The 115,343-nt window shown below is 62.0% G+C and carries 75 protein-coding genes and 3 pseudogenes (1 of these 78 only partly in view); 26 read left to right on the forward strand and 52 right to left on the reverse strand.

Features of this window, described 5'->3' with window-relative positions; translation table 11 throughout:
* Nucleotides 1–158: 158 nt before the first annotated feature.
* Complete coding sequence (locus LOY52_RS14930) at nucleotides 159–611, forward strand: thiol-disulfide oxidoreductase DCC family protein (protein WP_258674677.1); 453 nt, start codon at nucleotides 159–161, stop codon at nucleotides 609–611.
* 8 nt (nucleotides 612–619) lie between these two features.
* Here the strand turns inward: LOY52_RS14930 and LOY52_RS14935 are convergent, their stop codons facing one another.
* Nucleotides 620–1,111, reverse strand: a complete 492-nt coding sequence (locus LOY52_RS14935; RefSeq protein ID WP_258674679.1) for a DUF2269 domain-containing protein — start codon at nucleotides 1,109–1,111, stop codon at nucleotides 620–622.
* A 2-nt stretch (nucleotides 1,112–1,113) separates the two neighbouring features.
* Nucleotides 1,114–2,229 (reverse strand): saccharopine dehydrogenase family protein, encoded by a 1,116-nt coding sequence (locus LOY52_RS14940; RefSeq protein ID WP_258674681.1) that lies wholly within the window; start codon nucleotides 2,227–2,229, stop codon nucleotides 1,114–1,116.
* Between the two features lie 136 nt (nucleotides 2,230–2,365).
* Between LOY52_RS14940 and LOY52_RS14945 the strand changes: the two are divergent.
* A pseudogene (locus LOY52_RS14945) lies at nucleotides 2,366–3,396 on the forward strand (NAD(P)/FAD-dependent oxidoreductase).
* A gap of 115 nt (nucleotides 3,397–3,511) precedes the next feature.
* Nucleotides 3,512–4,633 carry an SMP-30/gluconolactonase/LRE family protein gene (locus LOY52_RS14950; RefSeq protein ID WP_258674683.1) on the forward strand — a complete coding sequence of 374 codons (1,122 nt, stop codon included), beginning with the start codon at nucleotides 3,512–3,514 and terminating at the stop codon, nucleotides 4,631–4,633.
* 145 nt (nucleotides 4,634–4,778) lie between these two features.
* Here the strand turns inward: LOY52_RS14950 and LOY52_RS14955 are convergent, their stop codons facing one another.
* Nucleotides 4,779–5,858, reverse strand: a complete 1,080-nt coding sequence (locus LOY52_RS14955) for an SDR family oxidoreductase (protein WP_258674685.1) — start codon at nucleotides 5,856–5,858, stop codon at nucleotides 4,779–4,781.
* Nucleotides 5,859–5,932: 74 nt separating this feature from the next.
* Between LOY52_RS14955 and LOY52_RS14960 the strand changes: the two genes are divergently transcribed.
* Nucleotides 5,933–6,325: a MerR family transcriptional regulator gene (locus LOY52_RS14960; protein ID WP_027614191.1), complete on the forward strand. Its 393-nt coding sequence runs from the start codon at nucleotides 5,933–5,935 to the stop codon at nucleotides 6,323–6,325.
* Between the two features lie 46 nt (nucleotides 6,326–6,371).
* Nucleotides 6,372–6,455: pseudogene (locus tag LOY52_RS27445) on the forward strand (DUF1993 family protein); the annotation flags it as partial.
* Between the two features lie 21 nt (nucleotides 6,456–6,476).
* On the opposite strand, the gene LOY52_RS14970 reads toward LOY52_RS27445, so the two are convergent.
* From LOY52_RS14970 to LOY52_RS14980, 3 genes are all read right to left on the reverse strand, one after another.
* Complete coding sequence (locus LOY52_RS14970; protein ID WP_258674687.1) at nucleotides 6,477–6,911, reverse strand: GFA family protein; 435 nt, start codon at nucleotides 6,909–6,911, stop codon at nucleotides 6,477–6,479.
* A gap of 181 nt (nucleotides 6,912–7,092) precedes the next feature.
* Nucleotides 7,093–8,325, reverse strand: coding sequence for an NADH:flavin oxidoreductase/NADH oxidase family protein (locus LOY52_RS14975; RefSeq protein ID WP_258674689.1), 1,233 nt, complete (start codon nucleotides 8,323–8,325; stop codon nucleotides 7,093–7,095).
* A gap of 74 nt (nucleotides 8,326–8,399) precedes the next feature.
* Entirely contained in the window at nucleotides 8,400–9,479 is a 1,080-nt protein-coding gene (locus tag LOY52_RS14980) for a trans-acting enoyl reductase family protein (protein ID WP_258674691.1), read from the reverse strand.
* 248 nt (nucleotides 9,480–9,727) lie between these two features.
* Between LOY52_RS14980 and LOY52_RS14985 the strand changes: the two genes are divergently transcribed.
* Together LOY52_RS14985 and LOY52_RS14990 are read left to right on the forward strand one after the other, a co-directional pair.
* Nucleotides 9,728–10,465 (forward strand): type 1 glutamine amidotransferase domain-containing protein, encoded by a 738-nt coding sequence (locus tag LOY52_RS14985; RefSeq protein WP_258674693.1) that lies wholly within the window; start codon nucleotides 9,728–9,730, stop codon nucleotides 10,463–10,465.
* Between the two features lie 37 nt (nucleotides 10,466–10,502).
* A complete protein-coding gene (locus LOY52_RS14990; protein WP_258674695.1) occupies nucleotides 10,503–11,507 on the forward strand; it encodes an acetoacetate decarboxylase (ADC) in 1,005 nt (334 codons plus the stop codon).
* Nucleotides 11,508–11,522: 15 nt separating this feature from the next.
* Here LOY52_RS14990 and LOY52_RS14995 read toward each other — a convergent pair whose 3' ends face one another.
* Nucleotides 11,523–12,002 (reverse strand): MerR family transcriptional regulator, encoded by a 480-nt coding sequence (locus LOY52_RS14995; protein ID WP_258674697.1) that lies wholly within the window; start codon nucleotides 12,000–12,002, stop codon nucleotides 11,523–11,525.
* Between the two features lie 73 nt (nucleotides 12,003–12,075).
* Nucleotides 12,076–12,771, reverse strand: coding sequence for a tRNA (adenine(22)-N(1))-methyltransferase TrmK (locus LOY52_RS15000; protein WP_258674699.1), 696 nt, complete (start codon nucleotides 12,769–12,771; stop codon nucleotides 12,076–12,078).
* Nucleotides 12,772–13,004: 233 nt separating this feature from the next.
* On the opposite strand from LOY52_RS15000, the gene LOY52_RS15005 reads away from it, so the two are divergent.
* The 4 genes from LOY52_RS15005 to LOY52_RS15020 all read left to right on the forward strand — a co-directional run bounded on the left by LOY52_RS15005 (nucleotide 13,005) and on the right by LOY52_RS15020 (nucleotide 14,358).
* On the forward strand, nucleotides 13,005–13,205 hold the full coding sequence (locus LOY52_RS15005) for a hypothetical protein (protein ID WP_258674701.1): 201 nt from the start codon (nucleotides 13,005–13,007) through the stop codon (nucleotides 13,203–13,205).
* Nucleotides 13,202–13,534 (forward strand): low molecular weight protein tyrosine phosphatase family protein, encoded by a 333-nt coding sequence (locus LOY52_RS15010; RefSeq protein ID WP_258674703.1) that lies wholly within the window; start codon nucleotides 13,202–13,204, stop codon nucleotides 13,532–13,534. Before LOY52_RS15005 ends, LOY52_RS15010 begins: the two co-directional genes overlap by 4 nt.
* A gap of 49 nt (nucleotides 13,535–13,583) precedes the next feature.
* Nucleotides 13,584–13,742 (forward strand): DUF2986 domain-containing protein, encoded by a 159-nt coding sequence (locus LOY52_RS15015; protein WP_065118213.1) that lies wholly within the window; start codon nucleotides 13,584–13,586, stop codon nucleotides 13,740–13,742.
* 166 nt (nucleotides 13,743–13,908) lie between these two features.
* Nucleotides 13,909–14,358, forward strand: a complete 450-nt coding sequence (locus LOY52_RS15020) for a GNAT family N-acetyltransferase (protein ID WP_258674704.1) — start codon at nucleotides 13,909–13,911, stop codon at nucleotides 14,356–14,358.
* Nucleotides 14,359–14,437: 79 nt separating this feature from the next.
* On the opposite strand, the gene LOY52_RS15025 is transcribed toward LOY52_RS15020, so the two are convergent.
* The 5 genes from LOY52_RS15025 to LOY52_RS15045 all read right to left on the reverse strand — a co-directional run bounded on the left by LOY52_RS15025 (nucleotide 14,438) and on the right by LOY52_RS15045 (nucleotide 19,188).
* On the reverse strand, nucleotides 14,438–15,823 hold the full coding sequence (locus LOY52_RS15025) for a hypothetical protein (protein ID WP_258674706.1): 1,386 nt from the start codon (nucleotides 15,821–15,823) through the stop codon (nucleotides 14,438–14,440).
* Between the two features lie 41 nt (nucleotides 15,824–15,864).
* A complete protein-coding gene (locus LOY52_RS15030; RefSeq protein WP_258674708.1) occupies nucleotides 15,865–17,217 on the reverse strand; it encodes an ATP-binding protein in 1,353 nt (450 codons plus the stop codon).
* Nucleotides 17,193–17,858 (reverse strand): response regulator, encoded by a 666-nt coding sequence (locus LOY52_RS15035; RefSeq protein ID WP_258674710.1) that lies wholly within the window; start codon nucleotides 17,856–17,858, stop codon nucleotides 17,193–17,195. The genes LOY52_RS15030 and LOY52_RS15035 overlap by 25 nt, the downstream gene beginning before the upstream one ends.
* A 98-nt stretch (nucleotides 17,859–17,956) precedes the next feature.
* Nucleotides 17,957–18,394, reverse strand: a complete 438-nt coding sequence (locus LOY52_RS15040; protein ID WP_258674713.1) for a hypothetical protein — start codon at nucleotides 18,392–18,394, stop codon at nucleotides 17,957–17,959.
* Between the two features lie 29 nt (nucleotides 18,395–18,423).
* Nucleotides 18,424–19,188, reverse strand: a complete 765-nt coding sequence (locus tag LOY52_RS15045; protein WP_258674715.1) for a hypothetical protein — start codon at nucleotides 19,186–19,188, stop codon at nucleotides 18,424–18,426.
* A gap of 194 nt (nucleotides 19,189–19,382) precedes the next feature.
* On the opposite strand from LOY52_RS15045, the gene LOY52_RS15050 reads away from it, so the two are divergent.
* The gene (locus tag LOY52_RS15050; protein WP_258674717.1) at nucleotides 19,383–21,764 is read left to right on the forward strand and encodes a DUF3772 domain-containing protein; all 2,382 of its coding nucleotides are present in this window, start codon (nucleotides 19,383–19,385) and stop codon (nucleotides 21,762–21,764) included.
* Between the two features lie 179 nt (nucleotides 21,765–21,943).
* Here LOY52_RS15050 and LOY52_RS15055 read toward each other — a convergent pair whose 3' ends face one another.
* From LOY52_RS15055 to LOY52_RS15075, 5 genes are all read right to left on the reverse strand, one after another.
* The gene (locus LOY52_RS15055) at nucleotides 21,944–22,708 is read right to left on the reverse strand and encodes an ABC transporter permease (RefSeq protein WP_258674722.1); all 765 of its coding nucleotides are present in this window, start codon (nucleotides 22,706–22,708) and stop codon (nucleotides 21,944–21,946) included.
* On the reverse strand, nucleotides 22,708–23,907 hold the full coding sequence (locus LOY52_RS15060) for an ABC transporter substrate-binding protein (protein WP_258674725.1): 1,200 nt from the start codon (nucleotides 23,905–23,907) through the stop codon (nucleotides 22,708–22,710). The genes LOY52_RS15055 and LOY52_RS15060 overlap by 1 nt, the downstream gene beginning before the upstream one ends.
* On the reverse strand, nucleotides 23,873–24,715 hold the full coding sequence (locus LOY52_RS15065; RefSeq protein WP_258674727.1) for an ABC transporter ATP-binding protein: 843 nt from the start codon (nucleotides 24,713–24,715) through the stop codon (nucleotides 23,873–23,875). The genes LOY52_RS15060 and LOY52_RS15065 overlap by 35 nt, the downstream gene beginning before the upstream one ends.
* Complete coding sequence (locus tag LOY52_RS15070; protein WP_258674729.1) at nucleotides 24,712–25,782, reverse strand: acyl-CoA dehydrogenase family protein; 1,071 nt, start codon at nucleotides 25,780–25,782, stop codon at nucleotides 24,712–24,714. The genes LOY52_RS15065 and LOY52_RS15070 overlap by 4 nt, the downstream gene beginning before the upstream one ends.
* Before the next feature lie 64 nt (nucleotides 25,783–25,846).
* Complete coding sequence (locus LOY52_RS15075; protein ID WP_258674731.1) at nucleotides 25,847–26,392, reverse strand: carboxymuconolactone decarboxylase family protein; 546 nt, start codon at nucleotides 26,390–26,392, stop codon at nucleotides 25,847–25,849.
* A gap of 103 nt (nucleotides 26,393–26,495) precedes the next feature.
* Between LOY52_RS15075 and LOY52_RS15080 the strand changes: the two genes are divergently transcribed.
* The 3 genes from LOY52_RS15080 (at nucleotide 26,496) to LOY52_RS15090 (ending at nucleotide 28,331) form a co-directional block, all read left to right on the forward strand.
* Complete coding sequence (locus LOY52_RS15080; RefSeq protein WP_258674734.1) at nucleotides 26,496–27,407, forward strand: AraC family transcriptional regulator; 912 nt, start codon at nucleotides 26,496–26,498, stop codon at nucleotides 27,405–27,407.
* A 118-nt stretch (nucleotides 27,408–27,525) separates the two neighbouring features.
* Nucleotides 27,526–27,687, forward strand: a complete 162-nt coding sequence (locus tag LOY52_RS15085) for a hypothetical protein (RefSeq protein WP_007966374.1) — start codon at nucleotides 27,526–27,528, stop codon at nucleotides 27,685–27,687.
* Between the two features lie 53 nt (nucleotides 27,688–27,740).
* Nucleotides 27,741–28,331, forward strand: coding sequence for a helix-turn-helix domain-containing protein (locus LOY52_RS15090; RefSeq protein WP_177325665.1), 591 nt, complete (start codon nucleotides 27,741–27,743; stop codon nucleotides 28,329–28,331).
* Nucleotides 28,332–28,525: 194 nt separating this feature from the next.
* On the opposite strand, the gene LOY52_RS15095 is transcribed toward LOY52_RS15090, so the two are convergent.
* Nucleotides 28,526–29,035, reverse strand: a complete 510-nt coding sequence (locus LOY52_RS15095) for a hypothetical protein (protein ID WP_258674736.1) — start codon at nucleotides 29,033–29,035, stop codon at nucleotides 28,526–28,528.
* 386 nt (nucleotides 29,036–29,421) lie between these two features.
* Here LOY52_RS15095 and LOY52_RS15100 point away from each other — a divergent pair, with 386 nt between their 5' ends.
* A complete protein-coding gene (locus tag LOY52_RS15100; protein ID WP_258674738.1) occupies nucleotides 29,422–29,883 on the forward strand; it encodes a DUF3574 domain-containing protein in 462 nt (153 codons plus the stop codon).
* On the opposite strand, the gene LOY52_RS15105 is transcribed toward LOY52_RS15100, so the two are convergent.
* From LOY52_RS15105 to ycaC, 12 genes are all read right to left on the reverse strand, one after another.
* Nucleotides 29,880–31,244 carry an APC family permease gene (locus LOY52_RS15105; protein WP_258674740.1) on the reverse strand — a complete coding sequence of 455 codons (1,365 nt, stop codon included), beginning with the start codon at nucleotides 31,242–31,244 and terminating at the stop codon, nucleotides 29,880–29,882. The two genes, LOY52_RS15100 and LOY52_RS15105, sit on opposite strands and share 4 nt — an antisense overlap.
* 41 nt (nucleotides 31,245–31,285) lie before the next feature.
* Complete coding sequence (locus LOY52_RS15110; protein WP_258674742.1) at nucleotides 31,286–33,673, reverse strand: TonB-dependent siderophore receptor; 2,388 nt, start codon at nucleotides 33,671–33,673, stop codon at nucleotides 31,286–31,288.
* Between the two features lie 541 nt (nucleotides 33,674–34,214).
* Nucleotides 34,215–34,880 carry a molybdopterin-dependent oxidoreductase gene (locus tag LOY52_RS15115; protein ID WP_258674744.1) on the reverse strand — a complete coding sequence of 222 codons (666 nt, stop codon included), beginning with the start codon at nucleotides 34,878–34,880 and terminating at the stop codon, nucleotides 34,215–34,217.
* 68 nt (nucleotides 34,881–34,948) lie between these two features.
* Complete coding sequence (locus tag LOY52_RS15120) at nucleotides 34,949–36,004, reverse strand: substrate-binding domain-containing protein (protein WP_258674746.1); 1,056 nt, start codon at nucleotides 36,002–36,004, stop codon at nucleotides 34,949–34,951.
* 31 nt (nucleotides 36,005–36,035) lie between these two features.
* Nucleotides 36,036–37,061 (reverse strand): ABC transporter permease, encoded by a 1,026-nt coding sequence (locus LOY52_RS15125; RefSeq protein WP_258674748.1) that lies wholly within the window; start codon nucleotides 37,059–37,061, stop codon nucleotides 36,036–36,038.
* The gene (locus LOY52_RS15130; RefSeq protein WP_258674750.1) at nucleotides 37,054–38,604 is read right to left on the reverse strand and encodes a sugar ABC transporter ATP-binding protein; all 1,551 of its coding nucleotides are present in this window, start codon (nucleotides 38,602–38,604) and stop codon (nucleotides 37,054–37,056) included. Before LOY52_RS15130 ends, LOY52_RS15125 begins: the two co-directional genes overlap by 8 nt.
* An 8-nt stretch (nucleotides 38,605–38,612) precedes the next feature.
* Nucleotides 38,613–39,284 carry a methionine ABC transporter permease gene (locus LOY52_RS15135; protein ID WP_408980401.1) on the reverse strand — a complete coding sequence of 224 codons (672 nt, stop codon included), beginning with the start codon at nucleotides 39,282–39,284 and terminating at the stop codon, nucleotides 38,613–38,615.
* On the reverse strand, nucleotides 39,281–40,081 hold the full coding sequence (locus tag LOY52_RS15140) for a methionine ABC transporter ATP-binding protein (RefSeq protein ID WP_258674751.1): 801 nt from the start codon (nucleotides 40,079–40,081) through the stop codon (nucleotides 39,281–39,283). Before LOY52_RS15140 ends, LOY52_RS15135 begins: the two co-directional genes overlap by 4 nt.
* A complete protein-coding gene (locus LOY52_RS15145; protein WP_258674753.1) occupies nucleotides 40,078–40,887 on the reverse strand; it encodes a MetQ/NlpA family ABC transporter substrate-binding protein in 810 nt (269 codons plus the stop codon). Before LOY52_RS15145 ends, LOY52_RS15140 begins: the two co-directional genes overlap by 4 nt.
* A gap of 27 nt (nucleotides 40,888–40,914) precedes the next feature.
* Nucleotides 40,915–41,967 (reverse strand): isopenicillin N synthase family oxygenase, encoded by a 1,053-nt coding sequence (locus LOY52_RS15150; RefSeq protein ID WP_258674755.1) that lies wholly within the window; start codon nucleotides 41,965–41,967, stop codon nucleotides 40,915–40,917.
* 215 nt (nucleotides 41,968–42,182) lie between these two features.
* Nucleotides 42,183–43,118 carry a Gfo/Idh/MocA family protein gene (locus tag LOY52_RS15155; RefSeq protein ID WP_258674757.1) on the reverse strand — a complete coding sequence of 312 codons (936 nt, stop codon included), beginning with the start codon at nucleotides 43,116–43,118 and terminating at the stop codon, nucleotides 42,183–42,185.
* Nucleotides 43,119–43,319: 201 nt separating this feature from the next.
* Nucleotides 43,320–43,952 (reverse strand): isochorismate family cysteine hydrolase YcaC, encoded by a 633-nt coding sequence (ycaC, locus tag LOY52_RS15160; protein WP_007966399.1) that lies wholly within the window; start codon nucleotides 43,950–43,952, stop codon nucleotides 43,320–43,322.
* 317 nt (nucleotides 43,953–44,269) lie between these two features.
* On the opposite strand from ycaC, the gene LOY52_RS15165 reads away from it, so the two are divergent.
* A complete protein-coding gene (locus tag LOY52_RS15165) occupies nucleotides 44,270–45,028 on the forward strand; it encodes a helix-turn-helix transcriptional regulator (RefSeq protein ID WP_258674759.1) in 759 nt (252 codons plus the stop codon).
* A 61-nt stretch (nucleotides 45,029–45,089) separates the two neighbouring features.
* Here LOY52_RS15165 and LOY52_RS15170 read toward each other — a convergent pair whose 3' ends face one another.
* The 7 genes from LOY52_RS15170 to LOY52_RS15200 form a co-directional block, all read right to left on the reverse strand.
* The gene (locus LOY52_RS15170) at nucleotides 45,090–45,449 is read right to left on the reverse strand and encodes a DUF6124 family protein (RefSeq protein WP_258674760.1); all 360 of its coding nucleotides are present in this window, start codon (nucleotides 45,447–45,449) and stop codon (nucleotides 45,090–45,092) included.
* 152 nt (nucleotides 45,450–45,601) lie between these two features.
* The gene (locus LOY52_RS15175) at nucleotides 45,602–45,973 is read right to left on the reverse strand and encodes a DUF6124 family protein (RefSeq protein WP_258674763.1); all 372 of its coding nucleotides are present in this window, start codon (nucleotides 45,971–45,973) and stop codon (nucleotides 45,602–45,604) included.
* A gap of 612 nt (nucleotides 45,974–46,585) precedes the next feature.
* On the reverse strand, nucleotides 46,586–48,544 hold the full coding sequence (locus LOY52_RS15180) for a MacB family efflux pump subunit (protein ID WP_135295543.1): 1,959 nt from the start codon (nucleotides 48,542–48,544) through the stop codon (nucleotides 46,586–46,588).
* Between the two features lie 2 nt (nucleotides 48,545–48,546).
* Complete coding sequence (gene macA / locus LOY52_RS15185) at nucleotides 48,547–49,695, reverse strand: macrolide transporter subunit MacA (RefSeq protein WP_098968301.1); 1,149 nt, start codon at nucleotides 49,693–49,695, stop codon at nucleotides 48,547–48,549.
* A gap of 66 nt (nucleotides 49,696–49,761) precedes the next feature.
* Entirely contained in the window at nucleotides 49,762–67,605 is a 17,844-nt protein-coding gene (locus tag LOY52_RS15190) for a non-ribosomal peptide synthase/polyketide synthase (RefSeq protein WP_258674767.1), read from the reverse strand.
* Nucleotides 67,602–80,615: a non-ribosomal peptide synthetase gene (locus LOY52_RS15195; protein WP_258674769.1), complete on the reverse strand. Its 13,014-nt coding sequence runs from the start codon at nucleotides 80,613–80,615 to the stop codon at nucleotides 67,602–67,604. Before LOY52_RS15195 ends, LOY52_RS15190 begins: the two co-directional genes overlap by 4 nt.
* 243 nt (nucleotides 80,616–80,858) lie before the next feature.
* A complete protein-coding gene (locus LOY52_RS15200) occupies nucleotides 80,859–87,272 on the reverse strand; it encodes a non-ribosomal peptide synthetase (RefSeq protein ID WP_258674771.1) in 6,414 nt (2,137 codons plus the stop codon).
* 488 nt (nucleotides 87,273–87,760) lie between these two features.
* Here LOY52_RS15200 and LOY52_RS15205 point away from each other — a divergent pair, with 488 nt between their 5' ends.
* The 4 genes from LOY52_RS15205 to LOY52_RS15220 all read left to right on the forward strand — a co-directional run bounded on the left by LOY52_RS15205 (nucleotide 87,761) and on the right by LOY52_RS15220 (nucleotide 91,287).
* Complete coding sequence (locus LOY52_RS15205) at nucleotides 87,761–88,555, forward strand: helix-turn-helix transcriptional regulator (RefSeq protein ID WP_258674772.1); 795 nt, start codon at nucleotides 87,761–87,763, stop codon at nucleotides 88,553–88,555.
* Between the two features lie 84 nt (nucleotides 88,556–88,639).
* Nucleotides 88,640–90,046: an AdeC/AdeK/OprM family multidrug efflux complex outer membrane factor gene (gene adeC / locus LOY52_RS15210; RefSeq protein ID WP_309474930.1), complete on the forward strand. Its 1,407-nt coding sequence runs from the start codon at nucleotides 88,640–88,642 to the stop codon at nucleotides 90,044–90,046.
* Between the two features lie 156 nt (nucleotides 90,047–90,202).
* The gene (locus LOY52_RS15215; protein WP_003224200.1) at nucleotides 90,203–90,808 is read left to right on the forward strand and encodes an SCO family protein; all 606 of its coding nucleotides are present in this window, start codon (nucleotides 90,203–90,205) and stop codon (nucleotides 90,806–90,808) included.
* A complete protein-coding gene (locus LOY52_RS15220; protein ID WP_096795975.1) occupies nucleotides 90,808–91,287 on the forward strand; it encodes a copper chaperone PCu(A)C in 480 nt (159 codons plus the stop codon). The genes LOY52_RS15215 and LOY52_RS15220 overlap by 1 nt, the downstream gene beginning before the upstream one ends.
* Nucleotides 91,288–91,356: 69 nt before the next feature.
* Here LOY52_RS15220 and LOY52_RS15225 read toward each other — a convergent pair whose 3' ends face one another.
* Entirely contained in the window at nucleotides 91,357–91,851 is a 495-nt protein-coding gene (locus LOY52_RS15225; protein WP_258674775.1) for a hypothetical protein, read from the reverse strand.
* A gap of 127 nt (nucleotides 91,852–91,978) precedes the next feature.
* Nucleotides 91,979–92,995 (reverse strand): ABC transporter substrate-binding protein, encoded by a 1,017-nt coding sequence (locus LOY52_RS15230; RefSeq protein ID WP_258674777.1) that lies wholly within the window; start codon nucleotides 92,993–92,995, stop codon nucleotides 91,979–91,981.
* A 329-nt stretch (nucleotides 92,996–93,324) separates the two neighbouring features.
* On the opposite strand from LOY52_RS15230, the gene LOY52_RS15235 reads away from it, so the two are divergent.
* The gene (locus tag LOY52_RS15235; protein WP_258674779.1) at nucleotides 93,325–95,535 is read left to right on the forward strand and encodes an LTA synthase family protein; all 2,211 of its coding nucleotides are present in this window, start codon (nucleotides 93,325–93,327) and stop codon (nucleotides 95,533–95,535) included.
* 110 nt (nucleotides 95,536–95,645) lie between these two features.
* On the opposite strand, the gene LOY52_RS15240 is transcribed toward LOY52_RS15235, so the two are convergent.
* Nucleotides 95,646–97,682, reverse strand: coding sequence for a TonB-dependent receptor (locus tag LOY52_RS15240; protein ID WP_258674781.1), 2,037 nt, complete (start codon nucleotides 97,680–97,682; stop codon nucleotides 95,646–95,648).
* Nucleotides 97,683–98,006: 324 nt separating this feature from the next.
* On the opposite strand from LOY52_RS15240, the pseudogene katG reads away from it, so the two are divergent.
* Nucleotides 98,007–100,278, forward strand: a pseudogene (gene katG, locus LOY52_RS15245) (catalase/peroxidase HPI).
* A 257-nt stretch (nucleotides 100,279–100,535) separates the two neighbouring features.
* Here katG and pepN read toward each other — a convergent pair.
* From pepN to LOY52_RS15275, 6 genes are read right to left on the reverse strand one after another with little or no spacing between them, the layout of a single operon-like run.
* Nucleotides 100,536–103,193, reverse strand: a complete 2,658-nt coding sequence (gene pepN, locus LOY52_RS15250; protein WP_258674783.1) for an aminopeptidase N — start codon at nucleotides 103,191–103,193, stop codon at nucleotides 100,536–100,538.
* A 10-nt stretch (nucleotides 103,194–103,203) separates the two neighbouring features.
* Complete coding sequence (locus LOY52_RS15255) at nucleotides 103,204–104,034, reverse strand: DUF2797 domain-containing protein (RefSeq protein ID WP_027613137.1); 831 nt, start codon at nucleotides 104,032–104,034, stop codon at nucleotides 103,204–103,206.
* A complete protein-coding gene (locus tag LOY52_RS15260) occupies nucleotides 104,031–104,291 on the reverse strand; it encodes a YeaC family protein (protein ID WP_003224178.1) in 261 nt (86 codons plus the stop codon). Before LOY52_RS15260 ends, LOY52_RS15255 begins: the two co-directional genes overlap by 4 nt.
* A 33-nt stretch (nucleotides 104,292–104,324) precedes the next feature.
* The gene (locus LOY52_RS15265; RefSeq protein ID WP_027613138.1) at nucleotides 104,325–105,194 is read right to left on the reverse strand and encodes a rhomboid family intramembrane serine protease; all 870 of its coding nucleotides are present in this window, start codon (nucleotides 105,192–105,194) and stop codon (nucleotides 104,325–104,327) included.
* Nucleotides 105,191–106,165, reverse strand: coding sequence for a metallophosphoesterase (locus LOY52_RS15270; protein WP_372241222.1), 975 nt, complete (start codon nucleotides 106,163–106,165; stop codon nucleotides 105,191–105,193). The genes LOY52_RS15265 and LOY52_RS15270 overlap by 4 nt, the downstream gene beginning before the upstream one ends.
* A complete protein-coding gene (locus LOY52_RS15275) occupies nucleotides 106,162–107,052 on the reverse strand; it encodes an NAD(+) kinase (RefSeq protein WP_003224174.1) in 891 nt (296 codons plus the stop codon). Before LOY52_RS15275 ends, LOY52_RS15270 begins: the two co-directional genes overlap by 4 nt.
* 115 nt (nucleotides 107,053–107,167) lie before the next feature.
* Here LOY52_RS15275 and LOY52_RS15280 point away from each other — a divergent pair, with 115 nt between their 5' ends.
* Nucleotides 107,168–108,118: a DUF1853 family protein gene (locus LOY52_RS15280; protein WP_258674787.1), complete on the forward strand. Its 951-nt coding sequence runs from the start codon at nucleotides 107,168–107,170 to the stop codon at nucleotides 108,116–108,118.
* 103 nt (nucleotides 108,119–108,221) lie between these two features.
* Here the strand turns inward: LOY52_RS15280 and LOY52_RS15285 are convergent, their stop codons facing one another.
* Entirely contained in the window at nucleotides 108,222–109,505 is a 1,284-nt protein-coding gene (locus LOY52_RS15285; RefSeq protein ID WP_258674789.1) for an arsenic transporter, read from the reverse strand.
* 160 nt (nucleotides 109,506–109,665) lie between these two features.
* Nucleotides 109,666–110,223 (reverse strand): NADPH-dependent FMN reductase, encoded by a 558-nt coding sequence (locus LOY52_RS15290; RefSeq protein WP_258674790.1) that lies wholly within the window; start codon nucleotides 110,221–110,223, stop codon nucleotides 109,666–109,668.
* Nucleotides 110,224–110,406: 183 nt separating this feature from the next.
* Here LOY52_RS15290 and LOY52_RS15295 point away from each other — a divergent pair, with 183 nt between their 5' ends.
* Nucleotides 110,407–110,637, forward strand: coding sequence for a hypothetical protein (locus LOY52_RS15295; RefSeq protein WP_007965845.1), 231 nt, complete (start codon nucleotides 110,407–110,409; stop codon nucleotides 110,635–110,637).
* A gap of 85 nt (nucleotides 110,638–110,722) precedes the next feature.
* Nucleotides 110,723–111,616, forward strand: a complete 894-nt coding sequence (locus LOY52_RS15300; protein WP_258674793.1) for a LysR substrate-binding domain-containing protein — start codon at nucleotides 110,723–110,725, stop codon at nucleotides 111,614–111,616.
* On the opposite strand, the gene LOY52_RS15305 is transcribed toward LOY52_RS15300, so the two are convergent.
* The 3 genes from LOY52_RS15305 to dnaQ form a co-directional block, all read right to left on the reverse strand.
* The gene (locus LOY52_RS15305; RefSeq protein ID WP_258674794.1) at nucleotides 111,582–112,196 is read right to left on the reverse strand and encodes a GNAT family N-acetyltransferase; all 615 of its coding nucleotides are present in this window, start codon (nucleotides 112,194–112,196) and stop codon (nucleotides 111,582–111,584) included. The genes LOY52_RS15300 and LOY52_RS15305 overlap by 35 nt on opposite strands.
* Nucleotides 112,197–112,210: 14 nt before the next feature.
* Nucleotides 112,211–114,466: an Orn/Lys/Arg decarboxylase N-terminal domain-containing protein gene (locus LOY52_RS15310; protein ID WP_258674796.1), complete on the reverse strand. Its 2,256-nt coding sequence runs from the start codon at nucleotides 114,464–114,466 to the stop codon at nucleotides 112,211–112,213.
* 198 nt (nucleotides 114,467–114,664) lie between these two features.
* Nucleotides 114,665–115,343, reverse strand: the 3' portion of a protein-coding gene (dnaQ, locus tag LOY52_RS15315) for a DNA polymerase III subunit epsilon (protein WP_027613146.1). The gene runs 80 nt beyond the window's last position; only the last 679 of its 759 coding nucleotides appear in the window; the start codon falls outside the window, past its right edge; its stop codon occupies nucleotides 114,665–114,667.

Below are 115,343 nucleotides of genomic sequence, written 5' to 3' on the forward strand. Positions count from 1 at the left end.
GCCGTCAACCGTTAATTTCAGTTTTCTATGAAGGCACCCAAAATGCCTTCTATATATAGACGCAACCGCTGCGGATGCGCAGCATATAGTCCATCGCCTAAGACACCGCCTTCGGATGATGCCTCACAATGACAGCCCAACTTCCTGGATCTTCCCCCATGCCCGGCTCCCGAATCCGCCCTACCCCCGCCCCCTTGCTCAATCCAGGCGAGACCGTGGTGCTGTTCGACGGAGTCTGCAAATTATGCAATGGCTGGGCGCGTTTTCTGATTCGTCATGACAACAAGCAGCGAGTGCGCCTGGCGGCAGTGCAATCGCCAGAAGGTCAGGCCTTGCTGGCATGGGCCGGTCTCCCGGTGGACGAGTTCGACACTATGGCGGTGATCCGCGACGAGCATTACTGGGTGCGCTCCGATGCGTTCTTCGAAGTCATTGCACAACTGCCCGCTCGTTGGTCACCGGTCAGGCTTCTGCGAGTTTTCCCACGAGCACTTAGAGATTGGGCCTACGACCGCGTGGCACTGAATCGCTATCGGATCTTCGGCAAGTACGACAGCTGCCTGTTACCCGACCCCGATCACGAACGACGCTTTCTCAAGTCGCCGGTGTGAATGCTCAGCTACAACATCAACTGCAGCCACTGCCCCGGCGTCATCTTCGTCACCATCATCAGCACGATCACGAACATCCCCAGAAACCCGCAAACACCCATCCAGAACCACTGCCGATAAACAGCCCGGTGATCAGCATCAATCCCCGCCCCACATTGCACCGCGTCCGCCGCCATCCCTTGCAAACGTTTCTGCAGCAACAGCACCGGCAGCCAAAGCGAGCCCACTATAAAGAACAGAATCAGCGACATCAGCACCCAGTCCGTGGTCAAGGGCAACCCGGAAAGCCTTGTCAGCCAATACCCCGTCGCGATCTGGATGAAGCCTGCCGGCGTGGTGATCCAGGCGTCATAGCGCACGACCATCTTCGCCACATGCGCAATCACTTGCGGATTGGCCGTGCGACTGGCGGCGATCAGGTACAGATAGGAACCCATGCCGAAGCCGAAGAGGAAAATCGCAGCGACGACATGCACGTACTTCACGCTCAGATAAAGCATGCTCAACGCATCCCGTCAGAGAAAATCACGGACAGGCCAAGATTCTGCGGATCGTTGATCGCTGCCATGTATTCGTCGACGCTGATCTCACCGACACAAGGACGGGCCCCCGGTTCGGGCAAGTAACCTTGAGCGATCTTCGCGGCCAGAGCGACGGCAGCACAACTAGGGATCTCCGGCCCCTTGTCATTCAGCGCAGTCAGTTGCGCCGTCATCGACAACGGCTGGTCGTTCAAACCGACACCCTGCACGTCTATATACATCGCACTTTTGCCGTCACCGAAACGTTCGAACCATGTCCCCCAGCGATGCAACCGGGCCGCCCACACCCTGTGGTCACGCACCAGCCCTTTCCTCATCGCCAGCGCAAACAGATAATTGGCCACGCCGCCGAGCTTTAGACCGGCGCCAGCCTTGAAACTCAACGTGTGCGCACCAAACCGACTGGCAAAGATGTCCATGTCCGGCACATCCACATTGGCCAGCGCACGAGTGCCCAGGTTCTGCAGCTTGCGCAGGGTCAGGTCTTCCCAGCCCATCACCTCATGCACTTGACCATTGCGCAGTTGGCGGATCGGTTTGCCCGCATACGCCAGCACACCCTCGATTGTCGACAACCCCGGCATTTTCGCCGACGAGGAAATGCCGTGCTCGATCGAGTCGATGCGTTTGAAGCGATAGCGCTGCTCATCGATGATCGCCGACGACAGTGTAGGCACCGAACTGCAACCACCCAGGATGGCGACACCGGCCTCCCTCGCCCGTGCATCGAGTATGCCGATGCCATTGACGAACGTCCGGCAGTCCGCCAGATCGCAATAGTTGACGCCCGCCTCGATGCAGCTTTCGGCCACCGCATAGGATTGCCCCTGAAACGGACCGCCCGTGTGGATCACCAGTTGAATATTCATTGCCCGCAGAGCAGCGGCGAACCCGGCGCCCATCGCATCACCACACCAGCTTTCGCAGCTCGCCCCCAACTCAGCGACCTTGCGCTCCAGCTTCTGCGGATCGCGCCCCGAGATCGCCAGTTCGATGCCCGGCATGTCGATCAGATGCCGACAAACGATACTGCCAAAGTTTCCATACCCGCCAACCACCAACACCCTGAGTGCCATCAACGCTTCCCTGAACAATTCAACAACTGACCCGTAACCGGGTTCGGCGCAGCTTCCCTGATATCACCGGGTCAGGCAAGCCTGCGCCAAAGGGCGGCGATGTAGTAACGTCAGCGCCTCGACAACGGAGGTTGATATGAGTAAACGAATCATCGTCATCGGCGCGGGAATCGTCGGCGCGTCACTGGCGTATCACCTCGCCGCGAAAGGTGCAAAAGTGGTCGTGATCGAGGCCGGTGAGATTGCGTCCGGTGTGACGGCCTGCTCATTTGCCTGGATCAACACTTCGCACGGCGGTCACGACTCCGTTGCGCCGCTGCGCGCAGCGGCCATCGCAGAATACCGCCGACTTGAATCCGAACTGCCGGGGCTGAAGGTGCGCTGGACCGGTGCGCTGTCTTACGGCGATGGCCGGTTTCAAGCGCCTTCTATATATAGCGCGCAGATTCTAGAGCTTGAACCCAACCTCAAACATCCTCCAGAACGGGCGTTCTTTGCTGACGAAGAAGGCGCGTTGGATGCCGTGCAGGCAACGCGGGCCTTGATTGCAGGTGCGCAGGCGCAAGGAGCGACTCTGCTCACCCATACGCCAGTGCTCGGTTTGCAGATTCTGGACGGTATCGTCAGCGGCGTGATCACTGCGACGGGCAAGCACGATGCCGACGTTGTCGTACTGGCAGCTGGAACCGCCACCCCGCTGTTGGTGGATCAACTGAACGTCACCCTGCCCATCGACGCCTCACCCGCAATATTCATCCGATACAAAACCCAACCGCATCGGGTGAACACCATCATTTCCAGCTCCGAGAAATCAGGCAAGACACCGACGGCAGGATGCTCGCTGCGGAAGACTATATAGATGAGGCACCGCAAAACAGCGCGCACGCTATCGCGCAGAGAACGGCCAAAGCCATCCAGCACGAATTGCATGGACTGACTTCCATAGAGCCCGCGCTGGCGTGCGTCGGCCTCAGGCCAATGCCTGTCGATGGCATTCCAGTCATTGGTTATCTGCCGAACATCAGTGGTGCGTATGTTTGCGTCATGCATCCGGGCGTGACACTGGCGGCAGTCGTAGGACGACTGGTGGCCGAGGAGATCGTCGGGGGAGGCTTTGCGAGCGAGTTAGCGCCGTGTCGGCCAGTTCGATTCCAATTACCGGTTTGAGCAATTCACCCGCGATAAAATGCAGCGCTGGCGATGGCATGCTTACTTGTACGATGTCTTATCACAAGGTATTACTACGTCTCCTAAACAAAAATAAAACCACGGAGATCGCTACATGGACTCATTCCTGTCCGCCAAGCCTCAAAGCCCTGGCCAAGCGAAAGGCAATACCCGCCGCAGTTTCCTGAAACAATCGCTCGCTGTTTCCGCCACGCTCGCCACCGTCGGCAGCGCCGCACTGCCCCGCTTCTCCGATGCCGCCGAACCCTTGAGTCAGCGCTACCCTGACCCATTGATTCACATCCTCGACGACAGCTTCCTTGAGCTACGCGTTTTCAACGCCAGTGTTGAAAAACTCGCCACCGGCATGCGCTGGGCCGAAGGACCGGTGTGGGTCGGTGATGGCCGGTATCTGTTGGTCAGCGACATCCCCAATAATCGCATCATGCGCTGGGACGAAATCACCGACACCTTCACGGTGTACCGCGAACACTCAAACTTCTCCAACGGCATGTGTCGGGATCGCCAAGGGCGTCTGATCGTTTGCGAAGGCTCCACCACCACTAGCGAAGGCCGCCGCATCACGCGCACCGAGTACAATGGCACGATCACCGTGCTGGCCGACAGTTTCGACGGCAAGCCCTTCAACTCGCCCAACGACATCGTCTGCAAAAGTGACGGCTCGATCTGGTTCACCGACCCGCCATTCCAGACCAGCAATAACTACGAAGGCCACAAAATCACCCCGACCCAACCCCACGCCGTTTACCGCATCGACGGCGAGAGCCAAAAAGTCACTCGGGTAATCGACGACCTCAACGGCCCCAACGGCCTGTGCTTTTCTCCCGATGAAAAGACCCTGTATGTCGTCGAAGGTCGCGCCAAGCCCAATCGCCTGATCTGGGCGATTGCGGTGAAAGACGACGGCACCCTGGGTGAACGCCGCAAGCACATCGAAGGCTTGGACTATGCCGCGATTGACGGCATCAAATGCGACGAAGCGGGCAACCTGTGGTGCGGCTGGGGCGGCAATGGTGATCCCAAGGCCGACCTGGAAAAACTCGACGGCGTGCGTGTTTTCAATTCGCAGGGCAAGGCCATCGGGCACATTTCCCTGCCAGAGCGCTGCCCGAACTTGTGCTTCGGGGGGCGCGAAGGCAATCGCCTGTTCATGGCCAGTAGTCACTCGATCTACTCATTGTTTGTGAATACTCGCGGGACTACGTTTGCGTTGTAAAACCGACGTTGGTCTAGCGATAGTTCCTTGAGTATCGAAACAAGATCCTGCCGCGCATCCGAGGCTGCGCGGTGACGATCCTTGTCGCTGAATTGCCGTTCGATAGAATGCCGCCCTGTATCGACGGCGCCGCCCAAGGGAGAAGTCAGAGTGCCTGGCCCTTGGCTATGCAATACGCGGCGACGAACGTTGCCGTGTGCTGCAAAGCCTGACGTATATCCGGTTTGGCTATTCCATGCCTGTTGGCAAATTGCTCGACCGCCGCGGTGTTGAAACGAGTGGTCTGGATAAAGCCCAGGGCTTCGGGTTTTGTATTCAAAAACCACGCGACCGGGGGAATACTCAGTAGCCACTTCAGCAGTCGGAGTGAAATGTGATGTTTGGGAGACTTCAAGCCCAAAGGTTTAGCCACCTGTGCCAGGAGTTCTCGCAAGTTTGGAGTCTGATCATCAAGCGCCAGCAGTTCCTCGCCCACCATGGCAGGATCAAAAGCACAAGCGACCACCAGTTCGACCAGATAATCCACGGTGACCAGTGGCAGCCAGTGCTCGGCGGTACCGGGCACCGCAGTCAGCTTGCCCTGCGCCAGGTTGCGTATCAGCGCCACCAAAGGCTGGCCGTCAACGATATGCCCCGTGCGGCTGTGGCCACAGACCGTCGCAGGGTGGACAACGGTCATCTCCCCGCCCTTGGCAGACATGACCTCCAGAGTCGCAAAATGCGCCTCCAGCTTGCTTGCCTCGTAACCACCGACACGCCGGTAGACGGCGGGCCAGTTCGTCAACTCCGGATGACGAGGATCAATGCCGATACGTTGCAGATGTTCATGATTGTTCAGCATGTAGCCGCCGATCATCACCAAACGGCTTTTTTGCTCAGCCGCCAACAGCGCCACACGCTTTGCCCCCTGCACATTCACCGCGCGAGACTGCTCCACCGAAAGCCCCCATGCGAAGTGGACGCCCAGGTGGAATATGACCCTGGCGCGCCTCAGCACTTCCTGATCAGCCAGACTCAGCCCGAGATTGTCCTGTTCCAGATCGCCAGCCACGGCAAATACCCGTGTCGCGCACCCGCCTAAACTATCAACTTGCTCGCGCAACGCAGCCAGCCGCTCCGGGCGACGCATCAACACCCGGAGGGTGTGACCTTTTGCACTCAGGTTCGCCAGCAAATGTTGACCGATGAAGCCGGTCCCCCCCGTGACAAAGCACTCCACGCTCATTTCCCTGCTCCTTGTTGAAGGTGAGAGATCAAGCGTAAAGTATCGACCCAACTCTACAGTCAAGCGGTGTTTTCATGAAAATCGGCGAACTCGAGGCTCGCAGCGGCGCCAGCCGTCATACGTTGCGTTACTACGAGCAGATCGGCCTGATCTCACCGCTGCGGCAAACCAACAATTATCGTGTCTATACCGAGCAAACCCTGCAGGATCTGGACTTTATCCAGCGCGCGCAAAGCATGGGATTTTCCTTGGGGGAAATAGGCGAGATTCTGGATGCGCAGCGCAACAAGCTGATCGACTGTGCTGACGGCGCGAAGCTGATTGAAAAGAAGATGGCCGAAATCAAACAGAAAATTGCCAACCTCCAAAGCATTCATCGGTATCTGGATGTAGAGCGTGCGGCCCTCGAAGCGAGTGCTGCCAGGCAACTTGAGCTTCAACAGTTGAGCGACGCTGCCAATCATTGAACCTACGGCAAATGCCGTGGGGAGGCTCCTGCGCAAAGTGTGCTGTGCTTACAACATCCTGCGCCACAACGGTGTGCCGCTGGGCAACGCGGATTATGTACAGCACATGTTTGCGTATCTGAGGAAGTAATTGCAGCCCCGAGCTTCAGGGTCAATCAGGGTTGACCCGGAGCTCTTGCAGAAGAAATTCCAGTGACTCCACCGCACCGTGATGACTCTGCGTTGAACGCTGCGTATCCCATGACATGGCATCGTCCACACAGAAATCGCCAACGCATTCCATGTTCAGATCCTCATCGAGCAGGCCGAGCGGAATCCACACGTAAGGTGATCCGCGAAGCGGGTTGGGCACAGTCGAGCCGCATTGTGCGCAGAAATCATTCCTGTAACCGCTGGGTTTGACCCAACTGCTGATCGAGTCCTGCCCTGCATCCCAGCGAAAGTCCCGAGCGTTGACCAGAGTGGCGAGGTTGAACCCGACACCTGTTTGCTTACGGCACAGAGAGCAGTGGCAGCGATAGAAAAAGCGCGGTTCCACTGCGAGGGAAAAGCGTACTGCGGCGCAAAGACACTGCCCTGTTATCACGGATATCTCCTTTGGACGAGCGCTTGCGCATCCATGCTGAAGTTTCAAAACCGCATTCTAGCGATCTGCGACCGTATGACCTTGGCCCGAATAAAAAACTGCGCCCACAGTTTGCCATCGGTTGACTTGGCGGGCTCTTCTCAGAGCGTCCGCCAACCTCACGATTGAAATGCCTTGCGACTCACGCCGAACGCTTTTCCACCCAGCGCCGATATTGCCGAGTGCGAAACGCCATGGCGATCTGCTGCAAAATCAGCGCGCGTAACGGTGACACACCCGGATCAGGCTTTTTCGCCTGACTGAGTTTACCCAGCTGAAACTTCACCACCGCCATGTTCGCCAAGGCGGCGATGCCCTTGTTTTTCCAGCTGATCGGCGGCAATTGCGGGGCGTTGTCCTTGCCCTGCAGCCAGTCACGCGGCAGGTACGGATCGATGGCCAACGCGGTACCGATGCCGACCATGTCCACACCACTGTGCACGACGCTTTCGGCAACTGGACGACGGCGGATGCCGCCGGTGACCATCACTGGCATTTTGGCAACGGTCTGAAGGTCCCGGGCAAACTCGACGAAATAGGCCTCGCGAGCCAGGGTTCGACCATCGCGCGCCTCACCCTGCATGGCCGGAACCTCGTAGCTGCCACCGGACAGTTCCACCAGATCCACGCCCAGATCGTTGAGCAGTTCAACGACCTTTTTCGCATCGTCAGCGGTGAATCCGCCGCGCTGGAAATCGGCGGAATTGAGTTTGACCGCTACGGCAAACTCTGCAGAAACCACGGCCCTGACTGCCTTGACGATCTCGACCAACAACCGCGCGCGGTTCTGCAGAGAGCCGCCCCACTCGTCCATTCTTTGATTGGTCAGAGGCGAGAGAAACTGGCTCAACAGATAGCCGTGAGCGGCGTGGATTTCCACCCCGCTGAACCCCGCCTGTTCACCCAGGCGTGCGGTATGGGCAAAGCGCTGAATGACGTCCTCAATCACGCTGGCGGTCATGGCGTGGGGCGTGGCGAAACGCTTGGACAGTTTGCCCAGTTCCAGCGGCACCGCTGACGGCGCCCAGGTTTTCTGCCCGAGGTTGGACTGCATCTGGCGCCCCGGATGATTGATCTGCAACCAGAACTGCGCACCGGCAGAACGACCGATCCGCGCCCAGCGCTTGAACTTGTCGAGTTGCTGATCATCCTGCAGCACCACGCCGCCCGGCCCGGTCATGGCGCGGCCGTCGACCATCACGTTGCCGGTGATGATCAGCCCGGCACCACCGTCGGCCCATGCCTGATACAGACGCATCAGTTCTGCAGAGGGTGCCTGATCGGCGTCCGCCATGTTTTCCTCCATGGCGGCTTTGGCGATGCGGTTCTTGATGGTCGAACCGTTGGGTAAGGTCAGGGGGTCGAACAAGCTCATGGGGCGGTCCTCAACTGGAGATGAGGCCACCATAAGATTGAAGTGAACTTGAAGGTCAACGACTTTTTTCAAGGTCATTCAATGTTGATTTCGCTCGACCCAGGCAAGTGCGTCACCAGATCCGCGCCCAACAACCGCGCAGGTGTGTAGGCACCGCCGGGCGGACGTGTCTGCAACAGATAGCCAACCACCGCCAACGCAGCGTCGATCGTCAGGCTGTAAACGTTCGCGGTGCGCACGCGGACGACTTTGCTTTCACCGCGCGCATTGCGGGCCTCGCCCCACACATAGGTGCCTTGGTCAGCACGTTTTGCCTGATCCGGGCCGGTCACTGTCTTGCCGATGCGCGCCTTGAGCAGCCGCTGCACAAACGACAGTCCCAGCAACGGACGAATCCAGTTGGCGAGCCTGGCGCCGCGAATCATCCCCGCCGAACCCGGTATGAACACTTCGATATTGGCGATGCCGGTGGTGTGCCAGGCGGTGGACACATCGCCCCAGGGGATGGTCATCGCCAGCTTCTCCCCGGCACCGAAATCGATACGCCGTACCCGATAGGCCAGCGGCACGGAAACAATCTTGCCGTCGCGTCGGACCTTGCCACCCTGCGCCAGGCCTTCGATTGATGTCTTGGCAGTGCCGGGTGAAAAGCTCGAACGTGAATCGAAGCCCAGCGCCAGATGCGTCGCATCCGGCAGCGCGTCTTTCAGGGCGGCGGCAACGCAGTCGGTCGGGACTACATCGAAGCCGACGCCGGGGCAAATGACTGACCCCGCTGCCCGCGCCCGCTCATTTAGAGACTGCGCATGTTCGAATACGGCAATCTCGCCAGTGATGTCCAGATAGTGTGCGCCGGCTCGCAGGCAAGCCTCGATCATCGGCGCGGCGGTCGCGGAAAACGGCCCCGCGCAATGCAGAATCAAACCGTGGCCCTTGATCTGCGCCAGCAACCGCGCAGGGTCATCCAGACCGAACACTCGGGCTTCGAGACCCAGCTCCCGGGCCAACGCTTCGACCTTGTCGCGGCTACGTCCGGCCAACACCGGCCTGAGTCCACGCCTGACGGCATCGCGAGCGATCAGTTCGCCGGTATAGCCGTTGGCGCCATAAATCATCCATTTCATCGGTGTATCCGGTTGGTCTTGCTGAGTCATGCGTGGCTCCTGAGTGGATTGATGATCGGCGTAATTGCCTTGCCCAATCAGCTTCAGACGCTAGCGTTAAAGTCAGATTGAGGGTCAAGCAAAAGTCCGATGGCATCGACGCAAATTATTCGCAGCAGCGGGGTTGACCTTAAAGTGAGGTTTAAGGTGAGCATGCGCCGACCTGCTTGCTCGATGGAGCCCGGAAGATGCTCAAGACCCTTGTTTCCTCTGCCCTGTTATTGATAGGTGGTGCTTTCATGACGTTTGCAAATGCTGAGTCGGCGGCTATCAAGGATCGCCAGATCCTGGTGATCATGACCAATCACGCCAGCTATCCCTCTCGAACCGATACCACCGGGTTGTGGCTGACCGAACTGACCCACTTCACCGATGTGGTGGAAGCCGCCGGCTACACCACTGTGTTTGCCAGCCCCAAGGGTGGCGCGGTGCCTCTGGACGAACGCAGTCTGGGCTGGTTGTACATGGACAAGGCTGCGCGGGAGCATTTGCAGTCCCCTGCGTTCCGCGCGCGCCTGGCCAATACGCTGCCGATCGCCGAGGTCGATCCGTCCCGCTTCGGCGTCATCTACTTCACCGGGGGCCATGGCGTGATGTGGGACTTTCCCGACAACCCTGACCTGCGCCGGGTCGCCGAAACCATCTACAACCAGGGCGGCATCGTGTCGGCGGTGTGCCATGGCGTAGCGGGTCTGCTGGACCTGAAGGACAGCCAGGGCCAATTGATCATCAAGAACCGAAACATCACCGGTTTCTCTGACCGCGAAGAGTTGTTCTCGGGAATGAAAAGCCAAGTGCCCTTCTTCCTCGAGGACCGCTTGGTGAGCCAGGGCGCGCGCTACCGCAAGGGCTGGCTGCCGTTCACTTCATTTGCCATTACCGATGGAAGATTGGTGACCGGCCAGAACCCTCAATCGCCCAAAGCCGTGGCTGAAGCCGTGATGGCGGTGCTCAACGCCAACGAACAAACGCGCTAAATCTTTTTGTAGTGCCTAACCACCGGAGAAAGTCCGATTGAAACTCGCAAGCGCCGTTTTAACAGGATTGCTGATCACCACTTTTGCCAACGCTGCGTTGGCGGAGACACCTGAAATGCCCGACCTGACCGAGACCACCAACATCGATATTGCCGGCCATTCAGTACCCGTCGTCAAGGGCGGCCTGTATGACCGCTTTCGCTCCAATCCGCCGTTATCGGTGATTGCCGCCGAAGTCCCGGGCGTTGATTTGAGCTGGTTCAAGGGCCTCACGAAGCACAAGGTCGACATTGGCTTCGAGTCGTTTTCGCCAAACTTCTACTATCAGAACAGTCGTGTCACGGCGATCTACACGGCCGACCTCGAGCGACTCCGAGCGTTGATGCCGCCCGAAATACTGGCCACCGTGCAACCGCTGCAAGTCTGGCCAGGACGCGGCTTGATCGCGTTCACTGCGTACACCTACGAGCATTGCGATAACGACGCCTATAACGAAGTTGCCGTGTCGATCATCACCAACAAACCCGGCAAAGCCAACCTGGGCCCGCTCACGTTGATTGGCCAGTCGATGTCAGAAGATTTCTGGGGTTATGTGCTCAAGTTGCCGGTCAATACCGAGCTGGCACGGGTGCGCGGAGTCATCGGTTACAACCTGCCGAAATGGCTGACAGGGATTGATCGCAAAGAAAACGGGCAATCGGTGATCTATGAGATCAGCGACAGCCAGACCGGCAAACCGGACGTGTCCTTCACCACGAAGAAGCTCGACAAACTGTCGCGCAATGAGCATATCGTCACCAGCAGTTTCACCAACCTCGATCACCAGGGCCAACCGGCCTATGGCTACGCGGTGTCGCGCCAGCTCAGCCACGGTTCCAGCCGGGACGCGGATGCCGCCACGCTGACACTGGGCGATGGCAGCCTGTCGAACTACTTGCGCGACTTGAAGCTGGGGAAAATGCTCAAGTACGAATATGTCCCTGAGTTCCAGAGCGCACTTTACGCACCAAAGCCGCTCGCCACGCTGATTGGCGAGCGCTGAAAACGCTAACGCCCGTCAGGCTCCGGCAGCCTGACGGGTGGTTCTTTTCCCGGCCGCACCGGCTGCCCGCTTGTCTGAAGCAGGCGTCCCGCCTTCTTCGCACAGCCGTTGGATCAGCCTCTGCGCATTGTCCGCACACGCCATCCCCGCAGGCTTGCTCTCGATCCCCTTGATGACCAGCAGCAGTTGCTCCTTGTTCTGCGCTAGCCGTTGCTGCAGGACTTCGATTTCTTCGACCTTTTGCTTCAAGCCACTGAGCAACTGGTCATGCTGCCAGCCACTCGCCTTCATCGGCATCAACTGACGGATTTCCTCCAGGGAGAAACCTGCCGCCTGCGCGCCGGTGATGATATGCAACACCCACTGTGTGTCGGGGGCGTAATCGCGATAGCCATTGGCTTTGCGCGCGACCGAAGTGATCAATCCGCTCGCTTCGTAGAAGCGGATGCGCGACGGCGCCAGTCCGCTGATTTTTGCCAGTTCACCGATTCTCATGTCCAACTCCGCAAGCACGTTAACCTTGAAGCTGACTTTAAACCTGAAGGAGTGCAAGAGCCAACACGGCAGATCAAGCCAACAGCTCAGTCATCCACTGAACCTGTCGCGCAACTTCTTCCAGTTTCTCCTCGGGTACAGCCTGGCGCGCCTGTTTGAAGCTGTTCAGGGTCTTCTGTTTCTGCCGTAACGAGCGCTGCCATTTGGCGATGAATGCCGGGCTGCGTGCTTGCATCAGCAATGGGCCAAAGTACAACTGTTCGGCGCTGTAGCTCAGCGGTGCACCGCACTCGGCGACGATGATTTCGTAGAAGAAACGGTTTTCCTGCAGCACTTCCTCGTCGAGGATGCGGTAGCCGTTGTCCATCAGCCATTGGCGCAAGGGTTGCTCGCCGCCGTTGGGTTGCAGGATCAGCCGTTCGTGCCCGCGCAGACGCGCCTTGCCGCTGTCGAGGATGTCGCGAATCGTCTCGCCGCCCATGCCGCAGAGGCTGATCGCGGTGATTCCGTCATCAGGTTCGATCGCCGCCAGGCCACTGGCCAGACGCACGCGGATGTGCTGCTGCAGTTCGTTGTCGCACACCGTGCGCACCGCGGCATGGAACGGCGTCAGCGCCACCTCGCCGGCCACCGCCGCAACGATGGCGCCACGGCGCATCAGGGCCACCGGCAAATACCCGTGATCCGAGCCGATATCCGCCAGCCGAGCGCCCGCCGGCACCTGCGCCGCCACCCGCTCCAGTCGCATGGACAATGTGTGTTCGTTCAACTGCCGCCCTCTTCCCCAGCCATCGCCGGCGCTGCTGGCCGGACAAGGGGCGCGACTCTAGCGGGCAATGATGGGTATTTCAAATCCGGGCAAGCACCTTACTGCGTTGGTGTGACCAGTGGCTGCAGAGGCAAGGCTTCAACGGCTCAACCACCTAGCCACTGCGTCGATTCACGCTTACCATACCCACAACTCGTATTACCGCGGCTGCTGAACCCGGTACTCACGAGGAAATGAAGCATGGAAAGAACCGTGCCTGGAGACGTCATCAGGCCCGTAAACGCGGCAACGGCAAAACGGCTGATCCGCTGAAGTTCAAACCACAAAAGAACTGGAAGCTGATGTATACCCGTGCCGACAAACTGGCCAGGGCGCGCCAACTGGGCATGAGCTATCCCATCCGCACCACCCGCCAATTGCTGGATCAAGTGTGACCAATCTCCTGTTCGTTTGCAGCCGCAACCAATGGCGCAGTCCGACGGCGGAAGCGATCTGGCGCGGTCGGCCCGGGTTCGAGGCCCGCTCGGCAGGCACCAGCCCCAACGCACGCAAACCCATCGGCCCGGCGGATATCCGCTGGGCCGATGTCATTTTTGTCATGGAGCACAAGCACCTCAATCGCCTGCAAGCAGAATACGCCCGATTACTTGAGCACAAGCCGATCCACACGCTGGATATTCCAGATGACTATCGCTTCATGGATCCCGAGCTGGTGGACATTCTTGAGGACGTCGTGAAGCCTTATCTCGAGCCTCGGGTTTAGTGCTCAGGCTGTCATCCTCATCCCTGTACTTTTCATATTGAGTAGAAACATGAACCGCCAAAAGAAACTGCAGCAGTTGTTCAAGGAAAAGGCCAAGAAGGCCAGCGCCAAACTGGCGCCGAAAAAGCCCAAGTACATCAGCAAAGCTGACCGCGCAAAGATGGCTGCCGAAGCGGCGGCCGAACCGGTTGAGAGCAGCGAGAGCTGATTCGCTGCATCAGGCCTCAATTAAACGTGCTTTACAGATACGCGACCGGCTTCGTCGTTCGATGTACTTGGGGTAATCAGATACTGCGGGCCATATGGATGCGAATTGCCGTTTGTTGTCGCAGCCACTAGCCTCATCAAGTCAAAAGCACAAATCAGAGACCCGCATGACGCTACGCCCCGCCACCGATGGTGACCAGACAACCCTCTTCGACTTGCATCGAGCAGTCTTCCGCGAACACATCGAAAAAATATGGGGCTGGGATGAGAACTGGCAGCGGGCAAATTTCGCAGCGGAATTCGCCTGCGCAGCCACTTCGGTTATTGAACAAGACGGCCGGATTGTTGGCTATGTGCAGATACTGGAAAAGGAAGACCGAATCCATATTCAGAACATCGCTATTTCGCAGCCGTACCAAGGCAAGGGCATTGGCTCGCAGATTCTGAAGAACCTCCAACTGGAGGCCACTGCCCGCAAGGTGCCCTTGCAATTAGGCGCTTTTCGCACGAACACTCTGGCGCAGAAGCTCTATGAACGGCTGGGTTTTCGCAGGACTGGGGCAACGGACACGCATATCGAAATGTCGTGGACAGGCCATGACAGCCAGCAGCCGTGATCCGGATCCAACCGCATAACAGACCTTCCCCGATTCAACCTATCCGGGTTCGGACACTCATGCCTGCCTGACATCACCTTCATGTCAGCCTGGCAACCGACCCTGTCGGCAATACCCCGTCCTTCTCAAGTGCAGTCAGTTTCGCGACAATTCGGGCACGCTCGCTTACCGAAGTTTCTCGGTCAGTAATCGAGTAAGTCTGGCCATAGACCCATGCACGCAACTGCTCAAGCACGGAAGGTTCAGCAGGTGTGCGAGACAACTTCTGCAACAGATATCCGGCCTGCGTCCACTTGGGCATCAGCTCAAGCAGCGCCTGACGTCGAGAGGCGGATAACGTTGGCCAGAGTGTTTCGAGCTGCGCGCTGAATGCTGACTCGATGACTTTCCACGGCTGCGGGCGCAGGCCGCGTACCCCGGCCTCGAACACCGGGCGTGACGGGTCCGCAATAGCCGCGATCAGTAAATCAGGCCTGCCCTCTCCTTCGAGGCTCAAGAACAGTGACCGAACCTCACCACTGTTTTGGCTGAGGGCCGCGTTCATCCACCCTTGCGGGATGGCCATGCCAAGCGACTGCGCCAACCCGAGTACGCCAAGCCAACGGGCTTTGGTCGCGGGAATCTCGCCTGCCAGTTGCGCTTGAAGTACCTGCACCGGGTCGACGCCATACTTTCTGGCGGCCCAGAGTGCAGTCGATCTTGCTGCAGACGATGGGTCGGTCAGAAAGGCTTCGATCAGTCGTGTGCGATCCGTTTGCAACTCAATGGCTTGCAGAAACGACAGGCGCCTGAGAATGCTGCTGTTGCTGGCGAGTCCATAGGCGATGGCCTTCCGAGCCGATTCCAGAGGCAGCGCCATTGCCCTGTCGAGCGCAGCCCGCCGCACATTGAAATCTGCATGATGAAGGCTCGCGACAAGAAACGCCTCCAGCTCATCTGCGCGCTTTGTCTGAGCGAGTACCCTGAAAAACAACCGCGTACAGGCGCCACGGCTGGTTTCGAAGGCCGCTGTGGTTTGCGCGAGGCATTCAGGTGTTGCCAGCAGCGCTTCAAGCTTTTGGATGGTAGCGCCGTGGTCTTCGCGTCGACGCTGCTCCAGGGCAAGGATGGCGGGAGTCTTGGCGATCAGCCAAGGGCCATACTCGGGGGTCAGGTAGTCTGCGAAAGCGTCTCTGGCCGCCGCGCGTACCTGCGGCACCCAATCGTTGAGCCGCACGATAATGGACGCCAGCCGCTCGATCGACTGCGATGAGCGGATTTGCCGTAGGCCGGCCTCCCGGGTGAATCCATCCCAGGACGTGACCAGACACTTCCAGTCATGTGCCGGCAAGACTTCAGGGGGATCTACTGGATCTACTGAGCGTTCGGTCTTTGCAGTGGTGGATGTTTTTCCGGTGAGTCTTTGCAACAAAACTTTCCACATATAGCTGACTATCCCTGACGTCCGAACATTGGCGTGGGCCATAGCATGCATGTCGCCATCGCTTTTTTAAATGCAGGGTTCTTTCACAACCTATCTTTCAACCACAGCGAAACACGCAAGCCACACCGCCCCATTTCATCGACAAAACTCAAATCCACCCGAATTCCCGTGCGTTCTGCGATCGCCCTGACAATCGACAGCCCCAACCCGGACCCGGCTTCTCCGGTGCCCAGGCTGCGATAGAACGGATCGAACACCAGCGCCTGTTCTTCGGCGCGGATGCCCGGCCCCGAGTCCTTGATTTCGATGCGCGCGCCCTGCTCCGTCCGTTCGACGCTGAGGTCGACTCGTCCGCCCGCCGGGGTATAGCGGATGGCGTTATCCACCAGGTTCTTGATCAGGATGATCAGATCCAGTTCGTTGATGACGACCTGCACATCCTCGACGCTCTCCACGCCGATATCGAGGGCTTTGTTCTCTGCCAGTGGCAGCAGGTCTTCCAGCACTCGGCGAAACACGGCATGCACCGACACGGCGGCCTCGGCGCGTTGCGCGATTGATTGTGCGGCGGCCAGAGCGAGCAATTGCTCGATCAGCTTGCGACTGCGCTCGATCCCCTGAGCCAGTGGCAGAAAGTTTTGCCGGGTGTCAGCCGACATGGGCGCAGCGGCCAATCGCTCAGCCTGCAGCGACAGCGCGGTCATCGGCGAGCGCAGTTCATGGGCGGCATCGGCGATAAACCGTCGTTGCGCCTCCATCGCCTGCGCAACGCGGCGCAGCAATCGATTGATCGCCACGACGAAGGGCCGGATTTCGCTCGGCAAGTGCTGTTCATCAATCGCATGCAGGGCCTGCTGGTCACGCTGATCGATTTCCGCCGCAAGCGTCGCGATCGGGCGAAACAGCTTGCGCACCAGATCCCCCACCACCAACAGCAGCACCGGAAACAGGATCAGAAACGGCAGCAGACTGCGCCAGGCGCTTTCCCGCGCTTCCTTGTCGCGCACGTCGGCTTCCTGCGCGACCGCAATGCGTTCGCCTGCCGAGGTGGTTCTGACCAGTACACGATAGTTTTCGCCGGCGATATTCAGCGTCGCCAGACCATCGGTCAGGGTCAGGGGAAAAGGCAACGGAATACTCGCGTCATCAGTCCCGACGGCTTTGCTGCTGTCGGCCAGGTATTGCACGGTGATCCGCGAGTCTTCGTCATCACCAACGACCTGCCCGGCAGCGGGATAACCCAGGGTCATGTGCTGCCGGTCGAACAGCAGCGCCACCTGACGCAGGCTTTCGTCCTGCATTTCGTGCGCTTCGTCGAGTGCCGAGATGAACGCGAATGCACCGGCGAGCAAGGCGACGACAAGAATCGCCAGGGACAGCGTGATGGATAGCCGTGACTGCACCGAGTCGCTCAAACGCCTTTTGAAACCATCCATCCCATCCCCCTGACATTCCTGATGACATGGTTGCCCAGTTTGCGCCGCAGCGAATGGATCAAAAACTCCACCGCGTTGCTTTCGACTTCGTTGCCCCAGCCGTAAATCCGGTCCTCAAGTTCGCTGCGCGAGAGAATCGCCCCCGGGCGAATCAACAACGCCTGCAACAGCGCAAACTCGCGACTGGAAAGCTGCACTTCGGCGACTTGCGCGGTAGAGGCTTGTTTCGAGACCAGGTTCAACGCCACCTCGCCGTTATCCAGCAACGATTGGGCGTTACCGCCGCGCCGGCGCAATACCGCGCGCATGCGTGCCAGCAACTCGGCCATGGCAAAGGGTTTGAGCAGGAAGTCATCCGCGCCGCCATCGAGGCCGCGCAGCCGGTCATCGAGGCCATCGCGGGCGGTGATAATCAGCAATGGCACGGGGTTGTTGCGCGCACGAATGGCATCCAGCACATCGAGCCCGTCCTTGCCGGGCAGGCCGAGGTCCAGCAACACCAGGTCGTAGGTCTGGGTGTCCAGCGCCGCCAGCGCGGTGAGGCCGTTTTTCACCCAGTCGGTGGCGTAGCTCGCCTCCTTGAGCGCCGCCTCGATGGCTTCGCCAATCATCAGGTCATCTTCGACCAGCAGAATCCGCATGCAGCGCTCCGACAGAAAAAGGCGCGACGGTCATGGCCATCGCGCCTGTATTGAAGCACTTGCACCGGCGTTTGTCCGCCTCCGGTTCAGCGCTGCGATCACTGCTTGCCGTTCATCGAATCGAAGGCCTTGAGCAGATCATCCATGGCCGCCTTGCAGTCAGCCTGCTGCGGCGAACTGGCGCGCAGAGCATCCAGCGCGCGGTCAATGGCCTTGTCCAGTACATGCCAGTCGGCAGCGGCACGCGGCTTGATGCCGGCTTCGGCAGAGTCCCAGGAGGTCTCCAGATCCTTGATCCGGGTCTTGGCACCGAGCAGGTCGTTTTTCTCGACCCGCGCGCTGACGTCAGCGGCGATGTTGCGGAACTGGCTCAGGTCACCCAGCTTCGAGCCCGATTGCGGCGGCGCGCTCAAAGAGCTGGTCGGTGTACCGGCAGCGGGTTTGTCAGCGGGTTTCGAGCAGCCGGCGAGGCCGCCGAGCAGGACCAGAGACGAGATGATTGCGACGTGGCGAAAAGCGGTTTTGAAGGCGTGCATGTTGATTCCTTGAGGGAGTATCCAAACGTTTATTGAGTGAGGGTTTTGCGATTGCCAAGGCTGATCTGCGCGACCGCCACCAGCAGCACAATGACAGTGAGGAAGATCGCACTGGTCCAGGCGGCGCCCATGCCCAGGCCACCGTAGGTCTTGGCCTGAGTCAGCAAGTCACCGAGAGAGGCGCCGAACGGACGGGTGAGGATGTAGGCGATCCAGAAGGTCAGCACCACATTGGCTCCCATCCGCCAGGCCAACAGCGTCGCCGCGATCAGCGCGCCGAATATCACTGCACCGACGGTGAAGCCCAACCCCAACGCTTCGGTTGCCAGGTCCCCGGCGGCAGTGCCCAGGGCGAAGGTGCACAACACCGTGGACCAGTAAAAAAGCTCGCGTCGCGGCGTGTTGATTTCGCGGATCGACAGGTTGTCCTCCATCGTGAACCAGATCAGAAAGTTCACTGCCAGCAACACCGAAAACACCGCGGTGCTGACGTAAAGGCTGATGTCGAGCATGTCGGTCATGATGTCGGTGATCTGCGTGCCGACGATGCTCACCAGCACCACGGTCAACCAGTAGATCCAGGGCGTATACGCGGTTTTACGCAGTTGAACGAACAGCGCACACCCGAGTAGCAGCGCCATGCCGATGCTGGTCCAGCCAGCGCCGAAACCGGCATCCACGGCGAGAAAGTCGGCGCCGGTTTCACCCACGGTCGTCGAGAGAATCTTGATCACCCAGAAGGCCAGTGTCACTTTGGGGACTTTGTTAAGCCATCCGGCTTTTGCGGGATTCATGTGTGGATCGCCTCTCCTGTCCAGCGCTGAACTTGCGCTGAGGGGAAGATACGAGCCAATACTTAGCTGAGACTGAGGGCGTACACGACGCGACCGATTCACCGGCCCGCCCTGCTCCCCGGAAATTTTCCGCCGTGCCCGGTTCGATCACCTAACCTCATAGCTTGTGTGATCAACGAGAACCGGCCCCTCTCATGCGCAACACATTGAAGTCATTGTTTTTTGTCGCGCTGCTCCTGCTCGCTCCGGGCGGTTCGGCGTTGTGGGCGGCGGATTTGCCGACGCCCTCGGCGACCACTGCGGTGCCGCTGGTGGAGGTCTCACAAAGTGATCTGCAAGCCCTGCAACTGCGCCTCGACGGGCTGAAGCAGCAGATTTCCGCCGCCAACAACTACAACCAGCTCGAAGGCCCGCAAGACCGGGTACAGACGTTCATTCTGGACATCGATCGGTTGTCGGCGTCGTTGTTGCCGCAGCAGGCACAACTGGCGGTGCAACTGGGGGTGCTCGGCGCGGCGCCGGATACGCAGATTGCCGCCGAACAAGCGGAAATCGCCGCGCAACGGGCAATGCTCAGCGAACAGAAAAACAAGGTCGATGCCACGCTCAAGAGCCTTGCCGCGCTCAAACAAAGCGCCGCCGAGCTGATCACGCAAATCGCCGGCATCCGCCGCACGCTGCTCGAAAGCGAACTGACGCTGCGCACCGACAGCATCCTGAGCCCGGCCTTCTGGTCGCCATTGGTGGCGCCGGAGCCGGATGACCGCCAGCGACTGAATTTTTTCATCAATCAGGTGAACCTCACCTGGGCCACGGTCTGGGCGCCCGGGCAACGCTTTTTCACCTGTCTGCTGGTGCTGCTCGCTCTGGTTTTCTGGACGCTCGGCCGCCGACTCGCCGAGCGCGGGCTGACCTGGTTGTGCATCCACCGCATGCCGGAGGGGCGCCTGCGCCGCAGCGCGCTGGCATTCGCCTCGGCGTTGGCGACCCTGGGCACCACGGCCATCGCCCTGCATCTGCTGTTCTACGCCTGCACCCGTCACGAACCGCTGACGCCCATGCTGCAGACTTTTTCCGAGGAGTTTGAAAAAGCCGTTTACGCCTGCGTCCTGATCACCGCGCTGAGCCGCGCGTTGCTGTCGACCCAGCATCCTTCATGGCGGCTGCCGGCGATGGCCGACTCAGTGGCACTGGCGCTCCAGCCCTATCCACGGATTCTCGCCGCCACCCTGCTGGTGCTGGTGACCCTGGTGCAGGTCAGCAACGCCACCGGCATGAGCAGCCAGATCGTGATCGCCCAGCGTGGGGTGATTGCCATTGTGGTGATCGTGATTCTGGTGCCGCTGCTGTGGCGCGTCGGCAAAGTGCGCAAGGCGCTGATCAGCGCCAATGAACCGGAGACCGGCAGCACGTTTGCCGGAGCGATCTACAGCATCGCCACCGTGTGCATGTGCATATCGGCGCTAGCCTTGCTCACCGGCTACGTATCGCTGGCCCGCTTCGTCACCTATGAATTGGTCTGGGCCTATATCGTGCTGGCCGGGTTCTATTTGCTGGTTCAAGTGGTCAAGGACGCCTGCGAATACCTGTTCTCGCCGCGCTACTCGGCCGGCAAGACCATCAAGCAGACCCTGGGCATGGGCGACCGGCGGCTGGAGCAGATTTCGATTGTACTGTCCGGTGCCAGCCGTGCCGGGTTGCTGTTGCTGGCGGTGATTACCCTGTTCGTCGGTGGCATTGGCACCACGTTCGGGCAACTGACCACCAATGTCATGGGCATTCTCGGCGGCGCCGGATTGCGCAAGCTGAACATCGTCCCGGCGCATCTGATCAATGCGGTGCTGGCGCTGCTGATCGGCATCTACCTGATCCGCGCTTTGCGCCGTTGGCTCGACAATGAATTCCTGCCCAAGACCGACATGGACCCGGGCATGTGCGCGTCGTTGAGCACGCTGTTTTCCAACATCGGTTATGCCACGGTGATTCTCCTGACGCTGTCGTCGCTGGGCGTGCGCTGGACCAATCTGGCGTGGATCGTCAGTGCGCTGTCGGTGGGGATCGGTTTCGGCTTGCAGGAGATCGTCAAGAACTTCGTCTCCGGGCTGATCCTGCTCACCGAGCGCCCGGTGAAGGTCGGCGACCTGATCAGCATCAGCGGTGTCGAGGGCGACATCCGCCGTATCAACGTGCGCGCCACGGAAATCCAGCTCAGCGATCGCTCGATCGTGATCGTGCCCAACTCGCAACTGATCTCGCAGAACCTGCGCAACGTCACCCTCGGCGGCAGCGCCCAAGGGGTGGCCAGCCTGGAGCTGATGTTCCCGCTGGACATCGACCCCGAACAGGTCAAGGAATTGCTGCTGAACACCTACCGTGAAAACGAAAACATCCTCGACAAACCGGCGTCGTACGTGCGCTTCAGCAAGCTGTCGCCCGATGGCATCACCTTGACGGTGACGGGCTACGTCGGCAGCCCACGGATCGTCGGCGGGACCAAGAGTGATTTGCTGTTCGAGATACTCAAGCGGTTGGGGGATGCGGGGATTGCGCTGGCGAAACCCGCCTCCGCCCCATAACAGGCTCGCCCACCTGTGGGAGCGAGCCTGCTCGCGAAGAGGTCGGCCCAGCGAAAATTTGCGGCGACTGACAATCCGCCTTCGCGAGCAGGCTCGCTCCCACAAAGGGTTTTGCGCTAAACACGGAATGCATGCTTGTCATTAATCCATTGTGGGAACGAGCCTGTTCGCGAGGAGGCTCAGGCCGGCGCCCAACGCCGATGCAGCCAGCGCGCAAACGCATCCAGCGCAAAGCCCAGCACACCGATCAGCAGCACCATCGCCATCAGTTCCGAATACGCCAGACGATCACGCGTATCGAGGATGAAGTAGCCCAACCCGGCGCTGACCCCGAGCATCTCGCACGGCACCAGCACGATCCACAGAATGCCGATCGACAGCCGCACCCCGGTCAGCACATGGCCGAGCACGCCGGGCAGGATCACCTTGCGCAGGGTTTCCCAACGGGTAGCGCTAAGACTACGACTGAGTTGCAGCCAGCGCGGGTCGAGCTGACGCACGCCGGCCACGGTGTTGAGCAGGATCGGCCACACCGCGGCAAAGGTCAGCAGAAAGTAGATCGGCTGATCGCCAACGCCCATCAGCATCACCACCACCGGCATCCACGACAGCGGCGAGATCATCCGCAAAAACTGAAACGCCGGCGTCGTCGCTGCCTCCAGATGCCGGTAGCTGCCGATCATCAGCCCCAGCGGCACGCCGATCAGCAGCGCCAGCAACAGGCCGACCACAATCCGTTTCAGGCTGACCAGCACGTGCTCGTACAGCTCCGGGCGCAGCAGCAGTTCGCCGAGGCTGGCCAGCGTCGCCTCGGGTGAAAAGCGCAACGCCAGGCTGTCGTTGCCACCGAGCAAATGAACGCCCAGCCACCACAGCAGCAACAGGCACAACAGCCCCGCCACACCCAACAAACCATGAACGGTCGAAGAAGATCGCTGACGCATCAGAGGCTGAACTCCTCGCTGCGATCAAAGCTTTCCGGTAATCCGAATGCCTTCATCCCGCCGACTGTAGCAATGGCATTACGCACGAAGCGATCGTCTACCAGATCCCGGGCGGTTTGCTGCGGATCGAGGCTGGCGAGGAAACCCTTGTCGCCTTCAATCAAGGTGTCCTTCAGGCGCTTGACCAGTTCTTCGGTGTAGCTGGGGAACGGGTACGGCTGAAAGTCGATGCGCTGCTCGTCCCAATGGCTGTGCTGGATCGCCCCGCTGGCCAGATACTGCTCGCGGTCGTTGGTGGCCGGCGCCAGCACCCGGTCGAGCACCGGTTGCGCGTGCGGCGTATAGCGATTGGCGCCGTCCTTGGACAGCAGTTTCGCCGCCTCGGCGCGGTTGTCGCGGGTCCAGACCTGCGCCTTGACGATGGCGTTGACCACTTTCTGCGACCACTCGGGGCGGTTGTTCAGATCCTGCTCATGCATGAACACCACGCAGCAGGCGTGATTACGCCAGACGTCGCCGGTAAAGCGCTGCACGCGGCCGACCTTGAGTTCCTCGGCCAGGGCGTTGAACGGCTCGGCGACGATGTAGCCGGCGATGCGTTTGCTCGCCAGGGCCGGCGGCATATCCGACGGCGGCAGCACCAGCAGATTGACTTCATTCGGCGCCAGCGCGGCGCTCGCGGATTTGCTCACCGGCACCAGACCGTGATCGCGGAACAGCTGCTGCACCACCACGTTATGAATCGAATACCAGAACGGAATCGCCACCGACTGTCCACCGAGTTGCTTGACCTCGGTGATGCCCGGCGCCACGGTCAGGCCGGAGCCGCCGACGTGGTTCCACGCCACGACCTTGGCCGGCACCTTGCTGCCATAACGCGCCCACACGGTCATCGGCGACAGCAGGTGAATCACGTTGACCTGCCCGGAAATGAACGCCTCGATCACCTGCGCCCAACTGCGCAGCAGCACCGGGCGTTCAGCCTGAATGCCGTCGGCTTCGAACAGGCCGTTGTTGTGCGCCACCAGCAACGGCGTGGCGTCGGTGATCGGCAGATAACCGATGCGCACCGGCGCGTTCGGTTCAGCAGCGGCGCGCGCGTTGAGGCTGTTGAGCAGCGGCAACGCGCCGCCGGCGGTCAGCAGCGCGCTGAGTTTGAGGAAGTCACGACGTGTGTGAGTGAAGTCGTCCAGGCACATGGTCAATCTCCGACGTAGCGGGCACAGGTTGAGTGAGGGGGTTGCGGCTCGCCCGCCGAAGGGTTTTGAGGATGTCGATGCGCAGCGCGCCCAGTTCCTCGACCAGCTCGGCACGCGGCTGAGGCAGGTCGATGCGCCACTCGCCGAGGATGTGCGCCGGGCTGTTACCCAGTAGCAGAATCCGCTCGGAAAGCAGCAGGGCTTCGTCGATGTCGTGGGTGATCAGCACGGCTGCGGTGTGGTGCTCGGCGATCAATTGCAGGAGCAGCTGCTGCATGTCGGCGCGGGTGATTTCATCCAGCGCGCCGAACGGTTCATCAAGCAACAGCACCTGCGGCTGCCGCGCCAGACACCGCGCCAACGCGGTGCGCTGGGCCATGCCGCCGGACAGCTGCGCCGGATGCTGCTGACGCGCATGTTCGAGGCCGACCGCAGCGATGGCGTGGTCGATCCGCGCCTTGCGCTGCTCGGCCGTGAGGTGCGGCTGGCGGGCGAAGTCGAGGCCGAAGGCAACGTTGTTTTCCAGGGTCAGCCACGGCAACAGGCTCGGGTCCTGAAACGCCACCGCCACCCGTGGATGCGCGCCGGTCAGCGGTTCGCCGAGCAGACTCACTCGCCCCTGTTGCGGCGTCTGCAAACCGGCCAGCACTCGCAGCAGACTGGACTTGCCGACACCGCTGGGGCCGAGAATGGTCACCACTTCACCGGGCTGCAATTGCAGGTCGAAGTGCTCTAGCACGGTGTGCCAGCCCTGCTCTCGCGGGTAGCCGAGGCTGATGCCCTGCGCCTCCAGCACCGGCGCCGTCATGCCGTCGCTTCCCGTTTCTGCCGCTGCAATTCAGCGCGCAATTGCACCAGGCTCGGGGTGACAATCGGCACGAACGCCGACTCACGCCAGCGCCGGGCAAAACCACTGCCGTGCTCGGTCAGATAGGCCTTGCCGCCGCTGGACTGCAATTCCAGTTGCACCGCATTGGCGGCGGATTCGGCCAGCGCGATGCGGATCTGGAACAACGCGCCCGGCTGGGTCAGGAAGCGCCCTTCATGCAGGCCTTGTTTGAGCGCATCGACGCTCTGCGCCAGTTGCTCGCGTTGTTCCTGCAACGGCTCCAGCAGGATCGAACGACCGTCCTGCAAATGCCCTTCGACCTCGGCCAGCGCCCGTCGCGCCAGACCGATCGCCATGCCGCACTGCAAGCCGAGGAACGCCGGGCGCACCGCTGGCAGAAACTTGCGCGCATCTTCATGCAGCAGCCATTCGCGTCCGACCGCCACTTGGGCGAAATCGATCGCTGCAGTGTTGCTCGATTGCAGGCCCATCAGTTGCAGATCGGCGGAACGTTTTACGCCGGCAGCGTCATCGGCGATCGCCAGCACGAACGGGGAACCGCCCTCCTCGTGCTCGATTGCCGCCGCCACCACGAAACCGCTTTTACGCAGATTGGTCACCCAGTGCAGACGCCCGTTCAGGGTCCAGCCGTCTGCGGTGTGGGCGGCACGCACTTGCAGTGCCTCGATGCCCGACAGGTATTTCATCGCGTTGGACAAACCGGTAGCCCCGGCCAGTTCGCCGCTGAGCAGCGCCGGCAGCAGTTTTTCCCTCAGCGCCGCGTTGGGGCTGTGCAGCAGGTATTCGATAAAGGCCCGTTGGCCCCAGAACACGAACGCCGCCGCCAATGAATGGCTGGCAACAGCGGCCAGGGTTTCCACAGCATCACTGACGTGACCACCGCTGCCGCCCAGCGCCGGGCTGATGCCGACCCGTAGCACCCCGGCCTGCGCCAGTTGCGTCAGCACCTGCTGCGGATCGCCGTCGCCCGCATCCAGTGCCTGGGCGTTGTGTTCCAGCCATTGCATCAATGCCGGATTGAGCATGTCGTTTCTCTCCTTGTACGCAGCCGCATCAACCATAGACGATGCGGCCTGAAGCGCTGGCCGATTACGCGCGATACGGCGCCAGCTCGGGGTTGAGCGGCGTGTCGGCGAACACGTTGGCGAAGTTGCACAGGGTCGCCAGGCTGATGCCGAGGATCACTTCCAGCGCGTTGCCTTCGGTGTAGCCGGCGGCCTTGAACTGGTTGAAGGTCTGGTCGCTGACCTTGCCCCGGGTGGCAATCACTTCGCGGGTAAACGCGGCCAGGGTTTCCAGTTTTTCTACGGGCACAGTGGCTTTCTCTCGCAGCGCACTGACCACTTCCGGCGGCAGTTTTGCCTTATTCAGCGCGACGGCGGTATGACCTGCGACACAGAAATCGCAACCATGGTTGGTGGCCGCAATCAGTTGCACCACTTCGCGCTCGGCAAGGCTGAGTTCGGACTTGCCATTGAGCGCCGATACCGTAACGTAGGTTTCCAGCGCGGCCGGGGCATTGGCCAGCACGGCCAGCAGGTTTGGAATGAATCCGGAGTTCTTCTGAGCGTTTTCCAGAAACGGTCTGGCGGCTTCGGGAGCGCTTTGCACGGTGTGTAGAGTGACGCGCGACATGGAGTGAACTCCTGCTGTTGAGTGTCCGGCCAGTCTGTTGGTTATAAAAATTTCGATCCATATTCTAAAGTAGCAATTACTTGCTCCTGAGTGTTTCCATTAGATGATTTCGTCCAGCCCCCTGGTTGATTGGTTATTAGAAAGTCTCGAACTCGATGCCAGCCTGTTTCACGTCGGGCGCTATTGCGGTGGCTGGCATGCGAGTACGCATGGACTGGCGCGCGCCAGTTTTCACCTGATCGTGCAGGGCCGTTGCTGGCTGCACATTGACGGGCAGGAGCAGCCAATTCCGCTGAACACCGGGGATGCAGTGTTTCTGCTGCGCGATCTGAACTACCGCCTCTCCAGCGCCGAAGAGCCGACCCTCGCCCAAACGCTGCCGCGCATAGCCATGACCGCGCTCGACAGCCAAGCGCAAGACGGTGTCGGGCTGGTCTGCGGGTTCTTTCATTTCAAATCGGGATTGTCATCACTGATCATCGAAGGCCTGCCGGACTGGATCATCCTGCGCGCGGGCGATCCTTCTTCGAGCGCGGCGCGAGCCTTGTTCGAGTTGATCCTGCAAGAGTGCGAGCGCCTGCCGGCGCCTTCCTCGGCGCTGCTCGAACGCCTGAGTCATCTGCTGTTTTTGTACGTGCTGCGCCAGCAGATGGCCGACAACCAGAGCCTCGGCGGCCTCGTGGCTTTGGCGCGCAATCCGCAGTTCGCGCCGTTGCTGGACCAGTTGATCGAACAACCGCAATTGCCGTGGTCGCTGGAGAGCATGGCGGCGAGTATCGGCCTGTCGCGCTCGGCGTTTTTCAAACGCTTCAATGAGCTGGCCGGCCAATCGCCGGGGCAAGTGCTGCTGGCGTTGCGCATGCGGCATGCCTGTCAGTTGCTGCAGGCCAATCACACGGTGGAACAGGTGTGCGCGGCGGTGGGCTATCAGTCGATCGCCGCGTTTACCCGGGCGTTTGCCAAGTCGATGGGAGTGCAACCGGGGGCTTATCGCAAGCAGCATGAGGGGCGCTGAGCGGCGCCCTCGCCAAAGAACTTAAAAGCATTAATAAATACAAAATCATTATTTATCGTTATAAAAATTATTGCGTACTCTCTGAGTCAATCCCTCATTGATCACAGTGAAGTGCGCCATGAACCCGACTGCCAACCTGATCGACTTCGTCGCCTACCGCAAACGCCGCCAGGCCCAGCAAGCTGCTCGGGCCATGTGGGAAATGTATGCGCGCAACGCCGGTTACCAGGCCTTTCAGTGGGTGCAAGCCAGTCGTTCGACCGAGCCTCGCCAAGCGTGAACGCGCGTGATCCCTCGCGCTTTCTGGCGAGCGCCGACGAACCTGTGCTGGATCTGAACAGCCTCGAAGCACTGGAAGAAGACCCGATCTGCGAACGGGTCGCGCAGAATTTGCAACGCTTGCGCGCCAAACGGCATTTGTCGCTTGATGCACTGGCGCGTCAATGTGGTGTGAGTCGGGCAATGCTGGCGCAGATCGAGTCCGGGCGCAGCGTGCCGTCAATCAAGGTGCTGTGCAAAATCGCCAAGGGCTTGAAGGTGTCGGTGGCAGCGTTCCTCGAACATCGTGCCTTTGAGGGCGTGGCGGTGTTGTCGGCGAGCCAGAGCAAACGGCTGGTGAGTGCCAGCGGTGCTTTTGTCAGCCGTGCGCTGTTCCCGTTCGACGTGGCGCGGCAGTCGGAATTTTATGAACTGCGTTTGAGTCCATTGGGCGAGGATCTGTCCGAGGGCCATGGGCCGGGCGTACAGGAAAACCTGGTGGTGGCTCAAGGTGTGCTGGAAATCAGCGTCAATGACGAACGCTATTTGCTCTCCACCGGCGACTCGATTCTGTTTTACGCCGACCAACCCCACCGCTACCGCAACCCCGCGGACAGCGAGGCCGTGGCCTATCTGGTCGTGACCTACCCCGAACGCCTGGACTGACCGCCCCTTTGTGGGAGCGAGCCTGCTCGCGAAAAGGTCGGCACATTCAGCATTTGCGTTGCCTGACTCACCGCTATCGCCAGCAGGCTGGCTCCCACAGGGGTTTGTGGTGATGGCTGGATAAGTGTTGGTCAACAGAATGAAAAAGCCCCCGAGGCCTGAGGCCGTCGGGGGCATTTTTTGCGCTGCCGGGATCAGCAGGTGCAGCACATCATCGGCATGCCGTTACAGCTCATCATCATCGGCATGCTGCAGTCGTTCATCAATTTCATCATCAGAGCGCAGCAGTTTTTCATCATGTCCATGCTCATGCCGGGCATCGGCATGATTTTGCACATCATGCAGTCAGCCATCATGGTGCATTCCATCACGCACTTCATCGATGGCATCGGCATGCCCATCATCGGCATCGGCATCATCATGTTCATCATCGGCATGGCCATGGCCGCCTGAGACATGCACATCATGCTCATGTTGCCGCAATGCATCATCATCGGCATGCCGCAGTCCATCATCATCTGCATCATTTCGCCGCTGTTCTTGAACATGGCCATGTCCATGCCGGCGGCAGGCATCATCTTGCACATCATGCCGTCGTCCATCATTTCGCAGCTCATGGTCGCCATCATCATCGGCATGCCGGTCATTGGCATCATCGGCATGTTGGCGTTCATTGGCATTTGCATCTGCATGGCGTTCATCATGGTGTAGCTCCCTGAGGATTTAAGAACTGGATGAAAAGTTGATGGCGCTGATTCTATGGACTGGAGCAACCGGAACAAGATGCCCATCGAACAGCAAAATCCGATGTTCAAACCGCTCAAGCGCAGCGTTCCGCGCGCGTTGAACTGTTGGAGCAGCAGAGTAGACGCCATGACAGAAAGAGCAAATGTACTGACAGCGAATCCGACATCATGGATATGTAAAACAACACTATATAAATAACCGAAAGAAATTATCGGTCTAACACGGGCGATTATTTTTCTTATTCCATTAATCAACCAACAAACCACTTTTTAATCTTTTATCGCTATTAACCTCGCCCCTTATAATTGCGCGTCTGCACTTAACTCATAAAAAGGGATGTTCCATGCAAAGACGCCTGTTACTGGCTGCAATATTTGTCGCTGTCGCCGGGTGCGCCAGCCCGCCGCCTGCCGCCGTTCACACCCATGATCCCGCCAGTTCGACCCTGCAAGGCGACGCCACGCGCCCGGCGCAGGCGCAATGGATCCGCACCGAACTGTACTTTTCGGTAGGCACGGTGGATGGCAAGGAAGGCGCGGTCAGCCCCGCGCGATGGCGCGAGTTTCTCGACAAGGAAGTGACGTCGCGGTTTCCCGACGGTTTCACCGTGTTCGATGCCTATGGGCAGTGGCGTGATCATGGGGCGAAGGAGCCGGAGAGGCTGAGCACCAAGGTGATTGTGATCCTGCACGAGAACAATCCGCAGAACGCCGGAAACATCGAGGCGATTCGTCTGGCTTACAAACGCATTACCGGGGACCTGTCGGTACTGCGTCTGTCGCAACCGGCCGACGTATCGTTCTAATCGCTGATCTGTCCGAGAGCTTGCCGAGGCGTCGACGCCACGCGGCTCAATCCCGCCAGCAGCAGCGCCCCCACCAGCAACACGCCAATCCCCAGAAACGCGCCCCACCCCACCACCGTCACGCTCGAATAGAGCATGTACAGGCACAGTCCGAAAAACAGCAGCGGCACCAGCGGATACAATGGCACCCGGACCGGCCTCGGCACATCGGGAAAACGCCGCCGCAGAATGATCAGCGCCAGGCTGCTGAAGCTCAGAAACAACCAGTACACCGGGGTCAGGTACTCGACCATGGTGTTGAATCCGCTCTGGGTAAAACTGCCGAACAACACCAGCAACAACGCCACCACGCCCTCGGCCAGCAAGGCCTTGCGCGGCACGCCATCGTCCTCGTGCCACTCGCCGAAGCGACGCAATTGCGGCACATCGCGGGCCGCGGCATAGGTCGTGCGGGCGCCGACCAGCAAGGTCGAGTTGATGGTGGCGATGGCCGCGATGCCGACCATCAACAGAATCAGCAACACGCCAGGCGCGCCGAATGCACGGTTCAACAACTCCACCGCCGGCGCGTTGCTCGCCGCCAGTCCGGCGAATCCCAGACCGCGCACAAACGCCCAGTTCAGTGCTAGATAGATCGCCATCAGCAGCGTCAGCGCGCCGAGCATGGCGATGAAAATCCCTCGCCGCCCATCGCGCACTTCCGCTGACAATGTGGCCGCATCGCTCCAGCCGCCGAACGCCAGAAACACGAAAATCATCGCCGCCGAAAACCCGGCCACACCGGTGTTTTCCGGCGTGACCGAAACGCTCGGTGGCGGTGCTTCAATCCCCTGCCACGCCAGCCACACACCGGCGCTGGCAATGCTCAGAAAGCCCAGCGCCAAAAGGCCGACCAACAAGGTCTGGGTGATGAAACCGATGTGCTTGCCGGTGAGATTGAGCAGCACCAGCGCAGCGATCACCGAACCCGCAAACAGCCCCGATCCGTACGGCCCCAGCGGCACCACGGCATTGACGTAATCGGCAAACATGAACGCCGACAAGGCGATCCACCCGGTGTGCATCACCGAAAAACGCGACCAGGCGAACAGGAACCCCATGCGCTCGCCATAAGCCGTGCGCAAAAAGTGATAGTCGCCGCCCGGATGCGGAAATGCCGTGGCCATTTCGGCAAAGCACAACGCCCCGGCCATCGACGCCAGGCCGCCGAGCACCCAGACCCAGTAGAACCAGGCATGCCCGACGTTCAGCGCCACGGTCGGCGCGGTCTTGAGGATGTCGGTAGTGATCACCATGCCCAGCGTGATCAGCAACGCCTGCAACACCGGCAGATGGCGCTTGGGGCCGTTCGAATGATTCATGCAGAATCCCGCAGAAGGTCCGCCATCCATGGCGGATCGGCTCAGAAGCCGTAGGTGGCGCTGGCGTAGTAGTACGCGCCGTTGGTGCCGATCGGCGACAGCACGTCATACGGCAAATTGCCGCCGTAGTTGATCGCCGAGCCGGAGCGTTCCGGGTAGTTGTCGGTGAGGTTGTTGCCGCCCAGGGCGACGCTGAATTTCGGGGTGAATTTGTAGGTCACCTCGGCGTCCAGTTGCCACACCGCGCCATAGGTCTGCTCCGGTTGCGAGTCACCGAAATCGAACACCCGGGTGGTCTCGCCCTGACGGGTCAGACGCCCGAGCAGGCCCCAGTGTTCGCTGGCCCAGTTGGCGGAAAACACGAAACGATCCTTGGGCGCGGCGTCGGTCAGGGTGTTGGTTTCTTCAACGCCGACCAGTGCGTCGTTGCCGATACCCAGCGCCGTCAGTTGCGACGGCGTGCCTTTGGTGCTGGTGACTTTGGTGTGGTTGTAGGTGTAGGCGGTGGTCAGGCCCAGTTGCCCTTCATACAGCGGCTGATGGTAGTTAAGCACCAGTTCGGCACCGTGGGTGCTGGTGTCGGCGGCGTTGGTGAAGAAGTTGACGTCATGCACCCCGGCCACGCCGAAGTTGTCGTTGATGTATTGCTCCATGGCGTCGCTGCCGATGCGCTGCGACAGGGTGATGCGGTCCTTGACGTCGATGCGGAACACGTCAAGGGAAGCATCGAAGCGCTCGTTGAGCTGGAAGGTCAGGCCGAGGCTGAAGTTTTTCGAAGTCTCCGGATCGAGCTTCTCGGCCCCCAGCGCGCGGGCGATCGGGTCGTTGACCGAGAGCACGCGAATGTCGGTGAGTGTGCCGCCTTCGCCGAAGTTGCTGGTGGTGTTCTGGAAACCGCTCTGTGCCAGCGACGGCGCGCGGAAGTTGTTCGACACCGCACCGCGCAGCGCCCATTGCTCGGTCAGTTTGTAGCGACCACTGAGCTTGCCGGTGAGTTTGCTGCCGGCATCGTCGTAATGTTCCCAGCGCGTGGCGGCGTCGACGAAAAAGCGCTCGGTGAGATCGCCCGACAACTCGGCGTAAGTAGCAAACACATTGCGGTCCAGGTCCGACTCTTCGCTGGGGCGCAGGCCGTTGGCGCCGTCAGCACCGGAGCCAATGTAGGAGGCCTCGTCACCGGCGTAGGTCAGGTAGTTTTCGTAGCGGTATTCACCACCCAGCGCCAGCACGAACGAGCGTCCGCCGAGGCGCAGTTCGCGGCTGAAATCGAGGTTGGTGGTGGTCTGGCGCAGCTCGTAATCGCCGGTGTCGAACCTGGTCGGCGAGTCCGCGCCAAGGCTGACGTTGAGCGTGCGGCGGGTGGAGCCGTCGAAGCGGTTGCGGCCATGGGTGACGCTGCTGTCGAAGTCCCAGTCTTCGCCGATCATGCCCTTGAAGCCGGCGGTGGCGGAGACGTCCTTGTTGTCGCCCAGCGACTGCGGCAGGTAGCCGTTAGGGTAGAACTGCGGCTGCTCGTAGGGATAGCGATAGAATTCGGCACCCGTGGTGTGGCGCTGGTTGTAGGTGCCGAAGCTGTATGCCTTGCCGCCGGCCAGCGGCAGCTCGCTGTTGAACCACAGGTTGACGTCCCGCGCCAGGCCGTCGCCCATCACGTAGTTGCGCTGATCCGGGGTATCGGCAAAGCCATCGAAACCGGCGCGGTTGGTCGGGTTGCGATTTTTGTACTCAGTGCCGCCGCGAATGAACCCGCCCTCTTCGCCCAGGCGCGTGCCGATCTTGGCGGTGGTCACGCTGTTCTGGCCGTCGGTGGTGGTTTTGCCGATAGCGTCCTGATGAGTGTGGAACGCACCGTAACTGGTGGACACTTCACCGCCCTCAGGGGCGTCGTCGAGGATGATGTTGATCACCCCGGCAATCGCATCGGAACCGTACTGCGCCCCGGCACCGTCGCGCAGCACTTCGATGCGTTTGATCGCGCTGATGGGGATCGAGTTGAAGTCCACCGGCGCCGTGCCGCGACCGATTTTCGACGAGTCGTTGACCACCGCTGAAGTGTGGCGGCGCTTGCCGTTGACCAGCACCAACACCTGATCCGGACTCATGCCGCGCAGCTGTGCGGCGCGCACGTGGTCGGCGCCACCGGAGTTGGACTGACGCGGCATACTGAACGATGGCAGCAACGTCTGCAGCGCCTGGCCCAGTTCACCGTCAGCCGCGCCGGTGGACTTGAGATCGGCGGCGGTCAACACGTCCACCGGCACCGGAGAATCCAGCACCGTACGCGCAGTGCCCCGAGTGCCGGTGACCAGCACGGTACCCAGCCGAGTGTCATCGTCAACGCGGGTGGAAGTGTCTTCGGCCTGCGCCGGAAGTTGCCAGATCGCACCGACCACCGCGATGGCCAGTAATGAACGGGAACGCTGATACATGTGACAGCTCCTTTATCGCAGCTAATACCCGGCCGTTGCCGACAATAAGGGGTCGGCAATCAATGCACGGCAATGTCTGCTGTAGTTTTAAAAATCAGGAAGGCGGTGAAGGCTGGTTAAACGTATTGAGTTGGTTAAGCGCAGAATCCCCAAAGTTAGTTATTTCCCCTTGAACACCGATGCTAGACGGGCCGAAGGCCTTCCGTAAAAGAACCAATAACACTTAGGTTAGATCGGGCTGATTAACTGTATTTAGTCCAACACAAGTGTTGCTGGACAAACACTTAAACCCTAACTAACACCCACTAATTCAAGATCAGCCAAAGATCTTTTGTAGGAGTGAGCCTGCTCGCGATAGCGGTGTATCAGCCACTGAAGAAGTTGAATGTCCTGGCCCCATCGCGAGCAGGCTCACTCCTACAGGTTGAGCGGGGTGAACGCAGACTTATCATCCACCACAGTTCCAATGTGGGAGCGAGCCTGCTCGCGAAGGCGATCAATCAGTCACCCGATACCTTGACTGCAAACAAGTGCAAAAACCTTAGTCGAATTCCTTTTCCAGCCAGGCATCCTCGGCAATGTCCAGGGCCTGTGCACTAAAGCGTTGCTCCGCAAACGGATCGGCGTGCAGGTGAAAGCCGTTGCGTTCCCAGAAACCGGGTTGTTCTTCGTCGACAAACTCCAGACCGCGCAGCCATTTGGCGCTCTTCCAGAAGTAGCGCCCGGCGACCACCAGTCGCAGCGGCCAGCCGTGCTGGGCGGTCAAGGGTTGGCCGGCGTAATGGGTGGCGAGCAGGCTGTCCGGGTGCAGCAGGTCGTCCAGCAACAGGTTGGTCTGGTAATCGTGATCGGCGTGGGCCATGACAAAACGTGAAGCGGGCTGGATCCCGAATTCGCCCAGCAGATCCTGCAGATGCACCCCACTCCACTGCGTGTCGAACTTCGACCAGCGTGTCACGCAATGAATGTCACATTGCAACTGGCGTTGCGGCAAACCCTGCAGGTCGGCAAAACTCAACTCGACGCCACGCCCGATCTTGCCGAACAGGCGCAGTGACCAGCTTGCCAATTCATACTCCGGCACCGTGCCTTCGTGGAGGATCGGGAAGCGCTCCGTCAACACCTGCCCCGGCGGCAAACGTTGACCGAACGCCGGGTCAGCCTTGGGTGCGCGGCTGTTGCGCAAGCGCATGGCTTTGTTGTGCATATTCACTCCCAAGCGCGTCAGGATGCCTGGCGCGCATACAGCGCATCACCTGGTGATAACGGCTGCATTCAGTTCGCCACAGGAATCCACTCGGCCCGCGCCACATTGGCGGTATCGCCGAACGCCGGGAGTTTCTGCGCCAGGTCGCGAACGTTTTTCACGTCCAGATCGAGCAACTGCTGACGGGTGATCAAGGTCGGTGGTACCAGCACCTGATGCCCAGGATTTTCGCCGGCAATCAACATCGCCAGACTGCGCACGCTGATCGCCCCCGCCACTTGCGGATTGACCGCAGCGGTCGCCGCCCAGGCGCTGTCCGGTTCTTTCATGATCTGGATGTCGGCGGTGGAAATGTCGGCGCTGTAGATCTTCACCTTGCGCCCTAGCCCCGCCTCGTCGACGGCGATCTTCGCGCCTTTGGCGAACTCGTCGAATGGCGCGAAGATCACGCTGATATCGGGATTGGCCCGCAGCACCGCACTGGCCTGATCGGCCACCGAGTTGGCAATCGGCGGGTTGAGCGTGCCGAAGCGCGCCTTCTCGATGATGCCCGGATTGGCTTTTTTCACCTGACTCCAGATCTCGTCGCGGCGCTCCATCGGCGTAAAGCCGCTGATGTACACGTAACCGGCATCGAACCGCGTGCCGTTGTCTTTCACTGCCTGATCCAGCGCCAGTCGCGCCAGTGCATGGTGATCCTGCTCGACCTGGGTCACTTGCGGACTGTTCAGGTCAACGTCGAACGCCACCACCTTGATGCCTTTGGCGATCGCCCGGTCAATCGGTGCCTTGAGGGTTTCCGCCAGGCCCAGTTGCACGATGATCCCGTCGACCCTGAGGTCGATCGCCTGATCGATCATCTCGCCCTGACTCGCCGCCTGCTGCCGCGCATCGAACACCCGCAGATTGGCCCCCAGCGCCTCGGTCTGTTTCTCCACGCCGCGCAGATACGCCTCGGGAAAGTCCCCGGAAAACAGATAACCGACCAGCGCGATCTGCACCTGACCTTTATCGAACGGCGCCGGAGCACCCGGCAATGCCTTGGCCTGAGCGCTCAAAGCCAACGCCGAGAGCACCGCGCCGGCGACGCAATGGCGTGCGAACTGCTTGATTGAACCGTGCATACATCTTCCTTGCAGCGACAAATGAACCGGCTCAGCGCGCCCGATGCGCGAGGCCGAAGGTGAACATCAGGGCCAGCACCAGCACCAGTCCCTTGACGAAATCCTGCGCGTAATACGGCGCGTTGAGCATGGTCAGGCCATTGAGCAGCGACGCCACCAGCAGTGCGCCGACCAACGTGCCGAAGGCATTGGGCTTCTTCGCCCCGAGCACGGCAAAACCGATCAGCGCCGCTCCGAGGGCGTCCAGCACCAGACCGTTGCCAGAGCTGACATCACCCCGGCCCAGGCGCGCCGCCAATAGCAGACCGCCGAGCGAGGCGAGCAATGCCGAGAGCACGTAAGCCAGCAACTTCAAGCGCTGCACCGGCGCACCAGCCAATCGCGCCGCCTGCTCGTTGCCGCCAATCGCATAAAACAATCGGCCGATGCGCGTGCGCTCGAGAAACAGCCACACCGTCAGCGCCACCAGCGCAGTGATCAACACCGGAACCGGCACCACGTCCCACAAGCGCCCGCGGCCGAGGGCAAGAAACGCCGCACTGAACGTGCCTTCGGTTTCCACGCCACTGGGCAAGGTCATGCCCACCGCAATCGAGCGCCCACCCGTGGGAATCAGTTGCACGCCGATCACCAGAAACATGCTGCCCAGCGTCGCGAGAATATCCGGCACTCGCAGTTTGACGATCAGCCAGCCATTGAGCAGCCCGACCAGTGCGCCACCGGCCAGACTGATCAGCACCGCCGGCACCGCGCCCCAGCCGAGGACCACCATCACGTAACTGGCGATCATCAGGCTCATCGCCGCCACCGCACCGATCGACAGATCAAGTCCGCCGACGGCCATGGTCAGGGTCACGCCAAGAGCCAGCAGTGCGACGATCGACACCGACTGCAAGATGCTGAACAGATTGCCGACGCGCAAAAACGCCGGTTCCGCGACACTGAAAAACACCACGATCAGCGCCAGCAGCCACAACAGGCCGTAGCGGATCAGCGCTTGCAGCAGGCGCTCGGCCGGTGCCGTAGCGGACGACAACAATGAACTCGAATCAGGCACTCGCTCTGCTCCTTGGCGTGGCATGAAAGGGATTTTCGCTAGCGTCGCTGCCCGCCAGTGCGGCGACCAGGGTCGCGCGTTCAAGACCGGCGCGCGGGTATTCGGCGACCACCGCGTGATCGCGCACCAACAGAATCCGGTCGGCGATTTCCAGGGCTTCATCGACATCGGCGCAGATCACCAGGGTAGCCCGGCCGCCGGCACTGTCGCGCAGCAACTGGCCGATCTCACGGCGGGCGCGCACATCGACGCCCTGAAACGGCTCGTCGAGGATCAGCACCCGCCCGTCCCCGAGCAGCCAGCGGCCGAGCACAACTTTCTGTTGATTGCCGCCGGACAGCGCGCTCATCGGCACCTCGATGCCGGCGGTCTTGATCCCCAGCGCCGCGACTTGCGCCTCGACCGCTGCGGCTTCGGCGCGGTTGCGAATGAACCCGGCACGGGTGAAGCGCTGCAGAAACGGCAGCGTCAGAGTGCGGCGCAGGGAGAAATCCGCCACCAGCGACTGACTGGCGCGATCCTCCGCCGCGAGAAACACACCGCTGTGGATCGCGTCCCTTGGCGAACCCGGCAGCCAGTCCACGCCATCGAGTTGCAGGCTGCCGGCCACAGCTTTGCGCAAGCCGAACAGCACTTCGGCGATCTCGCTTTTGCCGGCGCCGAGCAGCCCGGTCAGCACCACCACTTCGCCTTGGTGCAGGTCGAAATCGAAGCGCCTGGAGCGAGGCAAAATCTGCAAACCGCGCACACCAAGCACCTTTCGGCCCACGGTGCCGGGTGTGTAGACATGCCGGTCCAGCGCCTGCCCGAGCATGGCGTGCACCGCTTCCGGCAACTGTCGCGCACTGAACTCTCCGGCCAGTCGCCCATCGCGCAGGACAATGGCGCGGTCCGCCACCCGTTGCAGATCGGACAAGCGATGGGAGATGTACAGAATCGCCACGCCGCGGCTGCGCAAGATATCGATCAGATCAAACAGACGCTGCGCCTCGGCATCCGACAACGCCGCCGTTGGCTCATCGAGAATCAGCAGGCGCGGCTGCAAGGCAAAGGCCCGCGCCAGCACCACCAATTGCCGTTCAGCTAGGCCCAGCTGTTCAATGGCTTGCTCCAGCGGCAACACCAGCCCCAGCCCGGCGGCGATATTCGCGGCGCGCTCGAGCAGACGTTTGCGATTGAGCCAGAAGTCTGCGTCGGGCTTGCACAACTCATCGAGCAGCAGGTTTTCCGCCACGCTCAAACCGGGCGCAATGCCCTCGTTGATCTGCTGATGCACCGCGACAATCCCGACCCGACGTGCCGACAGCGGCGAGCTGAATTGCCGGGGCTGACCGTCGATGTAAATCTCGCCGCCATCGCCGCGCTGGCTGCCGGCGAGAATCTTCACCAGCGTCGATTTGCCGGCACCGTTGGCACCGAGCAACGCCACCACTTCGGCGGGATGAATCTGCAGGCTGACGCGATCCAGTGCCCGGTTCGGGCCGAAGCTCTTGCTCAGTTCACGCACCTGAATCAGCGGCGCGCGGGCCACGACGACACTCATAAAATTCCTTAACGCCGATGGGCCAGCGAACGTACTAGCCGGTCGCCCAGGCTCTGCACGCCCTGCACCAGAATGACCAGCACCACCACAGTGGCGACCATCACTTCATTGTTGAAACGCTGATAGCCGTAACGGATCGCCAGATCACCGAGGCCGCCACCGCCAATCACCCCGGCCATGGAAGAAAAACCGATCAGCATCACCAGCGTCAGGGTGATCCCCGCCAGTAGTGCCGGCAGCGCTTCGGGCAGCAGCACTTTGAAAATCACATGACGAATATCGCCGCCCATGGCGAGGATCGCTTCAATCCGTCCCTTGTCGACTTCATCCAGCGCGTTCTCGACGATCCGCGCAAAAAACGGAAACGCGCCAATGGTGATCGGCACCACCGCAGCGGTGCTGCCCAGGGTCGTACCAACCAGCAGACGCGTAAGCGGAATCAGCGCAATCAACATCACCACAAACGGCAGCGAGCGCCCCAGATTGACCAGCGAACCCAGCGCGGCGTTGAGCCGAGGCAGCGGCCACAGGCCATCGCGCCGACTGACAAACAGCAAAACTCCGAGCGGCAAACCGATCAGCAGCGTGAACAGCCCGGCGAGCAAGACCATGTACAGGGTTTCGCCGGTGGCGTTGAGCAGCAGTTGCAGGATTTCATCCCAGTTGATCGTGCGGTTCATGACTGGGCCGCCCGCACGCCGTATTGCTTGAGGAAGCTGAGCCCGGGGATGTTGTGGCCCAGCGGCAGACCGCAGGTTGGACGTAACGAAGTGCCGAGACTCGATTGCGCATCGGCGAGCAAACGCGGCACCGGGCCGGCCTCGACCAGGCGCCCATCCGCCATCAACGCCGCGTGATCGCAGATCGACTTGACCACCTCCAGCTCATGGGTGATCAGCACAATGGTCACGCCCAGTTGCCGATTGATATCGCGCAGCAGGTCAAGAATCGACGCAGTGGTTTCCGGATCCAGCGCACTGGTGGCTTCGTCCGACAGCAGATACGCAGGCTCCGCTGCCAGGGCGCGGGCAATCCCGACCCGTTGTTTTTGCCCACCGGACAACTGCGAGGGAAAGGCTTGCGCCTTGTCCGTCAAACCGACCAGTTCCAGCAGCTCGCGCACCCGCACATGGCGCCACGGTTTGCCGACGTTGGCGATTTCCAGCGGCACGGCGATGTTGTCGAACACGGTGCGCGAATGCAGCAAATTGAAGCCCTGGAAAATCATGCCGATGCGCTGCCGCTGGCGACGCAGGTCGCTGGCGGACAGGGTCAGCAGATCCACACCGTCGATGAGGATTTGCCCGCTGTCCGGGCGTTCGAGCAGATTGAGACAGCGCAACAGGGTCGACTTGCCTGCGCCGCTGCGCCCGAGGATGCCGTAGATCGCGCCGTCGGGAATACTCAGCGACACCTGATCCAGTGCCGGCGCCGGCGCCGCCGGGTAGGTCTTGCTCAACTGCTCGACGACGATCATGGCTTGGCATCCTCCACCGGAATCACCGAACCCTTGAAGTTATCAGTGATGTATTTCGCCACTTGCGGCGAGGTCAGGTCTTTGGCCAGTTGTGCGATGCGCGGATCGTTTTGCAGTTTCGGCGTGGTCACCAGAATGTTGGCGTACGGATTGTGCTCGGCCTTCTCCAGCCCCAGCGCATCCTGGGCCGGCACCAGTCCGGCTTCCAGCGCGTAGTTGCCGTTGATCACCGCAAGGTCGACGTCGTCCAGCGCCCGAGGAATTTGCGGCGACTCGATCTCAAGGATCTTCAGCTGTTTCGGGTTCTCGGCGATGTCCTTGGGTGTGGCCTGATCGGCTGCCGGATCCTTGAAGCCGGGCTTGAGTTTGATCAGGCCGTTGTCCTGCAACAGGTACAGCGCACGGCTCAGGTTGGTGACGTTGTTGGGCACGGCGACGGTGCCTTTTTCCGGCACGTCGGCGAAGCTTTTGTGCCGGCGCGAATAGATGCCCAACGGCTCGATATGCACCGTGGCGGCCACCGCGAGCTTCTGTCCCAGCGCTTGTTCCTGGGATTTAAGGTACGGCAGATGCTGGAAGTAATTGGCATCGACATCGCCATGCACCAACAGCTCGTTGGAGTTCACGCCGTTGGGAATCTCGATGACCTTGAGGTTGAGTTGCGGATCGATTGTCTGGATGTACGCGAGAATCTGCGCGTGGGGCACCGGGTCGGCAGCCACGCGCAATGGCTCCAGTGCCTGCGCGCCAAACGAAGTCACCAGCGCGCCGAGCACGGCCAGGGTCAAACCTGCTTTTTTCAACATGTGCGGAGTCCTTGAGCGAGTGATGAATCAGGCGTTGGCGGTTTTACGAGCCGGTGCGGCGGGCATCAGCGCGTCGGCATAGAAGCGCCGGGCGACGTCGGGGTGCGAACGCAACCGTCCCTTGAGGTAGTTCCAGCCGACATCGCGAAACAACGGATTGAGCGGATCACTCGCCGGGCCACGCGCTTCGCGCAGCAGCGCGGTGGGCAACGGATACAGCGGCACCACAGCATCGAGTTGCGCGCCGAGGAAGAAGGCGATGGACAAGCGCTCGCTGCCTGCGGGCGGCGACACCACCCGATGCACTGTGGCGCGCAGATAACCGTTGGTGGCCAGCTCCAGTAGCTCGCCAATGTTCACCACCAAGGTGTTTTCACGCGGCAGCGCATCGATCCAGCGCCCCTCCTCGACTTCCACTTGCAACCCGGCCTGCTGGTCTTGCAGCAGAAAGCTGAGGAACCCGGAATCCTTGTGCGCGCCGACGCCCTGCTGGCTCGCGCTGGCGACCTGGCCTGGATAGCGCATCAACTTGATGTGTTCGTTGGGCTTGTCGCCGTACAACTGATCGAACGCGTCCGCCCGCAGCGACAGCGCCTGGGCAAAGGCACGCAACAGACGCAACGCCATGCGCGTCATCGCCTGTTGCCATGCGAGCAATAGCGGTTTTAGTTCTGGCAGCGCCGCCGGCCATTGGTTGGGCCCCTGCAAGCGCGCCCACAACGGACTGTCCGCGTCCAACGGCAACGCTTCGCGCTCGGCGCCGAGATCGAACTGCTCACGCCAGTCGGGTTGACCACGGGTGAACTCGGAAGCGGCACGGTTGTAACCGCGAAAGTGCGGCGAATTGATCATGCCGACGGCGGTCTTTTCCTGCTCGGACAGAGCGAAGAACTGCCGTGCGTGATCCTGCACCTGTTTGAGCAGGTGGCTGTCGATGCCATGGCCGGTGAGATAGAAAAAGCCGACGTCACGCGCGGCGTGACGCAGGTTTTCAAGAAATTCATAACGCTGTTGCGCGGTGCCTTCGAACAACGAAAGGTCCAGCGTCGGCAGCGTGGTGATATCGAGGGTATGCGGCATGATTCACTCCCGTGTGAACCAAACCTGAAGAGCCTTTGATCGATTCAGCGTGTGCCGTCATGGCAATCGGGGGTCTATCGGTTTGATGCGTTTGATTCGTCGTGAGACAAAACTAAACGATCTTAAAAACCACGAACAAATACCCTTTTTGCATTAGCTTAGGCCTGACGCTCAGGTTCGCTGTCTTCACGCGACAGCTCTGCCGCTTCAACTGATCAACGTGCCGGATCATAAAACGGTTCGACTGCCACCCGGCTGCCGACAAAGAAACTGTCAGCCACCAGCCGCAGTGGCTGCAGATCGACGTCGCTGGCCCGATCGCCAATCAGTTGCCGGAAGTGTCGATACACCACCGTGTACTCGCCTTCTTCCGACACCGCTTGGCGCACGCCGTCGATGCTCAGCAGCGCCCCGCCGTTGTCCAGGCGCAGCAGCCCTTCGGCGCAGCGAATCTCGATGCTCCAGAGTTCATCGTGACCGTGGTCGAAATCGAACTCGGCCTGCACGTCGAGCCCGTGCGCATCGGACATCTTGATCGACGCGGCAATCGGCGACTGGCAGTTGTCCGGTACGCGCAGTTCGGCGGACTTCACAAACAGAGGCTGCGTCAGCAAATAAGTGACGATCGACAAGGCATTGATGCCCGGATCGAAAACGCCCAGACCACCCGGTTGCCAGATCCACGTCTGACCGGGATGCCACTTGCGCACGTCTTCCTTCCAGTCGATCTGCACGCTTTGCAGCGTGCGGCCGGCGAGCCAGTCGCGGGCGGCTTCAATGCCGGGGGCGTAGCGCGAATGCCAGGCGAACAACGCACTGACACCCTGTTGCTGCGCTTGACTGACCAGGGCCAGCGCCTCGCCCAGCGTGGCGCACGGCGGTTTTTCCACCAACACATGTTTGCCGGCGGCCAGCGCCTGCTGCACCAGTGCAAATCGTCCTTGCGGCGGCGTACAAAACGCAATCGCATCCACCTCGGGGCCGTTCTCCAGCAACTCGCTCAACGAGTGAAAGTTCTCCACCCCGGCACAGGGTGCACCCTGCGTGGCGACCGCCACCAGACGAAATCCGGGATTGGCGTTGATCGCCGGAACATGTTGATCCTGGGCAATCTTGCCGTAGCCCACCAGACCGAGACGGATCGGTTGCATCAGTGACTCCTGTTTTTGTCTTGTTGTCGTCAGCGAGTGCGCAGATTAGCCGTAAACGTCAGGGAATACCCAGCTGAGTCTGATCAAAAAACCGCAGACGCCAGCGCTCACTTCACTGCACGGGTAGCAACGCTGATGCAGCGGCGCAAACAAAGAAAGCCTGCTTTTCAGGGCAGGCTTTTCACGTTCACAACGCTGCAGTCACTTCTGCTGCGCGGTCAACGCCGAGTAACTGTTCATCAAGTTCCGGTAGTTCGGAATCCGCTGCGACAGCAGATTGCCCAGCCCTTCGATGTCGTTGCGCCAGTCGCGGTGCAGCTCACAGGCGACCGAGAACCAGTTCATCATTTGTGCGCCGGCCTGGGTCATGCGGCTCCACGCGGCTTGCTGGACGGTGGTGTTGAAGGTGCCGGAGGCGTCGGTGACGACGAATACGTCAAAGCCTTCGGCCAGTGCCGACAGGGTCGGGAATGCGACGCAGACGTCGGTCACCACACCGGCGATGATGATCTGTTTGCGGCCGGTGGCCTTGATCGCCTTGACGAAGTCTTCGTTGTCCCAGGCGTTGATCTGGCCTGGGCGGGCGATGTACGGCGCGTCCGGGAACATTTCTTTCAGCTCCGGGACCAGCGGGCCGTTGGGGCCTTGTTCGAAACTGGTGGTGAGGATGGTCGGCAGGTTGAAGAATTTCGCCAGGTCGGCCAGGGCCAGGACGTTGTTCTTGAACTCGTTCGGCGAGAAGTCCTGAACCAGAGAAATCAGACCGGTCTGGTGGTCGACCAGCAGGACTACGGCGTCGTCTTTGTTCAGGCGGTTGTAGGTTGCAGTGCTCATGTTTGAATCCCTTTTCTTGGTTGAGGTAGTGGGCGTTGCGTTGAACATGGGCACAGATTACTGACGCAACCGGAACCGATAAATCGGTTGAAAAGTGTTTCACTGTCAACTTGAAGCGGACAATCGAGCGTCCCTGAGCTCGATTGCAAGCAAAGTTCGGTGGTGAGGGGTTATGAGCTAATAACACCTTCATTAAACCGTCTTTCAAACGTTGTACTAGGATAGGATCCACATCCTGACATTTGCGCCGACCAGGGAACATGCTCGACGCAGGTCAGGAATGGGACTGTTTCACCTGCAACTCATGGATGATGTTTATGAATTCACACCTGTTTCCCCACATCGGTAAAGTCATTGCGAGCACCGGCAGCCGGCACTTTCCGCGAATGCTGCATGACCTGATCCAGACGCAACTGGCGGTGGACGCCACACACATTCGCCAGATGCGCGTCGAGCCGGTGGGCCGCCCCGCCCATCGCCACCCACCGGAAACCGGCAAAGACTCGGCCCAGCAGGCTGAAACGGTATTCTGCGAACAGATTGCCGCACGCTCGAGCGAGCCAATGGACACGCCAGACACGGCCAGCGCCGACGCCTCACAATTGCACCTGACCCGGCGCAAGGACGGCTACCGCTACGTGATTTCGGTGTATCGCAACGACCAGTCGCAACGGTTCTCGGCTCAGGAGCAGAGTTTGTTGCAGGACATATCTCCGGTGCTGTTGCCGATGGTGGAAAAACACATTCACGCCCTGCAACCCCAGCAGACCAACACAGAAGACCCGTTGCCCAGCGCTGATGGCGCGCAACAGGGCCTGGAAAACCTGCGGCTACGCTTCAACGAGCGTTTGCAGCAACTGGGCCTGAGCCTGTCCAATCGCGAAACCGAAGTGTGCATCGGCCTGCTCGCCGGGCGTACCGCGCCGGAGCTGGCCGAGCAGTTGCAGTTGAAGGTCAACACGGTGGAAAGCTATCTCAAACGCGCCGCGATCAAACTGGGGATCAGTGGCCGGCATTCGTTGATGCGCTGGATGTATTCGCCGGAGGACGCCAGCCACGCCACCAGCGCAGCCTGAGTCCACAACCGAACAAAAAACCGCCGCCCTCCCCGGGTGGCGGTTTTTTTACATTGGAGGCCTAATCCTTCGGCACAACTCTGTCCAGCGCTTGATTCACCGCCAACTCCCCCAGCATCACCACCTGCGCAATGCCCAGCGCCGTATTGCGACCCGGCCCTTCCAGCGTGCCGGCGAAATCACCAAGCATGACAGTGGCCGAGGCCAGGGATTCGCAGGCGTTGGCCAGCAGCGATTCAGTGTCGGTTTGCGGGTTGACCAGGAACATGCTGCTGGGGGTGTAAGGCGTCGCCATGATGTGCGCGGGCGCAAGGTAGTGATCGAGGGCGCGTTCGGCGGCTTCGTGGAGTTTTCTCGAGTTGAGGGATTCGTAGGGTGATAGCGGGTCTGTGGCCGGCGGATTGGGTGGGGTTTCGGGCATCAGCTGAAACTCCGATCGAGGCACTTTGAAAGAATGATGACCTGTAGGAGCTGCCGCAGGCGGCGATCTTTTGATCTTGATCTTGATCTTGATCTTGAAAAACAAAATCAAAAGATCGCAGCCTTCGGCAGCTCCTACAGGGGACCGGGCAGTTAGTTCGGCACGCGGCGGCCATCGAGTACCCGGTTGACCATCAGTTCACTGAGCATGATCACCTGATGCAGCATCAGCATGGCCCGGCGCTGTGGGTTATCGACGGTGTCGCCGATGTCGCGGGCCATGTCGCTGGCGGCGGCCAGGGATTCACAGGCTTCGACGAGCAAGGTTTCTTCATCCACCTCGGGGTCGATGAGGAAGATTCTGTTCGCCTTGCATGACGAGGTTGAAGGGATCGAAATCTTCAGGGCGCCGGGGTTGAGGTAGAAGTTGATGGCGCGGTCGATTGCCGCTTTTATCTTCTGCGGGTCGAGGGCCGGGTCGTACGGGATCGAGGTGTCCGGGGGGTTGGGTGTGGCTTTGAACATGGATGAAGCTCCTGCTTAGCAAAAGTAAGGAGCCATCACTCTCGCTACCAAACGAGGGTGGCGGCCATACGCGGGTTGGTAGACCGGTCTAAGCAGGAAAACCCGGCGCTCCCGAAGGAGCCCCACGCATGGCCACCATAAAATCGAGTCCCTGAAAAAGGACTGCACACGGTGTCGCCATCACACTTAGAAACGGGCTACCAAACCCCATCACTGTTTTGCAGTGACAGGGAAACGATATAGCTCGCCCCATAGCCGTGTAAGCCGGCGGATTCTGGCGTACGCGTAGGTAACGGCGCAAGGCGTTGTAGCCGTTATGGCGTAACGGTTCGTGTACTTTAAACGTGCTTGCGGGGGTGCGTTTATGGTGTGTGTGGAGAACCGGGATTGCTCCTGTAGTTTTGATGTCGTCTGGCAGACCGCTTTCGCGAGCAGGCTCGCTCCCACAGTTGGAACGAGTGCATTCAGTTGCGAGGTTGGTCGGCTTGTAGGCCGTCATCGCTGGCAAGCCAGCTCCCACAGTTGGGTTGACGAAAAACAGGGACGGGTTCGTGACCCGTCCCTTTCGATTTGTGCGCTTCAGGCACGAGCCCGGCCAATCAGCTTCGGCAATCAGTCCCGCGCCAGCGCCTCGATCGGATCGAGGCGCGATGCATTACGCGCGGGGACGAAGCCGAAGACGATGCCGATCAGCGTCGAGCAGATCACCGCCGTCAGCACCGAGGCCATGGAGAACACCATCTCCCATTCCTTGATGAACAGCGAAAACAGATGGCCGATGGCATACGACAACGAGATGCCGATCGCCCCGCCGAGCAGGCAGACCATCACCGCTTCCACCAGAAACTGCTGACGAATGTCCGACTGACGCGCGCCGACCGCCATGCGAATGCCGATCTCGCGGGTACGCTCGGTGACCGACACCAGCATGATGTTCATCACGCCAATGCCGCCGACCACCAGCGAAATCACCGCGATCAGCGACAGCAGCAAGGCCAGCGAGCGACTGGTTTTCTGCACGGTCTGCATCACGCTGTCGAGGTTGTTGGTGTAGAAGTCCTTGATGCCGTGGCGTTGCAGCATCAATTGGGTGACGTGATTTTCCACGACTTTGCTCGACTGGCCGTCCTTGATCCGCACGCTGATGCTGTCGAGAAAACGTTGACCCAGGATACGTCCGGCGGCGGTTTCGTAGGGCACCCAGACGTTGAGAGTCTTGCCTGAGGCAAACAGGTTTTTGTTCTCGGCCGCCACGCCGATCACCGTGCACGGCAGGTTGCCGATCAGGATCACCTGGCCCAGCGGATCAACGCCCTCGGCGAACAGCCGATGCCGGGTGTTGTAGTCGATCACCACCACCTGCGCCTGACGCCGGGCATCGGTTTCGCTGAAGGTGATACCCGCCTCCAGTTTGATCCCGCGCACCTGAAAGTACTGATCGCTGACGCCGTTGATCTGCGCGTCGAGGTCGATGTTGCGGTAACGCAGGAGCATGCTCCGGCCGACCACCGGGGTGGCGCTGTCGACGTAATACAGCTGATTCAGCGCGGTGACGTCGGCCGGCACCAGTGTCTCGATCGAGGCCGCGCGCTTGTCGCCGAAACTGCTGCCGGAATAGATATCGATGGTGTTGCTGCCGATCGCCGAAATGTCCTTGAGCACGTAATTTTTCGCGCCCTCGCCGATCGCCGAAATCGACACCACCGAGGTGATGCCGATGACGATCCCGAGCATGGTCAACAAGGTGCGCATGCGGTGCGAAATCAGCGCCACCCAGGCCATGTTGAACGCTTCCTTGAACAGCCCGAGGCTGGCCACCAGGCGGCGGGTCGCCGGTGGTTTGGGCGGCACCTCCTCTTCGTCCGACAGTTGCCCGGTGTCGCGCTGGTTGCGGCGGTCGCTGAGGATTTCTCCATCGCTGACTTCGATGATGCGCTCGGCATTGGCCGCGACTTTCGGGTCGTGGGTCACCAGAATCACCGTGTGCCCGGCCGCGTGCAGCTCCAGCAGGATTCGCATCACTTCTTTGCCGCTGGCGGTGTCGAGGGCGCCGGTGGGTTCGTCGGCGAGGATCACTTCACCGCCATTCATCAAGGCTCGGGCGATACTCACCCGTTGCTGCTGACCGCCGGAGAGCTGGCTCGGGCGGTGAGTCAGGTGCCCATCGAGGCCCAGTCGCGCCAACAACTCGCGGGCGCGGGCGTGGCGTTGTGGCGCGGGAATGCCAGCGTAAATCGCCGGCATCTCGACGTTGTGCATCGCGCTCAAATGCGGCAGCAAGTGATAGCGCTGGAAGATGAAACCGAAGTAATCGCGGCGCAGCTCGGCCAGCGCCTGATCGTCGAGGTCGCGGGTCTCCTGGCCGTTGATCTTGTAGCTGCCGGCAGTGGCGTAATCGAGGCAGCCGAGGATGTTCATCAGGGTTGACTTGCCGGAACCGGAGGCGCCGATGATCGCCACCATTTCCCCGGCATTGATTGTCAGGTTGATGTCCTTCAGCGCGAGAAACTCGCGGTCGCCAGCGGTGAAACTGCGGGTGATGCCGGTCAATTGCAGCAACGCTTGCGTCATGCTCAAGCCCCCGCCACGGCAGGCAGCGGATCACCGATCACCACCCGCTCGCCTTCGCTGAGGCCCTGATTGATCTGCACTTTGACGTTGTTGTTGATCCCGGTCTGCACGTTGCGCGACTGCGCCTGGCCCTTGGCGTCGAGCACCCGCACCGGAAAACTGCCATCAGCATTGCGCGGGCCGAGCGCGGCCACCGGCACGGTCAGCACCGATTGCGCGGTATCGAGGACGATGCGCACCTGCGCAGTCATCGAGATGCGCAAGCGATGGTCGGGATTGGGCACCTCGAACAGCGCGTTGTAGAACACCGCGGTGTTTTGTTTCGGGGTGCCGGCCGGCGGTGTTTCGAGGAAGTTCTGCGGCGCAGGCTCCGTGCCGCGCAGCTTGCCGTAATAGCGCTTGTCCTCGCCGAGAATAGTGAAATACACCTGCTGCCCCGGCGCGATATGAATCACGTCGGCCTCCGACACCTGGGCCTTGATGGTCATGGTGTCCAGATCTGCCAGTTTCAGCAGGATCGGCGCCAATTGGTTAGCAATCACGGTCTGGCCTTCCTGGGTGACGATGCCGACCACGTCGCCATCGATCGGCGCGACGATTCGCGTATACGCAAGGTTGACCTTGGCGGTGTCGATCTGAATGTGCGCACTTTTGATCTGCGCGTCCAGCGACAGCAAATTGGCCTGCTGCACCTCGTAGTCCGATTGCGCGGTTTCGAAATCCTGACGCGAGATCGACGCGTCTTCCTGCAGGTTCTGATAGCGCTCGTAGATCGCTTTGGTCTGTTTGAGCTGGGCCTGCGTGGCGCGCTTTTGCGCCTGCAGGTTTTCCTCATCGACCTGCGCCTGACGCAGGGTGTTCTGCAGCACCAGCGGATCGATCTCGGCCAGCCACTGGCCCTTCTTCACCTTGTCGCCCACCTTGACCTTGAGCGACTTCAACTGCCCCGACACCTGAGCGCCGACATCCACCTGCTTGACGCCTTCCAGCAAACCAGTGGCGAGCACGGTGTTTTCGATATCCGAGCGTTCGACCGGGGCGGTCTGGTATTTCGGCGCTTCGGCCGGTGCCTGCACCGTGTACAGCACCAACCCGGCCACCGCCGCCAACGCCAACCCCATACCGACTTTGCGCAACTTCGACTTTTCCATAAATAACCACAAGTCCGTTCAGGGATGAACCCGGCCAGCGGCCGGGTCTTGATAGAACAACCACACTCAGGACAGCACTTCGCCGACCGCCAGCGTCAGACCGTCATGCCACCACGCGGCGAAACTGAAGACGTTGGGTGCCTTGAGAATCGTGAAGTGGTTGCCCGGCCCGTACCACACCGCAAGATCGCTGACCTGCCGCTGCCAGCCTTCGAGCACCGCCGCGTGTTCACGCTGATTGCCCCACTCGTCCAGCGTCGGGTCATCGACCAGCACCAGCCGCACCGGCCCGGTGTAGGCCAGACGCGGTTGATAGGCCGTGCGCAAAGCCGTGGCGAACGTACGTACCGGGCCGTGCATCGCGTCCGGCGCCGCGCGTTCCGACAACACCCCGGCGCGCACCATGCCTGCGTGCAGCAGGCGCAATTGCGTGGTGTCGTCGGCGTTGGCGAAGGTCGCAGGATCGACGCCCAGCGATTTGCCACAGGACAATTGCAGGGTGTCGATCAGCCGTTGCAGCGCGGCAGTGGCCGTGTACGGTTTGCCCGCCGTGCCGTCACCGCCCGGCGCCTCGCTGTCGATCAACGTCAGCGAAGCCACCTCGCGCCCGGCGGCCTGCAACTGCGCGGCCATGGCATGCGCGACCCAGCCGCCGAACGAATGGCCGATCAGGTGCAGCGGCCCTTGCGGGTGAATCTGCTCGATGGCCTGCAGGTAGAACGCGGCAGCGGCCTCGACCGCGCTGTGCGGCACACTGACACCGTCCAGCCCGCGCGGTTGCAGGCCGATGATCGGCCATTCCGGGCCGATCGCCTCGGTCAGGTGAATGAACCCGGTGACACTGTCACCCGCCCCCGGCACACAGAAAATCGGCGCATGCCCCGGCTGCCCGGTCTGAATCGTCAGCAGCGGTTGATACAGTGCCAGTTCCGGCGTCACCAGGGTTTCCAGCGCCTGGGTGATGGCCTGGCCGAGTGCCTGAATGTGCGGGTGCTTCATCATGGTCCGGTGATCGCCGGGGATGTCGATGCAGTGCAGCAAGCCAATATCGAAGCGCTCTTCCCAGCCGCGCGTCGGGCTCGGCATCGACTGGCCGTCCATCAACTCCTGTGCACGGAACAGATGGATCGTCTGGCTCGCCGGGCTGACCCGGTAATGCGCCAGCGCCAGACGATGCGCCGCTTCGCGATCAAAGTAATGCCAGGCGTCCGCCGCGCTGACCGTCGCCAGTTCCGGATCGGTCAGTTGCTGCGCCTGACAGCGCTTGAACAGCTCCGGGAAATCCAGTTGTTCGATTTGCGCTTCCAGCGCTTGCACCGCCGCCAGCGCCGCCTCGCTTTCAGCACCGAGCATCAGCGAACGCCCACGGCAATGGCCGAGCAACTGACGCTTGTCGAGGCCCTCGCCGCTCCACATGGCCTTGTCCTGGGCGAGCGGGTTTGGTGCGTAGCTGTCGAGCATGCCGATGAACTCCACCGGTTCATCGAGGCCGAGCAATTGCTGCGCGACCTCGTGCGCCAGCACCCCGCCGAACGACCAGCCCGCCAGACGATACGGCCCATGCGCCTGCACCGCGCGGATGATCCCGACCATGCGCTGCGCCATGCACTCCAGCGTGCGCAATTGCGCTTGCCCCAGCGGCACGCCGGGCAGGCCGTAAATCGGGAACCCGCCACCGATGTGCTGGGCCAGCGTCGGGAAGTACACGTCCCTGCCGCTGAACTCATGCAGCAGGAACAGCGGCGTACCGTGCGCCCCGGCACGCACCACGACCAGCCCGTCAGGCTGACCGAGCGCCTCGCCCTGACTGAGCAGCGCGGCGGCAGACTCGATGCTCGGATGCTGGAACAGTTCGGCCAGCGACAATTGCAACCCAGCCCGTTGCAGCAGATTGACCAGCTTCACCGCCAGCAACGAATGCCCGCCCAATTCGAAGAAGTTGTCGTGACGACCGACCTGTTCGACGCCGAGGACTTCACCCCAGATCCGCGCCAGAGCGGTTTCGACTTCACCCTCGGGCGCCACGTATGGGCGATTGATGACTGCGTCGGCTCCCGGCTCCGGCAGGGCTTTGCGGTCGATCTTGTCGTTCGGTGTCAGCGGCAAAGTGTCGAGCAGCACAAACGCGCCCGGCACCATGTACTCCGGCAAGCGCTCCAGCACATGGCTGCGCAACGTCTCAAGACTCGGTGCTTCTACGCCCGAGCGCAAGCTGTACCAGGTCACCAGACGCTCATCACGCACCATCACCACCGCTTGGCGAATCGCCGGATGCTCGATCAACCGTGCCTCGATTTCCCCCGGCTCCAGGCGCAAGCCCCGCAGCTTGATCTGGAAGTCATTGCGGCCGAGGAATTCCAGTTCCCCATGATTGTTGTAGCGCGCCAGATCCCCCGTTCGATACAGGCGATCACCCGCCACAAACGGGCTGTCGATGAAACGCTCGGCCTGCATCTCCGGCAAGCCGTGATAACCACGCGCCACGCCGACGCCGCCAATGTGCAACTCACCGCTGACACCTTGTGGTACGGGTTGACCATACGCATCGAGCACGTACAACCGAGTGTTGCTCAAGGCTGTACCGATTGGCACCACGCTGTCCGGCACCGACATGTCCGGTTCCAGCGTCCAGCCCGTGCTGTCCACCGTGGTTTCAGTCGGGCCGTAAACGTTGTGCAACCGAACCCACGGCAGGCGATCGCGCACTTGGCGGGCCAGCGCCGCACTGAGTTCGCCACCCCCGTTGAGCACATCGGTCAGGCTGCTGCACTGCTCGACACCGTCCTGCTCGATGAACTGCTGCAACAGCGCCGGGACGAACTTGACTACGGTGACCTGCTGCTCGCGAATGGTCTGCACCACATACGCCGAATCGCGGTTGCCGTCCGGTCGCGCCAGTACCAGGCGCATCCCCGAACACAGCGGCCAGAAGATCTCCCACACCGAACTGTCGAAGCTGAACGGTGCTTTTTGCAGCAACGCGCCGTGTTCGGTCGGCGGCGAAATCTGCGAGCCCCAGTGCACCATGTTGCAGGCGCTGCGATGCTCGATCATCACGCCTTTGGGCAACCCGGTAGAACCCGAGGTGTAGATCATGTACGCAAGATTCGAAGCACTGAGGCCCGGCACTGGCGAATCGTGATCCGGCAGGTGCTGCCAGGTACTGCGGTCAAGGTCGATCACCGTGACGGCCGCTTCATCGAACAACCCGCGAGTCGCCGTTTGCACCAGCACCGCGGTCGGCGCGCTGTCCTTGAGCATGTACGCCAGGCGTTCCGCCGGGTAGCTCGGGTCCAGCGGCACATAAGCACCACCGGCCTTGAGAATGCCGAGCAGACCGACCACCAGATCCAGCCCGCGCTCGACGCAGATCGCCACCCGTGCATCCGGCTGCACACCGAGTTCGCGCAGGTGCTGGGCCAAGCGGTTGGCGCGCTGATTGAGCTCGCGGTAGGTCAGGTTGCCTTGCGCGGACTGCAGCGCGACAGCGTCCGGTTTGCGCCGCACTTGCGCTTCAAACAGCGTGTGCAACGGCTGCTCCAGCGGACAATCAACGGCGCTGGCATTGAAATCGACCAGCAAACGCTGCTGCTCCTGCGGTGCGAGCAACGGCACTCGCGCAAGCACTGCCTGATCATCATTGATCAGCGCCGTCAGCAGTCGCTGGAAGTAGCCGACAAACCGCTGCACCGTCGACTCATCGAACAACGCTGTGGCGTAGCGCAACGAACCGCGAATGCCGTCGGGCGAATCGCCGAGGCTCAGCGACAGGTCGAATTTCACAAAATGGCTGTCGCCGGCCACGCCTTCCAGGGTCAGGTCGCCGAGGGTCAGGCTCGGGTCGTCGTTGTTGTCCCAACTGAGCATGGTCTGGAACAACGCGCTGTGCGACAGGCTGCGCAGCGGTTTGCTGATGTCCACCACTTGCTCGAACGGCAGATCCTGATGCGCCTGAGCTTCCAGAGTCTGAGTCTTGACCCGTGCCAGCAGCACCTCGCCGCTCGGCTCGCCCGAGGTATCGATGCGCAGCGCCAGGGTGTTGACGAACATGCCGATCAGGCCTTCGATTTCGGCGCGGGTGCGGTTGGCCACCGGCGAGCCGATCACCACGTCGTCCTGCCCGGACAAGCGGCTGAGCAACATCGCCCAGGCGCTCATGATCACCATGTACGGCGTCACCGCGCGACGCTGACACAAGGTTTTCAAACCGGCGCTCAACTGTTCATCGAGCAGCATGTCGACGCGGCTGCCGGAATAGTCCTGCTGGGGCGGACGCGGTCGGTCGGTGGGCAGGGTCAGCAAGGCCGGCGCGCCGGCCAGGGTCTGTTGCCAGTAATCGCTCTGGCGCTGCAGCACCTCGCCGCTGAGCCAGCGCCGTTGCCACACTGCGTAATCGGTGTATTGCAGCGCCAGCGGCGGCAACGGATCGTCCTCGCCACGGCTGAACGCCTGATACAACGCCGCCAGCTCACGGGTCAGCACGCCCATCGACCAGCCATCGGCGATGATGTGGTGCAGCGTCAGCAACAGCACATGATGATCATCCGCCAGACGCACCAGACGTCCGCGCAGCAGCGCATCGTGCTGCAGATTGAACGAGGCGCAGGCCTGTTCCTCGATCAGGCCGCGCAAGGCGTTATCAGCCTGCGGGTGCTGACGCAGGTCTTCTACCGCGAGCAACAGACCGCTCTCGGCCGGCAGAATAAGCACCTGCGGCTGATCGTCGATCTGGCTGAAGCGGCTGCGCAGGGTTTCGTGACGCTCAACGATGCGTGCCAGTGCCCGTTGCAGCGCATCTTCATCCAGCCGACCGCGCAGGCGCAGACCGACCGGGATGTTGTAGGCGCTGTGGCCGCCGTCCATCTGCGCCAGGAACCACAGGCGTTGCTGGGCGAAGGACAACGGCAATAGCTGATCACGGGGTGCCGGCAAAATCTCCGGCAAGGTGCTACGCCCTGCCCGGCTCAGGACCTCGGCGACCGCGGCCAGCTCAGGATTAGCGAACAGCTCGGCGAGTGTCAGCTCGACGCCCAACTGCTGGCGCACCTGCGACAGCATGCGCATCGCCAGCAACGAATGCCCGCCCAGTTCGAAGAAGTTGTCGTGGCGACCGACCTGTTCGAGCTGCAGCAAACCGGCCCAGATCCGTGCCAAGTGTTGTTCCAGCGCCGAGATCGGCGCCACATACACCCGGCTGAGCAGCGCTGCCTGCGTCGGCGCCGGCAGCGCCTTGCGGTCGACTTTGCCATTGTTGTTCAACGGCAGCACATCCAATTGCACCCACGCGCTTGGCACCATGTATTCCGGCAGTCGCGCCAGCAACTGCGCGTGCAGATCGGCGCTGTCCAGACGGCCGGCGTGCGCGGTGTAGTAGGCCACCAGACGCGTGATGTCCTGACCATCGCGGCGCGCCAGCACCACGGCTTCCTTGATCCCCGAGCAGTTGAGCAGGCGGTTTTCGATTTCGCCCAGTTCGATACGGAAACCGCGAATCTTCACCTGATCGTCGTTGCGTCCGATGCAATCGAGCTGCCCCGGTGCCAGCCAGCGTGCGAGGTCGCCGGTGCGATACAGCAGCGCGCCCGGCTGCTCGCTGAACGGATCCTGCAGGAACTTCTCGGCGGTCAGATCGGCGCGATTCAGATACCCCAGCGCCACGCCCAGCCCGCCGATGTACAACTCGCCGGTCACGCCCATCGGCACCGGTTGCTGATGCGCGTCGAGCACATACACCTGAGTGTTGGAGATCGGCGCGCCAATCGGCACGCTCTCGGCGTTTTCCGCCACTTCACGCACTTCAAACGTCGTGGCGTAAGTGGTGGTTTCGGTCGGGCCGTAGCAGTGCACGATGCGCAACTCTGGCGCCTCGGCCAGCAGTCGACGGAACGCCGCCGGATCGCCACGCTCACCACCACACAGCAGAATGCGCAGGCCTTTGAGCGCCTGCGGAATCAACTGCACGTACTGATTGAACAGCGCAGTGGTGACGAACAGCACGGTCGCCCCGGTTGCGCTCAACTCATGGCCGAACGCATTTGGATCAAGCAGGGTCTGGTGATCGATGACCACGACGCGCCCGCCATTGAGCAGCGGCCCCCAGATGTCCATGGTGCTGGCGTCGAACGCCGGGTTGGAGGCGAATACCACGCGGTCCTGCGGGTTGAAATCGGCGTAACCGTTGTTCAGCACCAGGCGGCCGATGGCGCGGTGCGGGACCATCACGCCTTTCGGGGTGCCGGTGGAGCCGGAGGTGTACATGATGTACGCCAGCGACTCCGAGGACTGCGCCAGATTCGGGTTGTGCGTCGGTTGGCCGCTCAGGGTCAAGCGGTCGAGGTCGATGCGTGGTGCAGCGTAGTCGATGACTTCACGGCTGAGGGTCAGCAACGCCGCTGCCTGACAGTCCTCGACCATGAACGCCTGACGCTCGCTCGGCGCATTGATATCCAGCGGCACATAGGCCGCCGCGCACTTGGCAATCGCCAGTTGCGCCACCAGCAATTCCAGCGAACGCGGAAGCAGGATCGCCACGTGGTCGCCCGGCTGCACGCCTTGGCTGATCAAGTGATGCGCCAGACGGTTGGCCTGGGCGTTCAGCTCAAAATAGCTCAGCGAATGCTCGCCATGCACCGCCGCCACCGCCTTGGGATGCGCCGCTGCCTGCTGCTGGAAAATCCCGTGCACGGTCAGGGTTTGCGGGTAATCGCGTGCAGTGGCGTTGAAGTCGTAGAGCAAGCGCTGACGCTCAGACTCGGCGAGTAATTGCACCCGCTCCAGCACTGTCTGCTCATCGTTGACCATCGCCGCCAGCAGGCGCTGCAGATAACCGACATAACGCTCGATGGTCGCTTGATCGAACAACGCCGTGGCGTATTCCAGCGAACCGCGAATCACCCCGTTGACCTCACCCAGGGTCAGGGTCAAATCGAACTTGGCGATTTGCCCCGGCGCGGCCACGCCTTCGAGGCTCAGATCGCCCAGCACCAGGTTCGGCCCCACGTTGCTGTCCCAGCTCAGCGTGCTCTGGAACAACGGGCTGTGCGCCAGACTGCGCGCCGGCCGGGCGATTTCCACCACCTGCTCGAACGGCAGATCCTGATGCGCCTGCGCCTCCAGCGTGCGCGCCTTGACCTGCGCCAGCAGCGTGGCCACGCTCGGCTCACCCGAGGTGTCGATGCGCAGGGCCAGGGTGTTGACGAACATGCCAATCAGGCCTTCGATCTCGGCCCGGGTGCGGTTGGCCACCGGCGAGCCGATCACCACGTCGGACTGCCCGGACAAACGACTCAGCAGCAGCGGCCAGGCACTCATCAGGGTCATGAACAGGGTCACGCCGTGACGCTGACTCAAGGCTTTGAGGCCGACGCTCAGACGCTCGTCGAGCCGTACTTCGACGCTGCTGCCGGCAAAATCCTGCTGTGCCGGACGCGGACGGTCGGTGGGCAGGGTCAGCAACGCCGGCGCACCGTCGAGGGTCTGCTGCCAGTAATCGCTCTGGCGCTGCAGCACTTCACCACTGAGCCAGCGCCGTTGCCACACGGCGTAGTCGCCGTATTGCAGCGCCAGTGGCGGCAACGGATTCGGTTGCCCGTGACTGAAAGCTTGGTACAGCGCCATCAGCTCATGGGTCAGCACGCCCATCGACCAGCCGTCGGCGACGATGTGATGCACGGTCAACAACAGCACATGATGATCGTCAGCCAGACGCAGCAGGTGTCCGCGAATCAGCGGATCGTGCTGCAAATCGAAGGCAGTCGCGGCTTCCTGCGCGAGACGCGCCTGTACAGAGGCTTCGGCCTGTGGATCCTGGCGCAGGTCTTCCACCTGCAACAACAGGCCGCTGTCGACCGGTGCAATTGTCACCTGCGCCTGATCGTCGACGCTGACGAAGCGGCTGCGCAGGGTTGCGTGGCGCGCAACGATCTGCGTCAGTGCGCGTTGCAAAGCTTCGACATCGAGCCGCCCGCGCAGGCGCAGGCCAAGTGGAATGTTGTACGCCGAGTTGCCGCCGTCCATCTGCGCGAGGAACCACAGGCGTTGCTGGGCGAAGGACAGCGGCAGTGCTTGCTCAGGCGCCGCCGGCAAGATCTCCGGCAGCGTGCTGCGCCCGGCGCGGTTCAGCACCTCGGCCACCGCGACGAGATGCGGATCGGCAAACAATTCGCTCAAGGGCAATTCAACGCCGAGACGCTGGCGCACCTGCGACAACATGCGCATCGCCAGCAACGAATGTCCGCCGAGTTCGAAGAAGTGGTCATGGCGGCCGATCTGCTCGACTTGCAGGGTCTCGCCCCAGATCTGCGCCAGCGCGGTTTCCAGTTCACCTTGCGGCGCAACGTATTCGCGGGTGAACAACGCCGCAGCATCCGGTTCGGGCAAGGCTTTGCGATCGACTTTGCCGTTGTTGTTCAGCGGCAAGGTATCAAGTTGCACCCAGGCACTCGGCACCATGTATTCCGGCAATTGCGTCTGCACATGCTCACGCAGGTCAGCCAGTTCCAGCGCGCCGTCGTGCGCGGTGTAGTAGGCCACCAGCCGCAGCGGTTCCTGACCATCGCGACGGGCGAGCACCACCGCTTCGTTGATCCCCGGATAGCCCAACAGACGATTTTCGATCTCGCCGAGCTCGATGCGGAAGCCACGGATTTTCACCTGATCGTCGTTGCGCCCGAGGCAATCGAGCTGCCCCGGCGCCAGCCAACGCGCGAGGTCGCCGGTGCGATACAACAGCGCGCCCGGACGGTCGCTGAACGGATCGGGGAGGAACTTTTCCGCCGTCAGATCGGCACGGTTCAGATAGCCCAGCGCCACGCCCTGCCCGCCGATGTACAACTCGCCGGTCACGCCCATCGGCACCGGCTGCTGATGCGCGTCGAGCACATATACCTGGGTGTTGGAGATCGGCCCGCCAATCGGCACGCTTTCGGCGTTTTCCGCCACTTCGTGCACTTCAAACGTGGTGGCGTAAGTGGTGGTTTCGGTCGGACCGTAGCAATGCACGATGCGCAGCTGCGGCGCCTCGGCCCGCAAGCGGCGGAAGCTGGCCGGATCGCCGCGTTCACCGCCGCACAGAACCATGCGCAAGCCTTTCAGGGCCTGCGGAATCAGTTGCACGTACTGGTTGAACAGCGCCGTGGTGACAAACAGGATTGTCGCCCCGCTGGCGTTCAATTCGCGAGCGAGCGCGTGCGGATCCAGCAGGGTCTGGTGATCGATCACCACCACGCGCCCGCCGTTGAGCAATGGCCCCCAGATGTCCATGGTGCTGGCGTCGAACGCCGGGTTGGAGGCAAACGCCACGCGATCCTGCGGGTTGAAATCGGCGTAGCCGTTGTTCAGCACCAGACGAGCGATGCCACGGTGCGGCACCATCACCCCCTTCGGCGTACCGGTGGAACCGGAGGTGTACATGATGTACGCCAGCGTCTCCGAGGACTGCGCCAGGTTCGGGTTGTGCGCAGGCTGGTCGTTCAGCATCAGGACATCCAGATCAATGCGCTGCAGTGGATAGGCGATGTTTTCGCCACGCAGGGTCAGCAACGCCACGGCGCGGCTGTCCTCAAGCATGAACGCCTGGCGCTCGCTCGGCGCGTTGATGTCCAGCGGCACATAGGCCGCCGCACACTTGGCAATCGCCAGTTGCGCGACCAACAGCTGCAGCGAGCGCGGCAGCAGGATCGCCACATGATCGCCCGGCTGTACGCCTTGAGCGATCAGGTAGTGGGCCAAGCGGTTGGCCCGATCATTCAAATCGGCATAACTCGACGTTTGCCCGCGATGCACGACAGCGATGGCCTGCGGATCTGCCGCCACTTGCCTTTCGAACAAGGCGTGCACGGTCAGCGCACGCAGGTATTCCCGCTCGGTGGCGTTGAACTCGACCAGCAATTGCCGGCGTTCGTCCGGCGCCAGGATCGACACCTGATCAACGCTCAGTTGCGGTGTCTGTTCCAGTGCCTGAAGCAAGTTGCTCACCGCCCGTTGCAGGTACTCGCAGATACGTGCGGGATCAATGCCGGTGGCAGCCAGTGCGGTGAAGCCGAAACCTTCGCCGAGGTCATCGACACTCACGCTCAGCTGATAGTTGGTGTGCTCCTGGGTATTGAGCAACTGCATGCCTTGCCATGCGTTCGCCGCCTCCGCGGAAGGCGTGCCTGCTGCGGCGCTGTGGCGATAGTTGAACAGCGTGCTGAACAACGGCGTGCCGGCGGGCATACCACTGCAACGCTGGGCCAGCGCCAATTGCGCATGCTCATGTTGCAGCAGCGCATTCAACTGTTGGTGGGTAGCGAGCGCGGCTTCCTGCGCCGAGCGTTGCCCGAGATCGACGCGCAGCGGCAAGGTGTTGATGAACACCCCCAGCGCGCGCTCGGCGCCCTCGCCCGCCTGCAACCGCCCCAGCAACACGGTGCCGAACACCACCTCCTCACGCCCGGAGAGTTTTCCCAGCACCTGCGCCCAGGCCAGATGCATCAGGCTCGCGGCGCTGATCCCCAGCCGCCGGGCCTTGGCCCTGACGCGCTGACTCAGATCGAGGTCGAGTACCCGGCGTGCTTCTGCGGCGTGGCCCTCGGCAATGCTGTGCAGGCCGTACGGCGCGCTCGGTTCGCTGACGTCACCGAGCATTTCGCGGAAGAACGCTTCATGCGCCTGATCACTGATTGCGCCACGGGTATGCGCGACGTAATTGCGATACGGCACCGGCTCGGCCAGACGCTGCGGCTGGCCGCTAAGGAACGCCTGCATCTCGTGTTGCAGCACCTCCAGCGCCACATGGTCCATCACCAGGTGATGGAACAGCAACAACGCCACCACCCGCTGATTGGCTGAATCCCACGCGTGCATTACGCGCATCAGCGGCGCCTGATTGACGGCCATGCGGTACTGCGCGGCGTCGAAGCGCCGGCGCAATTGCTCCAGTACATCGCCGTCCGTGTCATTCAGCTCCAGCGCTTCGCACGCCAGCGGCGCCTCACGCCAGACCACTTGCACCGGGTCTTGCAGCCCGTCCCAGAACAGCGAAGTGCGCAGGATGTCGTGGCGCTGGATTACGTGCTGCAAGGCTTGGGTAAAAGTGTTCAGGCGTTGTTCATCGGCAAATGCAAACTGCGCCTGCAACACATACGGATCGCCCTGCGCGGCGGACAGGTGATGGAACAGGATCCCCGTCTGCAACGGCGCCAGCGGGTAAATATCCTGCACGTTGGCCACGCCGCCGGGGATGCTCGCGACGATGCGGTCAATGCTCGGCTGGTCGAGCGCCACCAGTGGCAGCAGCTCGGGGGTGATGCGCGTGCAGTCCGCAGTGATCAGGTTGGCCGCGACTTCAGCCTCCGGTTCACCGCCCACGGCAGCGGCCAGCGCGGCGAGGGTCGGCTGGTTGAATAGCACGCGAATGTCGGCGCTCAGTCCGGCACGACGCATCCGTGCCACCAGATTCACTGCCAACAGCGAGTGGCCGCCGAGTTCGAAGAAATGGTCATGGCGCCCTACCCGCTCAACCTTGAGCAGTTCCGCCCAAAGCTGCGCGAGCACGATCTCCACTTCACCGACCGGGGCTTCGTATTCACGGGCGGTCAGCGCCGTCAGATCCGGTGCCGGCAGCGCCTTGCGGTCGAGTTTGCCGTTGGGGCTCAGCGGCAATGCATCCAGATGCACGAACACGGCGGGCACCATGTAGTCCGGCAGGTTTTCCAGCAGATAGCCGCGCAGTGTTTCGATTTCCAGCGCTGCGCCGGTGTAGTAAGCGACCAGTCGTTTGTCGCCCGGCACGTCCTCGCGGGCCAGTACAGCGGCTTCCTGAATGCCGTCGATCTGGGTCAGGCGTGCCTGAATTTCGCCGAGCTCGATGCGCAGGCCACGGATCTTCACCTGATCGTCGTTGCGGCCCAGATACTCGATATTGCCGTCCGCCAGATAACGGGCGACATCGCCGGTGCGGTACATCCGCCCATTGGCCTGGAACGGATCGTTGAGGAAGCGTTCGGCGTTCAGTTCCGGGCGATTCAGATAACCACGCGCTACCTGCACGCCACCGATGTACAACTCGCCGACCACGCCGTGCGGCACCGGTTGTTGCTGGGCATCGAGGATGTACATGCGGGTGTTGGCGATCGGTTTGCCGATCGGCGTGTTGTCCGGGGTGTTTTCCAACGGCCCGGCGCAGTTCCACGCGGTCACGTCCACTGCGGCTTCGGTCGGACCGTAGAGATTGTGCAATTGGCTGCCCGGCAGTTGCTGCTTGAAGCGTCGCACCACGCTGCCCGGCAGGGCTTCGCCGCTGCACATGACTTGCCGCAGACTGCTGCAACGTGCGGTGTCGGCGTGAGCGAGGAACACGTCGAGCATCGACGGGACAAAGTGCAGCGTGGTGATGTGTTCGCGTTCGATGATTTCGCTGAGATACAGCGGATCCTTGTGTCCCTCGGGCCGGGCCATGACCAGTCGGGCGCCGGTCATCAACGGCCAGAAGAACTCCCAGACCGAGACGTCGAAGCTGAACGGGGTTTTCTGCAACACCGTGTCGCTGGCGGTCAGTTGATAGGCGTCCTGCATCCACAGCAAGCGGTTGACCACCCCGGCATGTTCGTTGATCACGCCTTTCGGTTGGCCGGTGGAGCCGGAGGTGTAGATCACGTAGGCGGTGTGCTGCGGAGTCAACTCAGCGAGCGATAGATTGTCAGTCGGTAGCGCTTGCCAGTGCGGCTGATCCAGAACGATCACCGGCACGCCAACGTCACCGAGCAACGAACGCGTCGAACCCTGCACCAGCACCGCCAGCGGCGCGCTGTCCTCCAGCATGTAGGCCAGACGCTCCAGCGGATACGCCGGGTCCAGCGGCACATAACCGCCGCCAGCCTTGAGGATCGCCAGCAGCCCGACCACCATGTCCAGACCGCGCTCGACGCAGATCGCCACCCGTGAGTCCGGCCCTACGCCCAATCCGCGCAGGTGCCGCGCCAGTTGATTGGCTCGGGCGTTGATCTCGGCATAAGTCAGTTGCTGTTCATCAGCGACCACCGCTGGTGCCCAAGGCGTACGCGCCACTTGCGCTTCGAACAAGCCGTGAATGGTCTGATCAAGGTTGTAATCGACCTCCGTGGCATTGAACTCGACCAGCAAGCGCTGCTGTTCTTCCTCCGCCAGCAGCGGCGCCTGTTCCAGCACTGCCTGATCATTGGCGACCATCGCCTGCAACAGGCGCTGGAAGTAACCGACGAAGCGCTCGACCGTGCTCTGGTCGAACAACGCTGTGGCGTATTCCAGCGATCCGCGAATGATGCCATTGGACTCACTGAGGCTCAGCGACAGGTCGAACTTGGCAAAGTGGCTCGGCTCGGCCACGCCTTCCAGCGTCAGTTCGCCGAGGGCCAGCGCCGGGCTTTCGAGGCCATCCCAACTGAGCAAGGTCTGGAACAACGGGCTGTGCGCCAGGCTGCGCACCGGCCGGGTGATTTCCACTACTTGCTCGAACGGCAGATCCTGATGCGCCTGCGCTTGCAGGGTTTGCGCCTTGACCCGCGCCAGCAGCGCTTCGACGCTCAGCTCGCCCGAGGTGTCGATGCGCAGGGCCAGGGTGTTGACGAACATGCCGATCAGGCCTTCGATCTCGGCGCGGGTGCGGTTGGCCACCGGCGAACCGATCACCACTTCAGCCTGCCCGGACAAGCGGCTGAGCAGCATTGCCCAGGTACTCATCAGCGTCATGTACAGGGTCACGCCGTGGCGCTGGCCCAAGGCTTTGAGCCCGGCGCTCAAGCGTTCGTCGAGCACTACGGCGACGCTGCTGCCGGCATAGTCCTGCTGCGCCGGGCGCGGCCGATCGGTCGGCAGCATCAGCAGCGCCGGGGCGCCAGCGAGGGTCCGTTGCCAATATTCGCTCTGGCGTTGCAGCACCTCGCCGCTGAGCCAGCGTCGTTGCCATACCGCGAAGTCGGTGTATTGCAGCGCCAGCGGCGGCAGTGGATCCGGCTGGCCGTGACTGAACGCCTGATACAGCGCCATCAGTTCACGGGTCAAAACGCCCATCGACCAGCCGTCAGAGATGATGTGGTGCAGGGTCAGCAACAGCACATGGTGATCATCCGCCAGGCGTACCAGTCGCCCGCGAATCAACGGATCGTCCTGCAAGTCGAACGGCCCGGAGGCTTCGCCCTGAATCAGCGCCTGCAGGGTTTCCTCGGGTTGCGGGTGCTGGCGCAGATCTTCGACCCGCAGCAGCAGACCGGTGTCCACCGGGGCAATCAGCACTTGCGCTTCGTCGTTGAATTGCGCAAAGCGACTGCGCAGGGTTTCGTGGCGGGCGACGATCCGCGCCAGCGCGCGTTGCAGCGCCGCGTCGTCGAGACGGCCACGCAGCCGCAAGGCCACGGGAATGTTGTAGGCGGTGTTGGCGCCTTCCATTTGCGCGAGGAACCACAAACGTTGCTGGGCGAACGACAGCGGCAACGCGCCGTCACGCGGGACCGGCACGATCTGCGGTTGCGCACAGCGCCCGGCCTCGCTCAGCACTGACGCGACCGCCGCCAGTTCGGCGTTGGCAAACAGATCGCTCAGCGCCAGCTCGACACCCAGGCGCTGGCGCACTTGCGAGACCATGCGCATCGCCAGCAACGAATGCCCGCCAAGTTCGAAAAAGTGATCCTGACGCCCGACCCGCTCGACCTGCAGCACGTCGGCCCAGATCTGCGCCAGCGCGTTTTCCACCTCGCCTTCGGGCGCTGCGTACTCGCGGGTGAACAGCGCTGCCAGATCGGGCGCCGGCAAAGCCTTGCGGTCGACCTTGCCGTTGGCGGTCAACGGCAGCGCAGCGAGTTTGACGAACGCCGTCGGCACCATGTATTCCGGCAACCGGCTGAGCAGTTGCGCGCGCAACTCGCCCACCGGTAGCGCTTCGACCTGCGCCTGCTCGGTGAAGTACGCCACCAGGCGCGGCTGGCCGGGTTGATCTTCGCGAGCCAGCAGCACCGCTTCCTGAATCCCCGGCAACTGGTTGAGGCAGGTTTCGATCTCGCCCAGCTCGATGCGCACGCCACGGATCTTCACCTGATCGTCGTTGCGCCCCAGGTACTCGATGTTGCCGTCTTCGCGCCAGCGTGCAAGGTCGCCGGTGCGGTACATCCGCGCATTCGGCAAGGGGCTGAACGGGTCACGCAGAAAGCGCTCGGCAGTCATGTCCGGGCGGTTCAGGTAGCCACGGGCAACCCCGGCACCGCCAACGTATAACTCGCCAGCCACGCCAAGCGGCACCGGGCGCTGTTGTTCGTCGAGCAGGTACACCGTGGCATTGCTTACCGGTTTACCGATGTGCAGCGCATCGCCGCTTTGCACCAGACCGGAAGTCGCGACCACTGTGGCCTCGGTCGGGCCGTAGTTGTTGATCACGTCGAAATGCTGATTGCGATTGAACTGCCGCAAGCGGTCGCCGCCGATCAGCAGCGTGCGCAGGGTCGGGTGTTCGAGGTTCTGGCTGAAGGCGTATTCGGCCACCGGGGTCGGCAGGAAGCTCACGTCCAGCGGCTGCGCGCACCACCACGCGAGCAAGGCATCGATGTCTTCGCCGCCCTCGTGAGTCGGCGCCAGATGCAGGGTCGCGCCCGTGCACAGCGCCGGCCAGACTTCCCAGGCCATCGCATCGAAACCAAAGCCGGCGAGGCTTGAGGTGTGGCGCCCGGCGCAGAGGTCGAACGCCGTGCAGTGCCAGTCGACCAGATTGCTCAGGGTGTGATGCTCGACCATCACGCCCTTGGGCAGGCCGGTGGAGCCGGAGGTATAGATCACGTAGGCCAGGTGCGCGGTGCTCAGGCCCGGTACCTGCGGGTTGTGCGTGACCGTCAGCGGCCAAGTGCAGCGGTCGAGTTCAAGCACCGGCACGTTTAGCGCTGGCAGTCGCTCGCGCAGATGACTTTGGGTCAGCACCGCCACTGGCGCGCTGTCGTCGAGCAGGTAGTTCAAACGCTCCGCCGGGTGCGCCGGATCAATCGGCACGTAACCGGCGCCGGCCTTGAGGATCGCCACCAGCCCGACCAGGGTGTCCAGCCCACGGCGGGCAACGATGGCGACACGGTCGTCGGGTTTCACGCCCAAACCGATCAGATGCTGCGCCAAGGCATTGGCTTGCTGATTGAGTTCGGCATAGGTCAGTTGCGCGTCGGCAAACACTGCCGCCAGCGCTTCCGGCCGTTCGGCCGCCTGCGCCTCGAAACGTTGCTGGAGGGTCTGTGCCGTCGGGAAATCCACATGGGTGGCATTGAAGCCGAGCAGCACCTGTTCAAGCTCTGCCGCCGGCAGAATCGGCAGTTGGTTGACCGGCGTCTGCGGCGCCTGCTCCAAAGCGAGCAACAGGTTTTCCAGCGCGCAGTGCAGGTAATCGCAGATGCGCTGCGGATCGGTCTGGGTGCTGGCCAGCAGGGTCAGGCTGAACCCGTCACCGAGGTCATCGACACTCATCGTCAGCGGATAGTTGGTGCGTTCCTCGGAATGCAGGGTGGTGATGCCCTGCCACGCCGCGAGGGTTTCGGCACTGGCGGTGGCCACGTTATGGCTGTGGCGATAATTGAGCAGCGTGCTGAACAGCGGCGTCGGCGCCACCACGTGGCTGCAGCGCTGCGCCAGGGCCAGCGGTGCGTGTTCGTGACGCATCAGCGTGGTCAACCGGGCGTGGGTGGCGTTGACCGCCGCGCGCACGTCCTGCCCGTCGATATTCACCCGCAACGGCAAGGTGTTGATGAAAATCCCCAGCGCCCGGTCAATCGCTTCGGCGCCTTGCATGCGGCCCATCAGCACGGTGCCGAACACCACCTGCTGCTTGCCGGTCAGCGCGGCCAGCACCTGCGCCCAGCCGAGGTGGAACAGGCTGGCGACACTGACGCCGAGCGTCCGCGCCTGCGCTCGCAGACGCTGACCCAACAGTGCCGCGACCGGCACGCTGAGTTCGACGATTTCGCTGCCGTCACCCTGCACGTCCTGCAGGCCGTAAGGCAGCGTCGGCTCGTCGATATCGCTGAGCATCTCGCGGAAAAACGCCTCGTGCTCGGCTTCGCTGACGCCCAGACGCGCCTGCGCCACGTAGTTGCGAAACGGCACCGGGCGCCCGAGCAGCTCACTCTGTCCGGTGAGGCACGCGCGCATTTCGTGGCGCACCACGTCGAGGGCCGAGTGGTCGAGCGCCATGTGATGGAACAACAGTGTAGCGATCACTCGTTGCCCGGCTTCATCCCAGGCATGGGCCAGACGCATCAGTGGCGCCTGGGTAACGTCGAGGCGGAAGTGCCGGGCGTCGAAGCGCTCATGCAGATACGCCAAAACGTCGACATTTGCATCAGGCAGCGTCACCTCTTCCACCGGCAGTTCGGCGCGACGCCAGACCACCTGCACCGGCGCGTCCAGTCCTGCCCAATGCACAGCGGTGCGCAGAATGTCATGGCGATCGATCACGCTTTGCAGCGCTTGAGCGAACGCTTGAAAACGCTCGCGGCTGGCAAAGGCGAAATGCGATTGCATGACATACGGATCACCGTCACCGCCACTGACGTGGTGATACAGGATGCCTTCCTGCAGCGGCGCCAGCGGGTAGATGTCCTGCACGTTGGCCGCGCCGCCAGGGACTTGTGCGACGAGGTGGTCGATGGTGGTTTGGTCGAGCTCGACCAGCGTCAGCATCGCCGGGGTGATGTGCGTGGTGCCTGCAACGATTCCGTTGGCCGGCACTTCGACCTGGCCATGCTTGCTGGCCGAGTACTGCCCGGCCTTGATCAGCTCGATCAGCGCCGGTTTGTGCTCGCGCAACAGCGCCAGCAACGCCGGGTCGTTCAACGCCTGCTTGTTGCCGTTGACCCGCAATTGGTCGTCCGCGACCGCCAGCTGGATATCTTTAGCCTTCAGTGTGGCCAACAGTTCGATCACGTTCACAGGACGATCTCCATTCGTTCGGTAATTGCGGCGTAGCCGGCCAGGGTCGGATGTTCGAACAGCGACCTGACATCGGCTTCCATGCCTTCCTGACGCAAGCGGCCGATCAGACTGACCGCCAGCAATGAGTGACCACCCAGTTCAAAGAAATGATCGTGGCGCCCTACCCGCTCGACGTTGAGCAGTTCGGCCCAGAGCCGTGCGAGGGTGATTTCGACGTCGCCTACCGGGGCTTCGTATTCGCGCACCGGCAATGCCGCCTGATCCGGCGCTGGCAGCGCCTTGCGGTCGAGTTTGCCGTTGGGGCTCAACGGCAGTGCATCGAGATGCACGAACAGCGCGGGCACCATGTAGTCCGGCAGGTTTTCCAGCAGATGGCTGCGCAGCACGTCGATTTCCAGGCGTGCCCCGGTGTAGTACGCCACCAGACGCTTGTCGCTGGATGCATCTTCGCGGGCGAGCACGGCGGCTTCCTGAATGCCGTCGATCTGGGTCAAACGCGCCTGAATCTCGCCGAGCTCAATGCGCAAACCACGGATCTTCACCTGATCGTCGTTGCGACCGAGGTATTCGATATTGCCGTCCGGCAGATAACGGGCGACGTCGCCGGTGCGGTACATCCGCCCATTGCTCTGGAACGGATCGGTGAGGAAGCGCTCGGCATTCAGTTTCGGGCGATTCAGATAACCGCGCGCCACTTGTACGCCACCGATGTACAACTCGCCGACCACGCCGTGCGGCACCGGTTGTTGTTGGGCATCGAGGATGTACATGCGGGTGTTGGCGATCGGTTTGCCGATCGGCGTGTTGTCCGGGGTGTTTTCCAACGGCCCGGCGCAGTTCCACGCGGTCACGTCCACTGCGGCTTCGGTCGGACCGTAGAGATTGTGCAATTGGCTGCCCGGCAGTTGCTGCTTGAAGCGTCGCACCACGCTGCCCGGCAGGGCTTCGCCGCTGCACATGACTTGCCGCAGACTGCTGCAGCGTGCGGTGTCAGCGTGGGCAAGGAACACGTCGAGCATCGACGGAACAAAGTGCAGCGTGGTGATGTGTTCGCGTTCGATGATGTCGCTGAGGTATTGCGGATCCTTGTGTCCCTCGGGCCGGGCCATGACCAATCGGGCGCCGGTCATCAGCGGCCAGAAGAACTCCCAGACCGAGACGTCGAAGCTGAACGGGGTCTTCTGCAATACCGTGTCGCTGGCGGTGAGTTGATAGGCGTCCTGCATCCACAGCAGGCGGTTGACCACCCCGCTGTGTTCGTTGATCACGCCTTTCGGCTGGCCGGTGGAACCGGAGGTGTAGATCACGTAGGCGCTGTGCTGCGGAGTCAACTCAGCGAGCGATAGATCGTCTGTCGGCAGCGCTTGCCAATGCGGCTGATCCAGGTCGATCAGCGGCACTGCGACTTCGCCGAGCAACGAACGCGTCGAACCCTGCACCAGCACCGCCTGCGGCGCGCTGTCCTCCAGCATGTACGCCAGTCGTTCCAGCGGATACGCCGGGTCCAACGGCACATAACCGCCGCCAGCCTTGAGGATCGCCAGCAGCCCGACCACCATGTCCAGACCGCGCTCGACGCAGATCGCCACCCGTGAGTCCGGCCCTGCGCCCAACTCACGCAGATGCCGCGCCAGTTGATTGGCTCGGGCGTTGAGTTCGGCGTAGCTCAGTTGCAGCTCACCCGCAACCACGGCGGGCGCCTGCGGCGAACGCGCCACTTGCGCCTCGAACAAGCCATGAATGGTCTGTTCAAGGTCGTAATCGACGTCCGTGGCATTCAGGCCGAACAGCAACTGTTGGCGCTCGGCATCCGCCAGCACTGACAGGCGATTCAAGGCCTGCTGCGGTGTCTGCTCCAGCGCCTCGACCAGCCCCGCCAACGCCTGCTGCATGTAGCCACACACCCGCGCCGCGCCAATCTGCGAAGGGGTCATGGCCGTAAGGTCAAAGCCCTGACCGAGGTCATCGACGTTGAAGCTCAGCGGATAGTTGGTGCGCTCCTCGCTGGAGAGGTTTTCGATGCCTTGCCAGGCCAGACGATTGGCCTGCAACTGTTCCTCGCTGACGCTGTGCCGGTAGTTGAGCATGGCGCTGAACAGCGGCGACGGCGCGGCCACCCCGCTGCAACGCTGGGCCAGTGCCAGTGACGCATGTTCATGGCCGAGCAATGCGGTCAGTTGCGCATGGGTGGCGCGCACCCCGGCACGCACTGAAACATCACCCAAATCCACCCGCAGCGGCAGCGTGTTGATGAACATTCCCAGACCTCGATCAGCGCCGGTACCGCCCTGCATCCGCCCCAGCAGCACGGTGCCGAACACCACGCGCTCATGTCCGGAAGTCGCCGCCAATACCTGGGCAAACGCCAGGTGGAACAGGCTCGCGACGCTCACGCCCAGCTGCCGCGCCTGGCTGCGCAGGCGCCGCGCCAAGGCTTCGGGCAGGCGCTGACGGACTTCTTCGATGTCATGGCCGTCACCGTGCACGTCCAGCAGACCGAACGGCAGCGTTGGCTCGTCGATCTCGCCAAGCATCGCGCGGAAGAACGCTTCATGCTCCTGCTCGCTGACGCCCAGCCGGGTCTGCGCCACGTAATTGCGATACGGCACGGCGGGGATCAGCGCTTCGCCGTGACCGAAGAGCAGCGCCTGCAGTTCCTGCTGCACCACTTCCAGCGCCGTGTGGTCCATGGCGATGTGATGGAACAGCAGCATGGCGACCACTCGATCATTGGCCGGGTCTTGTGCATAGACCAGGCGAATCAGCGGCGCCTGGCTGAGGTCGATGCGGTAATGCCGCGCATCGAAACGCTCAAACAATTGCGCGAGTACGTCACTGGCCCCCGGGTCGAGGGCTATTTCCTGCAGCGGCAGCTCAGCTTCACGCCAGACCACTTGCACCGGCGTCGCCAACCCTTCCCAGACCACCCCGGTGCGCAGAATGTCGTGCCGGGTCATGACCTGACGCAGCGCGGCGGCGAAGACCTGCAAGCGTTCAAGGCTGTCGAACGCCAGGCGCGATTGCAGCAGGTACGGATCGCCCTGCGCGGCGCTCAAGTGGTGATAAAGAATGCCTTCCTGCAACGGCGCCAGCGGATAAATGTCCTGCACGTTGGCGGCACCGCCCGGCACTGTTGCAACGATACGCTCAATGCTGGCCTGATCCAGTTGCACCAGGGTCAGCACGTCTGGAGTGATATGCGTGCAACCGAGTGGAATCAGGTTGTCCGGCACCGCGACTTCGCGACCGCTGCCGACGGCGGCGGCCAGCGCGGCGAGGGTCGGCTGGCTGAACAGCACGCGCACGTCGGTGCTCAGGCCGAGCTGACGCATGCGCTCGATCAGGGTCACCGCCAGCAACGAATGCCCGCCCAGTTCAAAGAAGTTGTCGTGTCGCCCGACCTGTTCGACCTGCAGCACCTCGGCCCAGACCTGCGCCAGCGCGGTTTCCACCGGCCCTTGCGGCGCTGCGTATTCGCGACTGAGCCAGGCGTCCTGAGCCGGTTCGGGCAAGGCCTTGCGGTCGAGTTTGCCGTTGGCGGTCAGTGGCAGCGCCTCAAGTCGTACGTAGGCTGCCGGCACCAGTGCCTGCGGCAGACGCGCTTGCAGATGCGCGCGCAGCTCCTCGATATCGACTGCTGTGCGGGCAGTAAACCAGGCGATCAAGCGCGCCTCGCGCACCAGCACCACCGCGTCCTGCACCGCCGCATGGCTGGACAGCGCGGCTTCGATTTCCCCCAGTTCCACCCGCACGCCGCGCAGTTTGACCTGATCGTCGTTACGTCCCAGGTACTCGATATTGCCGTCGGCCAGCCAGCGCGCGAGGTCACCGGTGCGGTACATGCGCGCCTGCGGCTCGTCACTGAACGGGTCTTCGAGGAAGCGTTCGGCAGTCAGCTCGGGACGGTTCAGATAACCACGGGCCACACCCGCGCCACCGACGTACAGTTCACCGGCAACCCCCACCGGCACCGGACGTTGCTGTTCATCGAGCAGATAGACCCTGGCGTTGCTCATCGGTCGGCCGATATGCAGCAATTGCCCGGCATGGATTTGTCCTGAAGTCGCGACCACCGTGGCTTCGGTCGGGCCGTAGTTGTTGATCACGGCAAACGTCTGCTCACGCGAGAACTGCCGCAACTTGTCGCCGCCGATCAACAGCGTGCGCAAGGTCGGATGACCCAGCTCACGACTGAAGGCGTATTCGGCAATCGGCGTCGGCAAGAAGCTCACCTGCAACGGTTGCGCGCACCACCAGTCGAGCAGGTCATCGAGGTGTTCGTTGCTGATCGACGGCGGCGGCAGGTGCAGGGTCGCGCCGACACACAGCGCCGGCCAGACCTCCCAGGCCATCGCGTCAAAACCGCAACCGGCAACGCTGGCGGTGTGGCTGCCGGCACGCAGGTCGAACGCTTCGCAGTGCCAGTGCACAAGGTTTTCCAGGGTCGCGTGTTCGACCATCACGCCTTTCGGCTGGCCGGTCGATCCCGAGGTGTAGATCACGTAAGCCAGATGCGCCGGGGTCAGCGTCGGCAGTTGCGGATTGGTCTGCGGCAGGTGTTGCCAGAGGACGTTGTCCAGATCGATCACCGGCACCCGGCCCAACAATTCGCGGGTCGAGGCCTGCGCCAGCACCGCCACCGGATCGCTGTCCTGCAACAGGTAGGCGATGCGCTCCGCCGGGTACGTCGGGTCGATTGGCACGTAACCGGCGCCGGCCTTGAGAATCGCCAGCAGTGCCACCAGCATCTGCGGGCTGCGTTGCAGGCACACGGCAATCCGGTCGTCCGGCTGCACGCCGAGGCCGAGCAAGTGATGCGCCAGGCGATTGGCCTGCTGATTGAGTTGCGCATAGGTCAGTTGCTGCGAGCCCTGCACCACCGCCAGCGCCTGCGGCTGCTGCTCGGCCTGCGCTTGCACCAGCGCCTGAATCGTTGCACCGCGCGGGTATGCGGCCGCCGTCAGGTTGAAACCGACCAGCAAGCGCTCGTATTCCTCCACCGCAAGAATCGGCAAACGGTTGAGCGGACGTTGCGGCGCCTGCTCCAGTGCGTGCACCAGATGTTCCAGCGCGGTGTGCATGTAGCCGCAAATCCGTTGCGCGCCGATCTGCGCCAACGCCAGCACGGACAGGGAAAAGTCTTCGCCGAGATCATCGACGCTGAGGGTCAGCGGATAGTTGCTGCGCTCTTCGCCACCGAGCAATTGCACGCCTTCCCAGATGCCCTGACCGTCACGCGGCTGCGCCTCGGCAGCGGTATGCCGGTAGTTGAGCAAGGCGCTGAACAGCGGCGCGCCGGACACCGCGCTGCAACGCTGGGCCAGCGCCAGTGGCGCGTGTTCATGGGCGAGCAATGCCGTCAGTCGTGCATGGGTGGTCTTGACCGCAGCGCGCACACCTTCGCTGACATCCACCCGCAGCGGCAAGGTGTTAATGAACACGCCGAGGGTGCGATCCGCGCCTTCACCGCCCTGCAAACGACCCAACAGCACCGTGCCGAACACCACGTCGCGGCGGTTGGCAAGCACGCCCAGCACCTGCGCCCAGGCCAGGTGCATCAGGCTCGCCGGACTGACACCCAGCTGCCGCGCCTGTTCACGCAGGCGCAGGGTCAACCAGGCATCCAAGGCTTGCTGCGCCTCCTCGATGTCGCCGCCATCGCCTTGCACGTCGTGCAGACCGAACGGCAAGGTCGGTTCGTCGATATCGCCGAGCATGTCGCGGAAGAACGTTTCGTGTTCCTGCTCGCTGGCCCCCAGACGCGCCTGCGCCACGTAGTTGCGGTACGGCATCGGCGTGCCGAGACTGTCGGCCTGATCGAACATGAACGCGCGCATTTCCTGGCCCACCACCTCCATGGCGGTGTGGTCGAGGATCAGGTGCTGGAATAGGATGATCGCCACCACCCGTTGCTGCGCCGGGTCTTCGGCGTAGACGATGCGCATCAGCGGCGCCTGGCTCAGGTCGAGGCGGTTGTGCCGGGCATCGAACCGCGCATGCAACTGCTCGAGGACGTCACCCTGCGCGGGATCCAGCGGCACTGCCTGCACCACCAGCGGCGCCTGACGCCAGACCACTTGCTGCGGACTCGCCAGCCCTTCCCAGACCACACTGGTGCGCAGAATGTCGTGGCGCGCGATGACCTGCTGCAGAGCTTGGCTGAAGGTGCGCAGGCGCTCGACGCTGTCGAAGATCAACCGCGATTGCAGCAGGTACGGATCGCCCTGTTCGGCGCTCAAGTGATGGTAAAGAATGCCTTCCTGCAGCGGTGCCAGCGGATAGATGTCCTGCACGTTGGCGGCCCCGCCCGGCACCGTGGCGACGATGCGCTCGATGCTCGCTTGATCGAGTTCGGTCAGGCTGAGCATGTCCGGGGTGATGCGGGTGCAGCCCGACGGAATGCGGTTGGCCGGCACCTCGATTTCGCGACCGCTGCCCACAGCGGCAGCGAGTGCAGCCAGGGTCGGCTGATTGAACAGCACGCGCACGTCAGCCGCGAGGCCGATCTGACGCATGCGTTCGATCAGGCTCACCGCCAGCAGCGAATGCCCGCCCAGTTCGAAGAAATTATCCTGACGCCCGACCCGCTCGACTTTCAGCACGTCGATCCAGATCTGCGCCAACGCGGTTTCCACCGCCCCTTCTGGCGCCTGATATTCGCGGCTGAGCCATGCGCCGTGCTCCGGTTCCGGCAAGGCCTTGCGGTCGATCTTGCCGTTGGCGGTCAGCGGCAGCGCATCCAGACGCACATAAGCGGCCGGCAGCAGCGCATCCGGCAAACGTGCCTGCAAATGCGTGTGCAACTGTTGAATATCGATCGCCGTGCGCTCGGTGAACCACGCAATCAGCCGCCCGTCGCGGACCAGCACCACGGCTTCCTGCAGCGTAGCGTGGCTGCCGAGCGCGGCTTCGATTTCACCGAGTTCGATACGCACGCCACGCAATTTGACCTGATCGTCGTTGCGCCCCAGGTACTCGATATTGCCGTCGGCCAGCCAACGCGCCTGATCGCCGGTACGGTACATGCGCGCCTGTGGCTCGTCGCTGAACGGATCGAAAAGGAACTGCGCAGCGCTCAGCTCGGGGCGATTCAGATAACCGCGCGCCACGCCCGCCCCGCCAACATACAACTCGCCCGCCACACCCAGCGGCACCGGGCGCTGCTCGGCGTCCAGCACATAGATTTTGGCGTTGGCGATCGGCCGGCCGATATGCAGCGGCTGATCCAGCGAGACCGGCCCCGAGGTGGCGACCACCGTGGCTTCGGTCGGGCCATAGTTGTTGATCACGTCGAAGGTTTGCGCGCGACTGAACTGACGCAGGCGGTCGCCGCCGATCAGCAGCGTGCGCAAAGTCGGGTGCTGCAACTGCCGGCTGAACGCGTATTCGGCCACTGGCGTGGGCAGGAAGCTGACCTGTAACGGCTGCGCACACCACCAGTCGAGCAACTCGTCGAGGTGCTCGTTGCGGATCGACTGCGGCGGCAGGTACAGCGTCGCCCCTACGCACAGCGCCGGCCAGACCTCCCAGGCCATGGCGTCGAAACCGAATCCGGCGACACTCGCGGTCTGGCTGCCGGCCTGCAAATCAAAGGCTTCAGCGTGCCAGTGCACGAGGTTTTCCAGCGTCGCATGCTCGACCATCACGCCTTTCGGTTGGCCGGTGGAGCCGGAGGTGTAGATCACGTAAGCCAGATGGTTCGGCGTCAATGCCGGCACCTGCGGATTGGCATCCGACAGGTGCTGCCAGAGGTCGTTGTCCAGATCGATGACCGGCACGCCGCCGAGCAGATCGCGGGTCGATGCCTGCGCCACGACCGCCACCGGGGCACAGTCCTGCAACAGGTAGGCGATGCGTTCCGGCGGATACGCCGGATCGACCGGCACATAACCGGCGCCGGCCTTGAGGATCGCCAGCAGCGCGACCAGCATGTCCGGGCTGCGCCGGGCGCACAGGGCGACCCGGTCATCGGGCTGCACGCCAAGGCCGATCAGGTGATGCGCCAGACGATTGGCCCGTTGATTGAGTTCGCCATAGCTCACCTGCTGCGCACCTTGCACCGCCGCCAAGGCTTCGGGATGCGCGGCCGCCTGGGCCTCGAACAAACGCTGCACGGTTTGCGCCGGCGGGTATTGGCGACCGGTGATGTTAAACCCGACCAGAACCCGCTGGCGTTCGCTCGGCGACAGCACCGAGATCTGCCGCAGCGGCGTTGCTGGCGTGTGTTCCAGCGCCGTCAGCAGATTGTGCAACGCGGTCTGCAGGTAATCGCAGACCCGCGCGCCATCCACTTGCGGCACTGCCTGCACGCTCAGACGGAACCCTTCGCCGAGGTCATCGACGCTGACCACCAGCGGATAGTTGCTGCGCTCGCGCGAGCTGAGAATCTCGATCCCGTCCCAGGCCACGCCTGCCGGCTCCGCCGCGCTGTGACGGTAGTTGAGCAAGCTGCTGAACAGCGGCAGCGATGCAGCCACACCGCTGCAACGCTGGGCCAGCGACAGCGAAGCCTGCTCATGCGCCAGCAGTTGCGCCAGACGTTCATGAGTAGCGCGCACGCCTTGCTGCACGGCGGTCGCGCCGACGCTGACCCGCAGCGGCAAGGTGTTGATGAACATGCCGAGTGCGCGATCGGCACCCTCGCCGCCCTGCATGCGCCCGAGCAGCACGGTGCCGAACACCACCTCTTCACGCCCCGAAACCTGCGCCAGCACCTGACCCCAGGCCTGGTGCACCAGACTGGCCGCGCTGATACCGAGGCGGCGCGCCTGCTCGCGCAAGCGCTGGGCCACGCTCGACTCCAGCGCCTGCTCGCTGTCGAGGATGCCGCTGCCATCGCCATGCACGTCCTGCACACCGAAGGCCACGGTCGGCTCGTCGATGTCGCCGAGCATGTCGCGGAAGAACGCCTCATGCGCCTGGGTATCGGCGTGCTGTTGCGCCTGCGCCACGTAGTTGCGGTACTGCACCGGCATCGGCAACTCGGCACCGCTCGGCTGCAGGCTGTCGTTCATTTCCGCCAGCAGCACTTCCAGTGCGGTGTGGTCGAGGACGATGTGGTGCAGCAACAGGATGCCGACCCAGCGCTGCTGTTCACGGTCTTCGGTGTAGGCCAGGCGCATCAGCGGTGCGCGGCGCAGGTCGAGGCGATAGTGACGCGGATCGAAACGTGCCTGAATCTGCTCCAGCACATCGCCTTCTAGCAGGTCGGCGTCGATCCGCTCCAGTGCCAGCGGCGCTTCACGCCAGACCACTTGCACCGGCTCTTCAAGCCCTTCCCAGAACACGCTGGTGCGCAGAATGTCGTGGCGCTCGATCACCGCATTCAACGCACGGACGAAGGCCTTGATCTGCGCCAGACCGGCGAAGGCGAATTGCGCCTGCAACACGTACGGGTCGCCGGCGCTGGTTGCCTGATGGTGATAGAGGATCCCTGCCTGCAACGGGGCGAGGCCATAGATGTCCTGCACATTGCAGACGCCGCCAGGCACTGTGTCGACCACGCGGTCGATGGCGGCCTGATCCAGCGAGGCCAGCGGCAGCAGGTCCGGGGTGATCTGCGTGCAATCGGCAGGAATCAGGTTGTCCGGCACCCGCAGGACATGACTGTGACTCAGGGTCGCCGCCAGCGCCGCGACGCTCGGCTGGCCGAACAACACGCGCACGTCGCACTGCAAGTCGTGCTGGCGCATGCGTTCGATCAGTTTCACCGCCAACAACGAATGGCCGCCGAGTTCGAAGAAATTGTCGTGCCGCCCGACCTGCTCGACACCGAGCAGGGTCTGCCAAATGCCGGCGATCAGGGTTTCCACCGGCCCCAGCGGGGCTTCGAAACCGCGCCGGACGAACGCATCGCTGTCCGGTTGCGGCAAGGCTTTGCGATCAAGTTTGCCGTTGGTGGTCAGCGGTATGGCGTCGAGGCGCACAAAGGCGCTCGGCACCATGTATTCGGCCAGCGACAGCAGCAACTCGTCGCGCAATTGCGCAGCGCTCGGTTCAGTGCCTTCGGCGGCCAGCCAGTAGGCCACCAGACGCTTGTCACCGGGGCTGTCTTCGCGGGCGATCACCAGCGCTTCGCGCACCCCGGCGCAGGCTGAGAGGCGAGCTTCGATTTCGCCGAGTTCGATGCGGAAACCACGGATCTTCACTTGATCGTCGTTGCGCCCGAGGTATTCGAGGCTGCCATCGGCGTTTCGGCGGGCGAGGTCGCCGGTCTTGTACAGACGCGCCTCGGCACGGCCGCTGAACGGGTCGGCGATAAAGCGCTCGGCGGTCAGCGCTTCGCGGTTGAGGTAACCCCGTGCAACCCCGGCGCCACCGACGTACAACTCGCCGATCACGCCGGCCGGCACCGGCTCGCGCTGCGCGTCGAGCACGTACAGTTGCAGGTCGGGAATGCCCACACCGATCGGGCTGCGTCCCACCAACAGCGCATCGGCTGCTTCCAGTGGGCGGTAGGTAACGTGCACCGTGGTTTCGGTGATGCCGTACATGTTCACCAGCCGTGTACCGGCATTGCCGACCCGCGCGTACCACGGTTTGAGCAGGCCCGGTTCCAGGGCTTCGCCGCCGAAAATCACCTCGCGCAGCGAGTGCTGCAACGGGCTGCGGCCCTGCGCCGCGATCAACTGGCGGAAGGCGCTCGGGGTCTGATTGAGCACGGTCACGCCAGTGCGGCACAGCAGCGCGTAGCAGTCGTCCGGCGAGCGGCTGACCGCCTGCGGCACCAGCAACAATTGCCCGCCAAACGCCAGCGCGCCCCAGATTTCCCACACCGAGAAGTCGAAGGCGAAGGAATGGAACAACGCCCACACGTCCTGCGGGTTGAAGTTGAACCAGTCGTGGGTTGCCGAAAACAGCCGCACCACGTTGCGGTGTTCGACCATCACGCCCTTGGGCAGCCCGGTGGAACCGGAGGTATAGATCACGTAGGCGAGATGACTAGGGCTCAGCTCGGGAATCTGCGGATTGCTGCTGAGTTCAGCCTGCAACTGCAGGCTGTCCAGATCGATGATCGGCACGTTGAGCGCGCCAACCCGGTCCAGCGTATCGGCCTGGGTCAGCACCGCCACCGGGGCGCTGTCCTGCAGGGTGTAGGCGATACGCTCCAGCGGATACGCCGGGTCAATCGGCACGTAACCGGCGCCGGCCTTGAGGATACCGAGCAGGCCGATGAGCATTTGCGGGCCGCGCTCGACACAGATCGCCACGCGTTGATCCGGGCGAATCCCCTGTGCCAGCAGGTGATGCGCAAGCTGATTGGCGCGGCGATTGAGTTCGCCGTAGCTCAGCGTCTGCTCTTCGAACAGCAGCGCTGTGGCCTCGGGTCGCGCCGCCGCGTGGGCCTCGAACTGCTGATGAATCAGCGGCGTTTGCGGGAACTGCGGCAACGGTGAGTTGACCCCGTGCAGCAGGTATTCGCGTTCGGCGGCCGGCAGAATGTTCAAACGTTGCAGCGGCGCATCCGGGGTCGATTGCAAGGCTTGCAGCAGTCTGTGCAACGCGGTGTGCAGATAAGCGGCGATGCGTTCGGCACCCAGCGCCGCATCGGCCAGCGCGGTGATGCGCAAGTCTTCGCCGAGGTCGTCGATGTTGATTGTCAGCGGATAGTTGGTGCGTTCGCGGGCGCCCAGCACGTGCACGCCGGGGGCCAGTTCGCTGACCTCGGCGATCTCTTCGCTGCTGCTGTGGCGATAGTTGAGGATCGCGCTGAACAACGGCGTCGGCACCGCCACCGCGCTGCAACGCTGGGCCAGCGCCAGCGAGGTCTGCTCATGGCCGAGCAACGCGGTCAGGCGCCGGTGCGTCGCCAGCACCCCGGCACGCACCCCGTCCTGCCCGACATCCACCCGCAGCGGCAACGTGTTGATGAACATCCCCAGCGCCTGTTCGCCGCCCTCACCCGCCTCCATCCGCCCCAGCAACACAGTGCCGAACACCACGGCGGTGCGGCCCGACAACTGCCCGAGCACCCGCGCCAGCGCCAGGTGCATCAGGCTCGCGACACTGACGCCGAGCTGACGCGCCTGGCCGCGCAGTTGCCGGCTGAAGTCGGTGTCGAGCATGAGCAAGGCTTCTTCGATGCCTTGGCCGTCGCCCTGCACGTCCTGCAGACCACAAGGCAAGGTCGGCTCGTCGATGTCGGCGAGCATCTCGCAGAAAAATGCTTCGTGAACCTGTTCGTCCAGGCGCAGACGGGCCTTGGCCAAGTGATCGCGATACGGCACCGGCGGCCCGACCTGCGGGGTCTGGCCGAGCAGGTGCGCGCGGGTTTCGCGGCGCACCACGTCGAGGGCGACGTGGTCCATGATCAGGTGATGGAACAGCAACAGCGCGACCACGCGCCCGTTGGCCGGGTCCATGGCGTACACCAGACGCAGCAGCGGCGACTGCTGGATGTCGAGGCGGAAGAACCGTGGGTCGTGGCGCTCCAGTAGTTGCGTCAACACATCCGCGCCAGGGTCGAGGGCGATTTCTTCGCAGTGCAGACGAGCCTGCCGCTGCACCACTTGCAGCGGTTCATCCAGGCGTTCCCAGACGAACGAGGTGCGCAGAATGTCGTGGCGTTCGATCATCCATTGCAGCGCCTCGGCGAAAGCCTCCAGACGTTCGCGGCTGTCGAAGGCGAATCGCGCTTGCGACACGTAGGGGTCACCGGCGGGCGCCGACAGGTGCAGATAGAGCATGCCTTCCTGCAGCGGCGCCAGCGGGTAAATGTCCTGCAGGTTGGCGGCGCCGCCGGGCACATTGGCCACCAGCCGGTCGATGGTCGGCTGATCCAGTGTCACCAGCGGCAGCATGTCCGGGGTGATGCGAAACGCCGGGCTCAGCCAGTCGCCACCGTTTTGCGCGACCAGTTCCAGCAGCTGCGCCTTGTGTTCGCTGAGGCTGTCCCACAACGCATCGTCCAGCGCGTCGTCGCTGCCCAGAATGACCAGGTCTTCATCTTCCTGTTGAAGGCGGATCGCATGGGTGGAAAGAACAGCCATCAGTTCGCTGAAATGCATGGGATAACCTGCTGTAAATACGAGAAAAAGGAGCGCGCAGCCGCGAGTCCGTGCCTGCTGTGCGCAGCCTGGAAAAACTAAAACATCGGGGCTTGCGGGGCTGACATGGGAAGCGGGGACAAGCCGCCGGCTCGGTCGCCGCAATCCCCTGTAGGAGCTGCCGCAGGCTGCGATCTTTTGCTCTTGCTGTTAAAAGCCAAATCAAAAGATCGCAGCCTGCGGCAGCTCCTACAGGGGTCGGCGTTAGAGCCGGCGTTTGCGGGTGAGGCTCGGGATGGTGGTTTGCGGGATCAACACTTGCTGCGCCTCGGGTGTGGTGCTGAGCGCCAGTGCCGCCAGCGTCGGCTGGCTGAACAGCGCCCGGGCGTCGGTGTGCAGGCCGCTCTGACGCATCCGTGCTACGAGACTCACCGCCAGCAACGAATGCCCGCCGAGTTCGAAGAAGTTGTCATGGCGACCGACCTGTTCGACGCCGAGTACTTCACCCCAGATCTGCGCCAGCGCGGTTTCGACTTCACCCTGGGGTGCCACGTATGGGCGATTGATGACTGCATCTGCCCCCGGCTCCGGCAGGGCCTTGCGGTCGATCTTGTCGTTCGGTGTCAGCGGCAAAGCGTCGAGCAATACGAACGCGCCCGGCACCATGTACTCGGGCAAACGCTCCAGCACATGGCCGCGCAAGGTTTCCAACGATGGCGCGTCGATGCCGGCGCGCAAGCTGTACCAAGCCACCAGACGCTCATCGCGGACCATCACCACCGCCTCGCGAATCGCCGGATGCTCGATCAACCGTGCCTCGATTTCCCCCGGCTCCAGGCGCAAGCCACGCAGTTTGATCTGGAAGTCGTTGCGGCCGAGGAATTCCAGCTCGCCTTGGTTGTTGTAGCGCGCCAGATCGCCAGTGCGGTACAGGCGATCCCCCGCAACAAACGGGCTGTCGATGAAACGCTCGGCCTGCATCTCCGGCAGTCCGTGATAACCACGCGCCACGCCGACGCCGCCGATGTGCAACTCACCGCTGACGCCTTGTGGCACCGGTTGACCGTACGCATCGAGCACGTACAGCCGTGTATTGCTCAGTGCTGTGCCGATCGGCACCACGTTGTCCGGCACCGGCATGTCCGGTTCCAGCGTCCAGCCCGTGCTGTCCACCGTGGTTTCAGTCGGGCCGTAAACGTTGTGCAACCGCACCCACGGCAGGCGATCGCGCACTTGGCGGGCCAGCGCTGCACTGAGTTCGCCGCCACCGTTGAGCACATCGGTCAGGCTGGTGCACTGCTCGACACCGTCCTGTTTGATGAACTGCTGCAACAGCGCCGGGACGAACTTGACCACCGTCACCTGCTGCTCACGAATGGTCTGCACCACATACGCCGAATCGCGGTTGCCATCCGGTCGCGCCAGTACCAGACGCATCCCCGAACACAGCGGCCAGAAGATCTCCCACACCGAACTGTCGAAGCTGAACGGCGCCTTTTGCAGCAGCGCACCGTGTTCGGTTGGCGGGCTGAGCTGCGAGCCCCAGTGCACCATGTTGCAGGCGCTGCGATGCTCGATCATCACGCCTTTGGGCAACCCGGTAGAGCCCGAGGTGTAGATCATGTAGGCGAGGTTCGAAGCACTCAGGCCCGGCACCTGCAGATTGCCTGACGGCTGCTGCTCCCAACTGCCGTGATCCAGATTGATCAGCGGCACACTCGGTTCGCCGAGCAACTGCCGCGTGGCGCCATGCACCAACAGTGCGACCGGCGTACTGTCCTGCAACATGTAGTTCAGGCGCTCCAGCGGATAGTCCGGGTCCAGCGGCACATAAGCACCACCGGCCTTGAGGATGCCGAGCAAACCAACGATCAGATCCAGCCCGCGCTCGACGCAGATTGCTACGCGCGAGTCCGGTTGCACGCCGAGTTCACGCAGGTGATGGGCCAGGCGATTGGCGCGCTGATTGAGTTCAAGGTAAGTCAGGGTTCCCTGCGCGGATTGCAGCGCGATGGCCTCCGGTTTACGCCGCACCTGTGCTTCGAACAACCTGTGCAACGGTTGGTCCAGCGGACAATCGACCTCAGTGGCGTTGAAGGTGATCAGCAAGCGTTGCAACTCTTCGGGCTGCAGGATCGGCAAGCGGTTCAACGGCTGTTGCGGGGTCTGCTCCAGGGCTTGCAGCAAACTGTGCAACGCGGCTTGCATGTAACCGCAAATCCGCTGCGCGCCGATCTGCGCCACGGCCCTGCCGGTGAGGCGCAAGCCGTTGCCAAAATCATCCACGCTCATGGTCAGCGGGTAATTGGTGCGCTCCTCGTTGGCCAGGGTTTCGATGCCTTGCCAAGCCTGGCTCGATGGCTCCAGCAGTTCGGACTCGTCACTGTGCCGATAATTGAGCAGCGCGCTGAACAACGGTGACGGCGAGGCGACGCCGCTGCAGCGCTGAGCCAGTGCCAGCGAAGCGTGCTCATGCCCGAGCAGCGCGGTCAGCCGCGCATGGGTGGTGCGCACCGCGTCGAGCACTCCGGCATCGACATCGATGCGCAGCGGCAAGCTGTTGATGAACACGCCCAAGGCCCGGTCGGCGCCCTCGCCGCCTTGCATGCGCCCCATCAGCACGGTGCCGAACACTACGCGCTGCTGGCCCGACGTCGCCGCCAGCACCCGCGCCCAGGCCAGATGAATCAGGCTCGCCACACTGACCCCGGCCTGTCGCGCCTGGGTGCGCAAACGCTGATAGACGTCAGCCGGCAGCGCCTGCTGCGCTTCGTCGATGCCGCGCCCGTCGCCCTGCACTTCCTGCAGGCCGAATGGCAGGGTCGGCTCGTCGATGTCTGCCAGTTGCTCACGGAAAAACGCCTCATGTTCCTGCTCGCTGACGCCCAGTCGCGTCTGCGCCACGTAATTGCGATACGGCACCGGCGGCGCCAGCGCCACGACCTGCCCCGACAGGCTGGCCTGCATTTCGCCGCGCATCACTTCCAGAGCGATGTGATCCATCGCAAGGTGATGGAACAGCAGAATCCCCACCACCCGATTCAGCGCCGGATCACGGGCATACACCAGGCGCATCAGCGGCGCCTGGCTGACGTCGAGGCGATAACGCCGGGCGTTGAAACGCTGGTGCAACTGCTCGATGATCGGGCCGTTAGCCGGGTCCAGTTCGACCTCCTGCAACGGCAGAATTGCCGCGCGCCACACCGCCTGCACCGGGGTGCTCAGGCCTTCCCAGAGCACCGCGGTGCGCAGAATGTCGTGGCGCGCCATGACTTCTCGCAACGCTGCGGCGAAAGCCTCGATGCGTTCCAGACTGTCGAACGCCAGTTGCGATTGCAGCAGGTACGGATCGCCCTGCTCAGCGGTGATGTGGTGGTAAAGAATGCCTTCCTGCAGCGGTGCCAACGGATAGATGTCCTGCACGTTGGCCGCCCCGCCCGGTACCGTGGCGACGATCCGCTCGATGTCCTTCTGCTGCAGTTGCACCAGCGGCAGCATCTCTGGCGTGATGTGGGTGCAATCGGCGGCGATGCGGTTGGCCGGCACTTCGATCTCTCGACCGCTGCCGACCGAAGCCGCCAGCGCCGCCAGGGTCGGCTGACTGAACAGCACGCGCACGTCGCTGCTCAGATCAAGCTGACGCATGCGTTCGATCAGAATCACCGCCAGCAACGAATGCCCGCCCAGCTCGAAGAAATGGTCGTGACGCCCGACCCGCTCGACTTGCAGGACTTCGGCCCAGATCTGCGCCAGGGCGATTTCGACCTCACCCTGCGGCGCCTCGTATTCGCGGCGGATCAGATCGTCCGGCCCGGGCGCCGGCAGTGCCTTGCGATCGACCTTGCCGTTGGCGGTCAGCGGCAGCGCCGACAGACGCACATACGCGCTCGGCAGCATGGCACTGCTCAGGCGAGTTTTCAGCTGCGCGTGCAGCTCATTGATGTCCAGCGGCGCCTGCTCGGTGAACCACGCCAGCAATTGCCCGTCGCGCACCAGCACCACCGCTTCGCGCACCGCTGGATGGCTGGTGAGTGCGCTCTCGATCTCGCCCGGCTCGATCCGGATGCCACGGATTTTCACCTGATCGTCGTTGCGCCCCACATAGTCCAGATTGCCGTCGGCGCGCCAGCGTGCAAGGTCGCCAGTGCGGTACATGCGCGCGCCCGGTGCAGCGCTGAACGGATCGCGCAGGAAGCGCTCGGCGCTCAGCTCTGCGCGGTTCAGGTAACCACGCGCCACCCCGGCCCCACCAACGTACAACTCGCCAGTCACGCCTGGCGGCACCGGTTGCTGCTGTTCATCCAGCAGATACACCGTGGCGTTGCTCACCGGTTTGCCGATGTGCAGCGCCTGCCCGGCGTCGATGCGTCCGGAGGTTGCCACCACGGTGGCTTCGGTCGGCCCGTAGTTGTTGATCACTTCAAACGATGGCTGACGCGGGAACTGACGCAGGCGATCGCCACCGATAAGCAGCGTGCGCAACGTCGGGTGATCGAGCTGGCGGCTGAACGCGTATTCGGCGATCGGCGTCGGCAAAAAGCTCACGTCCAGCGGCTGCGCACGCCACCAGTCGAGCAGCGCATCGATGTCTTCGCTGCCCTCGCTGGCCGGCGCCAGGTGCAGGGTCGCGCCCACACACAGCGCCGGCCAGACTTCCCAGGCCATCGCGTCGAAACCGAAGCCGGCGAGGCTCGAGGTATGGCTTCCGGCATGCAGGTCGAAAACGTCAGCGTGCCAATCGACCAGGTTGCACAAGGTGCGGTGCTCGACCATCACCCCCTTGGGCAGGCCGGTGGAGCCGGAGGTGTAAATCACATAAGCGAGGTTGGCCGGGGTCAGCCCCGGCACCTTCGGCGCGCCGACATGTTCGGCGGGCCAGCTCGGCTGATCCAGCTCGATCACCGGCACCGACAACGCCGGCAAATGCCCGCGCAGCGCGCGCTGGGTCAGCACCGCGATGGGCGCGCTGTCCTCCAGCAGATAGCTCAGGCGCTCGGTCGGGTGCATCGGATCCAGCGGTACATACGCGGCACCGGCCTTGAGAATCGCCAACAGCCCGACCAGTGTGTCGAGGCCGCGCCGGGCAACGATCGCCACCCGGTCATCCGGGCGCACACCGAGATCGAGCAGATGATGAGCCAGCGCGTTGGCGCGTTGATTGAGTTCGGCATAGGTCAGGTCTTGCCCTTGCTCAACCGCCGCCAGCGCCTGCGGCCGTAGCGTCGCCTGCGCTTCGATACGTTGCTGAATAGTCGTCGGGGCCGGGTAGTCCACCTGTGTCGCATTCCACTGTTGCAGCAACGCGGTTTCTTCCGGCGTGCTCAGATCGAAATCCGTCACCGCCAGGTTCACCGCTTCCAGCCCCTGCTCCAGAATCAGCAACCAGCGTTCAGCCAGTGCCTTGACTTCATCGGCGTTGAAATACGCCTCGCTGTAGATCAGGTATAGCCGCGCATCGTCATTGGCCAGATTGCTCAGCAAGTGCACCGCCAGCGGTGTGGCCTCCTCGACATTCGAGGCCTTGATGATCCGTCCCGACGCCTCGCCGTAGCGATAATCGTGAGTGCCCTGCTCGTAGGACACCGTGACTTCGAACAGCTGCGAGCGCTCCTCCCGCAGCAGGCCGAGGGCGCGGTTCATCTCACTCACGGGGAAGCGCTGATGGCGGAAATCCTTGCGCAGTTCCTCACGGATCGTACTCACCAGTTCAGCGAACGTGCAGTGGCGACCGAAGCCCATACGCACCGCGCTGACCTGGGCGAACAGCCCAAGCGTGGATTTGAAGCGCGCGCCGGAGCGGTTGAGAATCGGCAATCCAACCACCCATTCGTCACGTTGTGCGGTGCGGCTGAAGTAGACATGCAGCGCCGCCAGCAACACATGGAACGCCGAGGCGCCGAACGCCCGGGCCACCTGCTGCATGCGCTCGTGCAGTAGCGCCGGCAAAGGCTGCGCGTAGACCTGCGTCTGTGCGGTTTGGCCGGCCAGGCTCTGCTGATGCCGTGGCAGCAACAGCGGCTCGGGCAATTGTCGGTACTTGTCCAGCCAGTAGGCGCGATCCTGCGCATAACGCGGCGACGCTTGATAGCGCGCATTGTCCTCGATGAAGTCGATGTACGACGGCGCCGCGACCGGTGCCGGTTGACCGTGCGCCAGCGCGTTGTAGATCTCGTCCAGCGACTTGAACATTTCGCCGAAGCCCCAGCCATCGACGATCAAGTGATGAGCCTGCACGGACAGCCAATGTCGCTGGTCATTCAGACGAATCAACAGAAAGCGCAACAGGACGCCGCCGTCCAGCACAAAGGGCTGATCGATGCGCGCCTGCACCAATGCCCGCGCCGCCGATTCCGGGTCGCTGTGCGCCGACACATCGTCGATCGGCATCGGCACCGCTACCGACCGGGCGAACTGCTGCAAAGGCAAGCCATCTGCACCGGCGCCTGGCAGCAGAATCGTGCGCAGCGCGTCATGCCGGGCTACCAGTGCTTCCAGCGCAGCCTGCATCCGTGCCGGATCCAGCGGCCCGCTGAGGTCCAGGTATCCGCCGATGTTGTACAGCGGCGAATCCCCGCGACTCAGCTGATCCAGCCAGATATCCAGCTGCGCAGCGGTCAGCGGATACGTCTGGAGCGATGCGGACGGCGTGACCACCGCAGGGGCAGAAATAGGCGGCATAAGATCCTTCTCATGTGATTTTGCGCCTATTCAAGCATCGGCTCCGATGCCGACATGACACGTAAAACCCGGACAACCCCGCCCCGCGCGCTGGCCTGTCAGCGCTTGTAGCCCCTGATTGGGTGGGAACCCACTAACAGTTCGGAGAGGAAACACTGAAAATCCTGTAGGAAAAATGCCACACACCAGCGCAGCCATCGACCCGCGTTGTGACCTCAAAAAACCGCAACTGCCCCGGTTTTCAAGGTCTTGCCGTGACCAAACAGTCACGCGATGCGCAACACCTGTAGCAAATGGCGTCAGAAGCCCGGCGCCAACTTTCAGAAATGATGGCACTTTGTGTCCCTGTTTTCCCCTACAGACGCAGGACAAATCCATAGGCTTAAATCCCGCCCCAGATCAGTTTCAAGGAGAGACGATTGCGTGGGCGGCTTTTGCATAAACAGCGGACGACTCGGTGATGACTCGGAACCAGGGATGACAAGGATATGAATCTGACCGGCAGCATTCGCAACATGGAAAACCCGCACTTCTACTGGCAACTGGGGGAATTGATTGCCAGCACCGGCGACGATCATTTCGCCAGCAATATGTTCCAGTTGGTCGACACCCTGGTGCCGGTCAATCGGGTCGATCTCAGTGAGTGGACGCTGGACGAACGTCAGGCCAGCGTGGTCGAGATCAAGGCGCTGGGCAGCGCCGGACTGCCGCAGACTTTCCCGCCACCGGACCCGTTGAAGAGTCCGGACGATCATCCGTTGTTGCAGAAGATGATCGAGATGAATGATTCCCTGCTGATTCAACTCAAAGCGTCGCTCCAGCCGCAACATCCGCAGCACAGCGTGCACCAGTGCAATCTGGTGTCCCGCACCTCTAATCGCCGCTGTGTCATCTCGTTCTACCGACCGCATACGCAACGAGTGTTTTCCCTGCCGGAGCTGTCGTTTCTCAAAAGCCTGTCCGACACCCTGTTGCCGCTGATCGAACGGCACGCGCAGCTCAGTCGGCAGATCATCGCCAAACAGCCGCGCCTGCCCTTGGCCGATCTGGAGCAGGCGCCGTTGCAGCAGGTGTTCGACGAACGTCTGGCGCTGGGCGGCATCGTGCTGTCGGCGCGAGAAAAGGAAGTCTGCCTGGGTCTGCTGACCGGCGGTACCGTGCCGCAACTGGCCGATAAGCTGCGGGTCAAGAGCAGTTCGGTCGAGACCTACCTCAAACGGGCGACCGCCAAACTGGGGGTCAGCGGACGGCACGGTCTGGCGCGCTGGATGGCCGGGGCGTAGCGGCGGAGTCAGAGTTAAACGGTGTTCGATGATGGTGTGGGGACGCAGTGCCCGGCACGTGTTTTTTCTGCATGAGAGCGTTCGATGCTGCGCATTTCCCTGCTGTCCCTCGCCGTCCTGTTGGCCGGTTGTTCGTTGATTCCCGACTACCAGCGCCCTGCGTCACCGAGCGCGGCGCAGTATCCGCAAGGCGCCGTTTACCCGATACCGACACCCGGCGCTGCGCGCACTGAAGACTGGCGCACGTTGTTCAACGATCCGGCGCTGCAACAGTTGATCGAAAGCGCGCTGGTGAACAATCGCGACCTGCGGGTGGCAGCGCTGAACGTCGAGGCGTTCCAGGCACAGTACCGCATCCAGCGCGCCGATCTGCTGCCGGCGGTGTCGGCCAATGCCAGCGAATCGCGCCAGCGCATGCCGCCCAGCGTGACCCGCGGCAAAGCCATGATCAATTCGACCTATGCGGTGAATCTGGGCGTCAGTGCCTATGAACTGGATTTTTTCGGCCGGGTGCGCAGCCTCAGCGAGCAGGCGCTGCAAACCTGGCTGGCGACCGAACAGGCGCGGCGCAGTGCCGAGCTGAGTCTGGTGGCCAACGTCGCCAATGCCTACCTGACCTGGCGCGCCGATCAGGAGTTGCTCGAACTGACGCGCCAGACCCTGGCCGCCGATGAGCAAAGCCTGCGCCTGACCACGCGCAACCGTGAGGCCGGCAAGTCTTCGGCGCTGGAACAGGCGCAGGCGCAAACCAGCGTCGACAGTTCGCGAGCCAATCTGGCGCGATACAAACGTCAGGTGGCGCAGGATCTGAACGGCCTGACGCTGCTGGTTGGCGCGCCAGTCCCCGAGCAACTGCCGGCGCAACCACTGGCCAGCGATCTGGTTCAGCAATTGCCGGCCGGGTTGCCGTCGGATCTGCTGCAACGGCGCCCGGACATTCTGCAGGCCGAGTACAAACTGAAAGCGGCCAACGCCAATATCGGCGCGGCGCGCGCGGCGTTTTTCCCCAGTGTCAGCCTGACCGCCAGCGCCGGCACCTCCAGCCGCGATCTCTCCGGGCTGTTTAGCGCCGGCTCGGGCGCCTGGACGTTCCAGCCGCAAATCAACCTGCCGATTTTCAACGCTGGCAGTCTGCGCGCGAGTCTGGATTATTCGAAGTTGCAGAAGGATGTAGCGGTCGCCGAATACGAGAAATCGATTCAAACCGCGTTTCAGGAAGTCGCCGACGGCCTGGCGGCGCGCAGCACTTATCAGCAGCAATTGCAGGCGCAGCGCGATCTGGTGCAGGCCACTCAGGATTACTACAACCTGGCGCAGCATCGCTATCAGAATGGCGTCGACAGCAGCCTGGTGTTTCTCGATGCACAGCGTTCGCTGTTCAGTTCGCAGCAGGGGCTGATTACTGATCGCCTCGCGCAACTGGTCGCCGAGGTCAACCTGTACACCGCGCTGGGCGGCGGCTGGCAGGCCAATGAGGCCCGGGTTCAGTAGCCCCTCGTCACTTTTTCTTACACCTTTTGTCGCCCGATCCTGCGCCGCGCGGCGATCCGTGGCCGGCGTCTGCCGTCAGTTTGGTATCATGCGCCGCTTTTACGGTTAACCCCCCGCCAGTCCTGCCGACTGACGGGCTGCAAAAGGCGGTATTAGATGACGGCTTTGTTGACTCGCCGCAAGGTGCTTGCGGGAATGGGCGTGCTGGGCCTGGGCCTGCTCGCGGGCTGCGACACCCGTGGCCAACTGTCGTACAAGTACGGCAAGGACCTGAGTGACAAGATCCTCGGGCGCACCTTCAAGCTGAAGAACACCGACGGCGAAACCATGACGCTGTCGAGCTTTCGCGGGATGATGCCGATGATCTTCTTCGGCTTCACCCAATGCCCGGCGGTGTGCCCGACCACCCTCGCCCGCGCCGCGCAAATCAAGAAGCTGATGGGCAAGGACGGCGACCGTCTGCAGGTGATCTTCATCACCCTCGACCCGGAACGCGATACGCCGCAGATCCTCGACGCCTACGTCAAAGCCTTCGACCCGAGCTTCGTCGCGCTGTACGGCACGCTGGAAGAAACCCAGGCCACCGCCAAGGAATTCGACGTGTTCTTCGAGAAGGTGCCGGCCGGCGACACCTATACGATCTCCCACACGTCCACCAGTTACGTCTACGACTCGCGCGGCCAATTGCGCCTGGGTCTGTCTGTATCGCTTTCGGCACAAGAGTGCACGGAAGATTTGCTCACCGTTATGGAGGTCTGCTGATGCACCCCGTTTTGAACAACATCAAACGCGCCGTTTTCGCCCTGTCCCTGCTGGGCCTGGCTTTTCAGGCCAGCGCTCAGACAAAGGTCGATGATGCCTGGGTGCGTGCGACCGTGCCGACCCAATCGGCCAGCGGCGCGTTCATGACCGTCACCGCCGACAGCGACAGCAAACTGCTGAGCGTGGCCTCGCCGGTGGCCAAAGATGTGCAGATCCACGAAATGTCGATGAAGAACGACGTGATGAGCATGGGCCCGGTCAAGTCGGTCGACCTGCCGGCCGGCAAAGCCGTCACCTTTGACCCGAACGGCTACCACGTGATGCTGATGGGCCTGACCGGTCAGCTCAAGGAAGGCGAAAGCGTGCCGCTGACCCTGACCGTGGAAAACGCCAAGGGCGAGAAGCAGACCGTCGAAGTCAAAGCCGAAGTGCGTGCGCTGACCCACATGGAAGGCCACGATCACAGCAAGATGCATTGATCTGACTTGGCGGCAATAAAAAGGGGCGGCCTGATCGATGATCAGGTCGCCCCTTTTTTATCGCGCATGTCAGCCGCGCTTGCGGGCCAGTGCATTGCGCACGCTTTCTCTCGACATCCCCGAGCGCGATGCCGCCGCAGTTTTCTCCACGGGCGCCGCAGCCAACTGCTGCTTGCGCTTCAACACCTGACTCCAGCGATAACCGAGATAACCGGCCGCCGCAAAGAATCCCAGCCAACCAGTGATCAGGTTGACCACAGTCCACAGCACGAGGGTGATCAGCACGGTTTTCCAGGTGAACAACTTCAGGTTGTTGTCGACGGGCACCGTTTCAACCGGTGCCTGCTGCGCCACTGGAATCTGCTGCACTCCATCCAGATCAAAGCGCAATGAGAAGTCCGCCCCCGGTACCTGGACATTTATTTGATTACCTTCAGCGGTATGCACCCGCACTTCGCCATTGACGACCGACACCGAACTGAAACTGATCTGGGTTTCGTGATGAATCTCGCCGTTGACCAAGGTCACGACCGTTCGTTGTTCACCATTGGGGGTGTCGCGCATGTCGATTCCTTGAGAACTCCACGTCGGACGACGTGCAAAGGGAAAGTCCGTTGGGCTCGAATGCTACTGAGTGGCCATCAGGCTGTCCAGAAACAGCCACAGGCTTCAACTCTTTGGCGAGCCGTTATCAGCTCCCAGCGCCGCCATGCGCCTCTTCAAAGAAGTAATCCTTCCAGCTGTCAGCCTTGTTCTTCAGCACGCCCAGTTCCTGCAATTTCTCGGCATAGATGAACGTGCGCTGCGGCACCACCGTGAAGTCGATTTCCGGATCGGTGACGATCTTCTCGACCAGCGCCAGCGGAAGTTTCGACTGTTCGACGCGGATGTACGCTTGAGCGGCGGCGGGCTTGTCGGCCTTGATGATTTTTTCCGCTTCGGCCAACGCATCGTAGAACGCCTTGTAGGTCCTGGGATTTTCGTCGTGGAATTTTTCCGTGGTGTACAGCACGTTGAACGTGGCCTGACCGCCGAGTATGTCGTAGGAACTCAACACCTTGTGCACGTTGGGGTTTTGCAGCGCCTGATACTGGAACGGCGGGCTGGAGAAGTGCGAGTTGATTTCCGAACCACCGGCAATCAGCGCCGCCGTGGCGTCCGGGTGCGGCAAGCTGACCGAGATGTCGTCAAATTTCTTGTACTGATCATTGCCGAATTCCCTGGCCGTTTCGATCTGCAAGGTCCGCGACTGAAACCCCACGCCCGCCGCCGGCACGGCGATGCGATCCTTGTCGCTGAAATCCTTCAGAGTCTTGATGTTCGGGTTGTTGGTCAGCAGGTAATTGGGCATCGAGCCGAGCGCGGCAATCGCCTTGACGTTCTGTTTGCCGCGAGTGCGATCCCACACCGTGAGCATCGGCGGCACCCCGGCGGAGACCACGTCCAGCGCGCCGGTCAGCAGCGCTTCGTTCATGGCGGTGGCGCCGGAGATGCTGTTCCAGTCGACCTTGATCTCCAACCCCTGCGCCTTGCCGTGTTTTTCGATCAGTTGCTGATCACGGACCACATCGAGAATCAGATAACCGATGCCGAATTGCTGGGCGATGCTGATCTTGCCTTCGGCCTGAGCGCCGCCGCTGAACAGCAGACCGCCTGCCAGGGATGCGGCCAACAGAGTCAGCGCAGGACGTTTGAACGGTGTGGCCATGACAACCTCGCAGCAGAGTAAATTGGCTCAAAGGCCGGACTCTATCGCTATAAAAAACAGAAATTAAATACCGTTATCGAATATCCATAGCACGCTCGCGTTTGCCGTTGCGCGCTGATTTAAACAGCCTGAAACAATAAATCTGCCATCGGATACGAGTCGTGCGTCAGCCACTATCGGGCTGACACCAACGCCAATCACGGCCTCAAGCCCTGCGCCGCGCCTGCGAGAGCGGATCAGCCGGGAGTTTAAAAGGGCGATCAGACAGCCCACCCTTGGTATCATCGCGCACACTTTTATGACGGTTTGATGGCTGGAAGGTCTTTTTTGTGAGTGTTCTTTTGCGTTGGTTGCGGCAGCCACATGCCCGCCTGTTTTCCCTGATTTTGCTGGTGCTGATCGTGCCGGTATGCCTGCGCGCGGCGTTGGGCTGGTCGTCGCCACTGGGCTATTTATCCGACCTGGCGATTGGCTGTTTGCTGGTGCTGTTGCTGCATCGCCGCGCGTGGTGGCTGGCGTTGCCGTTGCTGCTGTTCTGGGGGTTGCTGGTGGTGGCGACGGCCGAACTGGTCAGCGCTGTCGGTCGCCTGCCGAACCCATCCGACCTGCATTACCTGATTGACCCGCAGTTCGTGGAAAACTCCACCGGTGGCGGCCTTGCCCATCCGGCGCTGGGCGTGGCCCTGTTGCTGGCGCTGCTGCTCTGGTTGTTGACGCGCTTCGCCAATCGCGCGCAGCCCGCTGCTGCCCTGCCCCGTGCCGTGTGGGCGGCCCCGGCGCTGCTGTTCGCCGCGCACTGGGGCGTGCAGAACCAGTGGCCGAACGATGAGGATCCGTGGCGCCTGTACAACCTGCCGCACCACTTGCTCGCCACGCAGGTGGCCGATCTGCAGTTGCAGGCCGAGGAATGGCTGGACGGTGACGTCGAAGAACCCGCGCCGCAGATGGCCGGGCTGACCGATCTGGATCTCAACGGCCACAAGCTGCTGGCCGCGCCGGGTCAGGCGCGCAACGTACTGATCATCGCTCTGGAAGGCATTCCCGGCGCTTACATCCGCGCCAATCGCGAGGCCATCGGCAGTCATTATCAGGAAGACCTGATGCCCAACCTCAGCCGCTGGGCCGAGCGCGGCATGAACACCCCGGATTACGTGCTGCATACGCACCAGACCATTCGCGGCCTGTACGCCATGCTCTGCGGCGATTACGACAAGCTCAACAACGGCACGCCCAAAGGTGTGGAGATGCTCACCCAGCAGGAGCGCAATCAGGCCTGCCTGCCGGCGCAACTGCGGCAGAACGGCTTCAGCACCCATTACCTGCAAGGTGCCGGTCTGCGTTTCATGGCCAAAGACAAAATCATGCCGCACATCGGCTTCGATGCGACCCATGGTCTGGAATGGTTCACCAACGCCAACTATCTGGAGTTCCCGTGGGGCAAGGATGACAAGGCGTTCTTCGAAGGTGCGCTGGATTACGTCGGCCAACTGAAGAAGCAGAAGCAACCGTGGATGCTCACCCTGTTGACCGTCGGCACCCACCAGCCCTACTCCGCACCGGAAGAATATCTGGCGCGCTACGAGACGCCGAAACAGGCCGCTGTCGGTTATCTCGACGATGCGCTGGAGCAGTTTCTCAGCGGCCTCGAACGTCAGGGCGTGCTGAAAGACACGCTGGTGGTGATCACCTCGGACGAATCCCACGGTATCGACGGCGTGCGTCTGGCGTCGTCCTGGGGCTTCAACCTGACCCTGGCCCCGGAACACGAACAACTGCCGCGACTGAATGCCGGGGTGTACGGTCATGTCGATCTGAGCGCATCAATCCTCGACTATTTCGATCTGCCGGTGCCGTCGGCGCTGAGCGGCCGTTCGCTGTTCCGCGACTATGACAGCGGGCGTGAAATCATGTCCTACACCAACGGCAAGCTGCGCTACCACAACGGCCAGGGGATTTTCTCCGAGTGCGACATGCCGCGCCGTTGCCGCTACTACGAAAGCCCCGGCTTCATTGCCGAGCGCGCCACCTTCAAGGGCAATGAAAGCAGCCAGCAGGCCCGACAGATTGCCGCGCGGGCCATGGCGCTGGACCTGTCGCTGTTGCGCACGCCGCTCAATCAGCGCTACCAGTTCGGGAGCAACAACGTCATACCGCTGCAGGCACAGATCAAGGATGACTGGGCCGACAACCTGATCGGCGCGCAGTATCTGGAAATGCCCAAGGGCTCGCATACCCGCGTGCGCCTGACCGTGCGCTCGGTGGATCCGCAGCAGGCGGCGTACATTCAGCTCAAGGCCAAGGAGTTCGAACAGGACGTGCAACTGGGCCTGCCGACCGAGATGGTCGCCACGGCCGATCAGCCGCTGGAGATGGATTTCAGCTTCGACAACCCGCAACAGCGCAAGGCCTTTTCGTTTCACTTGCTGGGTTATGGATTGGGTGCGGTCGAGGTCACGGATTTCAGTGTGATTACTGAATTGCCGGGGCAGGAAGATCCGCTGGATGCGTTGCCGGACGACGACACCGCGCAATCGAGCTGATGCCCCCGTGTAGGAGCTGCCGCAGGCTGCGATCTTTTGATTTTGTTTTTTTCAAGATCAAGATCAAAAGATCGCAGCCTGCGGCAGCTCCTACAGAGGGGCTAGGGCTATCAGAACGTCGTGCGTAAACCCACCTGAACGCTGCGCCCTTGCGCCGGTGCAATATCGCGCAGGATCGAACTGGCGTAACGCACGGTCTGGTTGGTCAGGTTCTCGGCGTTGACGAAGGCCAGCCATTTGCTCTGGCCGACATCGAAGTGGTACCCGACATTCGCCCCCAGCGTGGTGTAGCCATCGGTGCTGCTTTCGTTGGTCGGCACCCGATGTTGCGAGCTGGCGTGTTCGATATCGATCCGTGCCTGCCAGCGATCCAGTTCCCACAGCAAACCGCTGTTCAAGCGCAGCGGCGCGATGCGCGGCAGATCCTGACCGTTATCGAGGTTCTTGGCGCGGGTGTAATCGCCCGACAGCTCCAGCGCGAACTTGCCGTAGGCATTTTCGCCAAGCGTCCAGCGATCCTGCGCTTCGATGCCACTGAAGCGCGCGCGCACGCCCGAGTAGGTGTATTCGGGAATCCCGCCAGCATCCTCTTCGCCCTCGTCATTCAATGTGCGGCCGGTACCGAGCAAGCCGATGTAGTTGGAGAAGTGACTGTAGAACACGCCGACACTGCCTTTGTGCGTACCGTTGTCGAAACGCAGCGCGAGGTCGCTGGACACAGCTTTTTCTTTCGACAACCCGACATCGCCGACTTCATAGGTGCCAGTCGCGACGTGGGCGCCGTTGGCGTACAACTCATAGAACGTCGGCGCGCGCTCGGTGTAGCCGAGTGTCGCGGCGACCGACCAGACCGGCGTCAATGTGTACACCGCGCCGGACGACAGGCTGCCGGCGGTGAAACTGCTGGAGCGGTCGGCATTGGCGAAGCGCTCGTTGCCCTTGGCATCCGGGTCGACTGTGGTGTGTTCCAGTCGACCGCCAAGGGTGAACAGCAGACGATCGGTGGCTTGCAACTCTTCCAGAATGAACAGGGCACCGGCGTCGGTATCGGTGTGTGGCACGAACGCTTCTTCGCCCAGTGCCGAGAATTCGTTGCGGCTGACCTGAGCGCCGATCACCCCGTTGAACGGCCCCAGTGGTTGATGCCGGGCCTCAACCCGCGCTTCGTAGCCCTTGTTCTTGAACGTGGTGCCGACTTCACCGCCCTCGATTTCCCGATGCTCATAATCGGTGTAACCGGAGTCGAATTTGACCGAGCTGAACGGGCCGTCGAGGTTGCGGATTTCCGAGGCGAACGCGTAGTGCTCCTGCTGCATGCGGATGCGCACGTCGTCTTCGGCGGGCGAGCCGTAGTTTGAATCGTAATTGCTGTAGGACAGACCGGCGTAACCGTCATCCCAGGTGTAGGAACCGCCGACGGCGCCGCCATCCTGACGGCCGTCGCTGTTGGCCAGCCGACGCTTGCGCGAGTCGCCGTCGTCGTTGGCGCGTGCCGCGCCGGTCTTGGCGTAACCGGGAATCTTCAGGTCATTGAACTCGCGGGCGCTGGCGTCCAGGTGCAAGGCGAACTGCCCGTTGCCGGCCTCCAGCTTCCCCGCGCTGCTGCGGGTGGTGTCGGCGCCGCCGTAACGCAACTCGCCCGCACCGTGAATGCCGTCGATGGCTTCGGTGGGGATGCGGTTATCGAAGGTGTTGACCACCCCGCCGATCGCGCTGCCGCCGTACAGCAGCGCCGCCGGGCCACGGACGATTTCAATGCGCTCGACGTTGACCGGGTCCAGCGGCACCGCGTGGTCGTAGGACAGCGACGAGGCATCCAGCGCGCCGACGCCGTTGCGCAGGATGCGAATGCGGTCACCGTCCTGACCGCGAATGATCGGCCGACTCGCACCCGGGCCGAAGTATGACGAGGACACGCCGGGCTGTTTGTTCAGCGTCTCGCCGAGGCTGCCCTTTTGCTGCAACGTGAGGTCGTCGCCGCTGAGCACGGTCGAGGGCGATGCGAGGGTCTGGCTGCCCAAAGGATTGCCGGTGATGACTTGTGGTTGCAGTTCGAGCGGTTCGGCGGCGAACACGGGTGAGGCAATCAGCAGCGCGGCGGCCAGCGGAGTCAGGCGTCGTTGAAGGGGTTGGGAACGGGCAGGCATTTCAGAACTTCCGTGAGCAGAAAAATGAGGATCGCTGCCGGCGTTTGGCAAATAACGCTGGCAGAAACAGAATGAAATCTTTTTCATGTTATACAATAACATTTCTTTCTGTCATCACGATTTTTCGCAGCAAGCGCTCAAGAACAAGGATCTACAGGTTTGTCTGAGGGTTTGGCCGCCTGCGCAATAGCAAAAAACCGCTGAAAGGCTGCGCCTATCAGCCTCCAATAGTCGGCCTATTAGCTGACTGTCCAAGTCGGGTCTAGCCTTACTAGTCCGAAGTCGGCACGAGCCGGCCGCACAAGACCTGATAAGGATCCGAACATGGCAAACGAATCGAAATGCCCGTTCAACCACGCCGCCGGTGGTGGTACGACGAACCGTGACTGGTGGCCGAATCAACTGAACCTGAAGATCCTCAGCCAGCACTCGCCCAAGTCCGATCCGCTGGGCAAGGACTTCGACTACGCCAAAGCCTTCCAGAGCCTGGACTTCCAGGCGCTGAAACAAGACCTGCGCGCGCTGATGACCGACTCGCAGGACTGGTGGCCAGCCGACTTCGGCCACTACGGCCCGCTGTTCATCCGCATGGCTTGGCACAGCGCCGGCACCTATCGCACCGCCGATGGCCGCGGTGGCGCCGGCTCCGGACAACAGCGTTTCGCCCCGCTCAACAGCTGGCCGGACAACGTCAGCCTCGACAAGGCCCGGCGCCTGCTGTGGCCGATCAAGCAGAAATACGGCCGCAATATTTCCTGGGCCGACCTGATCGTGCTCACCGGCAACGTTGCACTGGAATCCATGGGCTTCAAGACCTTCGGCTTCTCCGGCGGACGTCCCGATGTCTGGGAACCGGACGAAGACGTCTACTGGGGTTCGGAACACGAATGGCTCGGTGGTGACAGCCGTTACGGCAAGGACAAATCGGCCATGCAGGAACCTGGTGACGGCACGCTGGTGGCTGAACCGGATCTGCACGGCAAAGAGGAAAGTCGCACCGATCAGGGCGAACGCAATCTGGAAAATCCATTGGCCGCCGTGCAGATGGGCCTGATCTACGTGAATCCGGAAGGCCCTGAAGGCAATCCCGACCCGGTCGCCTCCGGTCGCGATATCCGCGAAACTTTCGGTCGCATGGCCATGAATGACGAGGAAACCGTTGCGCTGATCGCTGGCGGTCACGCCTTCGGCAAGACCCACGGTGCCGGCCCGGCCGATAATGTCGGGCCTGAGCCGGAAGCGGCCGGGCTGGAAGAACAAGGCCTTGGTTGGCGCAACGCATTCGGCACCGGCAAAGGCGCCGACACCATCACCAGTGGCCTGGAAGTGACCTGGACCACCACTCCGACCCAGTGGAGCAACAACTACCTGGAAAACCTGTTCGGCTTCGAGTGGGAACTGTTCAAAAGCCCGGCCGGTGCGCACCAGTGGAAACCGAAAAAACGGCGCGGGGGCTGGCACCGTTCCACACGCGCACGATCCAAGCAAAAAACTCTCGCCAACCATGCTCACCTCCGACCTGGCGCTGCGCTTCGACCCGATCTACGAGCCGATCGCCCGTCGCTTCCTGGCCAACCCGGATCAACTGGCCGACGCCTTCGCCCGCGCCTGGTACAAGCTGATCCACCGCGACATGGGCCCGCTGTCGCGCTACCTCGGCCCGGAACTGCCCAACGAAGAACTGCTGTGGCAGGACCCGATTCCCGATGCCACTCACCCGTTGATCGACAGCAACGATGTGGCGGCGCTGAAAAGCAAAGTGCTGGCGTCCGGCCTGTCAGTGTCACAACTGGTTTCCACCGCCTGGGCCGCCGCATCGACCTTCCGTGGTTCGGACAAACGTGGCGGCGCCAATGGCGGGCGTCTGCGTCTGGCACCGCAGAAATTCTGGCAGGCCAACCAGCCGGAGCAGCTGGACAAGGTACTGAAGACCCTTGAGGACATTCAGAACGAGTTCAACGCCGGTTCATCCGGCAAGAAAGTCTCGCTGGCGGACCTGATCGTGCTGGCGGGTAACGCCGGGGTTGAGCAAGCGGCGAAAAACGCCGGGCACTCGGTCTCTGTGCCGTTCAATCCAGGTCGAACCGATGCGACTCAGGAGCAAACCGACGTCGAGTCGTTTGGTTTCCTCGAACCGATTGCCGATGGTTTCCGCAACTACAGCAAGGGCAAATACACCGTTTCCGCTGAAGCGTTGCTGATCGACAAGGCGCAACTGCTCACCCTCTCCGCTCCGGAGATGACCGTACTGGTCGGTGGTCTGCGGGTATTGGGGGCCAACGTCGGGCAAAGCCGGCATGGTGTGTTCACCTCGCGCACTGAGACGCTGAGCAACGACTTCTTCACCAACCTGCTGGACATGGGCGTGGAGTGGAAACCGACGTCAGCGGCAGCGGACGAGTTCGAGGGACGTGACCGTAAAACCGGCAGCGTGAAGTGGACAGCGACGCGGGTTGATCTGGTGTTTGGTTCCAACGCGATACTGCGCGCGCTGGCCGAGGTGTATGCGAGTTCTGACGCGAAGGAACAGTTCGTGAATGACTTCGTGGCGGCGTGGGCCAAGGTGATGGAGCTGGATCGGTTTGACCTGAAGTAACGCAATAAACTGTAGGAGCTGCGGCACGCTGCGATCTTTTGATCTTGATTAAACAACCAGAATCAAAAGATCGCAGCCTCGTTTCACTCGACAGCTCCTACACCGATTTGTGTACGACGCAAAAACTGTAGGAGCTGCGGCACGCTGCGATCTTTTGATCTTGATTTAAAAAACCAGAATCAAAAGATCGCAGCCTCGTTTCACTCGACAGCTCCCACAGGGTTTTGTGTTCGCCTGAAATATTGATCAGGCGAGCGTTACGCCAGGCTTTTGCTCACCACTTCGTACACGTCGCTCGACAACTGCCCCGAAGCCCGAATCCGCTCCAGCTCAGCCTTCATCAGTGCCTGCCGCGCAACGTCGTATTTACGCCAGCGAGTCAGCGGCGCCAGTTGCCGCGAGGCGATCTGCGGGTTGAAGCCGTTCAGCTCGATCACCAGATCCGCGAGGAAGCGGTAGCCCGAACCGTCGGCGGCGTGGAAGTTGATCAGGTTCTGCCCGGCAAACGCACCGACCAGCGCACGCACCTTGTTCGGGTTCTTGATGTTGAACGCCGGGTGCTGCATCAACGCCTTGACCCGCGCCAGACCGCCCGGCAAGGTGCTGCCGGCCTGCACGCTGAACCACTGATCCATGACCAGCGGATTGTCCTTGAAGTGCTCGGCGAAAGTCGCCAGCGCTTTGGCCTTCTGTTCTTCGAACGGCGAGTTGACCAGCACCGCCAACGCGGTGAGGCGCTCGGTCATGTTGTCGCTGTTTTCGAACTGTTCCTGCGTAGCAGCCAGCACTTCCGGCTTGCCGCTGAGCATCAGGTACGACAGCGCAATGTTCTGCAGCGCGCGACGGGCAAAGTGTTCAGCCTCTGCCACGTATGGCGTCTGCTTCGACAAATCGCGGTTGGCCTGATAACGCAGCCACAGCGCTTCGAACAGGTTGTCCGCCAGTTGCTTGCGGGCAAACTCGCGAGCGATGTGGATCGCCTCGACATCCGCCACTTCGCTGATTTCGGTCAGATACGCTTCGCTCGGCAGCGAAAGCATTTCGGCGACCATGGCCTGATCCAGCGTCTCGTCGGACAGCACGGTTTTCAGCGCCGAGATCAGACGCGGATCAAGCACCAGGCTCTCGCCCTTCTGCTGCTGCGCGATCAGTTCCTGCAGCACCTGCACCGACAGCTGCTGACCGGCATCCCAGCGATTGAAGCCGTCACTGTCATGCTGCATCAGGAACATCAACTGGTCGCGGTTGTACGGGAAGCTCAGTTTCACCGGTGCCGAGAAACCACGCAGCAACGATGGCAGCGGGTGTTCAGCGATGTCGACGAAGGTGAAGGTCTGCTCGGCCTCGGTCACCGAGATCACGCGGCTGGTGCCCTGGGCCGACGCTTCACCGGCCAGACGCAGGGCAATCTCGTTGCCTTTGCTGTCGAGCAGACCGAGTTCGACCGGGATCACGAACGGCAGTTTTTCCACCTTGTCCGGGGTTTCCGGGCAGCTCTGGCGGAAGGTCAGGCTGTAGGTTTTCGCCGCGGCGTCATACGTCTCGCTGACCGCCAGACGCGGCGTGCCGGCCTGGCTGTACCAGCGTTTGAACTGGGTCAGGTCGACACCGTTGGCATCTTCCATGGCCTTGACAAAGTCGTCGCAGGTCACGGCCTGGCCGTCGTGGCGTTCGAAGTACAGGTCACTGCCCTTGCGGAAACCTTCGGCGCCCAGCAGGGTGTGGATCATGCCGACCACTTCCGAGCCTTTTTCGTACACGGTCAGGGTGTAGAAGTTGGAAATCTCGATGAAGCTGTCCGGACGCACCGCGTGGGCCATGGGACCGGCATCTTCGGCGAACTGGTGGGTACGCAGGTACGCCACGTCCTGAATGCGCTTGACCGTGGCCGAGTTCATGTCCGAGGAGAAACCGGCGTCACGGAACACAGTGAAGCCTTCCTTGAGCGACAGCTGGAACCAGTCGCGGCAGGTCACGCGGTTGCCCGACCAGTTGTGGAAGTATTCGTGGGCGACGATTGCCTCGACCCTCTGATGCGCGGCGTCGGTGGCGGTTTCGGCGCGGGCCAGCACGGCGCTGGAGTTGAAGATGTTGAGGCCCTTGTTCTCCATCGCGCCCATGTTGAAGTCGTTGACGGCGACGATCATGAAGATGTCCAGATCGTACTCGCGACCGTAGACCTCTTCGTCCCAGCGCATCGACTTCTTCAGACTGTTCATCGCGTGCTGGCACTTGTCGATGTTTTCCGGCTCGACGTAGATGCGCAGCGCGACATTGCGCTGGGTCATGGTGGTGAAGGTGTCTTCGACGCACCACAAATCACCGGCCACCAGCGCGAACAGGTACGCCGGTTTCATGAACGGGTCTTCCCAGGTCGCCCAGTGTCGGCCGTCTTCGCCCGGGCCGGAGGCAATCGGGTTGCCGTTGGACAGCAGCACCGGATAGCTGTGCTGCTCGGCGACCACCGTGGTGGTGAACTTGCTCATCACGTCCGGGCGGTCGAGGTAGTAGGTGATCTTGCGGAAGCCTTCGGCCTCGCACTGGGTGCAGAACATCGTGCCGGACTTGTACAGGCCTTCCAGCGCGGTGTTGGTTTCCGGGTGGATCCTGACGCTGGTGTCGACCGTGAAGCTGGCGCTGGCCGGCTGCAGGGTCAGGGTGTTTTCGCTCAGCTGATAATCGCCGGCGCTCAGTTCCTGGTCGGCCAGGGTCACCGACAGCAGCTCCAGCTGCTGGCCGTCAAGTACCAGCGGCGGCAGGCCCGGGCCACGCTCCGGGTTGCGGCGCATCACCAGTTGCGCGTGGACCAGGCTGTGGTCCTCGAACAGCTCGAAGGTCAGGTGCGTCTCGTCGATCAGGTACTCGGGCGCCTGATAGTCCTTCAGGTAAATCATCTTCGGTTGTTCGGTGCGCATGCTGGAATCCTTATTGATGCACGGCGAGCTGATAGGCCGTGTATTTACGAATGTTGATCACGCCGGTGTCGAAAATCAGGTACTGACCTTTGATCCCCAGCAGCGTGCCTTCGGCAATCGGGTTCTTGTCCAGGTTGAAGCTGACGATTTTGGCCGGGTATTGCTCGACCGGATAGCGGATTTCGAGAGGTTCTACATCGGCAATCGTCTGAATTGCTTGTAGGCCGAATCGCTGTTGCAGACCTTGCAAGCCCTCGGCGCAGCTTTCAAACAGTTGATCGCGCACTTGCGCCAGATCCACCGCCGCCGCATCGCCCTTGAGCAAGGCGCGCCAATTGGTCTTGTCGGCCACCTGACTGCGGAACAGGTCTTCGACGAAGCCCGACTGCTGGCGCGTCGATACGCGCATGATCGGCAGCGCCTGACTCGCGCCCTGATCGAGCCAGCGGGTCGGCAACTGCGTGGCGCGGGTGATACCGACCTTGATCCCCGACGAGTTGGCCAGATACACCACATGATCAGTCATGCAGAACTTCTGACCCCACTCTGGCTCCCGGCAGGTACCGGCCTCGAAGTGACAACGCTCCGGGCTCATGATGCACAGATCGCACTGCGCCAGTTTGGTCATGCACGGGTAGCAGTAACCCTGGCTGAAACTGGTTTTGGTCTTGCGCCCGCAATGGGTGCAATGAATCGCCCCCAGGTACTCCAGACGCACCGTGGTGCCGATCATGGGATTGACCGGGACCTCGACGTCATCCAGACGAAACGCGTATTGCACATTCGGCCCGTCCAGGCGCGCCGACATTTTGCTGATTGCACCGCGGCCAATCTCGATCAATGGATGGCATCCGACTTGAACAGGATGTTCGGCACTTCGATCGACTTCGACGCACATTCCTGCGGGCCCATGTAACCGGTGCGCTGGTCTTCCGGCAGGTTCTGGATTTCCCAGGCGATCATCGCCTGCAGCGACAGCTCGCGCTGTTCGGCGGTGAGTTTGCCGCCGTCGGACCACTTGCCGATTTCCACGGCCAGTTTCAGGCTCTCGTAGATGTCCGGGGTGATGTTCTTGATCATGTCGTTAAAAGAGGACATCAGGGTCTCCGTGCTCTTTATTCACTTAAAATTTCAGGCGGCCAGTTTACGGCGGTTATACAAACCGCCCAACAAACCGGTGAAGCATCCGATGAGTAACCCGCTGACGTGCGCGGCGTTGGCGATCTGGCCGAAACCGATCATCGAGACCAGTCCGGACATGCAAATCACCAGCCACACCAGCATCATCACCAGCACGCCACGCGGCAGGCGATACGCGGGGTTCGGCGCCAGCAACTGGAAAATCCAGCAGTGGCCGAGCAAGCCGTAGAGCACGCCGGACAGGCCGCCGAACAGGCTCGGGCCGCTCCAGGCAAACTGCGCGTAGTTCGACACCAGGCTGAACAGCAGCGTCAGGCCGAGCAGATTGATGCTGCCCTGACGCGATTCGATGCGCCGCCCCAGCTCCCAGTACCACATGCCGTTCATGGCCAGGTGCAGGATGCCGAAGTGCAGCAGCATCGGCGTGAACAGGCGCCACCACTGCCCCGCCGCCAGGCTGTCGGCCAGCGGCGTGAACTGGATGTACTCGCCGACCACGCGGAAGTCGAGGAAGGTCAGCCAGCGAATGGTGTCGAGGTTGTCGCCCAGATAGGTCAGGCCGCCGACCAGCAGGCTCAGCAGCAGGATCAACCCGGTGGCCTTGGCGTGTTTGAGTTGCTCGGCGAAGCTCGGACGCTTGAAAGTCGGCGCCAGCGGGATGTCCAGTTGCTGATCGGGGTCACCGGCCGGGAAGCGCTCGTACAGCGAACGTACGTCTTCGCTGATTTCCGAAGGTGCCCACAGCACCTGCTCGCCCGCCTCTTCGCTGACCCGATGCGGCACTTGCATCCGTTGCAGCAGTTTGACGAAACCGCTCAAATCCACCGCCAACGGCAGACGCAATACCGCTACCGCACTCATTGCAGCACCTCCGGCCGCTCGACATCGACCCAGACAAATTTATGCGGATCCAGACGTGTTTCCTGATCCAGACGATAGGCCACCAGTTTGCCGTAGAGCACCGCGCTGTAATCGAGACACGCGAGGTTCGGGCGGATCGGCGCCGGTTTGCCGCTGCGCCAGTAGTGGCCGACGAACAGCAACGGCTCGTCGATGCCATAGCGCAGCAGATTGTTTTTTTCGCTGGAAGTCAGCGGCTTCTGCGCCACCGGCTCCGGCAGTGCATCTGGCTGGAAGACGATGTCACCGTAGGTTTTCGGATCATCTTCCCAGAACTTGGTGCGAAAGAACGAACGCACCAGACCGTCGCCACTGGTCATGGTCAAGCCATCCGGCAGGCGCATGTCGGTGCCGCGCAGCAAGCGGTCGAACACGGTGCAGGCGAAACTGCCGGGCACGGCCGAGGCCTGGAGAAAGTGCTCGTCGATACGCGCATCGGGAAACAACCCGCGCAACGGTTCGATCAGGCTGGCATCCCAACAGGCGTGCACCACACGGAAACGCCCGGCATCGACCACCAGCGGCAGCTCGTAGAACCAGTTGAGGAAGTCATGCCAGTCGCCCGGATGGTCTTCGAACTGGGTCAGGGTTTCGTGCAGCAGACGCGCGTGGCGCGGCGTGTGCTCACGCACGAACTGCTTGCCGCTGCCCGGCAGCGCCGGGGTGCTCCAGCCCAGTGCATTGAATTCGTGGTTGCCCATGATGCACAGCGCCTGCCCGGCCTCGACCATGTCGTGGACGATGTGCAATGCCTCGCGGATTCGCGGGCCACGGTCGATGATGTCGCCGACGAACACGGCCATGCGCGATGGATGCCGCCAGACCCCGCCCTGCTTGTGATAACCGAGACGGTCAAGCAAGTGTTCGAGGGTCAGGGCGCATCCGTGCACGTCACCAATCAAGTCATAACTGCGCGCGGGATCGAGCATCAGTCGCCTCCACCACCCAACTTGCTGCCCCAGCCGAGCTTGGTCCGGCAGACTTCGTAGTAGTTGTGGTCGAGCGGGTGAATCAGCCGCAGCTTCTGCGCTTTCTTGCTCACGGTGATGGTGTCGCCCGGCGCGCAGGTGAAGTGGTTCTGCCCGTCGCAGGAGACTTGCGGGTAAATCTGCATGTTTTTCGACACGACGATTTTCAGCTCACTGTTGCCATCGACCACAATTGGCCGGCTCGACAACATATGGGGGTACATCGGCACGATCACAATGGCATCGAGCTTGGGATGCATGATCGGGCCACCGGCCGACAGCGCGTACGCGGTGGAACCGGTCGGGGTGGCGACGATCAGGCCGTCGGCCTTCTGACTGCAGACGAACTGACCGTCGATGTACAGCTCGAACTCGATCATCCGCGTCGATTTGCCCGGGTGCAGCACCACGTCATTCAGCGCATCGCCCTGGCCGATGGCCTCGGCATGCCGGCGCACTTCGGCTTGCAGCAGAAAGCGGTTTTCTACCAGATAGTGGCCGTCGAGCACCTTGGCCACTTCGACTTCCAGCTCATCGGGACGAATGTCGGTGAGAAAGCCGAGGCTGCCACGGTTGATCCCCAGCACTGGAATATTGTGCTTGGCCAACGCGCGAGCGGCACCGAGCAGGCTGCCGTCACCGCCAACGACGATGACCATGTCGCAGACTTCGCCGAGCATCTTGCGTGACGAGGTTTGCAGGCCATGGCCCGGCAGGACTTCGGCGATGGTGTCTTCGAGAATCACGTGCAGGTGACGATCGAGCAGAAAGCGTTTCAGTCGGCGGACGGTATCCAGCACCTGGGAACTGCCCAGACGACCGATGATGCCGATATTACGAAATTGCTCCATGGGACCTCTGCGGACAATCGAAAACGCGAAAAACACGATTATGGGCGAAAGCCCGCCATAGACAAAATCCTTTCAGCCTCAAGGGTGCGCGCGTGTTTCAGGCTATGCTCGCAAGATGATCCTGTTTCCCGACCTGCTTCAGTTGCCACACCAATTACGCCATCCGGAAGTGCGTGACCTGGCGTGGGTGATTCTCGCGCCGCCGATGCTGGCCGCGACACCGTGGCCGCAGCGCCATCCGCTGGCCGGCAGCGATTGGGTCAGTGATCCGGCGCGCCTGGAGCACTGGCTGCGGCAACTCGATCGTGACAGTTATGGCTTGTTGCACTGGCTGTCGCAGGCGCGCACCCGGCGGCTGGGCCTGTATTACGAGCGGCTGTGGCAGTTTGCCGTGGAGCATGCGCCAGGCATCGAGCTGATTGCCGCCAACCTGCCGATCCGCCGCGAAGGCCACACCCTCGGTGAACTGGACATGCTGCTGCGCGACCGCGATGGTGTGCATCACCTGGAACTGGCGATCAAGCTCTACCTCGGCCCGCAGGAGGGCGACGGCCACGACCCGGCGCAGTGGCTGGGGCCGGGCTGTCATGATCGACTGGACCGCAAACTGGCGCATCTGGCCGAACATCAACTGCCGATCTCCGCGCGCCCGGAAAGCCGTGAGGTGCTGGCCAAGCTGGATATCGAGGTGTTCAGTGCGCAACTGTGGCTGGGCGGATACCTGTTGTACCCGTGGCCCGGTCAGGCCGAACCACCGAAAGGCGCGCATCCGCAGCACCTGCGTGGCAGTTGGCTGCATCAGAAGGATTGGCCGGCGTTCGTCGCGCAGCGTCCGGCCGGGCGCTGGCAACCCCTGCCCCGGCATGCCTGGCTGGCGCCGGCACACTACCCGGCGGATCAGGTCTGGAGCGCTGAACACCTGCTGATGTGGCTGGATGACCTGGAACCGATGGCCCCGGCGCAGTTGATGGTGCGCCTGAGCGAGAATGCCCGTGGCGAATGGGAAGAGGCGGAGCGATTGTTTCTGGTGGCGGATCTTTGGCCGAATGTGCCGGGGCAGGTGTGAGAGTTGTAGTGCCTTAACCGGCCCTATCGCGAGCAGGCTCACTCCTACAGGGGAACGCATTCCAAGGTAGGAGTGAGCCTGCTCGCGATTGGGGCAACTCGGTCTAAAGCGAAAGCCGCAAAGCCAACGCCGCCAAGGTAATCAACAACACCGGCACCGTCAGCACAATCCCGACCTTGAAGTAATAGCCCCAACCAATCCGGATATCCTTGCGCGCCAGCACATGCAGCCAGAGCAAAGTCGCCAGACTGCCGATCGGGGTGATCTTCGGCCCCAGATCGCTGCCGATCACGTTGGCATAGATCATCGCTTCCTTGACCACACCGCTGGCCTGACTGGCATCGATCGACAACAAGCCGATCAGCACTGTCGGCAAGTTGTTCATGATCGATGACAACAGCGCGGTCAGCACCCCGGTGCCCAGCGCCGCGCCCCACACACCGTACCCGGCAAACACATCCAGCCAGCCAGCGAGATAGCCGGTCAGCCCGGCATTGCGCAGGCCATACACCACCAGATACATGCCGAGGGAGAAAATCACGATCTGCCACGGCGCTTCTTTCAGCACCTTGCGCGTGGAAATCCTGTGGCCGCGGGCGGCGATCCCCAGCAGCAGCGCCGCGCAGACCGCCGAGATCGCGCTGATCGGGATGCCCAGTTGTTCGAGGAAGAAACAGCCGATCAACAGAATCACCAACACCACCCAACCGGCGTAGAACGTGGCCTTGTCGTGGATCGCCGTGTGCGGCTGTTCGAGCTGTTCGGGGTCGTAAGCTTTGGGGATATCGCGACGGAAGTACCACATCAGCACGCCGAGCGTTGCGGCCACGCTGACGAAGTTGACCGGCACCATCACCGCCGCGTAGCGGTTAAAGCCGATGCGAAAGAAGTCCGCCGAAACGATGTTGACCAGGTTCGACACCACCAGCGGCAGGCTCGCGGTATCGGCAATAAAACCAGCCCCCATGACGAACGCGAGGGTCGCCGCCGGGGAAAAGCGCAGCGCCAGCAGCATCGAAATCACGATCGGCGTGAGGATCAGCGCCGCGCCGTCATTGGCGAACAACGCCGACACCAGCGCGCCGAGCAGCACCATGAAGGCAAACAGCTTGCGCCCACTGCCCCGCCCCCAGCGCGCCACGTGCAGCGCGGCCCAGGCGAAGAAACCCGCTTCGTCGAGCAACAAGCTGATGATGATCAGCGCAACGAAGGTGCCGGTGGCGTTCCAGATGATCTGCCACACCAGCGGAATATCGCTCAGATGCACGACGCCGAAGATCAGTGCCAGTACTGCGCCAAGCGTCGCGCTCCAGCCGACCCCGAGGCCTTTGGGTTGCCAGATGACAAGGGTGATGGTCAGCAGGAAGATCAGTGACGCAGCGAGCATTCGCGACAGCCTTAATGAAGAAAACAAGCCAAACCACACAACTGTGGGAGCGAGCCTGCTCGCGAAAGCGGACTGTCAGTCACCACGAGGTGTGGCTGATTGCCCTTTCGCGAGCAGGCTCGCTCCCACAGGATTTTTTCGAGCCGCAGCTCTGACCCGATTATTTCTTGTGTTGTTCCACAAATTTCCCATACGCATTGATGAAATTCTGCAAGAACGGTTTCACCGACTCGCTCAACCTGCCCGCCTCGTCAAACGCCGAACCCGCGCCACCCAGATACGCTTCCGGCTGCTGCATGCACGGCACATCGAGAAACACGAAGGACTGACGCAAATGCTGGTTGGCACCAAAACCGCCAATCGCCCCCGGCGACACGCTGATCACCGCACCCGGTTTGCCGCTCCAGACGGCTTTGCCATACGGCCGTGAACCCACGTCAATCGCATTCTTCAAAGGAGCCGGCACCGAGCGGTTATATTCCGGGGTGACGAACAGCACCGCGTCGGAAGAACCGACTTCCTGGCGGAAAGTGCTGTAGGCTGCCGGCGGTGAATCGCCGTCAATGTCTTCGTTATAGAGTGGCAGGTCGCCAATTTCGACAATCTTCAGTTTCAGGTTCGCCGGTGCCAGCTCGGCCAGCGCCAGCGCGACTTTGCGGTTGATCGATGCTTTGCGCAGGCTGCCGACGACTACAGCGACGTTGTAGACATTGCTCATGGAAAACTCTCGACTGTCGGTGGGAAGAGCCAGTAGTTATAGATGATTCGATGACAGTTTCACCAGCGAGCAAGGGAAATTCCTTCGCGCTGATTATTTTTTTCCTGTAGGAAAACTTACAGGGCTTGATGACGGTCTACCAAGCCGCAAATCAAGCGTTTTATCTCCAGAGGTTCTAAGCAGATGGCAGCAGTACTCGTCGGTCAGTTCCATGCAAGAGATGCGGAAGGCCGCGTTTATTCCGTGCATGAGTTCCAGGAATCCACCCCGTCGGCAGACGGTTCCACTGGCTCGGAGCCGATTTATAAACTGGCCATTGGCGATCGCGTCAACAAAGTCAGTGACACCGAGTTTCTCCTGGTTCAGTCAGGTATCACCCTGACCCGCGAGCCTGAGACAACCGTCGCTTCATAACTGGCCGTTATGAGCAGAAGTCATATGCGCAGACTTGGGGTAGGATTCAGCCACTGACCCCACCTGCTGAACATGGACTTCACGCATGCGTTTACGTCATATCGAAGTGATTCAGGCGCTCTTGCAGACCGGTCACCTGGGCACCGCCGCCGAATGGCTGCAGCTCCCGGTGACCGAGGTCGAAGAGCGTTTGCGCGAAGCCGAGAGCGAGTTGGGGTTCATGCTGTTCGCCAGCGTACGGGGTCGATTGCAATCGACGCCCGAAGCGCGGGCATTGCAGGTGGAAATCGCTCACGTCTATCAAGCGCTGGAACCGGTGCAGCGTCTGGCCAGCAGTCTCAAGCAATACCTCGCCCCGCCCCTGCGCATCATCGGCACCCCGCCACTGGCGCAACAACTGTTGCCGCAAAGTATCGCCCTGCTGCGCCGGCGGTTGCCGGATGCCCCCTGCCGTTTGCTCAGCTCTCCGACTTGCGACATCGTCCGTAGCCTGCTGCTGCGCGAAAGCGATCTGGGCCTGAGCCTGCACGATCCGGAGCACCCCGACATCCATGCGCAGCCGCTGGCCCACGGCAAATTGCAACTGCTCGCGCCCCACGGCTGGCTGCAACCGAAGCAGAAATACATTTCCCTGCAGGATCTCGCTGGCCAGGCGATGGTCGGCCTCGAAGGCCATGACCCGTTGAGCCCGGCGCTGGAGAACAAACTCCAGGCCCTGCGCCCGGCGCCGAGCATCCAGACCCGAGTACAAACCCATCAGATGATGCGCAGCATGGTCGAGGCCGGCGAAGGCCTGGCCATCGTCGACCCGTTCACCGCCCTCGGCGCACGGGCGAGCGGACTGGATGTCTGCCCGCTGTCACCGGCGGTGCCGATCAGCCTGTATGCCCTGACTTATCGACACAGCGCCACGCCGGCAGCCATTCAGACCCTGCTGACGATTGTCACGGAACAAGCCGAGGCGATGCTGGCGAGTTGAGCGGGTTTTCCAGCGGGTTATCGAACAGTCGATACCAGAACAGCGCGATTTCCGCAGTGTTCGGATCAATCCCGCGATAACGCAAATGGTCGATACCGCCAATCTCGTAGCCACAACGCTCATACAAACGACAGGCGCCGAGGTTGTTGTTCTGCGTCTCGAGCATGATCCCCGGCAGTTTCTTCTTGCGAGTCCAGAACTGCGCGACATCCAGCAATGCCTTGGCCACGCCATGCCGGCGCGCCGGTGCGTGCACCGCCAGCTCATCGATGTGGGCGAAGCCGTTCCAGTTGGTGCTGATCACCAGATGACCGACTGGCTCGTCATCCAGGTACGCCATGAAGATCGCGCTGTCGGCGGCATCGCGATAGCTGCTGAACTCTTCGGGGTCGATGCCATAGCATTTGCGGTACGGCACGATCGGCGTCACCGCCCAGCGCTCGACCGGTTGGCCAATGACGGCGGCACCGTACGCGGCGACCTCGAAACTGAAGTCGCTGCCCCAGATATACGCCGCGAAACCATCGTCGGCGACACGCACTGACAGACCTGGGTATTTCGGATTCATGACCGGTTGCATACTCGGAAAAGTCCTCATTCCTTGACGCAATCGACGGTGTACTGCCGCCCATTGCCTTCGTCTTCATGTTGCAGTCCATGCACATCAGCGACAAAACCGGGAAAGCTGCTATCGAACGTGCGCGCAAATTTCAGGTAGTCAATGATCGAGCGGGTTGCCTCGGTAAAGCGCTCGCCGGGCATGATCAATGGAATTCCCGGTGGATACGGCACCAGCATCACCGCCGCGATGCGCCCCTCCAGCTCATCGATCGGCACCGCCTCGACTTCGCCACGCACCAGATGATCATAGGCATGGGCCGGCTTCATGGCGATTTCCGGCAGCACCGTGTACATGCGTTTCAGATGTTTGGCCGTGGCGTTGCTGCGGTAACAGGCGTGCAGTTGATCGCACAAATCGCGCAGGCCCATGCCGCGATAGCGCGCGGTGTCTTGCTGCGCCACGCACGGCAGGCAGGTCGCGAGACTGACGTTGGCGTCGTAACTGCGTTTGAATTCGAGTAACTCGGTGAGCAGCGTGCTCCACTTGCCCTTGGTGATGCCCATCGAGAACAGCACCAGAAACGAATACAGCCCGGTCTTCTCCACCACCAGCCCGCGCTCCCAGAGGAACTTGCTGACCACCGCCGCCGGGATGCCTTTCTCGCTCAGCGCGCCGCCGGCATTCAATCCGGGCATGACCAGGGTCACTTTGATCGGGTCGAGCAGCACGTAGTCGTCGCTGACTTCGCCGAAACCATGCCAGTCGGCGTCCGGCTGCAGCAGCCAGTCTTCGGTCTGCACCCGGTCGATGCCTTCGACACCCGGCGGCTGCCAGATCGAGAACCACCAGTCATCCGCCGCAATGTGCTGGCGCAGATTGGCCAGCGCCCGGCGAAAACTCAGCGCCTCGTCAAAGGTTTCCTGCAACAGCGAGCGCCCGGCCGGGCCTTCCATCATGGCCGAAGCGACATCCAGCGAAGCGATGATGCTGTACTGCGGCGAAGTCGAGATGTGCATCATGAACGCTTCGTTGAAACGGTCACGGTCCAGTTGCCGCGCGCCGCCATCCTGCACATGAATCATCGAGGCCTGGCTGAACGCGGCGAGCAGCTTGTGCGTGGAATGTGTGGTGAACACCATCGGGCTGTCTTCGGTGCGCGAGGTGGCCATGCCGTAGCGCCCGGCGAAGAACTCGTGAAACGCCGCATAGGCATACCACGCCTCATCGAAATGCAGCACTTCCACGCTATTGCCCAGGCTTTGCTTGATCAGCTCGGCGTTGTAGCACAGGCCGTCATAGGTCGAGTTGGTCACCACCGCCAGTTTGACTTTCGGCGCGCGGCCCTTGGTCAACGGGCTGGCATCGATCTTGGCCTGAATCGACTCGCGACTGAATTCGCTCAGCGGAATCGGGCCGATGATCCCCAGCTCATTGCGCTCCGGGCACAGGTACAGCGGGATCGCGCCGGTCATGATGATCGCGTGCAACACCGACTTGTGGCAGTTGCGATCGACCAGCACCAGATCATCACGGCCGACCATCGAGTGCCAGACGATCTTGTTGGCAGTCGAGGTGCCATTGATCACGAAAAACGTGTGATCGGCGCCGAAATTGCGTGCCGCACGCTCTTCCGCTTCAGCGAGCGGGCCGGTGTGATCGAGCAGCGAACCCAGCTCCGGCACCGATACCGACAAGTCCGAACGCAGGGTATTTTCGCCAAAGAACTGGTGAAACGCCTGCCCCACCGGACTCTTGTGATAGGCCACGCCACCACCATGCCCGGGTGTGTGCCAGGAATAGTTGGAGTCGGCGGTGTGCTGCACCAACGCCTTGAAAAACGGCGGCAGCAGACCGTCCAGATACTTGCGCGCCGCCCGTGCTACCTGCCGGGCGAGAAACGGCACGGTGTCTTCGAACAGATAGAGAATGCCGCGCAACTGATTGAGTTCGGCCATGGCATCAGCAGGGGCGTTTTCCAGAGTGACCTGTTCGCCCAGGGCGAAGATCGGCAGATCCGGCGCCCGCACTCGCGCCAGGCCGATCAATTCAGCCATGTTTTGGAGTAGATGCGAGTGGGTGCTGGCATCTTCGGCAGCGATCAGCATGCACGCCAGACCATGATGGGTAGACGCCACCAACCGCCCTTCGGTGTAGTCGATGGCCGAAACGATATTGAAACCTTCCTGCTCCAACTCCCGGGCGATGCCACGGATACGGTCACCGGCGACCGTGTCGGCCTTGATGTCGCGGTGGACGATCAACACCGGAAACTTCAAATCTTTGTACATGAGGCTCAGTGTCCTGAGGCGGCGGATCAAAGTCTGCCAATGCACTCAGGGTAGAGGGTTGCAGCGAAAGTGGCGAGGGTGGCCAGTTGGCTTCATCTCGTCAAAAGCAAAAGATCGCAGCCTGCGGCAGCTCCTACAGAGAAATGCGATCCCCTGTAGGAGCTGCCGAAGGCTGCGATCTTTTGATCTTTTGATCTTTCAGGCCTGAGCATCAGCTTCGGCAATCTGCGTCCACAACGCCGGCCCGCCCGCCGACTTGGCAATGATCTCCAGCCGCGCCATATGCGCCGCCAGTTCCTCTTCCGTCGCCCGAATGATCCGCGCAGGCTGACGACTCGCCGGCAGACGACGGATTTCGGTGGCGGAGTTGTCCGCGCCCTCGCCCGTGCCATTGCCGTCGGAAGCGTTGCCGGCCAGCGACAGGCTGGTCTGGCCACCAGTCATGGTCAGGTAGACGTCGGCGAGAATCTCCGAGTCGAGCAAGGCGCCGTGCAGTTCACGGCCGGAGTTGTCGACGCCATAACGTTTGCACAAGGCGTCGAGGCTGTTGCGCTGCCCCGGGTGACGTTCCCGGGCCATCATCAGGGTGTCGAGGATGGTGCAGTGCTGCGTGATGTCAGCGCGATCGTGCTGACCCATCAAGGCAAATTCGTTGTTGATGAAGCCAACGTCGAACGCCGCGTTATGGATGATCAGCTGCGCGCCGTTGATGAACTCGAAGAACTCGTCGGCCACTTCGGCGAAGCGCGGTTTGCCGACGAGGAATTCGTTGGTGATGCCGTGAACGCCGATCGCGCCTTCGTCACTCTCGCGATCCGGTTGCAGGTAGACGTGAAAGTGCCGGCCCGTCAGGCGCCGTCCGATCAGTTCGACACAG

The organism is Pseudomonas sp. B21-051, assembly GCF_024748795.1.
Lineage (GTDB): Bacteria > Pseudomonadota > Gammaproteobacteria > Pseudomonadales > Pseudomonadaceae > Aquipseudomonas > Aquipseudomonas putida_A.

Bases quoted from the DNA above. Each gene is read 5' to 3' on its own strand.
- LOY52_RS15180 (WP_135295543.1), bottom strand. From the start codon at position 48,544: ATGACGCAAGCGTTGCTGCAATTGACCGGCATCACCCGCAGTTTCACC.
- LOY52_RS14935 (WP_258674679.1), bottom strand. From the start codon at position 1,111: ATGCTTTATCTGAGCGTGAAGTACGTGCATGTCGTCGCTGCGATTTTC.
- ycaC (WP_007966399.1), bottom strand. From the start codon at position 43,952: ATGAGCACTGCAACCTACAACCGCCTGAACAAAGACGACGCCGTAGTC.
- LOY52_RS15105 (WP_258674740.1), bottom strand. From the start codon at position 31,244: ATGAATCATTCGAACGGCCCCAAGCGCCATCTGCCGGTGTTGCAGGCG.
- LOY52_RS15040 (WP_258674713.1), bottom strand. From the start codon at position 18,394: ATGCACGCCTTCAAAACCGCTTTTCGCCACGTCGCAATCATCTCGTCT.
- LOY52_RS15165 (WP_258674759.1), top strand. From the start codon at position 44,270: ATGAATTCACACCTGTTTCCCCACATCGGTAAAGTCATTGCGAGCACC.
- LOY52_RS15225 (WP_258674775.1), bottom strand. From the start codon at position 91,851: ATGCGCGACACCCCCAATGGTGAACAACGAACGGTCGTGACCTTGGTC.
- macA (WP_098968301.1), bottom strand. From the start codon at position 49,695: ATGGAAAAGTCGAAGTTGCGCAAAGTCGGTATGGGGTTGGCGTTGGCG.
- LOY52_RS15305 (WP_258674794.1), bottom strand. From the start codon at position 112,196: ATGCAACCGGTCATGAATCCGAAATACCCAGGTCTGTCAGTGCGTGTC.
- LOY52_RS15100 (WP_258674738.1), top strand. From the start codon at position 29,422: ATGCAAAGACGCCTGTTACTGGCTGCAATATTTGTCGCTGTCGCCGGG.
- LOY52_RS15145 (WP_258674753.1), bottom strand. From the start codon at position 40,887: ATGTTGAAAAAAGCAGGTTTGACCCTGGCCGTGCTCGGCGCGCTGGTG.
- LOY52_RS15155 (WP_258674757.1), bottom strand. From the start codon at position 43,118: ATGCAACCGATCCGTCTCGGTCTGGTGGGCTACGGCAAGATTGCCCAG.
- LOY52_RS15045 (WP_258674715.1), bottom strand. From the start codon at position 19,188: ATGAATCCCGCAAAAGCCGGATGGCTTAACAAAGTCCCCAAAGTGACA.
- pepN (WP_258674783.1), bottom strand. From the start codon at position 103,193: ATGCGCACCGAACAACCGAAGATGATTTACCTGAAGGACTATCAGGCG.
- LOY52_RS15295 (WP_007965845.1), top strand. From the start codon at position 110,407: ATGGCAGCAGTACTCGTCGGTCAGTTCCATGCAAGAGATGCGGAAGGC.
- LOY52_RS14950 (WP_258674683.1), top strand. From the start codon at position 3,512: ATGGACTCATTCCTGTCCGCCAAGCCTCAAAGCCCTGGCCAAGCGAAA.
- LOY52_RS15135 (WP_408980401.1), bottom strand. From the start codon at position 39,284: ATGAACCGCACGATCAACTGGGATGAAATCCTGCAACTGCTGCTCAAC.
- LOY52_RS15075 (WP_258674731.1), bottom strand. From the start codon at position 26,392: ATGTCGCGCGTCACTCTACACACCGTGCAAAGCGCTCCCGAAGCCGCC.
- LOY52_RS15205 (WP_258674772.1), top strand. From the start codon at position 87,761: ATGAATCTGACCGGCAGCATTCGCAACATGGAAAACCCGCACTTCTAC.
- LOY52_RS14960 (WP_027614191.1), top strand. From the start codon at position 5,933: ATGAAAATCGGCGAACTCGAGGCTCGCAGCGGCGCCAGCCGTCATACG.
- LOY52_RS15005 (WP_258674701.1), top strand. From the start codon at position 13,005: ATGAAGCATGGAAAGAACCGTGCCTGGAGACGTCATCAGGCCCGTAAA.
- LOY52_RS15300 (WP_258674793.1), top strand. From the start codon at position 110,723: ATGCGTTTACGTCATATCGAAGTGATTCAGGCGCTCTTGCAGACCGGT.
- LOY52_RS14930 (WP_258674677.1), top strand. From the start codon at position 159: ATGCCCGGCTCCCGAATCCGCCCTACCCCCGCCCCCTTGCTCAATCCA.
- LOY52_RS14975 (WP_258674689.1), bottom strand. From the start codon at position 8,325: ATGAGCTTGTTCGACCCCCTGACCTTACCCAACGGTTCGACCATCAAG.
- LOY52_RS15200 (WP_258674771.1), bottom strand. From the start codon at position 87,272: ATGCCGCCTATTTCTGCCCCTGCGGTGGTCACGCCGTCCGCATCGCTC.
- LOY52_RS15055 (WP_258674722.1), bottom strand. From the start codon at position 22,708: ATGCGTCAGCGATCTTCTTCGACCGTTCATGGTTTGTTGGGTGTGGCG.
- LOY52_RS15065 (WP_258674727.1), bottom strand. From the start codon at position 24,715: ATGACGGCGCCGGTGCTGGAGGCGCAGGGCATCAGCCTCGGCTACCCG.
- LOY52_RS14955 (WP_258674685.1), bottom strand. From the start codon at position 5,858: ATGAGCGTGGAGTGCTTTGTCACGGGGGGGACCGGCTTCATCGGTCAA.
- LOY52_RS15260 (WP_003224178.1), bottom strand. From the start codon at position 104,291: ATGTCCTCTTTTAACGACATGATCAAGAACATCACCCCGGACATCTAC.
- LOY52_RS15110 (WP_258674742.1), bottom strand. From the start codon at position 33,673: ATGTATCAGCGTTCCCGTTCATTACTGGCCATCGCGGTGGTCGGTGCG.
- LOY52_RS15150 (WP_258674755.1), bottom strand. From the start codon at position 41,967: ATGCCGCATACCCTCGATATCACCACGCTGCCGACGCTGGACCTTTCG.
- LOY52_RS15030 (WP_258674708.1), bottom strand. From the start codon at position 17,217: ATGGATGGTTTCAAAAGGCGTTTGAGCGACTCGGTGCAGTCACGGCTA.
- LOY52_RS15195 (WP_258674769.1), bottom strand. From the start codon at position 80,615: ATGCATTTCAGCGAACTGATGGCTGTTCTTTCCACCCATGCGATCCGC.
- LOY52_RS15275 (WP_003224174.1), bottom strand. From the start codon at position 107,052: ATGGAGCAATTTCGTAATATCGGCATCATCGGTCGTCTGGGCAGTTCC.
- LOY52_RS15290 (WP_258674790.1), bottom strand. From the start codon at position 110,223: ATGAGCAATGTCTACAACGTCGCTGTAGTCGTCGGCAGCCTGCGCAAA.
- LOY52_RS14985 (WP_258674693.1), top strand. From the start codon at position 9,728: ATGACGTTTGCAAATGCTGAGTCGGCGGCTATCAAGGATCGCCAGATC.
- LOY52_RS14995 (WP_258674697.1), bottom strand. From the start codon at position 12,002: ATGAGAATCGGTGAACTGGCAAAAATCAGCGGACTGGCGCCGTCGCGC.
- LOY52_RS15085 (WP_007966374.1), top strand. From the start codon at position 27,526: ATGAACCCGACTGCCAACCTGATCGACTTCGTCGCCTACCGCAAACGC.
- LOY52_RS15070 (WP_258674729.1), bottom strand. From the start codon at position 25,782: ATGCTCAATCCGGCATTGATGCAATGGCTGGAACACAACGCCCAGGCA.
- LOY52_RS15240 (WP_258674781.1), bottom strand. From the start codon at position 97,682: ATGCCTGCCCGTTCCCAACCCCTTCAACGACGCCTGACTCCGCTGGCC.
- LOY52_RS15035 (WP_258674710.1), bottom strand. From the start codon at position 17,858: ATGCGGATTCTGCTGGTCGAAGATGACCTGATGATTGGCGAAGCCATC.
- LOY52_RS15080 (WP_258674734.1), top strand. From the start codon at position 26,496: ATGATTTCGTCCAGCCCCCTGGTTGATTGGTTATTAGAAAGTCTCGAA.
- LOY52_RS15265 (WP_027613138.1), bottom strand. From the start codon at position 105,194: ATGAGTGCGGTAGCGGTATTGCGTCTGCCGTTGGCGGTGGATTTGAGC.
- LOY52_RS15230 (WP_258674777.1), bottom strand. From the start codon at position 92,995: ATGGCCACACCGTTCAAACGTCCTGCGCTGACTCTGTTGGCCGCATCC.
- LOY52_RS15050 (WP_258674717.1), top strand. From the start codon at position 19,383: ATGCGCAACACATTGAAGTCATTGTTTTTTGTCGCGCTGCTCCTGCTC.
- LOY52_RS15285 (WP_258674789.1), bottom strand. From the start codon at position 109,505: ATGCTCGCTGCGTCACTGATCTTCCTGCTGACCATCACCCTTGTCATC.
- LOY52_RS15130 (WP_258674750.1), bottom strand. From the start codon at position 38,604: ATGAGTGTCGTCGTGGCCCGCGCGCCGCTGATTCAGGTGCGTGAACTG.
- LOY52_RS15015 (WP_065118213.1), top strand. From the start codon at position 13,584: ATGAACCGCCAAAAGAAACTGCAGCAGTTGTTCAAGGAAAAGGCCAAG.
- LOY52_RS15280 (WP_258674787.1), top strand. From the start codon at position 107,168: ATGATCCTGTTTCCCGACCTGCTTCAGTTGCCACACCAATTACGCCAT.
- LOY52_RS14940 (WP_258674681.1), bottom strand. From the start codon at position 2,229: ATGGCACTCAGGGTGTTGGTGGTTGGCGGGTATGGAAACTTTGGCAGT.
- LOY52_RS15175 (WP_258674763.1), bottom strand. From the start codon at position 45,973: ATGTTCAAAGCCACACCCAACCCCCCGGACACCTCGATCCCGTACGAC.
- LOY52_RS15060 (WP_258674725.1), bottom strand. From the start codon at position 23,907: ATGTGCCTGGACGACTTCACTCACACACGTCGTGACTTCCTCAAACTC.
- LOY52_RS15115 (WP_258674744.1), bottom strand. From the start codon at position 34,880: ATGCACAACAAAGCCATGCGCTTGCGCAACAGCCGCGCACCCAAGGCT.
- LOY52_RS15025 (WP_258674706.1), bottom strand. From the start codon at position 15,823: ATGGCCCACGCCAATGTTCGGACGTCAGGGATAGTCAGCTATATGTGG.
- LOY52_RS15120 (WP_258674746.1), bottom strand. From the start codon at position 36,004: ATGCACGGTTCAATCAAGCAGTTCGCACGCCATTGCGTCGCCGGCGCG.
- adeC (WP_309474930.1), top strand. From the start codon at position 88,640: ATGCTGCGCATTTCCCTGCTGTCCCTCGCCGTCCTGTTGGCCGGTTGT.
- LOY52_RS15020 (WP_258674704.1), top strand. From the start codon at position 13,909: ATGACGCTACGCCCCGCCACCGATGGTGACCAGACAACCCTCTTCGAC.
- LOY52_RS15170 (WP_258674760.1), bottom strand. From the start codon at position 45,449: ATGCCCGAAACCCCACCCAATCCGCCGGCCACAGACCCGCTATCACCC.
- LOY52_RS15095 (WP_258674736.1), bottom strand. From the start codon at position 29,035: ATGATGAACGCCATGCAGATGCAAATGCCAATGAACGCCAACATGCCG.
- LOY52_RS15310 (WP_258674796.1), bottom strand. From the start codon at position 114,466: ATGTACAAAGATTTGAAGTTTCCGGTGTTGATCGTCCACCGCGACATC.
- LOY52_RS15215 (WP_003224200.1), top strand. From the start codon at position 90,203: ATGACGGCTTTGTTGACTCGCCGCAAGGTGCTTGCGGGAATGGGCGTG.
- LOY52_RS14980 (WP_258674691.1), bottom strand. From the start codon at position 9,479: ATGACTCAGCAAGACCAACCGGATACACCGATGAAATGGATGATTTAT.
- LOY52_RS15220 (WP_096795975.1), top strand. From the start codon at position 90,808: ATGCACCCCGTTTTGAACAACATCAAACGCGCCGTTTTCGCCCTGTCC.
- LOY52_RS15140 (WP_258674751.1), bottom strand. From the start codon at position 40,081: ATGATCGTCGTCGAGCAGTTGAGCAAGACCTACCCGGCGGCGCCGGCG.